At 34.5% G+C, this 112711-nt stretch carries 104 protein-coding genes, 3 pseudogenes and 1 riboswitch; of the genes and pseudogenes, 76 read left to right on the forward strand and 31 right to left on the reverse strand.

From position 1 onward, the window contains the following. The 6 genes from CER22_RS18250 to CER22_RS18275 all read left to right on the forward strand — a co-directional run. Window positions 1-1276, forward strand: a 1276-nt coding sequence (locus CER22_RS18250; RefSeq protein ID WP_088609312.1) for a prenyltransferase/squalene oxidase repeat-containing protein, incomplete at its 5' end; no start/stop codon positions are given. Between the two features lie 57 nt (window positions 1277-1333). Continuing rightward, the gene (locus tag CER22_RS18255; protein WP_088609313.1) at window positions 1334-2161 is read left to right on the forward strand and encodes a DUF4430 domain-containing protein; all 828 of its coding nucleotides are present in this window, start codon (window positions 1334-1336) and stop codon (window positions 2159-2161) included. Window positions 2162-2183: 22 nt separating this feature from the next. After that, window positions 2184-3062 carry an energy-coupling factor transporter transmembrane component T gene (locus CER22_RS18260; protein WP_088064026.1) on the forward strand — a complete coding sequence of 293 codons (879 nt, stop codon included), beginning with the start codon at window positions 2184-2186 and terminating at the stop codon, window positions 3060-3062. Further along, a complete protein-coding gene (locus CER22_RS18265) occupies window positions 3035-4696 on the forward strand; it encodes an ABC transporter ATP-binding protein (protein ID WP_106382912.1) in 1662 nt (553 codons plus the stop codon). Before CER22_RS18260 ends, CER22_RS18265 begins: the two co-directional genes overlap by 28 nt. Continuing rightward, window positions 4669-5370: an ECF transporter S component gene (locus CER22_RS18270; RefSeq protein WP_000044898.1), complete on the forward strand. Its 702-nt coding sequence runs from the start codon at window positions 4669-4671 to the stop codon at window positions 5368-5370. Before CER22_RS18265 ends, CER22_RS18270 begins: the two co-directional genes overlap by 28 nt. Window positions 5371-5553: 183 nt before the next feature. After that, the gene (locus CER22_RS18275) at window positions 5554-6276 is read left to right on the forward strand and encodes a YwiC-like family protein (RefSeq protein WP_088064025.1); all 723 of its coding nucleotides are present in this window, start codon (window positions 5554-5556) and stop codon (window positions 6274-6276) included. 32 nt (window positions 6277-6308) lie between these two features. On the opposite strand, the gene CER22_RS18280 is transcribed toward CER22_RS18275, so the two are convergent. After that, complete coding sequence (locus CER22_RS18280; protein WP_000545003.1) at window positions 6309-6500, reverse strand: hypothetical protein; 192 nt, start codon at window positions 6498-6500, stop codon at window positions 6309-6311. Window positions 6501-6622: 122 nt separating this feature from the next. Further along, window positions 6623-6721, forward strand: a riboswitch (SAM riboswitch). A 40-nt stretch (window positions 6722-6761) separates the two neighbouring features. Here CER22_RS18280 and CER22_RS18285 point away from each other — a divergent pair. From CER22_RS18285 to CER22_RS18300, 4 genes are all read left to right on the forward strand, one after another. Continuing rightward, window positions 6762-7079 (forward strand): hypothetical protein, encoded by a 318-nt coding sequence (locus CER22_RS18285; RefSeq protein WP_002096439.1) that lies wholly within the window; start codon window positions 6762-6764, stop codon window positions 7077-7079. A 253-nt stretch (window positions 7080-7332) separates the two neighbouring features. Beyond that, window positions 7333-7722: an SWIM zinc finger family protein gene (locus CER22_RS18290; RefSeq protein WP_088609314.1), complete on the forward strand. Its 390-nt coding sequence runs from the start codon at window positions 7333-7335 to the stop codon at window positions 7720-7722. Window positions 7723-7745: 23 nt separating this feature from the next. After that, entirely contained in the window at window positions 7746-8321 is a 576-nt protein-coding gene (locus tag CER22_RS18295) for an NAD(P)H-dependent oxidoreductase (protein WP_088609315.1), read from the forward strand. Then, a complete protein-coding gene (locus CER22_RS18300; RefSeq protein ID WP_142293508.1) occupies window positions 8318-8671 on the forward strand; it encodes a group-specific protein in 354 nt (117 codons plus the stop codon). Before CER22_RS18295 ends, CER22_RS18300 begins: the two co-directional genes overlap by 4 nt. A gap of 40 nt (window positions 8672-8711) precedes the next feature. Here the strand turns inward: CER22_RS18300 and CER22_RS18305 are convergent, their stop codons facing one another. Next, a complete protein-coding gene (locus CER22_RS18305) occupies window positions 8712-10058 on the reverse strand; it encodes a short-chain fatty acid transporter (RefSeq protein ID WP_060487716.1) in 1347 nt (448 codons plus the stop codon). Window positions 10059-10464: 406 nt separating this feature from the next. Here CER22_RS18305 and alo point away from each other — a divergent pair, with 406 nt between their 5' ends. The 3 genes from alo to CER22_RS18335 all read left to right on the forward strand — a co-directional run bounded on the left by alo (window position 10465) and on the right by CER22_RS18335 (window position 15049). Further along, the gene (gene alo, locus CER22_RS18315; RefSeq protein ID WP_088064022.1) at window positions 10465-12003 is read left to right on the forward strand and encodes an anthrolysin O/cereolysin O family cholesterol-dependent cytolysin Alo; all 1539 of its coding nucleotides are present in this window, start codon (window positions 10465-10467) and stop codon (window positions 12001-12003) included. Between the two features lie 322 nt (window positions 12004-12325). Continuing rightward, window positions 12326-13555, forward strand: a complete 1230-nt coding sequence (locus CER22_RS18325) for a serine hydrolase domain-containing protein (RefSeq protein WP_088064021.1) — start codon at window positions 12326-12328, stop codon at window positions 13553-13555. Window positions 13556-14323: 768 nt separating this feature from the next. Next, complete coding sequence (locus tag CER22_RS18335; protein ID WP_088609317.1) at window positions 14324-15049, forward strand: DUF7225 domain-containing protein; 726 nt, start codon at window positions 14324-14326, stop codon at window positions 15047-15049. Here CER22_RS18335 and CER22_RS18340 read toward each other — a convergent pair. Next, a complete protein-coding gene (locus tag CER22_RS18340) occupies window positions 15046-15144 on the reverse strand; it encodes a YjcZ family sporulation protein (protein WP_088064019.1) in 99 nt (32 codons plus the stop codon). The two genes, CER22_RS18335 and CER22_RS18340, sit on opposite strands and share 4 nt — an antisense overlap. Before the next feature lie 49 nt (window positions 15145-15193). On the opposite strand from CER22_RS18340, the pseudogene CER22_RS18345 reads away from it, so the two are divergent. Further along, window positions 15194-15430: pseudogene (locus CER22_RS18345) on the forward strand (DUF5360 family protein); the annotation flags it as partial. Window positions 15431-15594: 164 nt separating this feature from the next. Here the strand turns inward: CER22_RS18345 and CER22_RS18350 are convergent. Further along, window positions 15595-16140 carry a transcriptional regulator gene (locus CER22_RS18350; protein ID WP_088064018.1) on the reverse strand — a complete coding sequence of 182 codons (546 nt, stop codon included), beginning with the start codon at window positions 16138-16140 and terminating at the stop codon, window positions 15595-15597. 127 nt (window positions 16141-16267) lie between these two features. On the opposite strand from CER22_RS18350, the gene CER22_RS18355 reads away from it, so the two are divergent. The 3 genes from CER22_RS18355 to CER22_RS18365 are packed head-to-tail and all read left to right on the forward strand — an operon-like array spanning window position 16268 to window position 18194. Next, the gene (locus CER22_RS18355) at window positions 16268-16507 is read left to right on the forward strand and encodes a PLD nuclease N-terminal domain-containing protein (protein ID WP_087984180.1); all 240 of its coding nucleotides are present in this window, start codon (window positions 16268-16270) and stop codon (window positions 16505-16507) included. Further along, window positions 16504-17409, forward strand: a complete 906-nt coding sequence (locus tag CER22_RS18360; RefSeq protein WP_088064017.1) for an ABC transporter ATP-binding protein — start codon at window positions 16504-16506, stop codon at window positions 17407-17409. The genes CER22_RS18355 and CER22_RS18360 overlap by 4 nt, the downstream gene beginning before the upstream one ends. Next, a complete protein-coding gene (locus CER22_RS18365) occupies window positions 17406-18194 on the forward strand; it encodes an ABC transporter permease subunit (RefSeq protein WP_088064016.1) in 789 nt (262 codons plus the stop codon). Before CER22_RS18360 ends, CER22_RS18365 begins: the two co-directional genes overlap by 4 nt. 63 nt (window positions 18195-18257) lie before the next feature. Here CER22_RS18365 and CER22_RS18370 read toward each other — a convergent pair whose 3' ends face one another. The 3 genes from CER22_RS18370 to CER22_RS18380 all read right to left on the reverse strand — a co-directional run bounded on the left by CER22_RS18370 (window position 18258) and on the right by CER22_RS18380 (window position 21250). Beyond that, window positions 18258-19517 carry a serine hydrolase domain-containing protein gene (locus CER22_RS18370; RefSeq protein WP_088064015.1) on the reverse strand — a complete coding sequence of 420 codons (1260 nt, stop codon included), beginning with the start codon at window positions 19515-19517 and terminating at the stop codon, window positions 18258-18260. A 101-nt stretch (window positions 19518-19618) separates the two neighbouring features. Then, entirely contained in the window at window positions 19619-20818 is a 1200-nt protein-coding gene (locus CER22_RS18375) for an MFS transporter (protein WP_001190325.1), read from the reverse strand. Window positions 20819-20833: 15 nt separating this feature from the next. After that, window positions 20834-21250, reverse strand: coding sequence for a MarR family winged helix-turn-helix transcriptional regulator (locus CER22_RS18380; protein WP_046954781.1), 417 nt, complete (start codon window positions 21248-21250; stop codon window positions 20834-20836). Between the two features lie 174 nt (window positions 21251-21424). On the opposite strand from CER22_RS18380, the gene phaZ reads away from it, so the two are divergent. The 4 genes from phaZ (at window position 21425) to CER22_RS18400 (ending at window position 24130) form a co-directional block, all read left to right on the forward strand. Continuing rightward, a complete protein-coding gene (gene phaZ, locus CER22_RS18385; RefSeq protein ID WP_142291779.1) occupies window positions 21425-22342 on the forward strand; it encodes an intracellular short-chain-length polyhydroxyalkanoate depolymerase in 918 nt (305 codons plus the stop codon). A gap of 60 nt (window positions 22343-22402) precedes the next feature. Continuing rightward, complete coding sequence (locus CER22_RS18390; protein WP_088064013.1) at window positions 22403-22636, forward strand: hypothetical protein; 234 nt, start codon at window positions 22403-22405, stop codon at window positions 22634-22636. 113 nt (window positions 22637-22749) lie between these two features. Beyond that, on the forward strand, window positions 22750-23946 hold the full coding sequence (locus CER22_RS18395; RefSeq protein WP_088064012.1) for an MFS transporter: 1197 nt from the start codon (window positions 22750-22752) through the stop codon (window positions 23944-23946). Beyond that, window positions 23930-24130 carry an NETI motif-containing protein gene (locus tag CER22_RS18400; RefSeq protein WP_000166305.1) on the forward strand — a complete coding sequence of 67 codons (201 nt, stop codon included), beginning with the start codon at window positions 23930-23932 and terminating at the stop codon, window positions 24128-24130. Before CER22_RS18395 ends, CER22_RS18400 begins: the two co-directional genes overlap by 17 nt. Before the next feature lie 101 nt (window positions 24131-24231). On the opposite strand, the gene CER22_RS18405 is transcribed toward CER22_RS18400, so the two are convergent. Beyond that, the gene (locus tag CER22_RS18405; protein ID WP_088064011.1) at window positions 24232-24642 is read right to left on the reverse strand and encodes a DUF4279 domain-containing protein; all 411 of its coding nucleotides are present in this window, start codon (window positions 24640-24642) and stop codon (window positions 24232-24234) included. A gap of 339 nt (window positions 24643-24981) precedes the next feature. Here CER22_RS18405 and CER22_RS18410 point away from each other — a divergent pair, with 339 nt between their 5' ends. Continuing rightward, entirely contained in the window at window positions 24982-25440 is a 459-nt protein-coding gene (locus tag CER22_RS18410; RefSeq protein ID WP_088609318.1) for a VOC family protein, read from the forward strand. Window positions 25441-25570: 130 nt separating this feature from the next. Here CER22_RS18410 and CER22_RS18415 read toward each other — a convergent pair whose 3' ends face one another. Further along, a complete protein-coding gene (locus tag CER22_RS18415) occupies window positions 25571-26671 on the reverse strand; it encodes an S-layer homology domain-containing protein (RefSeq protein WP_088064010.1) in 1101 nt (366 codons plus the stop codon). 397 nt (window positions 26672-27068) lie between these two features. Here CER22_RS18415 and CER22_RS18420 point away from each other — a divergent pair, with 397 nt between their 5' ends. Beyond that, window positions 27069-27401, forward strand: a complete 333-nt coding sequence (locus CER22_RS18420; RefSeq protein ID WP_087984191.1) for a DUF3895 domain-containing protein — start codon at window positions 27069-27071, stop codon at window positions 27399-27401. A gap of 99 nt (window positions 27402-27500) precedes the next feature. Here CER22_RS18420 and CER22_RS18425 read toward each other — a convergent pair whose 3' ends face one another. After that, on the reverse strand, window positions 27501-28208 hold the full coding sequence (locus CER22_RS18425) for a DNA alkylation repair protein (protein ID WP_088064009.1): 708 nt from the start codon (window positions 28206-28208) through the stop codon (window positions 27501-27503). A gap of 349 nt (window positions 28209-28557) precedes the next feature. Here CER22_RS18425 and CER22_RS18430 point away from each other — a divergent pair, with 349 nt between their 5' ends. Next, the gene (locus CER22_RS18430; RefSeq protein ID WP_088609319.1) at window positions 28558-29016 is read left to right on the forward strand and encodes a hypothetical protein; all 459 of its coding nucleotides are present in this window, start codon (window positions 28558-28560) and stop codon (window positions 29014-29016) included. A gap of 184 nt (window positions 29017-29200) precedes the next feature. Here the strand turns inward: CER22_RS18430 and CER22_RS18435 are convergent, their stop codons facing one another. Next, window positions 29201-30433 (reverse strand): MFS transporter, encoded by a 1233-nt coding sequence (locus tag CER22_RS18435; protein ID WP_088609320.1) that lies wholly within the window; start codon window positions 30431-30433, stop codon window positions 29201-29203. A gap of 225 nt (window positions 30434-30658) precedes the next feature. Here CER22_RS18435 and CER22_RS18440 point away from each other — a divergent pair, with 225 nt between their 5' ends. After that, a complete protein-coding gene (locus tag CER22_RS18440) occupies window positions 30659-31240 on the forward strand; it encodes a TetR/AcrR family transcriptional regulator (RefSeq protein ID WP_088064006.1) in 582 nt (193 codons plus the stop codon). Window positions 31241-31321: 81 nt separating this feature from the next. Here CER22_RS18440 and CER22_RS18445 read toward each other — a convergent pair whose 3' ends face one another. Genes CER22_RS18445 through CER22_RS18455 form a run of 3 tightly spaced genes read right to left on the reverse strand, consistent with a single transcriptional unit; the run spans window position 31322 to window position 32626 of the window. Continuing rightward, entirely contained in the window at window positions 31322-31768 is a 447-nt protein-coding gene (locus CER22_RS18445; protein ID WP_063220963.1) for a DUF7832 domain-containing protein, read from the reverse strand. 26 nt (window positions 31769-31794) lie between these two features. Continuing rightward, window positions 31795-32097 carry a contact-dependent growth inhibition system immunity protein gene (locus CER22_RS18450; protein ID WP_088064482.1) on the reverse strand — a complete coding sequence of 101 codons (303 nt, stop codon included), beginning with the start codon at window positions 32095-32097 and terminating at the stop codon, window positions 31795-31797. 49 nt (window positions 32098-32146) lie between these two features. Continuing rightward, window positions 32147-32626, reverse strand: a complete 480-nt coding sequence (locus CER22_RS18455) for a hypothetical protein (protein WP_063220964.1) — start codon at window positions 32624-32626, stop codon at window positions 32147-32149. Window positions 32627-33074: 448 nt separating this feature from the next. Here CER22_RS18455 and CER22_RS18460 point away from each other — a divergent pair, with 448 nt between their 5' ends. The 3 genes from CER22_RS18460 to CER22_RS18475 all read left to right on the forward strand — a co-directional run bounded on the left by CER22_RS18460 (window position 33075) and on the right by CER22_RS18475 (window position 38397). Next, a complete protein-coding gene (locus CER22_RS18460) occupies window positions 33075-34856 on the forward strand; it encodes an S-layer homology domain-containing protein (protein WP_088064005.1) in 1782 nt (593 codons plus the stop codon). Between the two features lie 324 nt (window positions 34857-35180). Further along, on the forward strand, window positions 35181-35927 hold the full coding sequence (locus tag CER22_RS18470) for a DnaD domain-containing protein (protein ID WP_088064004.1): 747 nt from the start codon (window positions 35181-35183) through the stop codon (window positions 35925-35927). Window positions 35928-36006: 79 nt separating this feature from the next. After that, window positions 36007-38397 carry a penicillin acylase family protein gene (locus CER22_RS18475; protein WP_088609321.1) on the forward strand — a complete coding sequence of 797 codons (2391 nt, stop codon included), beginning with the start codon at window positions 36007-36009 and terminating at the stop codon, window positions 38395-38397. A 223-nt stretch (window positions 38398-38620) separates the two neighbouring features. Here CER22_RS18475 and CER22_RS18480 read toward each other — a convergent pair whose 3' ends face one another. From CER22_RS18480 to CER22_RS18490, 3 genes are all read right to left on the reverse strand, one after another. Then, a complete protein-coding gene (locus tag CER22_RS18480; protein ID WP_088609322.1) occupies window positions 38621-40408 on the reverse strand; it encodes a helix-turn-helix transcriptional regulator in 1788 nt (595 codons plus the stop codon). A gap of 114 nt (window positions 40409-40522) precedes the next feature. Then, the gene (locus CER22_RS18485; protein ID WP_088064001.1) at window positions 40523-41101 is read right to left on the reverse strand and encodes a sensor domain-containing protein; all 579 of its coding nucleotides are present in this window, start codon (window positions 41099-41101) and stop codon (window positions 40523-40525) included. A 353-nt stretch (window positions 41102-41454) separates the two neighbouring features. Beyond that, window positions 41455-42780, reverse strand: coding sequence for an erythromycin esterase family protein (locus CER22_RS18490; RefSeq protein ID WP_088064000.1), 1326 nt, complete (start codon window positions 42778-42780; stop codon window positions 41455-41457). Window positions 42781-43140: 360 nt separating this feature from the next. Here CER22_RS18490 and CER22_RS18495 point away from each other — a divergent pair, with 360 nt between their 5' ends. Then, complete coding sequence (locus tag CER22_RS18495; protein WP_088063999.1) at window positions 43141-44022, forward strand: CPBP family intramembrane glutamic endopeptidase; 882 nt, start codon at window positions 43141-43143, stop codon at window positions 44020-44022. 744 nt (window positions 44023-44766) lie between these two features. On the opposite strand, the gene CER22_RS34210 is transcribed toward CER22_RS18495, so the two are convergent. Further along, window positions 44767-44943: a SpaA isopeptide-forming pilin-related protein gene (locus CER22_RS34210; protein ID WP_179211924.1), complete on the reverse strand. Its 177-nt coding sequence runs from the start codon at window positions 44941-44943 to the stop codon at window positions 44767-44769. Between the two features lie 752 nt (window positions 44944-45695). Here CER22_RS34210 and CER22_RS18505 point away from each other — a divergent pair. From CER22_RS18505 to CER22_RS18585, 17 genes and pseudogenes are all read left to right on the forward strand, one after another. After that, window positions 45696-46925, forward strand: coding sequence for a helix-turn-helix domain-containing protein (locus tag CER22_RS18505; RefSeq protein WP_088063998.1), 1230 nt, complete (start codon window positions 45696-45698; stop codon window positions 46923-46925). Between the two features lie 1355 nt (window positions 46926-48280). Continuing rightward, on the forward strand, window positions 48281-49600 hold the full coding sequence (hblC, locus tag CER22_RS18510) for a hemolytic enterotoxin HBL lytic component L2 (RefSeq protein WP_088609347.1): 1320 nt from the start codon (window positions 48281-48283) through the stop codon (window positions 49598-49600). A 62-nt stretch (window positions 49601-49662) separates the two neighbouring features. Beyond that, window positions 49663-50883, forward strand: a complete 1221-nt coding sequence (gene hblD / locus CER22_RS18515; RefSeq protein ID WP_002128070.1) for a hemolytic enterotoxin HBL lytic component L1 — start codon at window positions 49663-49665, stop codon at window positions 50881-50883. Window positions 50884-50919: 36 nt separating this feature from the next. Further along, window positions 50920-52047 (forward strand): hemolysin BL binding component B, encoded by a 1128-nt coding sequence (gene hblA, locus CER22_RS18520; RefSeq protein ID WP_000591974.1) that lies wholly within the window; start codon window positions 50920-50922, stop codon window positions 52045-52047. Window positions 52048-52372: 325 nt separating this feature from the next. Then, complete coding sequence (hblB, locus tag CER22_RS18525; protein WP_088609323.1) at window positions 52373-53770, forward strand: hemolysin BL regulatory component HblB; 1398 nt, start codon at window positions 52373-52375, stop codon at window positions 53768-53770. A 411-nt stretch (window positions 53771-54181) separates the two neighbouring features. Continuing rightward, window positions 54182-55729 carry a spore germination protein gene (locus CER22_RS18530; protein ID WP_044444144.1) on the forward strand — a complete coding sequence of 516 codons (1548 nt, stop codon included), beginning with the start codon at window positions 54182-54184 and terminating at the stop codon, window positions 55727-55729. 4 nt (window positions 55730-55733) lie between these two features. Next, window positions 55734-56837, forward strand: a complete 1104-nt coding sequence (locus CER22_RS18535) for a GerAB/ArcD/ProY family transporter (RefSeq protein WP_088609324.1) — start codon at window positions 55734-55736, stop codon at window positions 56835-56837. Continuing rightward, on the forward strand, window positions 56834-57937 hold the full coding sequence (locus CER22_RS18540) for a Ger(x)C family spore germination protein (protein ID WP_044444146.1): 1104 nt from the start codon (window positions 56834-56836) through the stop codon (window positions 57935-57937). The genes CER22_RS18535 and CER22_RS18540 overlap by 4 nt, the downstream gene beginning before the upstream one ends. 191 nt (window positions 57938-58128) lie before the next feature. Further along, window positions 58129-58338, forward strand: a pseudogene (locus CER22_RS18545) (IS4 family transposase); the annotation flags it as partial. Between the two features lie 600 nt (window positions 58339-58938). Continuing rightward, a complete protein-coding gene (locus tag CER22_RS18550) occupies window positions 58939-61344 on the forward strand; it encodes a PAS domain S-box protein (protein WP_088609325.1) in 2406 nt (801 codons plus the stop codon). 275 nt (window positions 61345-61619) lie between these two features. Continuing rightward, a complete protein-coding gene (locus CER22_RS18555) occupies window positions 61620-63836 on the forward strand; it encodes a binary toxin-like calcium binding domain-containing protein (protein ID WP_088063995.1) in 2217 nt (738 codons plus the stop codon). 370 nt (window positions 63837-64206) lie between these two features. Then, window positions 64207-64920 carry a response regulator transcription factor gene (locus tag CER22_RS18560; RefSeq protein WP_002017159.1) on the forward strand — a complete coding sequence of 238 codons (714 nt, stop codon included), beginning with the start codon at window positions 64207-64209 and terminating at the stop codon, window positions 64918-64920. Further along, window positions 64917-65975 carry a sensor histidine kinase gene (locus CER22_RS18565; protein WP_106382918.1) on the forward strand — a complete coding sequence of 353 codons (1059 nt, stop codon included), beginning with the start codon at window positions 64917-64919 and terminating at the stop codon, window positions 65973-65975. The genes CER22_RS18560 and CER22_RS18565 overlap by 4 nt, the downstream gene beginning before the upstream one ends. Window positions 65976-66073: 98 nt before the next feature. Next, entirely contained in the window at window positions 66074-66571 is a 498-nt protein-coding gene (locus tag CER22_RS18570) for a DM13 domain-containing protein (protein ID WP_002017161.1), read from the forward strand. A 1121-nt stretch (window positions 66572-67692) separates the two neighbouring features. Then, window positions 67693-68391 carry an L-serine ammonia-lyase, iron-sulfur-dependent subunit beta gene (gene sdaAB / locus CER22_RS18575; protein ID WP_033716175.1) on the forward strand — a complete coding sequence of 233 codons (699 nt, stop codon included), beginning with the start codon at window positions 67693-67695 and terminating at the stop codon, window positions 68389-68391. Window positions 68392-68413: 22 nt separating this feature from the next. Next, a complete protein-coding gene (sdaAA, locus tag CER22_RS18580) occupies window positions 68414-69292 on the forward strand; it encodes an L-serine ammonia-lyase, iron-sulfur-dependent, subunit alpha (RefSeq protein WP_088609326.1) in 879 nt (292 codons plus the stop codon). A gap of 305 nt (window positions 69293-69597) precedes the next feature. Further along, window positions 69598-70917: an aromatic amino acid transport family protein gene (locus CER22_RS18585; RefSeq protein ID WP_088063991.1), complete on the forward strand. Its 1320-nt coding sequence runs from the start codon at window positions 69598-69600 to the stop codon at window positions 70915-70917. Between the two features lie 448 nt (window positions 70918-71365). Here CER22_RS18585 and CER22_RS18595 read toward each other — a convergent pair whose 3' ends face one another. After that, window positions 71366-72679: a condensation protein gene (locus CER22_RS18595; protein WP_088063990.1), complete on the reverse strand. Its 1314-nt coding sequence runs from the start codon at window positions 72677-72679 to the stop codon at window positions 71366-71368. Between the two features lie 500 nt (window positions 72680-73179). On the opposite strand from CER22_RS18595, the gene CER22_RS18600 reads away from it, so the two are divergent. The 7 genes from CER22_RS18600 (at window position 73180) to CER22_RS18630 (ending at window position 79215) form a co-directional block, all read left to right on the forward strand. Further along, a complete protein-coding gene (locus CER22_RS18600; RefSeq protein ID WP_088609327.1) occupies window positions 73180-73401 on the forward strand; it encodes a hypothetical protein in 222 nt (73 codons plus the stop codon). Window positions 73402-73662: 261 nt separating this feature from the next. Further along, a complete protein-coding gene (locus CER22_RS18605; protein WP_097889850.1) occupies window positions 73663-74730 on the forward strand; it encodes a glycoside hydrolase family 113 in 1068 nt (355 codons plus the stop codon). Window positions 74731-74819: 89 nt separating this feature from the next. Then, window positions 74820-75011 carry a DUF378 domain-containing protein gene (locus tag CER22_RS18610; RefSeq protein ID WP_000670803.1) on the forward strand — a complete coding sequence of 64 codons (192 nt, stop codon included), beginning with the start codon at window positions 74820-74822 and terminating at the stop codon, window positions 75009-75011. A gap of 210 nt (window positions 75012-75221) precedes the next feature. Continuing rightward, entirely contained in the window at window positions 75222-76304 is a 1083-nt protein-coding gene (gene serC, locus CER22_RS18615; protein WP_087984264.1) for a 3-phosphoserine/phosphohydroxythreonine transaminase, read from the forward strand. A 12-nt stretch (window positions 76305-76316) separates the two neighbouring features. Continuing rightward, window positions 76317-77489 (forward strand): 3-phosphoglycerate dehydrogenase family protein, encoded by a 1173-nt coding sequence (locus CER22_RS18620; RefSeq protein WP_088609328.1) that lies wholly within the window; start codon window positions 76317-76319, stop codon window positions 77487-77489. A gap of 15 nt (window positions 77490-77504) precedes the next feature. Further along, window positions 77505-78752 (forward strand): DUF1015 domain-containing protein, encoded by a 1248-nt coding sequence (locus CER22_RS18625; protein WP_088609329.1) that lies wholly within the window; start codon window positions 77505-77507, stop codon window positions 78750-78752. 85 nt (window positions 78753-78837) lie between these two features. Beyond that, window positions 78838-79215, forward strand: coding sequence for a MaoC/PaaZ C-terminal domain-containing protein (locus CER22_RS18630; RefSeq protein ID WP_048544764.1), 378 nt, complete (start codon window positions 78838-78840; stop codon window positions 79213-79215). Window positions 79216-79432: 217 nt separating this feature from the next. On the opposite strand, the gene CER22_RS18635 is transcribed toward CER22_RS18630, so the two are convergent. Together CER22_RS18635 and CER22_RS18640 are read right to left on the reverse strand one after the other, a co-directional pair. Continuing rightward, entirely contained in the window at window positions 79433-79843 is a 411-nt protein-coding gene (locus CER22_RS18635; RefSeq protein WP_088609330.1) for a DUF3224 domain-containing protein, read from the reverse strand. Window positions 79844-79969: 126 nt separating this feature from the next. Continuing rightward, the gene (locus CER22_RS18640; protein WP_088609331.1) at window positions 79970-81001 is read right to left on the reverse strand and encodes a S66 family peptidase; all 1032 of its coding nucleotides are present in this window, start codon (window positions 80999-81001) and stop codon (window positions 79970-79972) included. Window positions 81002-81291: 290 nt separating this feature from the next. Between CER22_RS18640 and CER22_RS18645 the strand changes: the two genes are divergently transcribed. Beyond that, window positions 81292-81933 (forward strand): ATP F0F1 synthase subunit alpha, encoded by a 642-nt coding sequence (locus CER22_RS18645; protein WP_088609332.1) that lies wholly within the window; start codon window positions 81292-81294, stop codon window positions 81931-81933. A 177-nt stretch (window positions 81934-82110) separates the two neighbouring features. Here CER22_RS18645 and CER22_RS18650 read toward each other — a convergent pair whose 3' ends face one another. Beyond that, window positions 82111-82365: a SunI/YnzG family protein gene (locus CER22_RS18650; protein ID WP_000900575.1), complete on the reverse strand. Its 255-nt coding sequence runs from the start codon at window positions 82363-82365 to the stop codon at window positions 82111-82113. A gap of 274 nt (window positions 82366-82639) precedes the next feature. Here CER22_RS18650 and CER22_RS18655 point away from each other — a divergent pair, with 274 nt between their 5' ends. The 5 genes from CER22_RS18655 to CER22_RS18675 all read left to right on the forward strand — a co-directional run bounded on the left by CER22_RS18655 (window position 82640) and on the right by CER22_RS18675 (window position 87207). Beyond that, window positions 82640-82909 carry a 2TM domain-containing protein gene (locus CER22_RS18655; RefSeq protein WP_088609333.1) on the forward strand — a complete coding sequence of 90 codons (270 nt, stop codon included), beginning with the start codon at window positions 82640-82642 and terminating at the stop codon, window positions 82907-82909. A 351-nt stretch (window positions 82910-83260) separates the two neighbouring features. Next, window positions 83261-84100, forward strand: coding sequence for a YitT family protein (locus tag CER22_RS18660; protein ID WP_000747488.1), 840 nt, complete (start codon window positions 83261-83263; stop codon window positions 84098-84100). 180 nt (window positions 84101-84280) lie between these two features. Beyond that, window positions 84281-84958, forward strand: a complete 678-nt coding sequence (locus tag CER22_RS18665) for a response regulator transcription factor (protein ID WP_002013739.1) — start codon at window positions 84281-84283, stop codon at window positions 84956-84958. 1 nt (window position 84959) lies between these two features. Further along, entirely contained in the window at window positions 84960-86336 is a 1377-nt protein-coding gene (locus CER22_RS18670) for a sensor histidine kinase (protein WP_088609334.1), read from the forward strand. Window positions 86337-86703: 367 nt separating this feature from the next. Beyond that, window positions 86704-87207 (forward strand): DinB family protein, encoded by a 504-nt coding sequence (locus CER22_RS18675; protein WP_000149530.1) that lies wholly within the window; start codon window positions 86704-86706, stop codon window positions 87205-87207. Between the two features lie 318 nt (window positions 87208-87525). On the opposite strand, the gene CER22_RS18680 is transcribed toward CER22_RS18675, so the two are convergent. After that, entirely contained in the window at window positions 87526-88785 is a 1260-nt protein-coding gene (locus CER22_RS18680) for an MFS transporter (RefSeq protein ID WP_088609335.1), read from the reverse strand. 69 nt (window positions 88786-88854) lie between these two features. Further along, window positions 88855-89478, reverse strand: coding sequence for an ArsR/SmtB family transcription factor (locus CER22_RS18685; protein ID WP_000803870.1), 624 nt, complete (start codon window positions 89476-89478; stop codon window positions 88855-88857). 185 nt (window positions 89479-89663) lie between these two features. Here CER22_RS18685 and CER22_RS18690 point away from each other — a divergent pair, with 185 nt between their 5' ends. Both CER22_RS18690 and CER22_RS18695 read left to right on the forward strand, forming a co-directional pair. Continuing rightward, window positions 89664-90728 (forward strand): ABC transporter permease, encoded by a 1065-nt coding sequence (locus CER22_RS18690; protein ID WP_088063981.1) that lies wholly within the window; start codon window positions 89664-89666, stop codon window positions 90726-90728. Then, window positions 90728-91399 (forward strand): ABC transporter ATP-binding protein, encoded by a 672-nt coding sequence (locus CER22_RS18695; RefSeq protein ID WP_087984219.1) that lies wholly within the window; start codon window positions 90728-90730, stop codon window positions 91397-91399. Before CER22_RS18690 ends, CER22_RS18695 begins: the two co-directional genes overlap by 1 nt. A 49-nt stretch (window positions 91400-91448) precedes the next feature. On the opposite strand, the gene CER22_RS18700 is transcribed toward CER22_RS18695, so the two are convergent. Both CER22_RS18700 and CER22_RS18705 read right to left on the reverse strand, forming a co-directional pair. Beyond that, window positions 91449-92567 carry an LPXTG cell wall anchor domain-containing protein gene (locus tag CER22_RS18700; protein ID WP_088063980.1) on the reverse strand — a complete coding sequence of 373 codons (1119 nt, stop codon included), beginning with the start codon at window positions 92565-92567 and terminating at the stop codon, window positions 91449-91451. 150 nt (window positions 92568-92717) lie between these two features. Beyond that, window positions 92718-93299, reverse strand: a complete 582-nt coding sequence (locus CER22_RS18705; protein WP_088609336.1) for an ATP-binding protein — start codon at window positions 93297-93299, stop codon at window positions 92718-92720. Between the two features lie 220 nt (window positions 93300-93519). Here CER22_RS18705 and CER22_RS18710 point away from each other — a divergent pair, with 220 nt between their 5' ends. From CER22_RS18710 to CER22_RS18730, 4 genes are all read left to right on the forward strand, one after another. Further along, the gene (locus CER22_RS18710) at window positions 93520-94434 is read left to right on the forward strand and encodes a class I SAM-dependent methyltransferase (RefSeq protein ID WP_142293507.1); all 915 of its coding nucleotides are present in this window, start codon (window positions 93520-93522) and stop codon (window positions 94432-94434) included. Window positions 94435-94987: 553 nt separating this feature from the next. Beyond that, complete coding sequence (locus CER22_RS18715; protein WP_088063977.1) at window positions 94988-96529, forward strand: serine hydrolase domain-containing protein; 1542 nt, start codon at window positions 94988-94990, stop codon at window positions 96527-96529. 196 nt (window positions 96530-96725) lie between these two features. After that, complete coding sequence (locus CER22_RS18720; protein ID WP_088609338.1) at window positions 96726-97958, forward strand: DUF4073 domain-containing protein; 1233 nt, start codon at window positions 96726-96728, stop codon at window positions 97956-97958. A gap of 252 nt (window positions 97959-98210) precedes the next feature. Beyond that, entirely contained in the window at window positions 98211-99206 is a 996-nt protein-coding gene (locus CER22_RS18730; RefSeq protein WP_088063975.1) for a D-cysteine desulfhydrase, read from the forward strand. Window positions 99207-99375: 169 nt separating this feature from the next. On the opposite strand, the gene CER22_RS18740 is transcribed toward CER22_RS18730, so the two are convergent. Beyond that, a complete protein-coding gene (locus tag CER22_RS18740) occupies window positions 99376-99666 on the reverse strand; it encodes a hypothetical protein (protein WP_088609341.1) in 291 nt (96 codons plus the stop codon). A gap of 102 nt (window positions 99667-99768) precedes the next feature. Here CER22_RS18740 and CER22_RS18745 point away from each other — a divergent pair, with 102 nt between their 5' ends. The 3 genes from CER22_RS18745 (at window position 99769) to CER22_RS18760 (ending at window position 103123) form a co-directional block, all read left to right on the forward strand. Further along, the gene (locus CER22_RS18745; RefSeq protein WP_097907138.1) at window positions 99769-100191 is read left to right on the forward strand and encodes a hypothetical protein; all 423 of its coding nucleotides are present in this window, start codon (window positions 99769-99771) and stop codon (window positions 100189-100191) included. Window positions 100192-101136: 945 nt separating this feature from the next. After that, window positions 101137-102582 carry a L,D-transpeptidase family protein gene (locus CER22_RS18755; protein WP_088063971.1) on the forward strand — a complete coding sequence of 482 codons (1446 nt, stop codon included), beginning with the start codon at window positions 101137-101139 and terminating at the stop codon, window positions 102580-102582. Window positions 102583-102907: 325 nt separating this feature from the next. After that, window positions 102908-103123: a hypothetical protein gene (locus tag CER22_RS18760; RefSeq protein WP_001104093.1), complete on the forward strand. Its 216-nt coding sequence runs from the start codon at window positions 102908-102910 to the stop codon at window positions 103121-103123. A 192-nt stretch (window positions 103124-103315) separates the two neighbouring features. Here the strand turns inward: CER22_RS18760 and CER22_RS18765 are convergent, their stop codons facing one another. Continuing rightward, window positions 103316-104689 carry a sensor histidine kinase gene (locus CER22_RS18765; protein WP_088609342.1) on the reverse strand — a complete coding sequence of 458 codons (1374 nt, stop codon included), beginning with the start codon at window positions 104687-104689 and terminating at the stop codon, window positions 103316-103318. Further along, window positions 104686-105360 carry a response regulator transcription factor gene (locus tag CER22_RS18770; protein ID WP_088609343.1) on the reverse strand — a complete coding sequence of 225 codons (675 nt, stop codon included), beginning with the start codon at window positions 105358-105360 and terminating at the stop codon, window positions 104686-104688. The genes CER22_RS18765 and CER22_RS18770 overlap by 4 nt, the downstream gene beginning before the upstream one ends. Before the next feature lie 176 nt (window positions 105361-105536). On the opposite strand from CER22_RS18770, the gene CER22_RS18775 reads away from it, so the two are divergent. Then, window positions 105537-106007: a hypothetical protein gene (locus CER22_RS18775; RefSeq protein ID WP_088609344.1), complete on the forward strand. Its 471-nt coding sequence runs from the start codon at window positions 105537-105539 to the stop codon at window positions 106005-106007. Window positions 106008-106027: 20 nt separating this feature from the next. Next, window positions 106028-106351 carry a PepSY domain-containing protein gene (locus CER22_RS18780; RefSeq protein ID WP_088609345.1) on the forward strand — a complete coding sequence of 108 codons (324 nt, stop codon included), beginning with the start codon at window positions 106028-106030 and terminating at the stop codon, window positions 106349-106351. Between the two features lie 143 nt (window positions 106352-106494). On the opposite strand, the gene CER22_RS18785 is transcribed toward CER22_RS18780, so the two are convergent. Then, window positions 106495-106827 carry a DUF1904 family protein gene (locus CER22_RS18785; protein WP_088063967.1) on the reverse strand — a complete coding sequence of 111 codons (333 nt, stop codon included), beginning with the start codon at window positions 106825-106827 and terminating at the stop codon, window positions 106495-106497. Between the two features lie 935 nt (window positions 106828-107762). Between CER22_RS18785 and CER22_RS18790 the strand changes: the two genes are divergently transcribed. From CER22_RS18790 to CER22_RS18800, 3 genes are all read left to right on the forward strand, one after another. Continuing rightward, window positions 107763-108209, forward strand: coding sequence for a MarR family winged helix-turn-helix transcriptional regulator (locus CER22_RS18790; RefSeq protein WP_000817662.1), 447 nt, complete (start codon window positions 107763-107765; stop codon window positions 108207-108209). Between the two features lie 32 nt (window positions 108210-108241). After that, window positions 108242-109186, forward strand: a complete 945-nt coding sequence (locus CER22_RS18795) for an acetyl-CoA carboxylase carboxyltransferase subunit alpha (RefSeq protein WP_000050728.1) — start codon at window positions 108242-108244, stop codon at window positions 109184-109186. A 326-nt stretch (window positions 109187-109512) separates the two neighbouring features. Beyond that, window positions 109513-110172, forward strand: coding sequence for a serine/threonine protein kinase (locus tag CER22_RS18800; protein ID WP_088063964.1), 660 nt, complete (start codon window positions 109513-109515; stop codon window positions 110170-110172). A gap of 284 nt (window positions 110173-110456) precedes the next feature. Here CER22_RS18800 and CER22_RS18805 read toward each other — a convergent pair whose 3' ends face one another. Then, window positions 110457-110828, reverse strand: coding sequence for a hypothetical protein (locus tag CER22_RS18805; protein WP_088063963.1), 372 nt, complete (start codon window positions 110826-110828; stop codon window positions 110457-110459). A gap of 371 nt (window positions 110829-111199) precedes the next feature. Here CER22_RS18805 and CER22_RS33115 point away from each other — a divergent pair, with 371 nt between their 5' ends. The 3 genes and pseudogenes from CER22_RS33115 to CER22_RS18815 form a co-directional block, all read left to right on the forward strand. Then, window positions 111200-111361: a hypothetical protein gene (locus CER22_RS33115; protein WP_029442740.1), complete on the forward strand. Its 162-nt coding sequence runs from the start codon at window positions 111200-111202 to the stop codon at window positions 111359-111361. A 297-nt stretch (window positions 111362-111658) separates the two neighbouring features. Beyond that, entirely contained in the window at window positions 111659-112045 is a 387-nt protein-coding gene (locus tag CER22_RS18810) for a DUF1259 domain-containing protein (protein ID WP_097907795.1), read from the forward strand. 289 nt (window positions 112046-112334) lie between these two features. Continuing rightward, a pseudogene (locus tag CER22_RS18815) lies at window positions 112335-112711 on the forward strand (YwbE family protein); the annotation flags it as partial.

The following is a 112711-nucleotide window of genomic DNA, read 5'->3' on the forward strand; positions in this document are numbered from 1 at the left end:
AAAACAAGAAAAACCAGAAGAACCAAAAACGGATGATCCAAAACAAGAAAAACCAGAAGAACCAAAGACAGATGATCCCAAACAAGAAAAACCAGAAGAACCAAAAACAAATGATGAAAAGGTAGAACAACCAAAGCAAGAGAACATTCAAGTTCCAGTAGCGCAAGTAAATGAAGCGATTTTTAAGACATCTGAAAAGATGTTACAAGATGGAATTGAAAGTGATTGGGTAGCTTTAGGCCTTTCTCGTTCTGGAAAGAATGTTCCAATTGAGGCGAAATTAAATTATGTTAAGTCAGTAACTGAAAAAGTAGAAAAGCGCATTAACCGTTTTTCAGCGACAGATTTAGCTAGAACGATTATTATGATGAATGCAATGCAAGCAGACCCTACAAAGGTTGGCGAACATAATTTAGTTCAAAAATTGTACGAATCAGATAAAGTGAATTCTGTTACAGGTTATACATTTGCTTTACTTGCATTTGATACGAAGAAATATGAAGTGCCAGTGAATTCAAAATGGAATCGAGTTGCTTTAGTAGATGCGCTTTTAAACTCACAGCATACAGATGGTGGCTGGACTTACGATAGCGCAAGCAGTAAAGACAGTGCTAGTAGCGTTGATGTAACAGGTATGGTTTTATCAGCATTAGCTCCTTATCAAGAACGAGAAGATGTGAAACCCGCTGTGCAAAAGGCTGTTGCCTATTTATATAACGAACAGCTAGAAAACGGTGGTTTTTCTGCTGATGGACAAGAAAATTCTAATAGTGTTGCACAAGCAATTATTGGATTATCTCTTGTACAAGATGTAGATCAAAATCGTCTACATAAGGCAATGCAAAATCTACTGTCATACCAACTTCCAAATGGTGAATTCAAATGGTTACCAAGTGATCAAAACGGTAGCGGAATGGCTACAGAGCAAGCATTCTTAGCTTTACTTCAGTTTAAAGATCTTGGGAAATCGATTTATGACTGGTCAACTGTATCTGTTCCTGAAATTGATACGAAACCAAATGTGGATGCAGAAAATATTGTAGTAGAAAAAGAAGTTACTGAGCAACCAGAAGAACAAAAACAAGTACAACAAGAAACGAAAGATGACACGCTAAAAGTTGTTGTCGATAACGAACCGGTTAAAAGCAAAAAGTCAGGAAACGGTAGCACGTTACCAAAAACAGGAGCATCTTCTCATAGTGCAGCTACAGAAGTAGGTATGGGTGTATTATGTATTGCTTCTGCATATGTATTATGGAGACGTAAAGCAGCTTAACAAAAATTAGGAGCAATCATTTGCTCCTAATTTTTAATATGAAAGGTGAGAGACAACATGAGTAAGATGAAATGGTTTATTTCTTTAATGCTTTCACTTGGGCTACTTGCCGGGTGTGAAGAGGCAGCTGTAAAGCCTGAGAAGAAAGTAGAACCAAAGCAAGAAGAGGTAGCAAAACAAGAAGAGAAAAAAGATGAAGCGAAACCGGAAGAAAAACCGGAGGAAAAACAAGCTGAACAAGAGCAAAAGCAGCAAGAAGAGCAGAAAGAGAAACAAGAGCAAAAAGTAGAAGAGAAGCCGAAAGAAGAAAAGGCACAGGCACAACCGGAAGTAAAGAAAGAAGAGAAACCTCAGGAACAGCCTGCTACTAAGCAACCAGAACAGCAAAAAGCACAAGAAGAGAAACAACCGAAAGCGCAAGAAATAAAAGAAGAAGCGAAGGTTGTGAATCAGCCGAAAGAAACACCGAAGCAGGAGCAGAAGGTTGATCCGAATAAAGAGCAACAAGCAACTGTACCAACGCCACCAACACCGGTACCAGATCCAGTACCGCCAGTGCCAGTGCCAGATCCAGTAATACCAAAACCAAAACAAGTCACTATCTCAGTAAAAGGTGATAAAGGGTACTTATTAGGTGCGAAAAAAATGGATGTACAAGAAGGCGATACTGTTTATAAAGTATTGCAGCGTACAGGTTTAGATGTGGATGCAATGGGCTCTAAAGGTGATATTTATGTAAAAGGTATTAATGATTTATATGAAAAAGATATTACAGATACTAGTGGATGGAAATATCGTGTGAACGGTGCGTTTCCAAACCATAGTGCAGGTGTAGTAACAGTTAAACCAGGAGATACAATTGAGTGGGTGTATGTATTAAAATAAGAAAGGCATTCGGTAAAGGACTATGAAAATAAGTTTTTCTTCTTTACATCCTTTTGTGAATTTTTTCTATTATATCGGGGTGATGATACTATGTATGATGTGTCTTCATCCTCTTTTTTTAATTGGAGCAATACTATTAATCGTCATAATCAATATAATGCAAGGGAATAGTGAAAAGATAAGAAAGATGTTACCGAGCACAATCGTTTTCTTTTTTATGGTCATTTTATTTAATTCGTTATTAACACATAGAGGGCGAACTACGTTATTTTGGTTAGGTGATAGCCGTATTAAGCTTGAGGCGATTATGTTTGGAGTAGTAATGGGATTATTATTAGTTGCGATTATGTTTACGTTTGCTTCGTATAATGATATTATTTCGAGTCATAAATTTTTATATTTGTTTTCTAGAATTTCACCGAAGGTAGCATTGTTAACGATGATTACGGTGAGGTTTGTTCCTTTGTTTATGAGGCGATTACAGAAAATAACACTCGTTCAAAAAACGAAAGGTGTACAAGTAGACGCAGGTTCCATTGTAGAACGGGTGAAAAATGGTATGCAATTGCTGCAAGTATTATTAATTTGTTCATTAGAAGATGCGCTGCAAACAGCAGATTCTATGCAAGCTCGTGGATTTGGTGTAACGAAGCGTACGACATATATTCGGTATAGAATGGAAAGACGAGATTGGTATACGCTCAGTTATTTAAGTATTCTACTTATCATTGCTATTATATGTAATACGTATGGCGGGGGAAAGCTAATCATTTATCCGAAAGTCGAATCTATTCTATTTCAGCAATACGATGGAGTGATGTTCGGAGTATTTATGATGTTTATTAGTCTACCAATTATAATGGAAGGAAAGGAATGGATATGGTGGCGCATGCAGAAATAAACAATTTATCATTTGTATATGCTGATAAAAACGAATATGCGTTACAGCATATTTCTCTTTCTATTCAAAAAGGAGAGTTTATTGCACTTGCTGGAGGGTCAGGCTCTGGAAAGACGACTTTATTGAAACATTTTAAAAAGGAATTACTTCCAATCGGTACACGTTCAGGAGAAATTTTTTATGATGACGTTTTATTAGAGGAAGTACCTGATTTATTATCTGCACAAGAAATTGGTATGGTATTTCAAAATCCAGAAAATCAGCTCGTAATGGATACGGTCATTCAAGAATTAGCATTTTCTTTAGAAAATATCGGGTTACCATCACAGATTATTCAAAAACGAATAGCAGAGCTTATTAGCTTCTTAGGATTTCAAGATTTATTGCATCAATCTGTTCATACGTTATCTGGTGGACAAAAACAACTTGTCAATTTGGCTGCGGTACTAGTTATGCAGCCAAAACTATTATTATTAGATGAACCGACGGCGCAGTTAGATCCCATTGCTGCGAAAGAGTTTTTAGGATTGTTAAAACGTATTAACGAAGAACTTGGTATTACGATTGTGTTAAGTGAACATCGTTTAGATGAAGTGATCCCACTTGCTACGCGCGTTATTTGTATGAATAATGGTCAAATCGTGTATGATGGAAATCCTAAAACGGTTATCGCGAACATGTGGGAAGTAGAAAAATTCCGTCCATTTATTCCGCAAATTCCAAGATTGTTTTTAGAATGGAATGCGGAAGATATTCCGTTTACAGTGCGAGAAGCGCAAATGAAACTGAATCATTTTTCAGCGATATCATATGTGAATGAGCCAATAGCACAAAGTGAAAAGCGAGAAGTCATTTTAAGTGCAGAGCATATTTCGTTCCAATATGAAAAAAATAGTCCACTTATTTTACGAGACTTAACCGTATCGATTGAAAAAGGAAAATGGGTAGCTCTCGTTGGAAAAAATGGTACAGGTAAGTCTACACTGTTAACGATTTTAACTGGATTACAAAAAGCGAGAAGAGGGAAAGTAAAGTGGAATGGGAAAGTGATACATAAAATTGATTCGAAAGAACGATTTAAAAGGATCGGGTATGTATCGCAGCATCCGTATTATCATTTTACATTTGATACAGTGTGGGAAGAAGTGTATGAACGTGCACGAGAGTTATACGGAAAACAAGGAAAAGAAATAGCAGAAGATATGTTGAAGAAGTTTTGGTTGTATTCGCTTAAAGAACGCCATCCGCATGATTGTAGCGGGGGAGAGCAACAACTACTTGCGTTATGTACAACGTTATTATCAAAGCCGACTTTATTGTTACTTGATGAACCGACAAAGGGATTAGATCCGTGGAAAAAAGAAAGAGTAGGAGAGCTATTTAGAAAGCTGCAAAAAGAAGGTACAACAATTGTAATGGCAACGCATGATATTGAGTTTGCAGCGAAATACGTTGATCAATGTATGATGTTATTTGACGGAGCAGTCATTATGAATGACACACCGAAAGAATTTTTTAGTGGCAACTTCTTTTATACAACCTCTATTAATCGATTTATTCGAAAAGAGTTACCATATGCATTAACGTGGGAGGATGTGTACGAAGCGTGTCCAAACGATATGTTGCATTCATAATATGTATTTTTGCAGTAATAATAGGCACACTACTCTTTACTACACTTATCATGGATGGTTATTACATGTTAAGTAGTTTGTTTTTATTAGTTGTTATTATGTTGCCGTTTTATATCCGTTTTGAAAGGAAGGCGTTTGTTTCACGTGAAATTGTTCTCGTTGCTGTGTTAGCGGCAATTGCAGCAGTTAGCCGTGTACCATTTTCTATTTTACCAAGTGTACAACCGACTTCTTTTGTCATTATCGTTTCTGCAATCGTGTTTGGAAGCGAAACTGGTTTTATGATCGGTGCAACAGCAGCTATCGTATCTAACATCTTTTTAGGGCAAGGTCCGTGGACGCCGTGGCAAATGTTTTCATGGGGCATGATCGGGTTTATAGCTGGATTACTTCGTAATACATTTTTAATGAAAAAGCTATGGGGAAGGCTTCTATACGGATTGTTTGTTGGATTTTTATTTGGCTGGATTATGAACTTATGGGGGCTTCTCGGTTTCATACGTGAGGCAACGTGGGAAGCAGTCGTTTCGTATTATATTGCAAGTTTTTATTTCGATTTGAGTCATGCAATTTCGAATGTTATTTTCTTACTACTATTTAGTACGTCTTGGATTACGATTCTTACGAGATTTAAAAAGAAATACGGCATATTAGATAAGCATAACATGGCATAGAAAAGCATACTCATATAAGGTAGGGTCGCGACTTACATATTCGTTTGCCTCTTTCATGCTTCTTACACATTGTAAGGAGCATTTTTTATTGTCAAAAAATAGTCCAATATATATACGTTACTATATAAAATTATTTGTATAATAGTAGGTGAGAACTGCTTTCAAAAGGGAGGTGTATAGTTAATGAAGTTAGTTATTCCGAAGCAACACGGTGCATGGGCCATGCTCGTTATACCATTTCTATTAAGTGTCATGCTTGGGAAACCTACTATGTATCATATTCCATTGTTTTTAGCTTGGTTCTTTATCTATTTAGCTACGTATCCATTTCTTACGTACATAAAGCAAAAACGAAAAAAAGAGTACTTACATGCTGCAATTGTATATTTTATCATCGCGTTCGTATTTGGAATGATTTCTCTATTATATGAATGGCGCATTCTTTTATTCGTAGTATTCATGATTCCATTATTTATTGTAAATATGTATTACGCTCGTCAAAAAAATGAAAGAGCGTTACTAAATGACATTAGTGCGATTATTGTTTTCTGTATTGGTGGTTTAGTTAGTTATTATTTTTCAATGAAACTTATAGATAAAACAGCATTATTTATTGCGCTTATTTCATTTTTATATTTTTTAGGAAGTACATTTTATGTAAAAACGATGATTCGCGAGAAAAATAACCCGAAGTATCGTCTTATATCATGGGGGTATCATATTGTATTAACAGTCATTGTCTTTGCTATCAATCCGTGGTGTTCTCTTATTTTTATACCGAGTGTCATTCGAGCAATTATGTTATATGGCAAAAAAATTTCTATTATAAAAGTAGGGGTTTTAGAAATTGCTAATTCTGTATATTTTTTAATTATAACGGTAATAATTATGAAGTATGCCATTTGAAAAAACTTCCCACCTTATGATGGGAAGTTTTTTCAATCTTGTTCTAAAATATGAACCGTGTAATCACAGCGTTGAATAGCTTGTTCGATCGCATAAAGTGATTGTTCAATACGAGCGCGATTAAAATCTTTTTCAACAGTCTGTAGCGCTTCTTCTAAACAATGTTTTGCTTCTTGTAATGATTGAAAAGAATTTTGGACATATCCGCGAGCATTTTCGTGCATTTCATAATCCTCCTTGCATATTCATATATGTATAGTATGAACAGTAAGGAACAAAATATAATTTGTTATATTTGTTTGACAATTAGAATGAAATTACGTATAGTAAGAATTAAGTGAATATTTTCTTATCCAGAGAGGTGGAGGGACTGGCCCGATGAAACCCAGCAACCGCGATGCAGGTGCTAATTCCAGCAGAACATATTTGTTCTGGGAGATAAGACGAAGATATATACGTAACTTCTTCTTATCGGAGAGGTTTTTTTGTTGCAAAAAAACCGATTACGAAAATTTATATTAAGAAGAAAGGGGTTGCGAAGTACTGTGACACTCGAAAAATACGTAAAACTGCGTAGTACAGTTTATGAATATATGATAGAGCAAGATAAGCCAATATCATTGTTAGATATTCAAGAACATATCGTTTCGCATCATGAAGGAAAATTCACGAAAAAGATGTTACATCAATTTTATTTATCAAGACTATTAGATGAACTGAAACTGGATGGGAAAATTACATTAGCTGATGAATATCTCTATACTGAAAAAGGGGTATTTTATAAGGCGGGAAAAGGGAGCTAAGCTCTCTTTTTTTTGGAGTATGTAGCGTAAAAGACTGCTTAAGCAGCCTGATACAAGGGAATGGTGTTGAGTGTGTAGTGTCAAAGATTGAATGTGCCTGAAAGAGGCACTTCATATCGGCTGCAAATGAAAAGAGACACCTCCGCCGAATAGGTGTCAGTCGTTTTGTCATATAGACTTGCTATTTGACAGTTATTAGAATAACATGCAGGGTTTTGGAAGTCAAAAGGGAATTAAAGGAAGAGGTGTTGTTATGTACGCTTACTTACTAAATGATATAACGAAATGGATTCCTAAGTACATTATGGATAAAGGTTATGAATATTATGAAGAAGGACATGTAGAAGATGTTGAAATACAAGAAAAGAAAATATTTGCTTTTGTTACTGGAAATGCAGGAAACTATGAAGTAATGATTGATCTTGAAAATTTTACAGAAAGTAGCTGCGAGTGTCCATATGAGAATTATTGTAAGCATATGGCGGCAGTTGTTTATGATATTCAAATTGCTGGTGAGAGTACGGTGAAAGAGAAACTGAAAGATTTAGAAAAGGAAGAGTTACTTACATTATTAAATCGTTTATTACAAAGTTCGAAAAACGTGCAAATTGTAGAGAAGATGTTAAAGAAGGGGAAACTTTAACTTATAGAGGGAGTTGTTATGTAGTGAATGTACTAATTGTATACGCTCATCCTAGTCCTTCCAGTTTTAATGCGGGGATATTAAAGCATGTGCAAAAAGGATTACAAGAAACAAATCATTCGGTTACGGTACTTGATTTATATAAGGAACAATTTGATCCCGTCCTTGTATTTAATGAGGAGAAGAAAAGACGTGATTTAGTAAATGAAGAAGAGACAGCTCGGTACAGAACGTTAGTGGAAGAAGCGGATACTCTTCTCTTCATTTATCCAATATGGTGGTGGGGGATGCCAGCTGTTTTAAAAGGGTTTATTGATCGCATTTTCGTAGCTGGTTTTGCTTATAAATATGAAGGTGCCCTGCCGAAAGGCTTATTGAAAGGTAAGAAGGCATGGGTAATTAATACGTTAGACTCACCGTTATGGTACGTCGCACTACTATATCGATCAGCCGATTGGATTATAATGAAGAGAGGTGTTTTACGTTTTTGCGGCATTCGCGATGTAAAACGATCTTTTTTTCAATCTGTGAAAACGAGTAAACGAGAGAAGCGGGAAAAATGGTTATTACAAATAGAAGAAAAGGCTCGTACGTTATGAATGAAATGGAACGTATTATAAATTGTTGTCAGTATGATAACGAACTTTTTCGTACATATATTAATTGCTTAATCCAATTGAAGAAATGTAGTGAAACGTTTCAACAAATACAGATTCAATTAAGAAATGATTATTTAATAAGAGGAATTTGTGAAAGAGAAGTGGATGAGGTAGTAAGAGGAAGTAAAGAGTATGAAACGTATTTTCTTCCTAAAGCGTTACAGTGGAATTTCTTGAGGGAAAATCCACATCTGATTGAAAAAGTATGTGAAGATTTTTTTGCATTTGAGGCATTACAGCTTACGGATATAGAGTGGAAGATCGTGATAAATTGCGTGGGAAATAAGTGATTTATTATATAAAAAAGCTAGTATAAAACTAGCTTTTCGTTTAAATAAATAAGAAACATAGACTAATGATAAATCCTGCATATAGTAAGTTAACAACGCAAAATCCCATAATATCACGAGCACCTAAACCAGCTATCGCTAATGCCGGTAATGCCCAGAATGGTTGAATCAAATTCGTCCAAGCATCGCCCCACGCAATTGCCATTGCTGTTTTTGCGGCAGGTACACCAAGTTCAGCGCCAGCTGGAATCATAATTGGTGCTTGCACAGCCCATTGACCCCCACCAGATGGAACGAAAATATTAACGATTCCAGCACTTAAAAAAGTAAAGAGCGGGAAAGTCGTTTCGTTTGAAATGCTAATAAAGTAATTCGAAATAGCCCCTCCAAGTGAAAGTCCTTCACTATTCGCTCCAATCATCATCCCCATAATTCCTGCGTAAAACGGAAATTGAAGTAAAATGCCAGAAGCACTTTTCGTAGAGTCTGAAAAAGCGCGAATATATTGAATCGGAGTACGGTGGAAAATAAGTCCAGCAATTAATAACATAAAAATAACGATGTCTAGCGTAAGGTTAAAGCCTTTCGTATAAAAATAATTGAAAATATAAATGAGACCTAACAATCCAACGCAAAGTGTAATAATGATGCTATTTTCCATTTTTTCGGCGAATGTATTGTTTCCTACTTCTTGCGCGGCAGCTTCTTCATGGAATACGCTAGGATCTACCGTTATCGTATGTTTTTCATCTGGATGCATCGCTTTATTAATGAGAGGCATCGTAACGAGAAAAATAATAACTGGTACAAGTGCGTATGGTGAGAATAACGTTTCTGTTATTGGAATCGCTTCTTTAATACTTCCAGCTGTCGTTTTAATTAACGTTTCGCCGCCTGTTGCTAACGTAAGAGGAATAGAAGCAGAAAGCCCCGCATGCCAAATGAGAAATCCAGAGTAAGAAGAGGCAATGGCTAGTCTATAGTCTAATCCTTCAAGCTGCCGTGCTACTTCTTTTGCATATAAAACAGATACAACAATACCAAATCCCCAGTTTATGTATGCCCCTAGTAAACTTACGATTGAAATGGCAATAATACCTTGTCCATTCGTTTTCGGTAGTTTTGCCGCTTTCGTTAATCCTTTTTTAATGAGAGGCGCGTTTGCTAAAGCAGATCCTGTCACGAGTACAAGTGCCATTTGCATAGAAAAGGCGAGTAGTCCCCAAATGCCATTACCCCAGTGATTAATCATTTCCACAGGTGTTTGGTGAGTCGCAAACATGCCGAAGAAAATAACGAAAACAGTTAATAAACATGATAAAATAAACGGCTCTGGCAAGAAACGTTGCACTAAGGCGACGCAACCATTTGTAAAAGAACGAAACAAAATAGATCAACCTCCTTATGTATATGTATTACAATTATTCGAGGTTGATTCGTTCATAACCTTTTAGAATTAGAAAATTCTGATATTTTTGGAGGGATTGAAATATTGTCAAGAAGAGTAGTACCACCATCACCCTGACAGAAAAAGTTGCTTTTCCTCAATATGAAATATTGCATATAAAAATGAATTGATGCAAATGCAAAAGCTTATTATAATGAAAGCATAAATATACAACGCATCTTAATACAGCAAAGAGGAGGAAGTAATATGGAAATCGCAATGGCAGTTTTAAAATTTTTAGGTGGAGTAATTCCTTTAGTTCAAGAACTTTTAAAAGCGTTTATGTAAGGTTATTAGTTAGCTATCATATATCAATCATTATTATATCTTACTAAAAAAGAACGGGGTGATTTTTCTGAATAATAAGAAAAGTACCAAGAGAAGAAAGTTCCTTGCATGTTTATTAGTTAGTTTATGCACTCTTAATTATTCATCTATTTCTTTCGCAGAAACACAAGCCGGTAATGCAACTGATATAACTAAAAATGCTAGTAGTATTGATACTGGTATAGGAAATCTTAAATACAATAATCAAGAGGTTTTAGCTGTAAATGGTGATAAAGTAGAGAGTTTTGTTCCGAAAGAAAGTATCAATTCAAATGGTAAATTTGTAGTAGTGGAACGCGAGAAAAAATCACTTACAACGTCACCAGTCGATATTTCGATTATTGATTCTGTAGTAAATCGTACGTATCCAGGAGCTGTACAACTTGCCAATAAAGCATTTGCAGACAATCAACCGAGTTTATTAGTGGCTAAGAGAAAGCCTTTGAATATTAGTATAGACTTACCTGGTATGAGAAAAGAAAATACAATCACTGTTCAAAATCCGACATATGGTAATGTGGCTGGAGCAGTAGACGATTTAGTATCTACTTGGAATGAAAAGTATTCTACAACACATACGTTACCTGCAAGAATGCAATATACAGAATCTATGGTTTATAGTAAATCACAAATCGCAAGTGCTCTTAATGTTAACGCTAAATATCTTGATAACAGTCTAAATATTGACTTTAATGCGGTAGCAAATGGAGAAAAGAAAGTGATGGTGGCCGCATATAAACAAATATTTTATACTGTAAGTGCTGAACTACCAAACAATCCATCTGATCTCTTTGATAATAGTGTTACTTTTGGTGAGTTAACTCGTAAAGGAGTAAGTAATGCGGCTCCACCTGTTATGGTTTCAAATGTAGCTTATGGTAGAACGGTTTATGTAAAATTAGAAACCACATCTAAGAGTAAAGATGTACAAGCTGCTTTTAAAGCTTTACTTAAGAATAACAGCGTCGAAACGAGTGGACAGTATAAAGATATTTTTGAAGAAAGTACCTTTACTGCTGTCGTATTAGGCGGAGATGCGAAAGAGCATAACAAGGTTGTTACAAAAGATTTCAATGAAATCCGAAATATCATTAAAGATAATGCTGAATTAAGTTTTAAAAATCCAGCATACCCAATTTCATATACAAGCACTTTCTTAAAAGATAATGCAACTGCTGCTGTTCATAACAATACAGATTATATCGAGACGACAACTACAGAATATTCAAGTGCTAAAATGACACTTGATCATTACGGTGCTTACGTTGCTCAATTTGATGTATCTTGGGATGAATTCACATTTGATCAAAATGGGAAAGAAGTATTAACACATAAAACATGGGAAGGTAGTGGCAAAGACAAAACGGCTCATTACTCTACAGTTATCCCTCTTCCACCAAATTCAAAAAATATAAAAATTGTAGCAAGAGAATGTACAGGTCTTGCATGGGAATGGTGGAGAACAATTATTAATGAACAAAACGTTCCGTTAACAAATGAAATAAAGGTTTCAATTGGAGGAACAACATTATATCCAACTGCTACTATTAGTCATTAGGTTGGAGTAAAGCGCCCTGGTTATAGGGCGCTTTTTTACTTGTTTGAAAGAATATCGGTGTTTTTAGATGTATCATAATCAATTCGCAAATCTTGTAATCATATTTTTTTATGGCTGTATCAATGTTATTAATGATTGCATTTCCCATTATTAAATCCCCATAAATGTAGCCTATCTTAGGTTGATAGTGATGCATGGTGCCTCAATGTATATAAATGCATTTTGTCGAAATTATTAAAAAGGGGAATTTTTCTATTTGAAGAACTAATAATTGATTGTCAATATGTATTAGAAATCTCAATCTAAACTAAAGGAGAACAAAATGGGACAAAACAATAAGGGCTTTTCTGAAACAGGATTGCGCAAAATGCGCAATATATTGGCGCGGCATGTTGATTCTGGAAAGATTCCTGGGCTCGTCGCCTTAGTCAGCCGAAACGGCGAGACGTATGTCGAAGCGCTTGGAACAATGAGGCATGATGGTGGTGCACCAATGCGTCGGGACACGATTTTTCGATTGGCGTCCACTAGCAAGCCAATCGCAGTTTCACCAGTAATGGTTCTGCTCGATGAGTGCAAACTGCATTTAGACGACCCAGTAGACAAATGGCTACCGGAACTCGCCGACCGACAAGTGTTGAAACAGCCCGATGGCCCGCTAGAAGAGACCGTCCCAGCACGACGTCCTATCACTGTACGAGACTTGTTGACCTCCACATTCGGGCTCGGAGTGGATCTCACGTTGATGGGTTCTCCAATCATGAACGCGTTCTTCGAGAGTGGGATATTCGACACGCCAGGTCAGGATATGCCCGATCCAGATGAGTTTATGCGTCGCCTAGGTGCACTTCCGCTAAGCTATCAGCCCGGAGAGCGGTGGCAGTATCATATCAGTATAGAAGTAATCGGCGTTCTTGTTGCCAGGGTCACGGGTCAGACGTTCGAGTCGTTCTTGCGCGAACGCATATTCGATCCGCTAGGAATGAAGGACACTGGATTCTACGTACCTCAGCTCAAGATTGATCGGCTTCCACCAGCCTTCAACCCCAATCCGCAGACAGGTGAATTCATCGTTTGGGATGAGGGGGCGGGTGGACGTTACAGCAAACCTCCAGCATTCCAAGCAGGCGGTGGTGGACTGCTTGGAACCGTCGACGATTATCACGCGTATTTGCAGATGCTTTTGAATAAAGGGGTGCACGGTACTAAACGGATCTTGTCTAGGCCCGCAGTCCAGCTGATGACCACCAACCGTCTTACTCCGGAACAACAAGTATACCGAGACGATTTGGCCAAAAATAACGTCCATTTGTCGTTCGGACAAGGGATCCAAGGTGGCTGGGGCTTTGGGATGGCGGTGCGTACCTATCTTGGAGACTACGCGTCTATTGGTCAATTCGGCTGGGATGGTGGAACCGGTACTTCAGCTTACGCTGATCCAGATAAACAGTTTATTGGAATTCTGTTCACCCAGGTTGGGATGTCCACTCCGGCCCCATCGCATCTTATCCAAGACTTCTGGACCACGACCTATCAAGCGATCGAAGACTAGGGTATCGTTTAAAGGAAAACGCCAAGACGGATAGATAATCATAGGCTTGATGGCCACGATCAACACCATGGTTAAAAGTTAGGATAGGACCGTGTTGGAAGTACTGCGGTAATAGTTGGGCATTATTAATAATAGCACAACAAAAAATCCCCTTGGATGCAAGAGGATTTTTTTATTGGGAATAGTAAGGACGAGAGGAGGTGCATTACATATGGGAAAAGGTAGAAGTAATAATGCTGGTAAAAAGCAACCGAATTTCGATGATTCATCTAATTTCGCTAAACAAAGCCAACCGACAGAAAAGAAGAAGAAGTAAAAAAAGGATCTCTCTTGATAAAGAGAGATCCTTTTTTAATATATTGACGTTTCGGCACAACATATCGATTGCTCAACCAAATAGTCATTATAGTCATTCAGGCAAGGCTTAAACTCCTTCGAATGGAAGTTAATTTAATATTATTGCCCTGCTTTTTATAATGCTTCTTCACGTTTACCTTATTTAAAAAGCCAATAAAAAAAAGACACGTTTCCTAAATAAACGAGCTCTTAATGGAGTATTATCTTTATTTTGAGCATTTAATAAAATTCTCCAATTTATATTTTACTCTAATAGTCTATGAAATTTAATTAATTAAATGTAAAATTTATATAGTAAGTTATAAAAATTTACGAAGAACTTTAAATATATTATTCTACAATTAGGCCAAATTATAGAGTGCAAGTTCTACTAGGCTTAAAACTATTGAGAAACATGAGGAGAGGATTACATTGACTATTTATGAGCAATTTATAGAGGCTCTTAAAGAAAAGATAGGCGATACTGTAACATCTGCAGAGATAAAGGACAGATTAATAACAAAATTTAATACAAAACCGGGGAGTATTAATCCTGCTGATTATTGTTATAACCGTTATAACAAAGGGAGAGCTGTTAATAAAAATCTGTTTATATATATAAATAAAAAAACTTTTAGATATGTAGGTGAAAATTATCCTTATACAGGATTAGTTTTTCACAAACCTAAAGGGACAGATTGTGAATCTGTTGTAGGTGAGTGGGATAATGGGAAACTTCTTGTCTATGGGGATAAGGATAAAATAGGAATCTCACAAATTAAAAAGTTATATGAGGCATATTTTGAAATGAATGTTCTTGGTTGTAAGGCGACTGAATTAAGGCATCTTATAGGTCGTCTAGGTGAATCTTTTTGTGTTCTTTATACGAATGGTGAGCTATCCAAAGTGACGAATCAGCATGGATATGATGTCATTAAAGATGGACGAAGAATAAGTGTTAAAACAACTGCCCAAGAAAAAGGGTTTATCACGATCAATCAAAACACATTTGACCAATTTGATGACTTCTTTGTAGTTCAGTATAAAGATGATGAGTTGAAAGTATTATTTTATGGGCCAAAGGAAGAACTTTCGGCGCTTAGACCATATGGGAATAATTATGAGGTCGATATAAATTCTTTTCTTATAGTTTTTTAGCAGAAGCAAGCAGCTCCAACGATGATTAGTAAAATAAACAATACAACTAATAAAGTAAAACCTTCAGCAAAATCGCAACTACCACCAAATCCCATAATAGTTCCTCCTTTAATAAGAGGGAACAACAGGGGTATGCTCATGTAATTACATTCTAAAAAAAAACATATTTGGAGCCACTTGGCGTTCTTATCATTAATTTTAACTTTTTGTTCAGGAATACAAGCTCTAGCATTTTGGACAATCCGTTTAGATTTCGATATTTCTTGGTGGATTCCTAATTTATATTTATTAGTTTACCCATGCTTCTTTTTAAAAAGTGTTTGGAGAGAGTGTGGACGGTATGACAGTAGCATGAGAAAAGAAAGAAAAGAATTCATTTAATAAAAGAAAGACAGGGGCTTTAAGCACATTCGAATTCTAGATCAGTTTTTTCGCTAGCCTTACAGCAGAAGTTAAAACAGAAGCTAAACAATTTTTGAAATGAAAATAGCCGATGTTTCCTTAACATAGGAAACATCGGCTTGTATTATTTATATTGAGTTAGTTTACGTTTCTGGAATAATTGTAATAGCGACGGTCCGAACAGGAGCCTCTTTTTCGTCACCTTTACTTTGGGTATGGTAGTATTTATTCATTAATTCATTAAGTTCGTTTTGAAAGTTCATAAAGTGTTCTTCATCTAGCTTTAATTCCACTACAGAAAAAGTAGCATTATCTTCTTGACTGTTTTGTTCCTCTAATTTTTTAAGGTAACTTTGATATTGTGTCATAAGTGATAATTGGTAATAGGAAATGTAATTTAACTTTTCCTCATCACATAATCCTTTCCACTCACTTCCTTCAATTTTTGCATCTTCTTCATTGATTGCGTAATATTTTTCAGAAACAGATTTTACCTTTTTTTCGTTAATTACATGGACGATATCAGAATCAACCATAGTTTGTAGATGTCTATATAGAGTTGCTTGTGGTACATTTTTAATGATTTTTACCATTTCTAATGGTGTTAGTCCATCTTCTTTATTTCTCATTAATACTTGGCAAATTTTCATTCTTACTGGATGCATTAAGATTTCAACTTTATTACTCACTATATATCACCTTATTCATTATTTATTCTCATTATAAATAATGAGAATAATGTTTGCAATGCATCTGCTCTTGATTTATCATTATTATTATCAATAATGATAATGAGTTTAGGAAGGAATGATAAAAATGCAACTACATTATGGATGGAATGATCTTAAAGACATGGATATTATGGCGTTTCTCCCAATCATATTGCCAGTTATTGCAGTCGGGGTACTTTTAGTTTTCATTGCACTAATTGATTTATACCGACATAGAAAAACAAGAAAAAATGTACTTGTATGGGCGCTAATTATTCTTTTTGTTAACGTATTGGGACCTATTCTATACTTTGTTATAGGGAGAAAGGACAGTGAGAAATTATGAAATTAGAGATTAGAAATGTAACAAAATCATTTAAAGGGAAAATTGCTGTCAATACTTTCTCAATGGAACTGCAATCAGGGGAATGTGTAGGGTTAATCGGACCAAATGGAGCAGGGAAATCTACATTAATAAAAGTGATTTCGGATATTATTAATCCAGATGTGGGTGAAGTGTTATTGAATGGGATAAAAATATCAAAAATGAAAAGGGAAATTGGCTACTTACCGCAATACCCTAATTTTTTTCATTGGATGACAGCGCGAGAAACCCTTATGTTTATGGGGCAACTTTCAGGGATGAAAAAAGAAGCATTGTCAAAGTCGATACCAAAAATTTTGGAGAAAGTTGGATTAAGTGGGGAAGAAGATTCGAAGGTGAGTACCTTTTCTGGTGGAATGAAACAAAGACTCGGTATTGCACAAGCATTACTGCATAAACCGGCGCTTATTGTCATGGATGAGCCAGTATCCGCATTAGATCCAATAGGTAGAAGGGAAGTATTAAATCTCATTGAAGAAATAAAAAAAGATACGACTATTTTATTATCAACCCATATATTGAGTGATGCAGAAGAAATCTGTGAACGATTTGTCATGATTAAAGATGGAACAAAGATAGAAGATACAACAATTACTGAGCTTTTACACCGTAATAGCGAAAATAAATTAATCATTGAAATTACAGCTAAAGATCGAGAGTGGATTGACGTTGTAAAAAATTTGCCTTATGTGAAGGATGTAGAAGTGATTGGACTTAAAGTCAAAGTGAAGGTTGAAAGTATCAAAATAAATAAAAATATGTTACTGCAAAATGCACTCGAACATAAAGTGGACATCGTTAAGTTTGAAATAAACAACGATACTTTAGAAGAAATTTTCTTGAAATTGGTGGTGCAAAAATGAATAACTCAATGATATTGATAAAAAAAGAATGTGTTCAAATGTTACGTGATTTTAAGATCATTTGGCTACCAATTGTTTTTATATTTTTAGGGGCAACACAGCCAATAGTAACGCATTACTTACCATCCATTTTAGGAGCATTAGGTGGAGGGCAGGGAATTACCATCGATCCAAGTATGACATCACAAAAAGGAGGCGAAGTATTAGCGAGTACTTTGGGGTCTCAGTTTGATCAGCTCGGACTTATGATTCTAGTGATTTCTATGATGGGTGCTATTCAAACAGATAAAGCTAACGGTATGTTGGCCTTTATTTTAACGAGACCTGTTACGGTTACTTCATATATAGTGGGGAAAATAGTATCAAATTATGTAATAGTAGCGCTTAGTGTAATGATTGGATACTTTACCTCTTATCTATATACAAACTATCTTTTTACTGTTGTTCCGTTTTCGCACATGATTACTGGATTACTATTTTATTTAATTTGGGTTCTTTTTATCGTATCTTTCACAACAATGATAAGTGCTATTTTTCACAGTCAAGGTATTATTGCACTAATTTCAATTGTTGTTCTTTTAGCTTGTAGAATAATCGTCGGTTTGAGTCCAATAATAGATCAAGTTAATCCAGCCAGTATGAGTAAACACGCAATGGAAACGTTAGTCACAGGGGGAGTGAATGCAACTGCAATGGTCAATGTACTACTAACGATTATTTGGATCTTATTGACACTCTTCGTGACAAATTATTGGATTGCTAATAAAAAATTCACGTATGAATAAGAAAAGAATAATCGTGATGAGGGGATTTATTAAAATAAATACCCCAATAAGAAGAAGCTTCCACTACTGTGGAAGCTTCTCTAAATGATGTGCAATATCAATATACATATTTGAGTAGACTGAATGTATTTCATTACTTGGCGTAGCGTTAGAAGAGAAGTGGACAATGACCATATTTGCTTTCGGATCGATGTAAAGTGTTTGTCCGTAACTACCTAACACTTCAAAAGCACCTTGTTCATTGTGCGGAATCCACCATTGATTATGATAAGAAATGGAAGCTCCAGGGCCAACTGCAAGTTCACCTTCTTGGACATTTTTTATATCTTTAGTAATAGAAGAAGGGAGAATTTGTTTTCCATTATATTCCCCGTTGTTTAATAGTAATTGCCCGAATCTAGCCATATCTCTAGCAGTTGCATTTAAACCAGCGCTAGCTTGTTCAACTTTTGTTTCATCGGTGACATAATAAGCATTTTCTTCCATACCAATTTGAGACCATATGCGTTCGCTAACATTTTCAGCTAATGATTTACCCGTGATAGTTCGAATAACCCAAGCGAGTGTTTCGGCTGATCCGTTATCGTAAGAAAAATCGGAACCAGGCGTTGCAGTTTCTTCTGCTTCTCGTAACATATCATAAATTTTCATCGGACCGTCGTAGTTTTTACCTCTAGGTAAAATATTGCTCGCTAAATATAGTTGTGCATCTTGATTTTCTAACGCTGGATGTTCGTATCCGTGAGTAGGGTATTCTACAGAAACTTGCATGTCCATTAATTGCTGAAGTGTGGCATTACCGAACGGTGTATTTTTTAATTCTTTTATATATGCGTCAGCTGTTTTTTCTAAGTCAATACGATTTTCTTCAGCGAGAGATTGTATAATTGCACCGGTAAAAACCTTTGCTAATGACGCCATGCCATGAGGTTCACTCTCGTTATACCCGTTGAAATATCGTTCATAAACAAGTTGTCCATTGTGTACAACGACAAAAGCATCCGTTTTGTTATCGTCTAAAAGTTTTTTTAGAGGAGTTGTATTTCCAAATCTACGCTCCACAGCAAAATCGTCTAAGTTTTGTGATGCGGTAGAGAAGTGGGAAACGTGATCCGGGTTATTATTTACCTCGTTAATTAAAGTGAATTCTTTCATATGTGTGTACGACCAACGTAAGTAAGGATCATCTAACCAATTTTTTTTCGTCACGTTATTTTTTGATGGGATTGTTTTATTATGTTTGAAGTATGTAAAACCGAGCCCTGTAATTACAAATATGAATGTGATTATGAGTAAGAGTAGGGGAGATTTTTTAAGTTTCATATCGGTCCCTCCTTTTTTATTTCTATTATAAGTATACGCTTCTATTAAAAGAAATACAAAATAAGGAAAGTAAACGGGGAAGTTTACTTTCCTTATTCATGTTAAGCGGAAATTTTTCCATCTGTATGTTGTTTCTTGAATTTTTGTTTTCGTCCGTGTAATCCATAATATAGAAGTAAAGTGAAGGCAACGATAATAGCTGCGATAAAATACATATTATGGTAACTGGATTTCGCTGCGACGATACCTAAAATGAAAGAACCAAAGCCAATACCACTATCAAAGAATGAGAAGTAAGTAGCTGTCGCAGAACCACGTCGGTGGTTTGGAGCGGCAGAAATCGCAATCGTTTGGAAGCTAGGAATTAATGTCCCGTAGCCTAAACCGATTAGCATACCTGCGCCAAGGAACCAAAATGAAGTTTGTGCTTGGCTTAAAATAAACATCCCAATTGTGAAAATAATGATAGCAGGGTAAACAAGTACATTTTCACCGAAGCGATCAAAAATCTTTCCTGTAAATGGACGAGAAATTACAACAACAAGTGCGTATACAATAAAGAAGTAACTAGCAACTTCTCCTAAACCGATCTCTTTCGCATAAATAGGAATAAAGGATAAAATGCCACTATAAGAAAAGGCTAAAACAAATCCTGTCAGAGCGATCGGAATAGAGGATGGTTCAATTAAGTCCTTCCATTTCATTTTTTCTCGTTTTTGTTTGTTCACTGGTGCTTCATGCGGAATATTTACAAGTAGTCCTAATAAAAATGCAAGCAATGAAAATACGGAACAAACGATAAATAGTACAGTAAATGAAAAATGAGAAATAATTGTTAAACCTAAAAAAGGACCAATTACCATCGGCAGACTCATGAATACGCCGAAATAGGCAAGTGCTTCGCCTCGTCTATGAGCTGGCGCAACATCTGTGACAATCGTACCAGTTGCTGTCGTTGCCATACCGAACCCAATACCATGTAAGAAGCGAAGGGCAAGTAATAAAAATAAACTTTGCGCACCGAAATACATAACAGTAGCAGCTAAAAATAATGAAAGTGAAATAAATAATATTTTCTTTCTTCCTAAATCATCGAGCCATTTACCTGTAAATGGTCTACATAAAACAGATGAAATAAGAAAAACAGTTGCAACTAAACCAATTTCCTCAGGTTTTCCTTTTAGGCCGTCTATTACATAGACAGGCAGAGTAGTCATAAGCATGTAAAATGTTAAGAAGAGAAATAGACTACTAAAACAAGTTCCGAGGAAATCCTTCGTCCAAAGTTTCTCACTTTGCATCGTCATCCCTCCAATTTAATCTAAATTTTTAATAATTTGTTGTAACACTTCAAATGCTTGATGTAAATCATCTTCGTTAATATCTTCTAGTGTTTTTTCTTCGAAAGTATCAACTTCTTCTTGCCATACCGGAATCATTTTTATCGCTGTCTCTGATAAAGAAATGAGCTTCTCACGACGATCTTTTCCTTCTGTACGAATAATCCAGCCCATCGTTTCCATACGTGTTAACGTACGAGTCATCGTTGGTGATTCAACATTTAAGTACTGGCACAATTCTGTTTGCGTACAAGAACCGGTTTGATTAATGCGGAAAATAACAGCCCATTGCGCACTGAATAGCCCAGTTGGAGATACGCGTTCATTAAATTTCTTTGTGAATTTTCGAGAAGTCTGGCTGACAATGTGAAAAAAATGTTGTTTTTCGTCCATGTATTTTGATCCTTTCAAATTAGTTACCTAGCTAACTATATACTTTTTCATTATAATTGTCTAGTAATAGACATGTTGATTTATGTAAAAATTTCGTATAGGTTTTATGTTGCGAACGTATATTCTGCATGCTATTCTTTAAGTAAGTAAAGAATTTTCTTTCTATTAAAAAGAATGGGGGAACTTGTGATGATTAAGCCTGCAACAATGGAGTTTGTTTCACTATCGAACGGAGAAACGATTGCGTATCAGGAAGTTGGAAGGCAAAATGCAGAAATTCTTGTACTCATTCACGGAAACATGACATCGTCACAACATTGGGATTTAGTAATTGAAAAGCTGCAAGACCGATACCATATTTACGCTCTTGATTTAAGAGGATTTGGACAATCAACATATAATCAATCGATAGATTCATTACAAGACTTTGCAAGAGATGTAAAACTATTTATTGATCAATTAAAACTAGAGAAATTTTCATTAATGGGCTGGTCAATGGGTGGTGGTGTTGCGATGCAATTTACAGCGAATCATCCAACTTTTGTTGAAAAGTTAATTTTAGTAGAATCAGTAGGCATGAAGGGATATCCAATTTTTAAAAAAGATATTAACGGGCAACCGATCGTATCAAGTTTAGTAAAGACGAAAGAAGAAATCGCGCAAGATCCCGTACAAATTGCTCCAGTGCTAGATGCGATAAAAAATATGAATAAATTATATTACCGTACAGTATGGAATCTATTAATATATACACATAATCAACCGGAACCGGATCGTTACGAAAAGTATTTAGACGATATGTTAACGCAACGTAATTTCGTAGATGTGAATTATGCACTAATTACATTTAACATTTCGGATGAACATAACGGGGTTGTAGAGGGAAATAAGCAAATTCATCATATTAAAGCTCCAACACTCGTCATACAAGGTGACAGAGATTATGTCGTACCGCAAGTAGTCGGTGAGGAATTAGCAAAACATTTGCCGAATGCAGAGTTGAAAGTGTTAGAGGATTGCGGTCATTCGCCGTTTATTGATTGTTTAGATGTATTTATAAAACATGTAGAGGATTGGTTAGAAGAGAAATAATCCCCGAAATGATAAGTATTGCATATACTATAACATTGTAGGTAAAAGGGGAGATTATCCATGCATCAGCCGTTCTTAATTGCGCATTCGCCATATAATCATCACTTATATACAAAAATAATGATAGCTCCGATGTATATGCAAGTTTCACCAGCTGTAGTTCCTTTACAAATGCAATACCCGCAGCCACCAATTGCTCATGCACAGCAATACGTGTATGAAACTGCTTTTTATAAACATCCGTATTTCAAGCAATTCCATAACAATGTGAAAGCGCAAGTATGGGAAGGATAAGAAGCTAAAGGATTCATTCTTTTAGCTTCTTTTTTATTCATAATATTCGTACACGCATTTGGAGAAACAGTTTATAATGAAAAGTGGAAAGCGTGAGAAGGAGAGGGAAAAGGATGTCGATGCGTTTTACTTTTTGGATTATGGTTGGAATTGTAGCAATCTCGGGTTTGTCACAAGGGATGCTTTTACCGGCCATTGCAATGATTTTTGAACAAGAAGGGGTAAGTTCAAGTATTAACGGTATTCATGCGACGGCATTATACATTGGGATATTAGTTATTTCACCGTTTCTTGAAAAACCGATGCAAAAGTTTGGAATGAAGCCAATTATCGTTATTGGTGGGTTTCTCGTTATTATTTCATTATTCTTTTTTACACAAACTTTTTCATTTTGGGTATGGTTTATTCTTAGATTTCTAGTTGGAGTCGGAGATCATATGCTTCATGTCGGAACACAAACATGGATTACGACAACATCAGACCCGAGTAAAATAGGGAGACAAGTATCGATATACGGTGTATTCTTCGGAATTGGTTTTGCCGTTGGTCCGTATTTAGCAAGCACTGTGCAGTACGGTCTTGCAACGCCATTTATTATATCTACTATACTTTGCTTAATAGGTTGGCTATTATTACTTCCAACGAAAAATGCATTCCCGGCGCAAGATGAAAGAGAAGTGAAGAGTGAATCATCATTTTCTCGTTATAAACAAGTTGTTGGATTAGGGTGGATTGCATTACTAGGACCACTTGCATATGGCGTACTAGAAGCAATGTTAAATAGTAACTTACCAGTATACGCGCTTCGTAAAGGATGGTCTGTATCAGATGTATCCTTCTTATTACCAGCGTTCGCAGTTGGGGGCATTATTACACAAATTCCACTCGGTATATTAAGTGATAAATACGGAAGAGATCGTATTTTAACGTGGACGTTCAGCGTAAGTACGGGCATTTTCCTACTTGCAGCAGTATTTGATCACTATTACTGGATCGTCTTTGCCTGTATGCTGTTAGCGGGTATGGTCATTGGATCATGCTTCTCACTAGGTCTTGGATTTATGACAGATTTATTACCGAGACATTTACTACCAGCAGGTAATATATTATCTGGAATCGCCTTTAGTTTAGGAAGTATTATGGGACCTGTATTAGGAGGCGTATTTATAGAAAAAATACAGTATACAAGCTTTTTTATTGCGGTTATGATTATAATGGGAATTCTCGCAATGGTATATATGGTCTACATGAAGAATCAATTCGCATCAAGAAAAATAGAAAGTAGGTTAGGGCATGACAAAACAACCTAATAAAAAGAAATTTGAAGTACTCGAAAACGAAACAATTACAGACTGCTTAGCACGTATGGAACAAGAAGGCTATGCACCGTCTCGTCGTATGGAAGAACCAATCTTTCATGAAGTGAAGAAAAACGGCAAAACAGAAGTTGAACCGTGCGGTAGAAAGATTGTCTTTGAGGGGAAATTGAAGTAATACGTTATATAAAAAGAATTTGCTTTTGGGTACAAACAAGATAAAACATAAAGTCACATAAGAAAACGCTATTGATTCCAATATCAATAGCGTTTTTATTTTTAACAAATATATAGATCAAAATGAATTTCTGCTTGAATGGAACTAACAAAATCAATAATGTTTTTTTGTAAATACATCGCGGGTGATTCGTTATTCTCCACTTGCATTACTACCATAAAAAGAAACTCTAAACTATACTTCTTCTTGAGATGTTTTAATTGCTCTGTTTTTCCTTCAAGGGATTTTAGAATAACTTGCAACTGATTATTTATATCGTATGATTCTTGATAGCCGGTGCTGAAAGTCCAATTAGTTTCTTTTCTATATAGGGTTTTGGTGGATACAAGATTCGGATTATCACGTTTTGCAACAACATCACCTTTTTTATAAGTTCTTGTAGGCTCGATACTTAGGGCGTCGGTAATTGCTTCAACAGGGAATATATTACCCGTTGCACTAAAATAAGCCATAACTTTTGTTTTATCCAGAATGGCTCCTCCTCTATTATTAAGATGTTAATCTTATTACATTATAAAAATTTATGAATGTAAATAGAATTTTTATCCTGCTATTTGTGGGCAGCAAAGCTTCTAATGGGAGAAAAGTAGGTGAGAGCCAATTTTTCATAAAAGCTCACTAGTTCCATTGTATTGAATTCCGGCGTTGAGGCATTAGTTAAAGATGGATACCTATACATTTGTAGGACAGAACAATTATACAAAAGTAGGATGCTTAAAAATATAAATATTTGTATGATAAAAACAAAATATATTTTAAAAATCAGAATGTAGAGGAGAGGGAAATATATAATGATACAAAGCATATATGAAACTCATTTACATGTAAGAAATTTAGAAAAGGCGATAGATTTCTATCAAAATAAGTTAGGCTTAACAGTAGCAAAAAAACTATCGAAAAGACGAGTTGCGTTCTTTTGGATAGGCGAAAATAAAGAGCAAATGCTCGGATTATGGGAAGTACATACGAATGAAGAGTTTGAGACGAAACACTTCGCTTTTCGTGTAGATTTAGAGTTTTTAAAGATTTCTAAATTATGGCTAGAGAAGCGTGGAATAGAGGTAGTAGGGAGTCAAGGGAAAGGAAATCGAGAACCAATTGTCCAAAGGTGGATGCCAGCTGCAAGTGTATATTTTCTAGATTGTGATGGAAATAAATTAGAGTTTATTTCTATGTTACATGATGATCCAGATGAATTAGAATATGCAACGTATTTAAGTGAATGGGATGCGGAGCATCAAGAAAAATAAAGTTTAAACAGTAGGAGTTATATAGTTTTGGATTATATTAAATAGATAGAGACAAATAAAATCCCTCAAGAAAAAGCACGTTCTTGAAGGATTTTTTATGCTTTATATATTTTATATTGCTTGTAACTTATTAATTGAATTTATTTTTAGATATTTCAGCGCGTTGAATATAACCATCAGAGAAGCTGAAATAAAGAGAATAGCTTCCTCGATTATATATAAAGCCTTCACTAGTCATATCCTCTCCGATTCCATCTGGCTCACCAAACCACTCTTTTAATTCATTAATAGTGATATCCATTTTCACTGAAATATATCTAGCGTCCGAAGGGTACATGTCAATATTATAATCGCCGTATACCGCTATATTAGGTGCATCACATTCTGTACATGATGCTTGCTTCCAAACATCAGGCGCTCCAAATTCTTTTTTCACTTCAGATATATCTTTACCTAGTGCATCTAATTTAAATGGACCAAACGTCCCATTCTGTAAAGCTGTTGTTAACATTTGTTTCATTTCTTCTTTTGTATTGATGTTGAAATTATAAGATCGGTTCTTGGCTATTGCATTATAGAAAAATTGTGCATATTGCTCACGCTTCACAATCATGTTGCCATTAAAATTACCTGATTCGTCACCTTGTGCTATACGGTTACTACGCACTGCATTTACAGATTCATAGGCCCAATGACCTTTTGGTACATCTTTAAAGCTCCCTTGTCCTTTTGATTCTAAATGAAATGCTTTTTGTAACACTACTGCCATTTCATATCGAGTTAATACATCATCTGGACGAAATGTACCTGATCCATCACCTGTCATAATTCCAGCTTGCGCAATGGCTTTAATATCCTTTTCAAACATATGATTTGTAATGTCACTAAACATATTCGCCTGTTTATCATCTGCTATTAAACCTAAATGTCGATTGACTAAAGAAGCTACCTGTCCTCTAGTAACATTGTCCCCAAAACCAAATTTCCCATTTCCGTATCCTTTATAAATTCCTGCTGACGCTAAGTAATCGATAGCATCTTTTGACCAGTGGTCCTTTGGTACATCTGTAAATACAACGTTCGCATTGCTAGCTACCTTATAGCTATTTTCATTACCGTTTGTTTTCGTAGTTGTTTCTGCATTTACTGTACCTACCATCGTTGTAGTTGCTAATGCTGCAGTGATTATGAAACCGAAAAATTTTTTAGCTTTGCTTGTTTTCTTGCCCATTTGCGCAAGCCTCCCCAGTTTAATTTAACTTTATTAAATATACGTATTACACATTTAATATAACTAAATGCATGCATCGTAATTATAACATGTAAATTATAATTATTTGTCATTTATTTCCGCAATATGGATAAATTTTTGATAATATAACTGAAAATGTAATATTTGGATAATGGATATTCAGCTCTATTTAATAATGGTATATACAGTAAAACATTCTGCTTTCCAATCTGTAATAGAAAACAGAACGTATATTTGGTATAATCGAAACATACTATATGAAACGATGTACATGAGTTTGACATTTACGTAATAAGGTAAGTACTACATAATAATAACTACGCTATAGAATTCAGTTCATGTTATACAAATCAATCGTTAGAAAGGAAAAGAAGTAATGAATCAAATTTCATTTGAAGATTTATTTGAAGAAGAAAACAAACCAGAAAAGGTGGAGGTAGCTGATATACCAGTACCTTTATCGCCATTGCAAAAAGATATATTGGAATTAGTGGATTCTGAAGAAATAAGTACACTTGAGCTATGTGAACAATTAATACGATCCGGCAAAATATCAGATGAAAGATTCACAACGAATAAGCCGAAAGCATATGGACAAGTATGCTTAGTATTAGAAGATTTTGTTAAAGAAGGAAAGCTTATTTTTGTCAAAAGCGATGAGAAAAGAGATAGGGTTTATAAGTTAAAAGAAGAAGTTTCTAACATATAAGTTGTCCAGAGGTAAATGAATGTTTTCTAAGAAGAGAGTTCAGTAGTCAAAGAAAAAGGTGGTATCAATCAAGAAAGATTGATACCACCTTTTTCTTTTTTAACATCTTACATACTTACGTTTGAAACCAAGTCTGCCTCTATCAAGTTCTTTCTGAATACTTTCGGAAGCATTTAGCAAACTGCTTTTTTTATTATCACGTTTTACTTCAACTATACCAACTTCTTTTGCAATCTCGACTGCCTTTTCGTGTAGTGGCACATATGAAATTGCTACAGTGTTTAGAAAATTATTCATAGCGGATTTTGTTCGTTCTGGTGAATCATGGATCGTATTTTTTACCATTTCAAGCATAGTGGAAATTTTGCTTTCAGAAAACTCATTGTCTTTGCGATTTCCTAAAAGCCAGCAGTAGCAACTCCAGCCCGCTGACATTCGTAGCTCGTCTCCACTTGCAATCCATTTATCAGCAACATCTTGTGCAATATTTGATTCTGATAAAGTTACTGCCACCACATAATCGGACAACATATAAAAATATGCTCCGTCTATCCAGCGATCAAAATCAGACTCACTCATAGCTTTCGGGTCTGCAATAATGCCTGCAAAATACATAGCATCGTAGTTGCCTGTCGCATACAGTTCTTCAGCTAACTCTTGGTTTAATTTTATTTTTTTAGCGATTGGTTTCATAGCGCCTGTAGCTACGCCGAAAACTGGCTCGTGCGCACCGTTAGATATGTATATTTTTTTCGTTCTTTCCTTACCGAGGGATTCAAGCTCTTGCATAACTGTTTTTAAATCCATAGCTGTGCACTTCCTTCCTTCATATAAAAATCATTTTAATTGCGATCATCTAGTTTAAATTTTTTATCATGTCTTCCATACTTCCTAATTTTAAATCTTATGTGAGTAGGATGTCTACTTTCTGTAATTTATCGATAATTCAGTTATTGATTTTGAAATTCTAGCTATCTATAATTGTAAGGGTACTATATGAAAGTAGACGGGAAGGAAATACAGAAGTATAGCTTTTTACATAGATTGTTGGGATGAAAATAATATTTTACCTTTGGCTCTTTCTCGGTATTATCATGTTATTATTTGGAAAGGGGATAAATGGAATTTAAAGTTAAACATGTGAGGTTGGTTATAAGTGATAAAAAAATTTACTAGAGTAGTATTAACTGCAATTATGCCAATTGGTATGATTGCGGGTTGTGGAAATACTGAAAAAACTGAAGCAAAAGAGCCGAAAGCGGTACAATCGGAGAAAAAGGATTATACGGATTACTCGTATGGAAGCAAAGGTATAGTAGTAAGCGGCAAAGCGAAAGAACGTCAACAATACGAGGTTGGATATATGGATGACAATAAGTTAATTGGAATTGATGAAAATATTGAGGATTGTATTATTTTAGATAATAAAGATGAAGCAGGTCTCGTTTGGAAACAAATAGAGCGTGGGTCTATTATTGAAGTGCAATATGGTAAAGACCGCAATGATATTGTAGGCGTACAATTAGTAGGAGATCGTGAGCCATACGAAATTAGTGATAAGTTTGATCGGAATACGATAAACGAGATTGTCGAAAACGTTAAAGGGAATTTGTAATAGATGTACTTCGCTAGTATAGGATTTATTATTATAAAATGATGAATCGCATATGTGAAAATTTAGAATCAACGGCATTTTTTATATGAAAATGCCGTTGATTTGTGTTAAAAAGTAAATGCTATTCTATAGTCTTGTAGAAAAACACGTATGAAACATAAATGAATTATTCTTCTTTTAGCTGTTATGATCGCCGTAAGGTTATTATCCAAAATAAAAGAGCACAAGCACTAACAGATACACCTAATATGCATACTCCATCCCAACCATATTTTGCATACGTATTTGTTGAAAGCATTGCACCTGTTGCACTACCGATAGAGTAAAAAATCATGTAACTGGCAGTGAGTCGACTTCTCGCTTCAGGACGCACTGTGAAAAGCATACTTTGATTGGTGACATGTACAGCTTGCACCGCTAAATCTAAAAGGATAATTCCGAAAATTAGTAATAATAGAGAATGGTTAATAGATTTAATTAGGAGCCATGAAAGTACTAATAATGATAAGGCTATGCCAGTTGTTCTTTGTCCGAATCCTTTATCAGCTAATTGTCCAGCTTTAGTAGCAGCTAATGCACCTGCAACTCCAGCAAGGCCGAATGCGCCAATAGCTGTATGAGATAGATTATGTGGTGTAGCACTTAGAGGTAATACTAAAGAAGTCCATAAAATACTGAATGAAGTAAAAATGAGAAATGCTAGTATTCCGCGAACGCGTAAAAGTCGTTCTTCTACAAATAATAAGAGAACAGAGTGTATTAATTTTCGGTAAGACATAGTTGTCACTTTTTTAAGTTCAAGAGTTGGTAAGTTCCGGTGTAACAAAACAGTTACGAAGAGTAAAAGAATAGCGGAGGTGAGATAAACGGATCGCCATCCAGCTAAATCTGTTAATGTGCCTGCAAATGTACGAGCAAGGAGAATACCTATTACAACGCCACTTGTAACGAAACCTACTATGCGTCCACGTTCTGCTGGATTAGCTAAAATTGATGCATATGCGACGAGTGTTTGCGTAACCGTTGCAAGAATACCTACTAAGGCCATACCTATAAAAAGTACGGTGCTTGAGGAAGCGCACCCGATTATAATTAAAGCGAAAACAGATAAAAGCATTTGGAGAATTATTATTTTCTTTTGGTTTAATAAATCACCAAGTGGAACTAATAAAAGTAAACCGAGTGCATAACAAACTTGAGTAATAGTAATCACAATACCGATAGTTGAATGACTAATCTTAAATTCATTTGACAATGAATCAAGTAGTGGATGAGCAAAGTATATGTTTGCTACAGCCATCCCACAAGCGATTGCGAATAATAGAGTCATATAGCGAGACATGGTTGCATGAACAGGTGAATGTATCTGAGTGTGAGTATGTTTTAGAATGGGCATCATTTTTTCTTTACTATTCATAAAAACAGCTCCTTTTTGCATTACTTACAAATAATGTACCGAACGGTATGTTATTTGTAAGTAAAATATAATCTCGAAGAAACATATATGTCAAGTTTATTTTGAGTTAATTATAATTTTTTTGACATGTCGTTTATAATCTAATACGATATATAACATACTGATTGGTACATAAATGACGATGTGTAATCTTAATAACTAGATATAGAAAGGATATGGTTTTAAATGGCACGACTACGCGAATTTGATGAAGAAAAAGCTTTGGATGCTGCTATGCAACTTTTTTGGGAGAAGGGATACGCAGCTACTTCATTAAGCGATTTAACTGCAAAAATGGAAATACAAAAGCCGAGTTTATATTCAGCCTTTGGTGATAAAGAGGGTTTATTTGAAGCGGCATTAAGGAGATACACAAATTTACATGCGGCTAATATACGAACAAAACTTCAAAACGAACAATCTGTAAAAGGAGCAATTCGGACGTTTTTTGAAAATATGGTGGAAGAGGAATATAAAAAAGAGTTCAGTAAAGGTTGTTTTTGTATTAACACAATGGTTGAACTTGCTCCTCATAATGAAAAATTTGAAGTACTGACTAGAGAACATCAAATGTATCTTGCAGTTATTTTTCAAGAATTAATTACGAAGGGAATACGATCAGGTGAACTGCAAAGTGATTTGAACGCTAAAGCATTAGCGCAAACATTAGTCACGTCCTTAATTGGATTAACAGTGTTAATGAAATCACGTCCAGAACGTTCCGTTATAGAAAATTCGATATCGATAATAGTATCGTTAGTAAAATGATCTTTGGGTGAGGTGTTAATCAGCAAATTAGATATTAAGAAAGTCGATTCCTTATTAAAATAAGAAATCGACTTATTATAATTATTTATTTTGTAAGTTGTCTTTCCAAAAATTATAGCTATTATCAATAACGTTTTTTAATTTGAAATAGTTTTCCCAAGTATCTTGCACATGGTAGAGAGTTTCGCCTTCGTCTATAAAAACATCACTGTAATCATTTATATATTTCCAGTCCTCGTCATGGTTAAAGTAGTACTTTGCGAATTGGTTGCCCTCATCATTTAACATGTCGTCTGCTAAAACGCCATCCCAGTTCATATAAATTTCTGTGCCAGTCATTTGTTTAAGTTTAAACTGATTAATTTCGTCTTGAGACTCTTCTTCAAATTCTTCACTAAATAAATTATGTTCAAGTATCCATCCTAAAAACATACCAGTATGTACAAAAGCTTGATCAATTGGTAAGTCCTCAGGGAAATCACCTTGATAATGGTACTTCGCTTTATCATAAACGATCGTATTTAACAATTAGGTCATCCCCTTTAATGTATAATCTAATAAACTTGTATGGTTTGTTTTAATATTTCAACTATGTTTTCAAGCCATTCTACCGGTGTGATTTCTAGCCCTTCAAAATATATCCCATCTGCTGAATATCGAATGTACGCTTGTTTTTCTTCAATGCTATAATCATTTTTTAGAAATTTAGATAGAAAAACAATAGAGTCTTGTAAATATTCCTTGTGTGCCTCTTCTAATAATTCTTTAAGTGCTTCTTCGTAGAAAGTATCTTGATGGAAAGTGCCAGCTAGAAATTGGAAAACTTCATCATCTTCCATATTTTCTATTCGTAGCATACTCATACTCATCCTCCTTGTTTCGTATGTAGTGATATTTCACAATTAATTAATCTAGAATAATTAATTGTGAAAATAAACTTTCTATGTCTTTAGCATCTTTCTTGAAAAATTTAAGTATGCGTGCCATAACGTAGTAATTTTCCCCGCCACGCTCTGATACTAGAACATTCTTTTCGTTTTCTTTTGTCACTTCATTTTCTAATACAGAGTAGATGTGTTTGAAATCGCCTTTTTCAAATACTACACAACATGTTAATAATGCTATGCTGTAGTAATAGCCAATAACATCATACATAGCAAATTGATTGTTTGGCATTAAATCTAATTGGTAAGAGTGTACTGTATTGGCAACGAGTCTAGTTATTCCTTCAGATTCAATAAAAGGTTTCATACGTAAGCAGTGATTTTTATTTAGTGGTGCATGAGCAAAAGATTTTAACTTATTAACTAGTTTCTTTACAATTTTTTGGTCTTCTTCATTTAATGTATCAATATTAGTGAGTAAAATATGAGCAATTTCTTCCATATAAAAACTCCTTTCAATGTAAAAAGATGACAACTATATTATAACGAAAAATTGAAAAGCTTAGTATTTTCAAATAGGGAAATTACATTAAATCAGGATCTAATTAATAGATACATAGTATTTATGAAAAAACGTAAAGGTCCTTCTTGGTGAAGAAAATCAGTAAAAGGTATCCTAATCTATTTTTTGAGAAGTAGTAGTGTGTAAGGGGATAAGTGTTTTTGACGGCAATTGCAATTGGTTATAAAATAATGTCTGTTAAGGGATTTTATAGAAACTATCATTCACCTGCTGGGGATAAAATGAAAGCATGTATAAAAGGATGAATATACATAGGTGATGAAAAAGTTTTGTTACAAGTACATAGTAGATTCATAGTCTTTCACGAGTGAGAATAGAAAGGGAGGTTGAGGTATTTACACGAACAATGTAGATATCGATTACAGCAATGAATAAAATTATAAAAAAAAGAGTAATTGCACTATCAACAAGTTTAGTAATGTTAGGGAGTGCACCTTTAGCGATATCAGCAGAAGAGAGCAAAAACCTTCAAACGGATCAACTTCGTATCGCACAAGGGGAAGGTGGAACGAGCGGATTAAGTTATTCGAATTTCAATCTAGAAACTCCTGATCACATGCAAATTAACGAAGCAGAAGTATCAGAAAACGAGAAAATACTTCTAGAAGAATATAAGCATAAACATGATGAAACAGAAGAACTAAATAAAATGAAGGAAGCTAAAAAAGGTCAAGTAGCAGAAGATGAAGCTATTTCAAACATTGAAAAGGCATTTGAACATGTAGACGGTAAAAATGATGGCTCTACTCGTGAAATGAAGCCGGTTGAAAAGCCAAGAGCCATTCAGTATAGTGCATCGATGACTACAAAGAAATATGGAACACTTGCAGGTACTCCATTTGTAGAGTGGATTGTTCCAGCAGGAAACCCTGATATTCGCCCTGCTAATCCGATGAAAGCACGCTACATTACAATTCATGAGACTGCAAACACAGCCCGTGGTGCGAATGCTGAAAATCATGCGAAATATTTGTATAAACAAGCAACGGAAGGTACGTTCCGAACAGCTTCATGGCATTTTACTGTAGACGACAAACAAATTTATCAGCACTTACCAACAAATGAAAATGGATGGCATGCAGGAGATGGCGATGGCTCAGGAAATAGAGAGTCTATCGGTATCGAAATTTCAGTTAACCAAGATGGAGATTACAATAAAGCATTAGAGAATGCAAAGAGACTTGCAGGTTATTTAATGAACAAAGAAGGTATTAGTGCGGATCACATTTACAGGCATCAACAATGGAGCGGAAAAAACTGTCCTGATATTTTAATTTCTCGTGGGAATTGGACTGGCTTCGTACAAGGTATTCAATGGTATGCAAATGTTAATGCGCAAATTGACTCGCCTTTACAAGAAAGAGATGAGCTATTTGATTCAAATGAATATAATCCAGCTGAACCTAATATGGAGCTTGTAGTGAATGGTGACGGTATAAACGTACGTAGTGGCGTAGGACTTGAGCATCATATTGTTCGTAAAGCTTCAAACGGAGATCGTTACAAAGTGTTAGCAGTTAAAAATGGTTGGTATAAAATAGGTAATGATGAGTGGATTTTCTATAACCCAAGTTGGATTAAGATAAACTATAATGTGCCAAATAAAGAAGTGCAAAAACCAAAAGATGATATTACAGGTGGATGGTTTGAAGGGCATATTCGTAAGCTGAACAGCCTAGGAATTATGCACGGTGAAGGAAATGGTGTATTTGCGCCTTATCGTAATGTAACGAGAGCTGAGTTTGCGACATTAATCTCAAATGCTCTAAAGCTACCAGAAGGAAATAAGTCATTTGTAGATATTAACAAAGCGCATCCATCACTTCATAGCGGTATTAAACGTAGTGCAAGTGCAGGAATTATTAACGGTCGTGGCGGAGGGATTTTTGATCCTAACGCATCTATCACACGTGAAGAAGCATCTATCATGATTGACAACGCATTACAGTATAAAGGTGTTACAGGTAAATTAGTCGTATTACCATTTACAGATCAACATTTGATTACATACAAACAGCCAGTTCAGCGGTTATATAGCTTAAAGGTAGTTACAGGTGTTGGAAATAATGAGTTTAATCCTAAAGGGACAACAACTCGTGGTGAAGCAGCTGCCTTTTTAGTGAAGATGTTAGACTCTATGCAGAAATAAATGAATTGTATGTAGTAGTTTGTACTGGTACAAGAAAAAGTAATAAGGATTTTAAAGGAGCTATTCAAATGGAACAGCTCCTTTTTATATTAGCCACTATTAAGCCCCTTCCAAGCCCCTCATAAGCACCTACCAAGTAATAAATCACTAAGAAAAAACAAAACAAAAACAACTACAAGAACAAAAAAGCGCGAAAAAATAAAACCGGCGTTGTAGTAGTTAAAAAAATTTGGAATTCAAATGCAAAAACAAAGCCCTCATTCCTATATGTATATTGAAGGGGTGAATTCTGCCTTTTTATGAATAAAAGGAGGAGGGAAATATATGGCGGTGTACCGTAATGTGCAGGTGAACTTTTGGCAAAATGAATTCATATTAGATTTAACGCCAGAGGAGCGTTATTTTTATATATATTTGTTAACTGGTACGAAAACAAAGCAATGTGGAATTTACGTATTACCGAAGCGTGTGGCAGAACTGGAAACAGGCTACAGTATGGAAACTGTTGAGAAGCTGTTAAATAGATTTGTTGAATACGGAAAGATTTTATACGATGCGGAAACGAAAGAGTTATACATACTAAATTGGCTACACTATAACCCTATTTTAAATACAAATGTAGAGAAGTGTGTGTTACGTGAGTTAAAGACTGTAAAAAATAAAGAGTTCATACATATGTTTTTACGTAAATGTCTTGAAGAAGAATGGAAGATTCCATTGTTATTGCAGCATTTTGGTATGCTGAAAGAAGAGGATAATAGTAGTTTACAAGAAGTTGTTGAGGAGAAGGAAGAAGAGATAGAAGAGACAGAAGAGGATACGTCGCATAGTGAAGTTTATAAGTTTTACAAACAAAATATAAGTAGTCTATCTCCATATATCGTGAAGGAATTAAAAGAGTGGATACAAAAAGCTTCAGGAGAGACAGTACTAAAGGCACTTAAAGTTGCGTTTGAACATAATAAGCGAACGTTTGCTTATGTGAAGGGGATTTTGAGGAATTGGTGTAAGAAAGGGCGGGGAGATTTCAGTGGAAGAAAGGAAGGAGAAGTCTGTTTACATGATCCATAGCATAAGAAAAGATGGATTTTTCCTATTCAAAAAGGTTCTTTCAAAATAGAAGCGAATAGTTTGAGAAAGGAGGGGTTATATGGAAGTCGTCATAAAGAAGAAACGAACTAGAGGGAAGAAAATTTTTATTTGGTCTAGTAGTATCGTTCTTTTGGTAGTTATTTGTACAGTGATTTTTTTGAACATATATACGCTTAGTTCTGTGCCAAAGATAGATGGGACGATAAAGCTAGAGGATTTACAACATGCTGTTCAAGTAAAGCGAGATAGTAAAGGGGTACCTCATATTAAAGCGGAAAATGTACATGATTTATATTTTTCGCAAGGGTATGTACAAGCGCAAGATCGTTTGTTTCAAATGGATTTAAGTAGAAGGCAAGCTTCTGGGATGTTGAGTGAAGTTGTAGGGGAAGCAGCTGTTGATCGAGATAAGTTGTTTCGAACGCTCGGTTTACGGCGAGCAGCCGAAGCATCTGTTAGTCAATATGACGGGGAAGCGAAATATGCCTTGCAGTCATTTGCTGATGGAGTGAACGCTTTTATACGTGAGGCAAAAGAAGAAAAGAAATCGCCAGTTGAGTTTACTATATTAGGCTATGAGCCTGCTGAATGGTCTATTGTTGATACGTTAACGATTGGAAAGTATATGGCGTTTGATTTAGGTGGACATTGGCACGGACAGGCGTTTCGATATTGGGCGCTGAAAAATTTGCCGAAAGAGCAAGCAAATGAGCTATTTCCTACATATCCGAAAGATGCGCCTAGATTGTTAGCTGAACTGAAAAATACAAATGTGGACGTAGCACAAAGTTTTGCAAAAACGATTATTCCGCCAGAGTTTAATGGTAGTAATAATTGGGTCATAAGCGGTGAGAAAAGTGCGTCTGGTAAGCCAATCTTAGCGGATGATCCTCATTTATCTCTTGCGACGCCTTCAATTTGGTATCAATCGCAACTCGAAATGAAAGATTTACATGTGAGTGGTGTTATTTTCGCTGGAGTACCGGGTGTTATATTAGGTCACAATGACAAAATAGCATGGGGCGTTACGAATACAGGTCCTGATGTGCAAGATTTATATATTGAGAAGCGAAATCCTAATAATGAAAATGAATTTTTGTATAACGATAAGTGGGAAAAAGCTACAGTTGTTGATGAATCTATTAAAGTAAAAGGCGGGAAAACAATTCCGTATAATGTGACGGTTACGAGGCATGGTCCAGTTATTTCAGAGTTTGCGGATAAAGTAAAAGAGAAAACAAGAACAGTATTCGCTTTGAAATGGACTGCTTTGGAGCCTTCTGCTGAATTAAAGGCTGTATTAAATATGAATAAAGCGAAAGATTGGAATGAGTTTGAAACGGCACTTCAAGATTTTCATACACCAACTCAAAACTTTGTATTTGCATCAAATGACGGCACAATTGCGTATAAAGCGAATGGAAATATACCAGTGCGTAAAAAAGGTGATGGAAGTTTGCCAGTGCCAGGGTGGACAGATGAATATGAATGGGAAGGGTATATCCCATATGATCAACTTCCAAAAGTAATAAATCCAAAACAAGGGTTTATTTCAACTGCGAATAATAAAATTGTGGATGATAATTATCCGTACCATATTAGTAATACGTGGGCACAGCCATATAGGCAAATGCGTATTCAAGAATTTTTACAAGAGAAAGAAAAGTATACGGTGAAAGATTTAGAAGAGTTACAGATGGATCAAAAAAATTTATACGGGAAAGAATTTGCCCTTATATTTTTAAAAGAGTTAAATAAAGCATCTTTAAATGAAGTAGAGAAAGAAGGCGTAAAACAATTAACAAAGTGGAATTTTTACGATAGTAAAGATGAAGCGGCACCATTAATATTCCATTTGTTAATGAAAGAGATTTCGAATACGTTATTTTCAAAAGAAATACCGAAAGATGTGATGGAGTTATTTGAAGGGAAGTCACAAGTTGTTGATGAATTGATTCGAAAAGAAGTAGCGGGAGAAAACGGCGCTTGGTTTACGAAGTACGGAGGCTTCACAAAAGTTGTGCATACATCGTACGAAAATGTAATGAAGAAACTGCAGAAGGAATATGGCCCTGATGTTGCGGAGTGGAAGTGGGGCGATTACCATCAACTGGCGTTCACACATCCAATTTCAAAATCATCTAGTATGCTAGCACTACTTGCATTTAATCGTGAAAAACCAATTCCAATCGGCGGAAGCCAAGTTACCGTTCAAGCAGCGAGTTACGGAGAAAATGGTATTGTAAATCACGGAGCTTCTTGGAGATTTGTTATTGATACAAAAGATATGTCAAACGGTTATCATATTGTAGGACCGGGACAATCGGGACATTTTAGAAGCGATTGGTACCATGATCAAATAGATGATTGGGTAAATGGAACGTATCATACGACTACATTGAATACGGAGGGGATAGAGGGGAAAGTGTTAACTTTAGAGCCGAAGTGATAATATTTCCACTGATTAAAAATTATAAATTAGAATATAACCCAGTTCTTAAATGATTTTAAAAGCCTACTATCAGTTAAGTGGATAGTAGGCTATTTTATAGGATAAGATTCAATAATTTTATTATGACAAAACAGTAAGTGTTTTAACATTTACTTATACGATAACGGGCCTTATTTACTCTGTTACAGTTGCTCATTTTTATACACCGCGAAACATTTTGTTATTCAATAATTCCAATTTCTAGAGCCTTTTGAACAGCTTCTTCTTTGTTACGGACTCCTAGCTTTGTATAAGCTGTGGAAGCATAATTTCTGACCGTACCACTCGATAAATATAACCTTGATGCTATGGTAGTGTATCGAAGGCCTTTTGCTACTAGCTGCAATATTTCTATCTCCCTAGCTGTTAGCTCATAAGCGGTTGCTTTTGATTGTGGTGTCTCTTTTTGCACATCAAACTTCTCAAATATTTTGTGAGACATTCCCTGATCAATTAGTGTCCCACCTTTGTGAATAAGACGTATCGTATTAGCTAGCTCCAACGTTTCAATAGATTTAAGTAAGAAACCATCCGCACCGTTGCGAAGCGATTCTAACGCCTGTTCGGTATCCTGAAACGTTGTAAAGATCAATACGCGGATATGTGGCCATTGTTGCTTAATCTTTTTGGTTGCTTCGACTCCATCCATGTGCTGCATATCTAAATCCATAAGTATAACATGGGGTTGAAGGCGCCCACACAAATCGATGGCTTGATTGCCATCCTCAGCCAAACCGACTACATTTAAATCTTCATATCTATCGAGTAGTGTCCTCAAACTTTCTCGAACAAATGGCTGATCGTCTACAATTAATAAACGAATAAGTCCATCTTTTATTTCAGTTTGTCGTGGTATGGTACATGTAACAAGCATTCCATCCTCTGGCTTTGTATATACAGACAATTGACCTTGCAAGTTCATTGCCCGTTCTTTCATCGCATTCATACCGAAGCCTTCCTGCCATTCTACATTTCCTTTTCCATTATCTTGAACTTCTAATCTCGTATATTGTTGTTCAAACTGCAATGAAACTATAATTTCAGTTCCCTGTCCATGACGTACTGCATTCGTAAGGGACTCTTGTAAGCAACGAATGAAGGCTATCTTCGCTTGCCGAGACAATTCATATTCCTCTCCGAATATCCTAAAACTTACATTTACCTGAGCGTGCTCCTGAAATTCGGCTCCAAGATTTTGTAGAGATTGAATTAAGGAAGGCGATTGACACGGAGAATCCATTTGATGTAGGTAACCTCTCACGTCCTCGATGCTTTTCCGTCCCATTTCAAGCAGAGAATCTAGCCTCTGTATACCCATTTCAGTAGCAAGTTCGGTACGCAATGTTTCCATCCCCATAATAATAGAAGTATAAGCGTGACCAACTGTATCATGAAGCTCACTCGACAGTCTGTTCCGTTCTTCTGCCAGTGTAATGCGTTCAATCTGAGACATATATTGCTCAAGTACCGCGTTTTGTTTACGAATCGCTTCATTTTGCTTATGATTGACGATTAATAAATGGAAAGCGAAGCCCATTACATAAGCAAGTCCATAGTTGGTAACCATAATCCAATAGCTATTACTTGGCGCAACCGCATAGAAAATTCCAGTTGTTATAAAAACTGTTGTTGGAGCTGTCCAATAATAGGACAAATGCTGACTATTCGCAGCAATCAGAAAAACCGATATAAGAAATGTAACGTTAGCTCCCGGAAATAAAGAAGTTAAATATATACACAGTCCACCATATAGCAGTATTTCTGTGAACAAATAATATTTATAATTGAATAGTAAGGCTACCCATGGAACAGAGAAGGCAATAATTTCCCAAAGAATAATAATCCAAATTGGCAATGTTAAACTATCCTGAAAATCTAATGTGGTTATGGCGATAGAGACACTAACAAGTATACGGACTCCTAACATAATCCAATCGTACCAAAACCAATACTTAACCATATCTAACAAGTCATTTACCCCCTAAGTAGCCTACCTTTTTACTTCCTATATTATAAATTAATCCTTCATACATTGTTATACTTTTTAATTTTACACTGCAATTCTCTTACAGAAGGCAAACCTTTATTGATTTAGTTGCCGGATCATGCTACGTGTATAGCCCCCAATTTTCTTTGTTAAACCATCTACTATTTTAATACTTATGGCGGTAAATACTATACCCATAAACATTACAAAGAGTGACTTGGCAAACGTATCTATCTGTATGAATATGATATTCATTTCAATGTAGCGATACAGTAGTGGTGCTAACAGGAACATAAGTGGCATTACATAAAAAATGGTTGCACTAATGAGACTAAAAATGCCAATCGCAAATTTCTGCATTAACCAATAGACAGCAGACCAAGTGCGACGATCAGTAAGCACTAATTTCACCTGAGTCCAGTTCGATGTATCTATTGTTATACTTTTATCATAAGAGTCTGTTGAAATATCTGTATAAATTTTCGTCTGTATGCGCTCGAATTGGATAAAAGGTGTAGTAGTCTGTAGTACACGTATAACTAGTGGAATCCCAATTACCGTAAATGAAAGGGTGAAACTGAATAGCAGAGCTATTAGATAAAAACAAAAATAAAACAATCCTGTAACGAAAGTTAGCAATAAAAAATAACCATTCTGGATGAATCTTGATTTCATAAAGTTCTCGCTCCTATCTATGTAATAACCGAATTGTACTGCTTTTTTTGTCATTCTCACTAGTGTAAAAGTGTCATATGACATTTCTAAATGATGCTAAAAAGGGGAGAGTAACCTACTTCTGGTTAAAAAAGATGCTTATATTAATCTCCATAAAACAATCCCGTTCTTGCAGATGCAAGAAGGGATTGTTTTGTACTTTTATCCCGCTTTAATGGGCAGTAAGACCCCCACCTGAAAATGCAGCAAAAGCAAAGAATTTAGGTGGGGGATCAACTGCCCATAAAAGTCTGATTGGTTCAACTAATAATCAGTGGGGGATGAAGAAAATCCCCACTGATTAAAGTTTCACTTTATTTAATATGAGATGGACTTGTTTTTCGAATGTGAAAAATAATATCAAATTGCTCAAGCAATGACTTATCAAAGTATGCCAATTGGTTCGGTAAGAGTCGTGCCCCTATACTTAGTAATGGTCTTTTTGCTTTAACCCATTTCTCTGCCGGTCCTTTAAGGTGACGGTTATCCAATAAAAACATTTTATATGGTACTTTTCCGAGGGTATAATTGAAACTATTTACATCTTGTGGAATCGGATCTGTTATAATCTTATCTCCGGTGTCGTTGTATAAGGTGAAATTCCCCTCCGTAGTTGTACTGCCAATTGTGACATAATTATTGTCTAAACGTTCCTTCAAATTCTGCCCTGCAGCATAAGGGTATAATTCCTCATCGATAATTCCTTTAGCTATATGAATATTGTGTCCCCATACTATCGTTTTACCACCCAATGTCTCTTGTGCCCACATTGCATGATCGGCCAAGTATTGCTCATGTAGCTTTAACATACTTGGATAGTCGTTAGGAATTAGCATTGTTGTATATTTCTCTATTGCACTTGCCGTTGCTTTCGCCCAGATGTACTCGGGTGAAGCCATTTCTGTGTTGGCTTGCCCATTCTCATCTTTTAGTAATTGGGCTACTCTCTCAGCGTTTGCTTTGAACTTTTCTTTTATTTCAGGAGCGAGGTCCATATATTCCTTTGTACTTCCATTAAAAGCCGACAATTCTTTATAATTTTCTTCTACTTCTGCCAGCAAATCTGGTCGATGCAGCCTTACATAATCAATTACTTTATTAAAGCAACCTTGGTCCATCTCCTTTAAGTCAAGCCCAATAAATTGTATCTTTTTTTTATTGGATGGATTAGCATTATAATCTTTCATCCACTCAATCATGGCTATAATTTCATCAGTAGGATATAAATAATTTAAAAATTCCCTAGGGTTTCCTTTTCCTGTTTGGATATATTCATTTAGTTTTAAGCCGTTTCCCCAATCTTCTTCCATTGTGAAATTTGTAAAACCCATCTCAGTAACCAAATATTTCACAAGGCGAAACTTCATAGTGAAAATTTCAGAGCTTCCATGAGTAGTCTCTCCTAATCCTACATATTGTGCGCTCCCAATCATTTTCTTAAGTGGTTTTAAATCCTCAAATTTTTTTGACGGCTCTATCGTTTTTAATGGGTAAGCCTGTGATTGTATGGATTTAACTATATTTTTTTGGATTGATTGATCTGAATTTTCGACTGCTACTGTTTGAGCCTTTCCTACTTCTACACATCCTGTGACTAATAAAGCTGTACTAACCATTGCAATTATTCTTTTCTTATTCATTTTTTTCCACCTCAATTGAATTATTTGTAAAAGCAAGATTGATTCATGTACTTGCACGAATCAATTGCCTTAATTCAATTGTTATCTATCCCATATCATATTTTCTAGTTACATATTGTCATAAGGTTAATTGACACAGGTCATAGACTAATCATTACACTTTTGTACTATCGGCTATGACAACTTATAAATAATAATTACATTGATGAGTCGTAAGTAAGACTAGATTATAAATTGGGGAGGGATTTTAAAGATGAATGAATTTGTATACAAAAATATTTTTATTCTAAGTTGTGTCTGTGGAAATGACAAGAAGTATATTCGATAAACAAGTGAATTATAGGGGAAGGGCGGATTACAATGATATTACACGCAAAATCGTTCCACAATAAAGATAAAATCCAACGTGCTAAAGTAGGACTTCAACTTTTTCTGAGTATCTTAATCATTACTTCAATTATCCTAAATGTAGTAGTAATAATTACGAAAAGTATGCCGCTTATTGTGGTATATATGTTTACCCCAGCATTATCTTCTATTTTGACTCGCATAATACTGAAAGAAGGGTTTAAAGATGTATCTTTTAGTCTCGGTAACTTAAAGATATGGAAGGGGATTGGTTTTGCTCTGCTAATCCCTATGATTATTTGTGGAATTACTTATTCTATCGCCTGGTTGAGCGGAATTGCGGGGTTTCAGCATCCCGAAGGTGGTATGTTAGAACCGATCTACAATTTACTTGGGCTTCAGTATGTAACGGCACCATTCAGTTTCATTTATCTAGTAGTATTGAGCGGCATTTTCGGAAGTTTGCTTAACTTAATCCCAGTTTTGGGAGAAGAAATGGGTTGGCGAGGTTATATGCTCACAAGGCTAGTCGATGCAGAGTTTTCACGGCCTATCCTTATTAGTGGATTGATTTGGGCAACGTGGCATGTTCCAATAGTTATTGCTGGTCTATATGTAGAGGGACCATCTGTCGTTCTTTCAGTACTGGGCATCTATCTTTGTATTGTACCATTCGGTTATATTACAGCTTATTTACGACTTATCACAGGTAGCGTTTGGCCTTCGGTTATCATCCATACTACTTGGAATGCCATTATTCAAGGACCTTTCGCACGTGCAAGTACAGGGTATCAAACTGAGATTTGGATTGGAGAATCTGGCTTGATAACCGCTATTATTATCTTGATTACGGCAATAATTGTGTCTCGGATAATAAGATTTACTAAATATTGATTTTTCACATAAATTTTTAAAAAATGATTGTTAATCAGAAAAAGCGGACTCTCAGATTGCTTTTTAAGGGTTTTTAGCGGTCGTGTGAATGTCATATGTATCGATAAGGATTAAATTTCACACGATTGAAAACAGGGTGTTTAAACGTTATTTTGTTTTTATTCGTAATTTTAAATCTGAAATACTGAAGCCAATGTAATACAATTTCATTGGCTTCAGTATTTTGATTCTTAACTAAAAATAGAGTGGAAAATTAAGGGTGTCATATATATTAATTAAAAGTAGCATACAAAGAATGCTTAAGTGACATTTCTTTTGTTATAGAATAAACAAATCCTGATATTGCAGTAACTATTATTTTGAGGTCAATTTACTGTGAAATAAGTGTCTAATGTCTACTATTAATTTGGATCTATGTGACTGCACCTCTTAATTAGAGGTGTTGTTTTTGTTAAGTAATAGCCATTGTACTTAGAAAATAAATAATATGTTTATGTGATGGAGTAATAAAGCTAGGTAGCATAAAGATTGATACTACAAAGATTAACAACATATAAAAAAAATATTTATATGTTGTGTCACCGCTGCTATCCCTAATAATTTTTGAATCTATTTATTTCTTCCGCTTTTGCGGAAACTAAAACTAATGTTGCGACCAGTAATATAGTGCCAATTAGATAAAAATAGTTGGCACTATATCGTCAGTATTTTTAATATTCCATTCGCTTTTTGTGTTTTCTATTTTTATTTTTGTACTGATGATAAGACCTTTCCCTCAATTAGATCTTTAAATAACGTAGACCTATTTGGTGCTTGAATTTCTTCCAACGTGAATTTTCCGAAGTACAGTGGTTCAGAAATAGCTTTATCATTTTCATCTGCTGTTAAATTTTCGACTTCTTTATTATCTTTGTCAAAAATTTGGAATACAGCAGTTTATCAGTTTTATATTCGAATTTGCAGCATCCACTTTTTTAATCTCAGTTTGTCCAAGTGATTGAATTTTTGGCTGTTAGTTCTTACGGTGATACAGTATCTCCTTGGACTTTCACTGTATTTTTAATCTTTTTTCCAGCTTGTCCCTCGCATGGAGTACCATTGTATGCCACTCTGTATGTGTCACATCCCAAAATTCTTCGTTTTCTTTTCCTACATTAAATTTACTTTTGTCTGTATCGAATTGTATCTGTCACTGTTTAGCCTACTATTTGTAATGTACCTGGGGCATATTCTAGTTCGTCTGGCAATGTATCCGCAAAGGCTAGATTTTTCGCAGGATTAGCAAGAAGCTATTACTTACTAGAGTTGTATACTCCAATCATCCCTTGTTTCTGTATTTTGTAGGTTCTTCACTGTTTTCCCAAGTTCTATGATTAGATCTTGGAGAATTAAGAAACGATCTCAGCTCATTTCATTGTCGTTTAGAAAATTATAAGAAAAGAATCTATTTCTTTCACACTTTTCCTAACTACTCTGATATTTAGATGCTACTTACAAATAAATAATATATGATTTTCATAAAAAAAATATAGTAATATTTTGTCGTGAATTGTACTAATTTGATATTTTATAGTAATATTTTGTCGTGAGTTATACCTGACGGAAAATAATTTATGAATTTATACAGGAACGATGTAAAAATTTATCAGTAATCTAATTAAGAGGAGAAGGTAATGAATAATTCAATCGATATACAACACTTGTGTGATCTCGCACATAAAGCCTTTAATGTACCTGTTCACATTTTATCCACAGACAAAAAAATCTTATATCATTCTAATTCTGAGGATATTTGTAGTCCTTTTTATTCTTCTAAAGAAGAATATCTTAGTGACATTTATCAAGAAAATGATCCCTATAATTTGCCCCTTTTCAGATGTAACAGTTATCTTGAAAATTTCATCCTAATTCATATAGAAAATCATGATTATATAAAAGGGACTATAATAATTGGCCCCACTATACATCCAAAGGGATCGGATGATGTAACCTTTAAACTTCGAAAAGAATTTAACTCAAATGATAATATTCAAGAAAGACTAACCTATTTTCAATCCCTACCTGAGGTTAAAAAAACTTCTTTAATTGATATGGGAATTTTATTGCATTACATGATTTTCAATGAAAAGTTAGATGTTGATATTGTGGTAGAAAAAAATAAAGTGTTAGAGGAAGTTCCCTATAAAATTGTGAAACCTGATCTATATATTTTAAAACGTCAACAAAATAAACCAAAAACTCACAACATGGCATTAGTACATAATTATTTTTCAGCAATCAAAGAGGGAAATAAAAAGAAGTTGTTGCAATATATGTATGCAGTTTCGCAGGAAGATACGGAATTAATTTTAACAGCGGATCCACTCAGAAACCAAAAAAACCATGGGATTATTGCGATTACTTTAGCAACTCGATATGCGATAGAAGGTAATCTCCCACCAGACATTGCTTTTGCTCTTAGTATTTTGTATATCCAAACCATGGAACAACTAGAGAACGTGGACTCTGTAAGGCGATTGTCAGGAGATGCCTTACGTACTTTTGCAGATCGAGTGAAAGAATTCAATGCGCAAAAATTTTCAAATGCGGTTACTACATGTATGAACCATATTAGTAAAAATGTTTACGATGGAATATCTCTCAATGAACTCGCTAATCATTTGGATATTACGCCTACTTATTTATCTAAATTATTTAAAAAAGAAGTGGGAATTCCTTTAAGTGAATTTATTCAAAGGGAACGAGTGGAAGAAGCAAAAAAATTATTAACACTCACTACATATCCACTATCAGATATTTGTGCTTGGCTTAATTTTAACGACCAAAGTTATTTTACAAGGGTTTTTAAAAAATCAACTAACATGACACCTAGACAGTATCGTGAAAAATATACCGTAATATAAGCTTAGTATCAGTTTCTTGTGAAAAAACTTTAATATACGCGCAAGTAACTGTAAAACTTGAGCATACTGTTTCTTTTACTCTAGAAAGGGTATGTGATTGATCTAGAAAAGGAGTATGTATTCAAATAGATCTTGAAGAGTCCATGAAACATTTAGTGAAGCCAAAGGACAAGGGTAAGATTTATAACATGTTGTTAATTTTAAAGAGTACACTATCCATTATTTTTCTAAGGAGATAAAAAAACAGAAGGCCGCAAAGGTTCTTCTCGAGAAAGCTTTGCGGCTTTTTTTATATTTTAAAACCCATAGTTATAACGAGGAATAAGTTTATAGATTAATATCTTCATGTTAAGTATTTAATAATGGTGATATTAGGGACTATTACATAAAGTTTAATAATATAACATATATCACTTGATATATCTATATTATATGCAATTATACATAACCAAATAAAAGGAAAAAAGTATAAAAAAACCTATTAAATTATTCTATAAGTATTTTTTTAAAAATAAAATTGCTTGGTTGAGCTAAAATGGTTATTTACTAACCGTATACACTTTAATTTGTAATCATTACAATTACAGAGCTGTAATTCCTAATTAATTATATTGATATAATTAATTAGACTCGTATTTTTACTTAATAGTTAAATTATCGAGCTCAATCGACAAAATTTTGCTATTTACGCATTGGAAATTTAATGTTTTAATGAACAACATAACTGGTATGACCACACAGAAGGGAGAAGAGCAAGCTAATAGAGATAGAGGTTATTAAATTTGCAAGTAACATTATGTTGTGGATAATTTTCTTAATAATCAGTTTATTTTTAAGGTATTTAGAATCTCAAAAGTAGTATTTTTGTAAAAATGGGTTTTAAGTTTCTACATAGCAAAAGTGAATTTATTCCGCAATAAAAGTATAAGCAATGTACAGTATAATTTCATCTTTTGTAGTCTTGTAAGGCTATTGCTGACAAAACTAAAACCCATATTATGAAATTGATATTAAAAAAAGGTCATGACAGGATTAACTCTAGAAGCAATGGTTATCTATCTTCACGGATCTGTAAGTTAAACAGCAGCTCTAAGGGGGAAATAATATTTTACTACTCATTGGGCAGCTAATTCAAATATAGCTGATGAATTTTTATCGTTTACTATTTGAAAAATAGAGTATCTAAATGAGAGGGAAGTAAAATCCTTAGATCCTCTTAGAAGTAAATAATAACGATAACACCCTATCCGAAAGACTTCCCATTCCCCATGCGTGTGCAAGGAGAGAGCCTAGCGCTAGGGCGTACAAGTTATATGAATCAAGTTATAAAAAAACATGGTAAAGGAGTGTACGGAATGAAAAATAAAATAATGACAGGATTTTTAATAACATCCATTGTAACTGGAGCAACTATTCCTATCAATACTCTCGCAGCACCAATCGTTCAAGCAGAAACTCAACAGGAAAGCATGGATATTTCTTCATCATTACGAAAATTAGGTGCGCAATCTAAATTAATCCAAACGTATATTGATCAATCTTTAATGAGTCCTAATGTACAGCTAGAGGAAGTCCCAGCTTTAAATACCAATCAATTCCTAATTAAACAAGATATGAAGGAATGGTCATCGGAACTCTATCCACAGTTAATTCTATTAAATTCAAAAAGTAAAGGATTTGTAACGAAATTTAATAGCTATTACCCGACATTAAAATCGTATGTAGACAATAAAGAAGATAGAGAAGGGTTTTCGGATAGACTTGAAGTTCTTCAAGAAATGGCTATGACGAATCAAGAAAATGCGCAACGACAAATTAATGAATTAACAGATCTTAAATTACAGCTTGATAAAAAATTAAAAGATTTCGATACTAATGTGGCAACTGCGCAAGGCATATTAGGTACAGATGGAACAGGAAAAATAGATCAGTTAAAAAATGAAATATTAAATACCAAAAAAGCAATTCAAAATGATTTACAACAAATTGCATTAATACCAGGAGCTTTAAATGAGCAGGGATTTGCTATATTCAAAGAAGTTTATAGTCTTTCAAAAGAAATTATTGAACCGGCTGCTCAAGCAGGGATGGCAGCGTATAATAAAGGAAAAGAAATTAACAACTCTATTCTAGAAGCGGAGAAAAAAGCGGCGCAAGAAGCGACAGAACAAGGTAAAACTGTTCTAGAGATTGAATCGGCCAAAAAAGCAGCTCGTGAAGCAATTGAGAAAAGCAAACAAGGTGAAATAGCTGCAGCTGCAGCCGCAAAAACGCAAGAATATGACCTGATGAAAGCCATTGATACTGAAAAGATTAAGAAAACATTTGGTGTCTTCGCAGAAGTAAATAAACTAACAGCAGAGCAGCGAGCATATTTAGATGACTTAGAGAAACAAAACCAAAAAATATATGATTTAACAACGAAACTATCAATAGCAGATTTACAAAAATCAATGCTTCTTCTTTCACAAAATGATTTGCATACGTTTGCAAACCAAGTAGATGTAGAACTTGACCTACTAAAGCGCTATAAAGAAGATTTGGATCTAATAAAAAATAACATTACAAAATTATCTACTAATGTTGATGCAACTAACGAGCAGTCTCAAAAAGATACATTAAGACAATTAAAAAATGTAATAAGTTACCTTGAAGAACAGGTATATAAATTTTGATATTACGTTTTTCAAAAAAACTATAAAGATTATAAGAATCTAGCGAAAGAAGGAGAATAGTTATGAAAAAATTCCCATTCAAAGTGCTAACTTTAGCCACTCTGGCAACGGTTATAACTGCTACTACTGGTAACACTATTCATGCATTTGCACAAGAAACGACCGCTCAAGAACAAAAAGTAGGCAATTATGCTTTAGGTCCCGAGGGACTGAAGAAAGCATTGGCTGAAACAGGGTCTCATATTCTTGTAATGGATTTGTACGCAAAAACAATGATTAAGCAACCGAATGTAAATTTATCTAATATCGATTTAGGATCAGAAGGAGGGGAGTTGCTCAAAAATATTCACCTTAATCAAGAACTGTCACGAATCAATGCGAATTATTGGTTAGATAAAGCGAAGCCACAGATTCAAAAAACAGCTCGTAATATTGTAAATTACGATGAACAATTTCAAAATTATTACGACACTTTAGTAGATACTGTACAAAAGAAAGATAAGGCAGGTCTAAAAGAGGGCATAAGTGATTTAATTACTACAATTAATACAAATTCAAAAGAGGTTACAGATGTAATTAAGATGCTACAAGACTTCAAAGGGAAACTATATCAAAATTCTACAGATTTTAAAAATAATGTTGGTGGTCCAGATGGCAAAGGTGGATTAACTGCAATATTAGCAGGTCAACAGGCAACGATTCCGCAACTTCAAGCTGAAATTGAGCAACTTCGTTCTACTCAAAAAAAACATTTTGATGATGTATTAGCATGGTCAATTGGTGGTGGATTGGGAGCAGCTATTTTAGTTATTGCAGCTATTGGAGGAGCAGTTGTAATTGTTGTAACTGGTGGTACAGCAACACCAGCTGTTGTTGGTGGACTTTCAGCTCTTGGAGCAGCTGGTATCGGTCTAGGAACTGCGGCGGGTGTCACGGCATCTAAGCATATGGACTCCTATAACGAAATTTCTAACAAAATCGGAGAATTAAGTATGAAAGCAGATCGTGCTAATCAAGCAGTTCTTTCGCTTACTAACGCGAAAGAAACATTGGCATATCTATATCAGACTGTAGATCAAGCGATATTATCTCTAACAAATATTCAAAAGCAATGGAATACAATGGGCGCAAATTATACAGATTTACTGGATAATATCGATTCTATGCAAGACCACAAATTCTCTTTAATACCGGATGATTTAAAAGCTGCTAAAGAAAGTTGGAATGATATTCATAAAGATGCAGAATTCATTTCAAAAGATATTGCTTTTAAACAGGAATAGAACTGAAAATTAAAACCTAAATTGGAGGAAAATGAAATGATAAAAAAAATCCCTTACAAATTACTCGCTGTATCGACGTTATTAACTATTACAACCGCTAATGTAGTTTCACCAGTAACAACTTTTGCAAGTGAAATTGAACAAACGAACAATGGAGATACGGCTCTTTCTGCAAATGAAGCGAGAATGAAAGAGACCTTGCAAAAGGCCGGTTTATTTGCAAAATCTATGAATGCCTATTCTTATATGTTAATTAAAAATCCAGATGTGAACTTTGAAGGAATTACTATTAATGGATATGTGGATTTACCTGGTAGAATTGTACAAGATCAAAAGAATGCAAGAGCTCATGCTGTTACTTGGGATACAAAAGTAAAAAAACAGCTTTTAGATACATTGACTGGTATTGTTGAATATGATACAACATTTGACAATTATTATGAAACAATGGTAGAGGCGATTAATACAGGGGATGGAGAAACTTTAAAAGAAGGGATTACAGATTTACGAGGTGAAATTCAACAAAATCAAAAGGTTGCACAACAACTAATAGAAGAATTAACTAAATTAAGAGACTCTATTGGACAAGATGTTAGAGCATTTGGAAGCAATAAAGATCTCTTGCAGTCGATTTTAAAAAACCAAGGTGCAGATGTTGAAGCCGATCAAAAGCGTCTAGAAGAAGTATTAGGATCAGTAAACTATTATAAACAATTAGAATCTGATGGGTTTAATGTAATGAAGGGTGCTATTTTGGGTCTACCGATAATTGGCGGTATTATAGTAGGAGTGGCAAGAGATAATTTAGGTAAGTTAGAGCCTTTATTAGCAGAATTACGTCAGACCGTGGATTATAAAGTAACATTAAATCGTGTAGTTGGAGTTGCTTATAGTAATATTAATGAAATGCACAAGGCACTTGATGATGCTATTAACGCTCTTACTTATATGTCCACGCAGTGGCATGATTTAGATTCTCAATATTCGGGCGTTCTAGGGCATATTGAGAATGCAGCTCAAAAAGCGGATCAAAATAAATTTAAATTCTTAAAACCTAATTTAAATGCAGCGAAAGACAGTTGGAAAACATTAAGAACAGATGCTGTTACATTAAAAGAAGGGATAAAGGAATTAAAAGTGGAAACTGTTACTCCACAAAAATAGGGAAATATTAATTCTGTTGCAAAGTGAACCATAACATAGAGAGTCTATGATTACACTGTTAAACAGTAAAGCGATAATTAATAAATCCTTATATATTAAAAAGGCGGAGTCTCATTAAAGACTTCGCCTTTCACTTATATATAAGTTTTATCCAAATAAAAAGATAGCCATGTAGTTTGCTTGTTTTTAAAAATTTGTAACAGAATCGATTAATAGGGGACAGTTTATATAGATTCGCTTAATAATATCGAATCTATGCAACTACATCGTCTTTTAATAAGAATAGGACTTGAAATCATACTCTATACAGGAGGAATAAGAAAAGATGAAAAAAAAACCTTATAAAATACTGGCTGTATCAGCATTTTTAATTATGACAACTACCTATGCAGTCACACCAGTAGCAACCTTTGCAATTGAAACTGAACAAACGAACACTGGAGATATGTCTCTTTCAGCAAATGAAGAAAAGATGAAAAAAACTGTACAAGATGCTGGGTTATTTGCAAAAGCTATGAATGAATATTCTTATTTGCTAATTAATAATCCGGATGTGAGTTTTGAAGGAATTTCTATTAATGGGTATGCAGATTTACCTAGTAAAATTGTACAGGATCAAAAGAATGCAAGAGCACATGCTGTTACATGGAATACAAAAGTAAAAAAACAGCTTTTAGATACATTGACCGGCATTATTGAATACGATACAAAGTTTGAAAATTATTATGAAACATTAGTAGAGGCGATCAACAATGGAAATGGGGATACTTTAAAAAAGGGGATTACTGATTTAAGGGGGGGAATTCAACGAAACCAGAAGTCTGCAAAAGTATTAATAGAAGAATTAACTAAATTTAAAAACGCTATTGGAGAAGATGTTAGAGTATTTGGAAGCCATAAAGAGACCTTGCAATCGATTTTAAAAAACCAAGGAGCTGATGTGGAGACTGATCAAAAGCGTTTAGATGAAGTTTTAGGACAAGTAAACTATTATAAGAAATTAGAATCTGATGGATTAATAATGGTGAAAATACCTTTTATCCCCACGCTTATTTCTGGTGGCATAATGATAGGTACTGCTAGAGATAATTTAGGTCGATTAGAGCCTGCTTTAGCAGAATTACGTAAAACTGTTGATTATAAAATTACATTAAATCGTGTAGTCGGAGTTGCATTTCATAATATTAGTGATATGCATAGTACGATTGATAGTGCTATTACTGCTCTTACTTATATGTCCACACAATGGGATGATTTAGACTCTCAATATTCGGGCGTACTGGGGCATATTGATAAAGCTGATGAAAAAGCTGATCAAAATAGATATAAATTTTTAAAGCCTAACTTGAATTCAGCTAAAGATAGTTGGAAAACATTAAGAACAGATGTTGTCACATTACTAGAAGGCATAAAAATTGCAGAGAAGAAAGAACAGGATTTTATGAATCTACTTCGTCCATCAAACGTTTTTTACTTTTATAAAAAAATCCATAACGCATACACTTTTGAAATAAAGACTGGAACAAATGCACCAAATGCGTCTTATAAAGTTATGAATTTAACTAAAAACACTGTTCATCATATGTGGAGTGGAGGTGCTAATACAAGCATGTGGGCTGACTGGCTTTCATTCAATCCAAATGATGAATTTGCGGTGGTAGCAGTAGTGGATGGGAAAGAATATGTTGTGTATAAAGACAAAGTAGAAAATATAATGAACTGAACCCAAAAAATGCATTAATTGGGGATGGTACACATCGCTATCAAGCTAAGAAAAACAAATACCCCCAGAACGAAATTTTGTGCTAACTTTTAACAGAAAAGCTCATTTTTTCGTTTTGGGGTGAATCTATTTTCTTAAGTTGATGGGCATGGGGGGTATCTCAAAATCTTAGCTTGATGGGCACGTGGCGGTACCCCACATCCATCAACTTAAGGATTTACACTATTCTTGAAGTTAAAAGCAGGTTACTATTTTCTTATGTTAATGAGAATTGCAACCTGCCTTTATGAAATATGCACCAAAAACTTTATAGTAATAAGTCTGGCGTTATCTCTCTAATTATTAGGATATTTTTTCTTCATATATGCATACTAAACATACTATAGAAGGTGCATAGAAGGTGAGGAAGCCATGACTAAATTTCTGAAATGGTTAAAATATAGAGAAAATCCTAAATCATGTTCAATACGAGACGATACTCCTGTTCCCCAAAAAAATATAGAAGACTCTCTCTTAGAAGCTAGTTTATCGAAGAATATAGCTGAGCTTCAGAATGTATTTCATCAATCACCTGATCTAGTGATTCGACGGTTTCAAATGACAGAAGCTGGACTAGAAGCCGCTTTAGTATATTTGTCTGGATTAACAGATAAAGAATTGATTCAAAATCATGTTCTAAGTCCTTTGATGAATAGTGATTTTGATACCAATACAGAACTTCCCATTACATTAGGACAAATTAAAATTATTAATACGTGGAGTCAGAGTGAAAATGCTATTTTAGAAGGGGATAGTGTTTTATTAATTCACGGTCGAACTACAGCGTATCAATTGGACACAAAAGGATGGCCGCAAAGAAGTATTGAAGATGCTCATAACGAAATATCTCTAAAAGGTGGGCATCAAGGATTTGTAGAAACCGGAGCTCAAAATATCACAATGATTCGAAGGTATATTCCACATCGCCAATTAATGATAAAAGAGATAACAATTGGTTTACGAAGCAAAACAAAGATTTCTATTTTATATTTAAAAGATGTAACTTCTGAGGATGTGCTAAAGGAATTAGAAACACGGATTCAAAGTATAACAGTTGATGCTGTTACTAGTACAGGTGAACTTATTGAATTCATTGAAGATAACCCGTACTCACCATTTCCACAATTTATGTTAACAGAAAGACCTGATTTAGCCGTATCGCACATTCTACAGGGCAGATTTGTGACTGTAGTGGATCATTCGCCAAATGTATTAATTGCTCCAACAAATTTCATCTCTTTTTTTCAAGGGGTGGATGATTACGGTACAAGATGGCTAGTTGCTTCGTTTATTCGTATACTTCGTTTTATCGCCTTTTTGGTTGCTCTATTTTTGCCAGCGAGTTATGTTGCGTTTATTTCCTTTAATTTCGAAGTTATTCCTGTAGAGCTTTATTTATCTATTGCAGAGTCAAGAACAAGCGTACCTTTTGCTCCAGTAATGGAAGCATTACTTATGGAAATAACGCTGGAAATGATGAGAGAAGGGGCCTTACGCCTGCCTACCCCGATTGGTCAGACAGTTGGAATGGTAGGAGGTATTATCATTGGACAAGCAGCTGTTCAGGCCGGAATTGTAAGTAACATTATGATTATTGTTGTTGCTGTTACAGCCATCTCTTCTTTTATTATCCCTAACTATGATATGGGATCTGCAGTTAGACTTTTACGATTCCCCATGATGATCTTAGCTGCATTATTTGGAATTGTAGGACTGGTTATCGGGTGGATGACATTAATTGGACATCTTATCAGTCTTGAATCGCTAGGAACTCCTTATGGAACACCGTTAGCACCGTTTCGCTTTGCAGATATGAAAGATACTTTTATACGCTTTCCTTTATGGGCAATCAGAAGGCGTCCTAAGGGTACAGGAGCTATTCAATCTATTCGACAAGGTAAGAATCATAACAAAAGGTGAAATTATGAAAAAATATGCCTATAATGACATCACTCTTATTCAGTATATTGTTTTAATCAATGGAATGCAGGTCGGCACTGGCGTTCTATCTCTTCCACGTGTGCTTGCAGAAAAAGCTGGAACAGATGGATGGATAGCTATATTGATTGGCTGGATATTCTCCACAATATCAGGTGTTTTTATTGTGAAAACAGCTGCAAAATATCCCGAGGACACACTTTACGAAATTCTTATACGATTTTTCGGGAAAATAATAGGGAAAACACTTGTTGTTATTTACATGATGTACTTCGCTTTTTATTCTTGTACTGTTCTTGTGAACGCTATGCTTTATCTTAAGGGATGGCTTCTTCCAAAAACGCCTGATTATCTAGTTATCTTTTTGTTTTCGATTCCTACCTTTCTTGTCGCACGTAACGGCCCTCGTATTATAGGGCGGTACTCCGAACTTACTTTTTATATGTTGCTTTGGATTCCGTTATTTTTTTTGGTACCTCTTAAAGAGAACGGAAGTTGGATGCCATTCTTTCCGCTCTTAAAAGAGGGGTGGAAGCCTATATTAACGGCTGTGCCGACCACTATCTATGCTTATTTAGGATTTGACATTGCGTTCTTTTTATATCCCTTTTTACGAAAAAAACAGTATGCAGTCCATGGAATGGTTATTGCAAACACTTTAACGATGTTATTTTATTTATTCGCTACTATTGTTTGCTTTGCCTATTTTAGCCCTGATAGCATTACGCAATTTAACCAACCGGTACTAAATTTACTTAAAGTAATTGAATTTCGGTTTTTAGAACGTTTTGACATGATTTTATTGGCTACTTACTTGCCCGTTGTTTCTACATGCTGGATTCCTGCAATATTCTGTTCTGTATTTTGTTCAAGCCGATTACTTGGGAAACAAGATCACAGCTCTCATGTAGTTATTCTCTTATTACTCATTATCGGCTTCGTATTCTGGATTAGTCCTAGTTGGAATCAAGCCGAAACGGGACTACAGGTGTTATCGAATGCTGGGATTGGGTTAACCTATATATTACCTATCATTTTATGGATGTATGGCTGGCTATATGAGAAGTCTCATTGGGGGAAGATACATTGAAAAGAAAAGTACTATGTTGTATTTTGTTATCGGTGTTCATGATGACTGGATGCTTTGATCAAACAAATATTGAAGATGTTTCCCTTACTCTTGTACTTGGTATCGATTTAGATCGTAATAATAATCTATTGGTGTACATGTCAAGTCCTGTTTTTAATAAAGAAGCCAAGGTAAAAGAAGAAGTTACGGGTGTGAAATCTGCTACGATTCGAAATTCTAGAGACAAATTTGATGCTACTGTTATGGCACTTACCTCGGGAAGTAAAACACAGGTGATTTTAGTTGGAAAACGGCTATTGAAACAAAAAAATTGGATGAAATATCTCGATCCATTTCAACGAGACCCCAAAAATACAGTTACTACAAGGGTTGTTGCTGTTGATGGACCTGTTTCGGACGTCATCTTTTATAACCCAAAAGATAAGCCGCGTCTTCCTCTATATTTAACAAAACTAGTTGATACAGCCTCTTTAAGAAATATCACAGTAAAAACAAATCTTCAAGAACTACATGAACAAATGGCAGACAAAGGGGTAACAGCGAATATTACTGAAATGAAAAAAACGAATAAAATATTTGTGGCAGGTACAGCTTTGTTAGATGAAAAAGGAAGGCATAAATTAACGCTAAAACCTGATGAAAACAAACTATTACGCATTTTGCAACAAGGAACTACAGGTGATTTTTCATTTACAATCCCAATTAAACTAAAGTCGGATAGCCAGGATAAAGATTGGATAAGCTTTGCTGCCTATAACATTAAAGTAAAGACAAAGGCAAGATATGATAATAAATTTATATTTAATACAGATATAAAGATGAAGGTCGGCATTACAGAACAGCTTTTTTCGTTCAATACAAGAAAGGATGGTGTAAAATTACAAAAGGCGATTGAAACTAAGCTGGAAGCTGATTTCAAGCAATTAATAAAGAAAATACAAACTGCCAATATTGATCCTATTGGGCTTGGGAGATATGCAAGAACTTACACATATCCAGAATGGAAAAAAGTCCAAAATAAATGGAATAATGAATTAGCAAAGGGCGATGTAAACGTCAAGGTAAATGTGAAAATTGGTGGGATGGGGACAATTAAGTAACAGGAGTTCAACTGAGTTTCGTACTAAATTTACAAGTATCTTCTATTTTAGAATGGGAATTTTCTTTAATAGGAGTACCCCCCCCGTACCCATCAACTTAAGGATTTAGACTATTCTTAAACTTAAAAGCACGTTACTATTCTCTTATGTTAATGAGAAAGGGTGACGTGCTTTTTATGAATATGCATCAAAAACAAGAGCGATTAGAATGCCACCTTTATGGACAACTCATTAGTATCCTATTATGTTCTTCTACTATGTTTAAAATGAGAGAACTCCTGTTACGTAAGAAACCAAAAGAACTAAGTGAATATAAAGCGATGTACATAATTAAAGATTATTTCTTACTTTTTCATCAAGCACTACATAAAAACACCCTAAGCAAAAAATACAATAGGCTGCCCATATGGACAGCTCATTTACATAATTCTCGTTATTAATAGACAACAATGGATAGAATTTTCGTTTTGGGGTGAATCTATTTTCTTAAGTTGATGGGCATGGGGATGGTACACTAAACTAGACACCAAGTTAAGTGAAAAATTGAACGGCATAAGGCTCCTTATTTCCTAGAACACCTAGCTAAAGCAAAAGAATTTGTACAGCAAAAAAGTGAATATTGAATCAAGGTGCTGGTTGCTTTATGTGTATGGCTTAACCAAAAGATTGCAAATACATTAAAAGAGTAACTTGTAATAAAGATATTGCAATATTTTTAAAGCGAAAAGCCGAAATTGAGGAATTTGAAGAATTGTAATAGTGAAGGAATTGATTAATTTATAAAAAACATTTAAATAAAAAGAGAGAATAAATACCTTATTTTTGGGGTGTTTGAAGGTTCAAATGGAAGATTCTCTGGTTTTCGATTTGAATCAAAATGATACTATTTACATGTACTGTCATGTAGGGAATTATATTTTTTACACCTGAACTGTTTGTACTATTTGTAGGATTTTCAGTTTTTTTGTCGAATATATCTTTAATGCAAGGAGGGACATTACATGATTATTAAAGACTATTTTATCAATCTTTCTATTTTTTCTTTATTAGTTAGCGCAGCGATATTTATTCAAGTGTTTTTGATTCATTCCAGGCGATATTTCGAAAAATTCTATGGAGGGATTATTGCAGTTACTTTGATGCTCTTTTCTTTTCCATACATGGGATTTTCCTACGATCTTCGAGTTGTTCCTCTTATTCTATCTTTTATTTACTTTGGTCGCATTGCTGGTTGGATTACATTAATTAGCATTATTATAATGCGTATCTTTTACATTGGAGGTTACTGGGAACCTCCTGTGATTGCTTATTTAGGTTTGGGTATCCTATTTGTTACTTTTAAAACATATTTTAAAAACCTTCATCCTTTTAAAAGTGCATCTTTATATTTTTTTGTTTTTGTCGGAATAAAGTGGTTAGTTGGTGTATTCTTTAATACTAAGTTACTTTACACTGGAGGCTTATTATATATAGCTTTAGGGCTTTTAATTGGGCTATTTCTTATGGAAGCCTACCAGAGATTATATTATTTAACACAGGACTTATCTAAAATGAATCGGGAATTAAAAAAATCCAAGCAAGAACTCACAGATACCGTACATGAGCTTCAAGGAGGGATTTTTAAATTTAAAAAAGTGGGTAAGCACTTTATACACACTTTATGTGATGGACAGTTTTATTATCAAAAAGGATTTTATTCTGAACAGGTGGTAGGGAAAAGCTTACGGACTATTGATGCTTCTATTGTTCCACCACATTTAGTTCCACAATTGATGAAGTATTATCTTCAGGCATGGGAAGGGAAAGAAATTATATTCGAATTACCCTGGCCAGATGATAAAACGATTATTCTTATTGCACTTAGGCCGATTAAACGTAATGGACAAGTTATGGAAGTTGTTGGTTCTATAGTCGATATAACCGAAAGGAAAAAGGTAGAATCAGAATTAAGAGCTACCAAAGAATTACTAGAATCATTTATAAAGCATAATGTAGATGCTATTACCATTTCTGATCGAGAAGGGCATATTTTACAAGCAAATAAAGCTTATGAAAAGATATTTGGATGGTCATTACAAGAAATCATAGGTAAGAGATTACCCTGTGTACCAGATTTCTTAATGGAAGAATCACTTAAAAATATTCAGAAAATTCTAACGGGAGAATCCGTAGTTACCAGATTAGAAACTGTTAGACGACGTAACGATGGAAGTCTTCTTGATGTCAGTCTGACAGTTTCTCCTATACTAGACGTAAGAGGAAATGTGATAGCTTTATCTGCAATATGTAGAGACATCTCTGAAAGAAAACAAGCAGAAAGAGAACGACAGCGATTACACCAACAATTAAAAGATAGTGAAATGAAGTACCGTGCACTAATCGAACAAGCAACTGATGCAGTATATGTAGTAGAGCTGAATGAAAATCATGTTCCAAGTCGATTCATTGAGGTAAACCCTGTTGGTTGTAAAAGATTTGGATATAGTAGAGAAGAGCTGCTCTCGTTACCATTTCCAAATGTAGTACCACAAGATTCTAAAATGATTGTAAGGTTGTTAGAAAAAATTAGAGAGGGACAAACTTCCTTCACTTTGCAAGATGAATATGTTTTTCCAACAGGAAAAATAATAACAACTGAGTTTAGTGTCCGTGTTTTTAACTTAAATGGTAAAAAAGTTTTCCTAAGTATTTCTCGTGATATCACTGAACGGCTAAAAACAGAAGAATTACTACGGAAATCTGAAAAACTTGCTGTCGTAGGACAATTAGCGACTGCAATGGCTCATGAAATTAATAATCCATTAACCGCAATGAAAGGGTTTATGCAATTACTAAAATCAACGGAAACTGAGAATAATCGGGGTTATATAAATATAGTATCATCAGAGATTGAGCGTATAGAAAGTATTACTAATGAATTTATGGCGGTAGCCAAACCACAGGTGGTAAAGATACAACCTAATGATATTAGTGTGCTAATGGATCAAGTTTTAATGCTACTGCAACCTCAAGCAATGATGAATAATATAAAAATTAGAATTGATTTTACACCTGGTATTCCACTGATTCCATGTGAAGGAAATCAATTAAAACAAGTATTTGTTAATATTATAAAAAATGCAATTGAATCCATGCCAACAGGAGGAGAAATTTTGATTCAATTTGATAAACTTGATAATAATCAAATAAGGATTCGCTTTATCGATCAAGGATGTGGGATTCCAAAAGAACGTATACCATATTTAGGAGAACCTTTTTACAGTATTAAGGAAGAGGGAATCGGCTTAGGATTAATGATCTGTTATAAAATTATTGAAACACACCAGGGGAAGGTATTTATTGAGAGTGAAGTGAATAAGGGGACTATAGTTGAAGTCACTCTCCCAATTTGCACACTTCAAAATTAATACATTCTTTTACTGAAATTTTGTAAGTTAGTGAGCAGTTAGCTTTGGCTAGCTGCTTTTTTGTATATATTGTAATCGATTCTTCATATTACGGCTTTTTGATGTTTCATATATAGATTTTATGGCTTTTAAAAACTCTGTAAGTGTTTTGTAATATTTACGAGAGACTTTTTTAACAGTTATGAGAGAGAAAAGAAAGATTTGTTATATATGATGAAATTAATCTTACTAGTAGGTGTTCTAATGGATCTAGAAACAAAGGAGGAAAAATAACAATGAAACAATTGAAGCCAGCAATTAGTGTATTAGGTAGTGTATCAATGGCACTGACTTTAGCATCTCCTGCTTTAGCAGATGTAAAACAACCGAATCCAGGAGGTACAGTTGAAATATTCAAAGAGAATGCAGATGTAAAAAAAGAAGATAAGAATTTCACGCTCGGATCTGATGGAGAAATAGGTTCACTCATTACACAAAACATTGAAATGGCAAACAACGATTGGGATAAAGATGGTATTTCCAACGACTTAGAGATTAATGGATATAAAATTGAATTCAATTCACAAACTGGAAAAAATGAAGCGAAAGCATGGGATCCCGAGAAGGATAAAGGGAAACCAAAATTTATATCGAATCCTATGAATGCAAATACGGATGGTGATCCTTTTACTGATATGTATGAGGTTGAGAATTATAACAACGATTCTGATACTAATTTCAATCCGATAGTTGCCAACATGCCGAATTTGCAAATTGGTGTCAAACGAATTGAAGTAATTCCTATTGCAACCATTACGGATAATAATGGTGGATCAGTTAGTAGAGGATGGGAAAAAAGTGTATCTACACAACATTCATTTAATGTAGGTTTAAGTGGTTCAGGTGGTGTAGAAGGCTCAGCAGCCGGTCCTGTTCCTTCCGGAAGTGTTTCAGCAAATGTGGGATACGGATATTCAAAAACAACTACGGAAACGGAGAGTTATACAAATAATTTTGATTGGTCTACTGCAACAACTGTGGATACAGCGAACGCAGCAAAATTACGTGTACATTTGGAATATAAGAATGTAGGAACAGCATCCGCTGAAAATGTTTCGCCTCATTTTAATATTCGTTTAGGAAACAAAATTATTAATACTGTAAAGGCAACACAAGATCGTTATAAAGCAAACTATTTAAGTACAGAAAAAGGTGGACGGAATAAAACAGAAGTAGTAATTGACAGTTTAGAAGGACAAGCAGATGCGAATATTGTCTTATCTTTGGATGAATTGAAAGCTGTTGAACAAGGGGAACTTCTTTCGATTGAAGTTTTACCTACAAGTACAATGGATTTATCTATTGAAAAAGGTGAAGAAATTATGCATTTGGGGGATTCAGGGAGATATGAGTCTAGAGTAAATGCAGCTACTGAACAATTAGAAACAGATATAGGAAATATACCAAAGTTTAGGGTATATACTCCTAAAGACAAATCTCTTGCTGATAAGCCAGTTTTATCCTATAACGAAGTTTTTCAACAGGTAAATATAGATACGAAAAAAGTAAATCATATTGTAAACAAGGCTAAAAGTACTAATAACGTATCAGTGGTTTCAGCTAATAATGGAACTGATGCATTGAACGATTTAAAAGCGGGACAGGGAGATCGCGGTTATTTACATAAAGACTCTGTACACGGAGCTTTTGCAAAACTACAGCACCCAACATTAGTAGAAGGTAGTTATGATTCTGTGACACAAAAGATTAGGGCAACAATTTTACCTGGTTTATTTGGAGTGAGTAAAGATATTCCTACTACTTATAGTAAGAAATGGAATGCTCCGTCACAAACAGTAACACTGGTTAAACGTGAAAATGGATTTACATATGAGTCTAGAGAAAATATACACCCTATTAAATCTGAAATTGCTGCGCACAGAAAAGTTACATTTGAAATCAATGACGCACACAATCTAACGCCTACACAAAAGATTGATACTGAAATTAAAGCTAATAAAGAATTTGAAGATTATGTAGTAGATAATTCAGGTGAATTTGTTACAGAAGGAGTTCCTTATACCGTGGCTTCATATGGAAATACAGCTTATTTGGGAAGTCATCATGCAGGGAATAAATGGGAGTATCTTTGGGCTGAAAAATCTAGCGATGAAAAAGTGAATGTAATTATTGAAAGAGTAGGTCAACCTAAACCTGGAAAACCAATTAAAAAGGATGAAGAGGTATTAATTAAATTTCAAAATCCTATTTATTCAGATTATGCATATTTAAAACTTCAAGATAGTTATATCCATTTAGATCAAAAACAGAACGCAAGTACTTTTAAATTTAATCATGCATATCCAAAGAATTTCACTGGACACCATAAGCAATGGAACATACTATCTAATGGTAATAAGTTAAAGGTAGGATATTTAATCGATTATATGAAATATGGTAATGGAGAGAATGGGACTGATACTATAGCATGGAATCTATCAAGAGTTCAGTAATAGGTAACAGTTCTGTTGCTAAGTTTGAAAAGAGAACCGGAAATGAATTGTATCTGAAAAGTTAGATGCAAAAATTTAGGTTACTATTAAGGAATGAGTTCGATGTTGAATCGGACTCATTCCTTTTAATTTATATATGATTTAGAAACTACTATTTTAAATACTTATCTAGTCATATAAGTAATCAAATGTTAAGATTACTATCTGTATTACATGATTTATTTTCCGAATTTTCATTCGTTTCGAGGGTGAAATGTGGAATTCTGATTTATTTATGTGATTAGTTTTTATATCTTTACCTATAAAGATATTTTTATTGGATAATAGAAAAAAATTTTTGTTATTGGTGAAAAAGAAGTGAGGATAGTATATGAAGAAAAGAATTTTAATCGTAGAAGATGAAGAAAATATTCGAGAAGTATGCAAACGGTATTTAGAAAGAGAAGAATATGAAGTTTATACCGCTGTAAATGGTAAAGAAGGTTGGGATTTATTTCTTACACATCAACCAGATTTAATTATATTAGATTTGATGATGCCAAAAAAAGATGGATGGGAATTATGCGAGGAAATTCGTCAACAATCAAATGTACCTATTATTATGTTAACTGCTAAGGGAGAGGAAAGGGATCGAATTTTAGGCTTAACAATGGGGGCAGATGATTATTTAACAAAACCATTTTCCCCTCGTGAATTAGTATTAAGGGTTCAAATTATACTAAGAAGAGGAAGCCATGTACAAATACAAGCGAAAGAATCCTTATTGGAAGTGATAGAGTTTCCAGATTTAAAAATATATCCAAAGACAAGATATGTACTTGTTTGTAATAAGGAAGTGGAGTTAACGGTGAAAGAGTTTGAGGTACTTTATCTCATGGCAAAGCATCCAAAACAAGTATTTTCTCGCTCGCAGCTTCTTGAATTAATTTGGGATTTTGGACATGAAGGGGCATCAAACACAGTTACTGTGTTAGTGAGTCGTTTACGTGAAAAGCTCGAGAAGCATACGATAAAGAATCGTTGGATTCATACGGTTTGGGGTATAGGATATCGCTTTGAGCCAAATGGAGGAAATGAAACATGAGATTACGTATTCAATTGTTACTCATGAATCTATTAAGTACTAGTATTATGGTAATTGCTATATGGTATAGTGATACGAAAATGTTACTTGAACCGGAACAAACGCGGTTATTAACAGTAATTGCATTTGTGGCATTCATTATTTCAACGTTTATTTATTGGTTAATGACACGTCCTATCATGAGATCTATACAAAATTTAATAAAATTGACGAAACAATTTAGTGATAGACACTTTGAAACGATGTATATAATTGGGCAAGAACCACGTGAGTTTAAAGAATTGGCAACAGCCTTTCAACAGATGGCAAAAAAATTAGAAGAAGGGTTTACTAAGTTAGAGGAACAGGAAAACGCTCGTAAGGAGCTAATTACCAATATCTCACACGACTTACGAACACCTATGACTAGCATGCAAATGATGATAGAAGCATTACAAGATAACCTGATTGAAGATCCTGAAATGAAAAAGCAATACTTAGCAACGGTTTTAAAAGAAATAGAAAGATTAAATGGATTAATTAACGACTTATTTGATCTTTCAAAGTTAGAGTTTGAGCAAGTAGATTTTCACCCAAGTTTCACACATTTAGATAAAGTTCTATTAGATGTATTAGAGTCACATTCTGTCTTATTAGGAAACAAACAAATCCATGTGCAATTGGATGTCCCTGATACATTACCTCGACTTTTGATTATGCCTTGTAAAATAGAAAGGGTCATAGGTAATTTATTACATAATGCAATTCGATATTCTCCTATCTCTGGAACAATTGAATTGACTGTAGTGGAAAATAAACCAACTCAACAGGTCCAATTCACTTTGCGGGATGAAGGAATGGGAATTTCTCCAAATGATCAATTACGCGTATTTGAACGTTTTTTTAGAACAGATCGATCAAGAAGTTCACAATCTGGAGGTTCCGGACTTGGATTAGCTATTGCAAAATCATTGATTGAAATGCACAAAGGGGAAATTGGTGTACGGAATCGCGCAGATGGTAAGCAGGGAAGTGAATTTTGGTTCACTCTTCCCATCACATCAGTAAAAAAATAAGACGGCTGAAAGACTTTTGTAACATTTACGTTAGAAAAATGAAAGACCTTCTTGTTAACATACTACTACACAGTATGTTACAGGAGGTTTTTTACTTTATGAAAAGAAAATATGTATGGCTTATAGGTGGTTTGATAATTGTATTGGGGATTTTATGGTCATTGTTCCGACCAGAGAAATTATTTATTGATAAGCACGTAAATGAATCATTGCCACAAGCAGAGATACAATCAACTGAAGTAAGGCAACAAAGTGATCGAGTAATAAGGGAAGGTCAGTTTCAAAACGGTGTCCATGAAACAACTGGAACGGCAAAAATTTACCAATTAGCGGATGGAAAACGTGTTTTACGACTTTCTGATTTTGCAACATCTAATGGGCCAGATGTACGAGTTGTATTAGTTCCTACAAATCGCTTAAAAAATAATGAAGACGTGAAAAACTATCAGTATATTGAATTAGGAAAATTAAAGGGAAATAAAGGAGACCAAAACTATGAAATTCCTGAAGGGATAGATGTAAGTGAATATGGTTCGGTTTCTGTTTGGTGTAAAAGATTTAATGAAAACTTTGGTGCGGTTTATTTTAATAATTAAATATGAACTTAAAATTTCCTCTTACAGGCAAAATTCATCGGGGTAATGATAATAGTTGCAGCGGACTTAGTTGCTAAGAAGGGCACTCATAAGAGTGTTTTTTTCATATTCTTCAATTTTTGTATATTTTAGAGCTATTGGACGTTTACGGAGAGATTTTATTTAGTGTGGAAGCGTACTGTCTGTGAATAGAAGGATGAATAATATGTTACAGGAAAACATTACTCTTTTATAACTTAATTTTGAAGGAACATATACTTTTTTCATTTATCGGCTTGTAAAGAAGTATGGAAATTAAAGTTTATAATTTAAAAGTCAGCTTAAAGATGCAATAAGCAATTTGAATAGTAATCTTAAGTAAATAAAAAAGAGAGGAGCATCGATGAGCTCTTCTCTCTTTTTAAATCTAATTAGGGTTTCCATAACTGTAAAGGGGATGGTGTAAATTGTGGGATATTACCAAAATATCACTTTAAGTTAAGATTATAAAAAAGAAGTTCCTTTTTTCTGACAATGAATATTAATACAAAATTAATGATTAATATTCAAAAATGATTTTATAGTTCATTAATTTATTACTTGCTATCTATATTAATCATTTATTACAACAGCTTTCATGTCCAAAATTAAATGTTTCAACAAAGGATAATATAAGTATCATTATAATGATTTTCCAATATAATCAATGTGTTAATGAAAGGAACTCTGTGTTATTTTTGCTTTTCTACTAACTAATACAGCTTCAAACAAAGGACACAATTGCTACATGCTAAGTGTAATCTATTACCCATTCAAGATTCTGTTTATTCAATCTTTCTAAAAATAAAAAAATATTGTACTCATAAATATACAAGCTATAATGAGGGCGTCGAGAAAGAATTTATTACCTCTAGAGAAAGTATCAAACCTAGTTTTTTTGCAAAAATCCTAATGACATTGTAAGTAACCTTTTAAATTTGGACATACTCACATGATTACTCTAAGAAAGGTATGTGATCAAAAGGAAAAGTGTATTTGACACGAGAATGAAAGCGCATTCAATTAGATCTTGTTTTGAATCAGTCATTTTAATAACTTAGATTCAACTGTAATTAAAAATAATAAATTATGGGGGTGCTTATATGAACATGAATGTAGCATCTATTAAAGAAAAAAAGGTTGTTAAATACAAAAGTTGTTTTGATGTGATTGGGCCCATAATGATAGGTCCTTCAAGTTCACATACTGCAGGTGCTTTGGCTATTGGAACGGTAGCCAATAAATTATTTCAAGGTCTTCCAAAAAAAGTCGTGGTAAGGTATTATGAATCATTTGCTGAAACCCATAAAGGTCACGGAACTGATTTTGCAATTATTGCTGGGATATTAGGATTTGCTGCCGATGACAGCAAAGTGCCAGATGCTATTGAAATAGCAGAATCTAAAGGAATTGAAATTACCTTTATTGAAGAAGCAGGTGATAGTCCTGCTGGCCATCCAAATACGGCAGATGTATATTTAGAGGATGAAAATCGAAGTATTAGAACGATGGGGATTTCGGTTGGCGGTGGATTAATTGAAATCAAACATGTTGAAATTGACGGATTTAGTTTAGATCTGCAGGGGCCATTGCCAGTTATTATTGCGATTTCTGAAAGAGCTGACTTTGAATTTGTCTTACGCAGGATCTTTAAACAATATGATGTGGAAATAAACAACTTTCATAGTTTAGAAGAAAACAGGAAATATTTATATGCATTCGCTTTGGATACGCTATTGCCTGGTAATGTCCAGGAGGAATTAGGAAATTTAAGCAATATAGCTAAGCTCATTATTCTTTAGTTACATTAAGGAGTGAAAAAATATGTATATGGCCATAAAAGAAATTGTGGATGCAGCTAATAAAAGCCAAAAGACAATTTATGAATTAGCAATTGAACAGGAAATTGAACAAACTAAATCTACTTATGAAGAAGTTTGGAGTAAAATGGAACGAAATTTAGCGACTATGCAAAATGCTATAAATAAAAGTATCGAGGGCGACGGTGTATTTTCTCCAACTGGTTTAACCGGAGGTGATGCTGTTAAAATTAAAAACTATCGAGAAAATAGGAAAACCCTTTCTGGAGATTTGATGGTGTTAGGGATTCAAAGTGCTATCGGTGTTAATGAAGTAAATGCTGCATTAGGAGCTATTTGTGCAACTCCAACAGCAGGTGCGAGTGGGACGATTCCGGGAGTCCTTTTTAGTATTAAAGATACATTGCAGTTAAGTCATGAAGATATGATTCATTTTCTATTTACTTCAGCGTTATTTGGAACCATAGTCGCAAACAACGCTTGTATTTCAGGAGCGTACGGAGGATGTCAAGCTGAAGTAGGCAGTGCCTCAGCGATGGCGGCTGCAGCTGCGGTTGAAGCTGCAGGTGGAACGCCACATCAATCTTCTGTAGCTTTTTCGATTGCATTACAAAATTTACTCGGTTTAGTTTGTGATCCGGTCGCTGGTTTAGTAGAAATTCCTTGTGTAAAGAGAAACGCCATTGGAACGGCAAATGCTTTAGCAGCAGCGGACATCGCATTAGCCGGCGTAAACAATATCATCAATGCTGACGAAGTTATTGAAGCGATGTATAGAGTTGGAAGACAGATGCCTCGCGAATTAAGAGAGACAGGTTTAGGTGGAATTGCAGCTACACCTACAGGGATTGCCATTAAAAATAAAATCTTTGGAGAGAAATAATCAAATCAATGAACAATTACCGGATATATTGTGAAAAAGTTAACAATCTATTCTCTATTGTTCGCCTAAGGATGTCTGTATATTGGGGGAATTACTAATAAAATATACCACTATATAATTGGGATATTTTGTAATTTGTAACAACCCCGTCAGGTTGATGCTTCGCCAATTTTTTGATTTTGATTAACTTAGAAGAAGGATATACGATGTGGCGCACTTTATAAGCAATTCATTTTTCAAGAACGGTCTATATTCCGATGCCTTAAATAGAGAAGTAAGAATAGAAAACTAGGAGGAATTATTATATGAATGGGAATACTGCAAAAAACATAGAATTTCAAGTTGATAATACTGCAGTAAAAAATGAGAAATATCTAGACCCTAAAAAGTGGCATAAACAGGATACTACCTGGGCATTGAGTCTATTTGGAACAGCAATTGGAGCAGGAGTACTCTTCTTACCTATTAATGCAGGTTCAGGTGGTTTATTATCATTGCTGTTAATTACCATACTTGCATATCCTGTTATGTATTACTCACATAGGGCACTTGCTAAAATGATATATGCTTCTAATTCTGCCGATGAGGGGATTACAGGTACAATAAGAGAGTATTTCGGAAATAAGGCAAGTATCATTTTTAACATTGTATATTTCGTTTCAATTTATACGATCGTGCTGATGTATTCGGTTGCACTTACAAATACTGCAAGTAGTTTTATTGTGCATCAATTGCACATGCCGGAGCCTCCAAGGGCCATTTTATCGCTTGTATTAGTACTCGGTCTTATCACTATACTAAATTTTGGTCAAGATATTACTGTAAAGATAATGAGCATGCTAGTATATCCTTTCATTGTTTCTCTACTTTTTATCGCAATATCTTTAATTCCACAGTGGAATACGTCAATGCTAAGTTTTTCAAGTGTTTCTACTGCTTCAACTGGAACAGGATATTTCGGAACAATATGGATGATACTACCAATCATCGTATTCTCGTTTAATCATTCTCCTATGATTTCGTCATTCGTTATGAAACAGAGAGCTACGTATGGAATAGATGCTACTGATGCCAAGTGTGCTCAAATACAAAAAGTTTGTTATATCATGACATTCGTTGTTGTTATGTTCTTTGTTTGGAGCAGTACTTTAAGTTTGACTCCAGATGATCTTAAGGTGGCAAAAGAACAGAACTTGTCAATCCTATCATATCTTGCTAATGAGCTTAATTCGCCAGTAATTACTATTGCGGCTCCTATCATTGCGTTTGTGGCTATTACAAAGTCTTTCCTTGGCCATTATATAGGAGCGTATGAGGTAATGCGTGACATGATTATTAAGTCCGGTAAAAAACGTGGGAAAGATTTAGGAGAGAAAACAGTTAAGACAATGATTCTTACTTTTGTCGTATTAACATGCTGGTATGTTGCTTATACAAATCCAAGTATTCTTGGAATCATTGATGCCCTTAGCGGTCCGTTAGTTGCTGCTATCTTATGTCTATTACCGATGTATGCAATCAATAAAGTACCAGTACTGGCTAAATACAAAGGGAAAATGAGTAATGTATTTGTAATTGTTATAGGAATACTTACTGTTCTAGCAAGTATTAAGTCATTATTCTAATTCTCTATTGTTCGTTCGGATGCAAAAATAGTAGGATATGAAAAGAGAATAAAAGACTTTTAGCGGAACTGAATTATATATTGTTAAACCATAGAGTTTATGGTTTTGGACAAACTATTCACCTTGGATAGTTTGTCCTTTTTTGATTATATGTATAACTTCTATTGCAGCATTTTTTTTAAGCTGTTTGTAATGATTTTAATCCAAGCATTTGAGGGCGCCTAACCATGTGCATCAAGCTAATATTTTAAAGTATCTCACATCTGTTTTCTTAGGTTAATGGGAATGGGCCGGTACCCCATGTATGGCGAACAACTAAACTGGCTTCCTTATATCCTATGTCCGAAGCCAGTTCATCTCTCACATACTCATTTCGCGTTCCTTGAGGAAGTACTCTTCTTGGCTAGATTTATAAACTTAACTTATTGAGCTTAGGGTGATACTCCCGTTACAATTTTGATAGTTCATTGACCACACTTTCTAAAAATTGCTCTACCTTTTCTTTTGTAGTATCTGGCGAATGATAACCAATTGTAAATGTAAGTCTCCCATTATAAGAGCTTGCCCCCATTGTAAAGAATGGTGCATACATAATTGGTGATGTTATATACCCGTCCTGAGCTTGAACTTCACCAAACTTAATAGGTTCATCAGCTATCGATCCGAAATTAGTAAGTAACGGTAAAGCCATTCCCATTTGTAAAGCCCATTCATATTGCTGTTTATACATTTCCTTAACTTCAGATAGCTTTTTACTTGCCAGTAACTCCATTCCTGCGGCTGAAGAAAGACCTGGATTTTGAGATTTTATTGTATCCATTGATTCTTTGACTCGAACTAGAGTTTGATTAAATGAGTCATCATTTTCCATTTTAATCACTGGCATTTCCATCCCGGATAAGTTGCAAATTGAACCAGTTGTATGATTAGGGAGATATCGGCGTAAATCAATTGTTAAACCAACCATTTTTTCTGCGGTACGAGGTTCTGCATACACAGCGAAATGTGATAAAGAGCGGAAGTATGCAGTCAGGATTGCATCATTTAAGGTAGCTTGTTGTGCCTTTGTCCATAGGGTTAAACGTAGAGTTTGCTCACGGCTTAACCGTCGCACGGCCATTTTTGGATAAGTATTTTTGTTAGGTTGAGATGGAAAAGACCATAATGCTGCTTGTTGTTCTTGGCTGGGACGATACGCACTTTTTATGTCTGTTATTCCAGTATATTTGAATACAGGTGATTGATCGCGAAAACCCTCATTTTTTGCATTAAATCTCTTTATAATTTCATCCTTAGACTGTCCCAGAGAAAGGTGAGTATAAATTGCTCCCAGCAAATTAATATATTCCTTGACTCCAGCACCATCTGAACAAAGATGAGATAATTTAACAACTAATATATTTGTTGAAGTGCCTCGTAATAATTTTGTCTGAACCATAGGCCCTTGAATAGGATCTCCAGATTCCTTTATAAAATCTATTGCCATCACTTCAAGATTTTGATCATCTCCTTCTGCAAAAAAACAAATTGGTGAGTTAGTACTAGATGAATGTTCCTCCCAGTAAGGCATATCACTTTCTACAAAACGGCTGTTTAAAACGGGCTGTAATTGTAACGTTATTCTTACTGATTGTTCAAGTACTTTTTTTGATATACCTATAGGAAAATAAAGAACGGCATTAATTTGTTGATTTGCGGAATAAAGACCAAGTATATAATTCATTCGATCTTGAGGTGTTACTGAATATTTCCTTTGTTCCATAATTTTCTCCCTCTTTTCAAGCTATTTTTGGTTACAATCTTGTTTTTCATAGGGTTGTAACTTTTTTAAAGGATCCATATTGTTTTATTTTCACTTTTTTAGTATTTCACTTATGAAAGTATGATTTCTGTATTGGTTCATGTTGTTATTGGTATTAATAATATTCATCAATTTTGTTTGGTTTTTGTATAAAAAGTAGATAAATCGTATTTTCGTTTGATTATATATAAACATTTTACATAAATGTTTGTGTATAATCTACAAAAAATAATCGAGTCATTTTTATCTTTTTTCGACAGTATCTCCCATCTATTTACTAACGCTATCCCAACATCAAACAAATTAAGGAGGGGGTCTTCTAACATAAAATATACACGTTGTAACTTCTAATCTTACAATATTGTAAGATTAGAAGTTAGATAGTTAGATAGAAGTCATTAACTTATGAAAAAATCACATCTATAATCCAGATATAAATCATTAATTAAAGGAGTATTCTAGTGAAAAAAATTATAAGTTATGTGGTGGTTATTGCTATTTTTATAGGAGTAGGATTAGGAGTAAAACGTTATGTGCAAGGTCCAGGACAACCAGTCGATGGGATTCTAGTTAGTGGTACTGCAGCTGATATAGAAAAAGTCAAACAAGAATTTAAAGATGATATTAAACAATCTAATGAAGTAAATATAAAAGTAATACAAACAAAAAGCGAATATAGATAAAAATTTATTTATATAAAAAATTAGATGTGGTTAGGTTATCAGAAAAAATCCAATAACTTCAATTTTAAAAAGATAAAAAAGGAGCGGAAATACGCTCCTTTTTTATTTATCTTACTATTTTTAGGAGGTTAGTATGAATAAGATATGGATAAAGGGTGAATAGCATTTTTATTGATGAAATTTCACTAAATATTCTTGTGGAATATATGTGAAACATTGTATAGAATAAGCAAGAATGCCAAAAATTATAGGGGGAAAGTTGTGAAGAAAAATAAGAGTTTAATAAGTTTTTTAGGAGTGTTTATTATGTTGTTTTCTTTTTGTTTTCAAGGAAATGTACAGGCTGATGTAAATACTGTTCAATCTGGAAAAATCAAATCAGGAAATGTAACGGTATGGGAAGTTGGAAATGTGGCGAAAGTGTTAGCTGATGTAGAGCGCTTAAATTTAAATACAGTAAATGTACCGATTCAGGTAGATATTCCGAATGTGACTTCTACGAACATGGTAATTAATCAAGCGCAAAAGCAACAGGCTATTCTTTTAATTCAAGAATTATTAAAGCGTAATATTCAAGTTATTGTGGAACCGTTCCCATATATTCAGCAAGGAAATGTTGGGGAAACGGAATGGAATCCGAGTAATATTAATGATTTCTTCTGGAATTGGAAAACGGTTATTCTACAAGATATTTTTAATTCGATTACAAGTAAATACAATGTGTACGGGCTCAAGATTGCCTCTAATTTCGTGAATATGGAATATGCAGAAGGATATTGGAGCGATACGATTGATTTCGTCCGTCAGCAATATAAAGGAAATGTTTTGTATCAAATGAATTGGTGGTTAACAGCAAGCTTTGATCCATCTTATGAAGCGAAGTTTATAGAAAAAATAAATCGTCCATATTTAAAAAAGGTGGATATTGTTAGTATTGATAGTTGGTTTGAAGTTTCAGGAAAAAGAAATCCATCATACGAAGAAGTGAAGCAAAGTTTATTTGCCACAACAGTATATAATCGTGGGCAAAATGTTGTGCAGCAGTTAGAACAATTACATAATGCAACAGGAAAACCGGTTTATTTTGGTGGATTTAACGTTCCAGCACGTGAACTTGGACTACAAAATCCGTGGAATCCAGATGTATCTAATGTGTTTTCAAAGGACGTACAATTAAACGGATGGCGTGCTTACCGAGATATATTAGAAACGAAACCGTATTTTAAAGGTTTTTCAATTTGGTTTATTGGCTCTCATAATAGTACGCATGCGTATCAAATACATAGTAAAGAAGCAGAGGCAGTTATTAACGGCTGGTACCGAAAATAATTTTTATTAAATAGGTAAGTTTTGAATTTTACCACATATATTTCTAGTGAAAGGCCTTTCACCATCTTATCACCTAGGGGGCAATCATAATGAAATTTTTGTCTTACCTTACAGTAATTTTGGTGATTCTTGGCGGTTTGAATTGGTTGTTTGTAGCGTTAGATTACAATGTAGTTGAGAAATGGTTTGGTTCTATGCCGGCGCTTGTGGACACTATTTATTGGCTCATTGGTCTTTCTGCTATTTATCAAATTTTTGATCGGTTCTTCACGGACAATTAGCAATTATACTTTATTACTAGAGTGTTAAGTACGATTATGTACTTAACACTTTTTTGTATGTTTATAAAAAGTAGTTTGCACATGCAAGCGATTCCATTGCGTCTTACGCCGTAATAATAGAAAACAAATTGACCACGTATTATATTTCAGGTTATAATTCAGAAAGTTTAAAAATTAATAAAAATAAGAAATAGGGAGGTTATCAGGGTGATGGAGAGAGTATATAATTTTTCAGCTGGACCATCAATACTCCCTTTGCCAGTTTTAGAGAAAGTGCAAAAGGAGCTTGTAAATTATAACGGGACAGGCATGTCTATTATGGAAATGAGTCATCGATCTTCTTATTTTCAAAGTATTATAGATGAAGCAAGTAGCCTAATTCGTGAATTAATGAACATTCCTGATGAGTATGAAGTACTGTTTTTACAAGGCGGTGCGTCATTACAATTCTCTATGATACCGTTAAATGTAATGAATACGTACAAAAAAGCAGGGTACGTATTAACTGGCTCATGGTCTAAAAAGGCGATGCAAGAAGCTGAAAAAATAGGGGAAGTACAAGTGCTTGCTTCTTCTGAAAAAGAGAAGTTTACTACAATTCCTAAACTGGATGGTTTACCAAATGATGAAAAACTAGATTATGTACATATTACAACGAACAATACAATTGAGGGTACGAAATATGTGGACATTCCACGTTTAGATAGAGTACCGCTCGTTGCAGATATGTCCTCAAATATTTTATCAGAACAATATGATGTTACGAAGTTCGGCCTTATATATGCGGGAGCGCAAAAGAATTTAGGACCAGCGGGCTTAACGATTGCAATTATAAAAAGAGATTTAATTGGGGGAGCAGATCGCTCTTGTCCTACAATGTTAAACTATGAAACTTACAGCAAAAATAACTCCTTATATAATACACCGCCATCCTTTAGTATTTACGTAACGAAACTTGTACTAGAGTGGTTGAAAGAGCAAGGCGGGGTATCTGCGATTGAAGAACAGAATAGAATGAAATCTTCACTTCTTTACAATTTCTTAGATGAATCAAAATTGTTTACTTCACCAGTTGATCCTACGTATCGATCACTTATGAACATTCCGTTTACAACACCGTCAGAAGAGCTGAACAATGAGTTTTTACAAAAAGCGAAAGAACGCGGCCTTGTTACGTTAAAAGGGCATCGCTCAGTCGGTGGTATGCGTGCAAGTATTTACAATGCGATGCCAGTACACGGTGTACAGCAATTAGTAAATTATATGAAGGAATTTGAGCTTGAGAATAGATAGGGAGATGGGGATATGTTTCGTGTTCAAACGTTAAATCAAATTGCGGAAAAGGGTTTGCAAGTACTTAGCGGAGAGCGTTATGAAGTAGGGGATAGAATGGACCACCCAGATGGTATTTTACTTCGCAGCTATTCTTTACACCAAGAAGAATTTTCAAAAGACTTAAAGGCGATTGCAAGAGCTGGTGCTGGTGTAAATAATATTCCTGTCGAGCGATGTACAGAAAAAGGGATTGTAGTATTTAATACACCAGGAGCGAATGCCAATGCAGTAAAGGAACTTATTATCGCCAGCCTTATTATGTCTTCACGTAACATTATTAACGGTGTAAGCTGGACGAAAAATTTAGAGGGTGAAGAAGTACCGCAGCTTGTTGAATCAGAAAAAAAACAATTCGTTGGATCAGAAATTGCAGGGAAACGTCTAGGTGTAATTGGCCTCGGCGCAATCGGTGCTTTAGTTGCGAACGATGCGTTAGCTTTAGGGATGGACGTTGTCGGATATGATCCTTACATTTCAGTTGAAACAGCATGGCGCCTTTCTACACATGTACAAAGAGCATTTAGTTTAGATGAAATTTTCGCAACATGTGATTATATTACACTTCATATTCCTCTTACGAATCAAACGAAGGGGATTATTGGTGAACACGCTGTAGAGAAGATGAAAAAAGGTATGCGTTTATTCAATTTCTCTAGAGGAGAACTTGTAGATGAAAATGTTCTTCAAAAAGCGTTAGAAGAAGATGTTATTACGCATTACGTAACAGACTTCCCGAATGAAAATGTGATAAAGATGAAAAATGTAACAGCGACGCCTCACCTTGGTGCATCTACATCTGAATCAGAAGAAAATTGTGCAATCATGGCAGCGCGCCAATTACGTGAATATTTAGAGACAGGAAATATTCGTAATTCAGTAAACTATCCAAACGTCGAACTCCCTTATATCGGAAAGAAACGTATTACAATCATGCATCAAAACGTCCCGAACATGGTAGGACAAATTACAGGATGTTTAGCAGAACATCATATTAATATTGCGGATATGATTAATCGTAGTAAACATTCTTGGGCGTATACAATGATTGATATTGATAACGGAATTGATGATATAATAAAAGAGAACATTGTGGAAAATATAAGCAAAATTACAGGTGTTGTAGCCGTTCGAATGATTGTGTAAAGGAGAGAGGAAAACTTGGCAAAAATCCGACCGTTTCGGGCCATTCGTCCAGTAGAAGAAAAAGCAGCGGAAGTTGCAGCTTTACCGTATGACGTATTAAATAGTAAAGAGGCAAGAGAGGTTGTAAAAGGGAATCCGTATTCTTTCTTACACGTTGATAAAGCAGAAATTGATTTAGACCCGGCACTTTCACCGTACGATGATCGTGTATATGAAAAAGCGGGTGAAAATTTAAATCGATTTATACGAGAAGAAGTATTCATACAAGATGAAGAGCCATCACTGTACATTTATGAACTGACGATGGAAGGAAGAACGCAGTCAGGTCTTGTCGTTTGTACATCTATTGATGAGTATGAAGATGATACAATTAAAAAACATGAAAGAACGCGTCACGAAAAAGAATTAGATCGTATTCGCCATGTAGATGTGTGTGATGCAAATACGGGGCCTATCTTTTTAACGTATCGTACGAAAGAAGATGTGAAACGTATCATTGCAAGCTGGAAAGAAGAGCATGCGCCAATCTATACATTTACAGCAGAAGATGGCGTGGAGCATGTTGCCTGGAAAATAGTTGATGAGGATGTAATTGCTACTTTAGTAAACTTATTTGAAGATATTTCTAATCTTTATATTGCAGATGGGCATCATCGCTCAGCATCAGCAGCAAAAGTAGGGCTCATGCGAAGAGAACAATATCCGAATTACACAGGAGAAGAAGAGTTTAATTTCTTCCTATCTGTATTATTCCCTCACGATGAATTATCCATTTGGGACTATAACCGAGTTGTGAAAGATTTAAACGGCTTATCAGAAGAACAGTTTTTAAAGCAAATTGCACAATACTTTTATGTAGAAGAAGCAGCTGTTTCTCCGTATAAACCAAATGAGCCAAAAACATTTGGTATGTATGTAAACGAGAAATGGTATAGACTCACAGTGAAAGAGGAAACGTTTGATGCGAATGATCTCGTTAAAGGTTTAGATGTATCTATTCTGCAAGATCATTTATTAAGCCAAGTACTTGAAATACACGACCCGCGATCTGATTCACGCATTGACTTTGTCGGAGGAATCCGCGGATTAGAAGAACTAGAACGCCTTGTAAATAGCGGTGAATATAAAGCAGCGTTTTCATTATATCCGACATCAATGGAAGCTTTACTATCAATCGCAGACGCTGGAGAAATTATGCCGCCGAAGTCAACGTGGTTTGAACCGAAACTGCGTAGTGGGTTGTTTGTACATTCTTTAAAGTAAATATAGACTTCTTTAGATTGAAAAACCGAAATGATTATAGTTTCGGTTTTTCTTATTTATAAAGTGTTTTTGAGGAGGGGTATAGATGAAATTGCAAGTAGGGGAAAAAATCACCTTTGAGCGAACTTTTACGAAAGAGGATGTTGTTTTATTTACGGAAGTATCGAAAGATGAAGGTGTTCATCATGTTACACCAGATGAGCAGGGGAGATTTGTTGTACAAGGACTGTTAACATCAACGTTGCCTACAAAAATTGGCGGTGATTATAACGTACTAGCTCGCAAGATGGATTTTGAATTTGTACGTCCTGTTTTTAGCGGTGATACGATTCGTTGTGACGTAACTATTGAACAATTTGAGCCCGATGAAAAAAATCGTACAAAAATTATTGCGATGTTTATATGTAGGAATCAACTTGAAAAAGAAGTTATGCAGGGGAGTTTTTCTGGGATTATTCTTTAGTTAGTAGGAAAAGTAATGAATAGGTGGGGGGCACATGCCTCTCGGGCTTAGATTTTTAATTCCCCCCATAACGAAAATTTTATGCATTGCTGGATACTGATAATAAGACGTTATGTAATATACTCTGTTCTTTTCTTAACTAATAGAAGAATAGTTGAATAAGCTTGTCAATAAAAAGGACATTCCTAGTATTACAAGAAATGTCCTTTCCACTAAATTATAGGATATTTTGCTGGAATTCAAACTCTAAAATTAGTTTACTGGTTTGACCTGTAAACTGATAATTATAGGACCCTCTTAGTTTTTCTAAGTTACCGGTAGCTTTAATAATTGTTCCTGGGGAATCTAGATTTCCTTTATCAAATATTCCTTGCTCTATAGCTGTAAATGTCCCTTGTTGCCCCTTATAAATTCCTTCGAAGTGTAAAAATCCAGAAATTTTAGCAGTAGCCAAGTGACCATCATTTATATTTGAGTCTAAATAATATAATAAGTATTCAACAAAAGCTTTTCCTTTTAATTCACCATCAATATCATATTCAACATGGGCAATATTAATAGGGAAATCTTTTCTAGTATCATCAATTAGTTTTTCATCCCATTTACTTACTGTAAATGTTGCTTCCATACACGTAAATCCCCCTTTATCATTAGATAAGTAATCTCCCTAAAATGAAAAAATACGCTATTCTTCCTGTAGGATCAGGAAAACATAATTATAAAACTTATGGCTATACTTATTTAAAGTTTTCCTTTATTCCACGCCACTCTCTAAAATAGAGAAAGACCCATTTTCACAATCAATTTCTGCCATCGCACCGTAAGGTAAAATAAACTTCGGCTCGGTATGACCAAAATTTAAATTATAAAGAATCGGCAAATCTTCTAAGTTATGTTCTTTCATAACTTGCAGTATTTCATGTTTATATTCTTCATAATACATTTCGTCTTTTGGTTTACCAAAGATGATACCCTTCGCTTTTTGGAGAATGCCTTGCGCTGCGTAATTTCGTAACCAATACTTTATATAGCTTGGTTCTGGATGGTCTTCAGAAGTTTCAAAGAAAAGGATACTATTTTCCCAATGTTTTTTCTCAGGCCAAAGCTCCGTTCCTTTTGCAAATTCCAAGACTTCTATACAACCACCAATTAAGCGTCCTTGTACGGTAGTAGAGCCTTGAAGTAGTTCATAGCCATTGTTTTGTTGCATCGTACGCCTTGTATCTTTATTTACCTCTATCCATTCTAAACGCTCACTCGTCCATTCATGAGCTGGTTGAATCTCGCCAATTGTCTCATTTGAAAAGAGAGTCCGATTTACCATTTCAACTGTATATGGATCCATCTCTACATTTTCGGCAAAATCAGTTAAAATTGCTGGACCGTAAAAAGAGGAAATTCCTGCTTTATGACAAAACAAGTGTGAAATGGTAACGTCAGAGTACCCCATAAAAATTTTCGGATTTTCACGTATTACATTAAAATCTATATAGGGAAGTAAGCGAATGCTATCTTCACCGCCAATATTCGAAATAATTGCTTTCACGCGCGTATCCTTAAAAGCTGTCATTAAATCTTCCGCACGAGCCTGTGGATTGTTATAAATGAATTCGCTACCTTTTAAACTATTTGGCATTGGGACAACCGTAAGACCGAAAACTTCTTCTAATCTCTTTACTCCTTGTTCATAACGCCATCTTATCTCAGAATCACCTGCGCCTCCCCATGAAGGACTTACTGTTGCTACGATATCACCTGGCTGTAATCTGTTTGGTTTCTTTAACATATTAACTCCGCTCCTACATAATGTAATGGACTACGATTATACAAACTGTAGTATTGAAAAAATATGATGCATCACATTAGTTTCTTCATCATCAATCCGTTTCCCTGCTGTGATTCAAGAATTTAGCACTCGTGTTGAATATAGGAATAATCGATTCATATTTAAAAGTTACAGTATGCAACATTGCATAAGAAAGATTGTTGCTATTTTATATAACCTGTAACTATAATAGTTACAGGTTGGTCGTATCCAATCAAAAAATATAATCATCATGAATGGAGAGGTTACATATGGGTATGAAAAAATTAATTTTAGCAGGTGCTTTAGGGATCGCAGCATTATCAGGAACGAATTTACCAGGATTAGAACTATCAAAAGCGAGTGCAGCTTCTATTGAATCGAATTTCTCGACGTTAGAAGGACGAGTAGTAGAAGTAGATAACGGTGTAATTGTCGTAAAATCTAAGCAATATGAGGAGCCTGTAAGTGTATATATAGATTCTCTTTCAAATGTGAAAGTAGGAGATGAAGTAAAAGCTACTGGATCTATGATGCGTAATTTTACTGAATATATGGTTGCAAATACAGTTGAAAATACGTCAAATAAATTAGGTATGCACATGAAAGAAGATGGTTCTCCTGATTATGTGATTGGGGAAGTATCAAAAGTAGGAACGAGGGAAGAGGAAGGAGAAGGTTCTACTAAATATGTCGTAGTTGAGTATCCATCACTAAATGGGAAGAAAGTTATTATTGATGTTTTCTTAACGAAGGGACAAGTATTTAATACGGGCGAGAAAGTAAAAATTGATATGAAGTATGTAGGCTGGGGTGGAAGTTCTATTAACTGGAACACGGTTGATCATATCGAAAGAGTTTATGAAGCAAAGACGAACGCTGAAAATAATGATGATGTATGGATTTGGTCTTAATTAGAATTCTGTAATTAACAAATATATCCCTTAGTACCCAGCAAATTGTCATACACATGATCATTTGCTGGGTACTTTTTGTTTATTTTTACATCATTGTATCTATAATAATTTTTAAAATGCGGGTATACAGTTGAATCGAATAAACCCATATAGACAAGTGTTTTATCCTATTGCTTATGCATTGATTTTATTCAAAATTGAGACTCTATTGGTCGTAAATAATAGATAATTTTGTTTTACTGTTCTGATTAAAATCCGGTCTGTTGTAGCGTATGCTGTTCCAATTCGGATTACGTTTTCTTCTTCTACACCAGCATAGGTTTCATCTTCTGTAACTTCAATAATTTCACTTAATGGAATTTGAATCTTAGCTAGTTGCCATGAAATAATTAATTCTCCATCTGTTTTTTTGATATCGATACCTAGCATGTTACCAAAACCTTTCTGTATTACAATATGGCTATTAATTTTATTATACAGATTTAAAGGGTTTATTTCTATTGTGAAATTTGATTTTTCAATTTTTTCACAAGGTATCGTACTACGAACAAAAAAGGGTATCCACTAGCACCTGCAATCTTCCTGAAATGAAGACGATCTTTTTTATTTTGTGAATTTTTGAGAATAAGAGATTTTTGATTAGAATATGATGTTTAAATCGGAGCGAATTTAAAAAATACAATAATGAAAGAGGTGTTTATATATGGAGCAAGATGAGAATTATTTACGAGCTAAAAAAAGGGTGGAGAATTTAAAAGCGTTTTACATTCATTTAACGGTGTATATACTAGTGAACTTAATGCTTTTTATTATAAATATAATCTCTGATTCCAGTAAATTGTGGTTTTTATATCCACTTGCAGGTTGGGGAATCGGTATCGTTATACATGGTTTGACAACTTTTCCAGTTGGGATATTCGGAAAAGAGTGGGAAGAACGAAAGATTAAAGAATATATGGAGAAGGATAAGTAAATTTATTTCTGGAAATTATGAATATAAAATCTCATATGAATCTCTATGATCACACGCTTGATGCGAAGTTTATTCTATAGCTTCGCCTATTTGTTTTGTATTTGAAGTTTGTGCGAGTGAGAGTGTTGATATACATTTTTTAGGGTGAATTGCATGTGAAATCAAAACTTTATTTGTCGTACATAATAAATACAGTTGTTTTACTTTTTAATTACATGTGGATATAGGATGAAGTTGATTTATTACCCTATATTAAAATAAAAATAAACCACTGTTCGATTTGAATATTCCACGATATAATGGTGAGAGTTTATGACAGAATAAATATTTACATAAGAAGTGAGGTACTGTATGAAAAAAAGAACGACAGACATTATTTTTATTATTATTGGTGCATTTCTTTTTGCGTTAGGTGTCAATTTGTTTGTTATCCCGAACGAGTTTGGTGAGGGTGGAGTAACTGGTATCACGATTATTACGTATTATTTATTTGAATGGTCACCAGGCTTAGTTAACTTAATTTTAAATGCGATTTTGTTAATAGCTGGTTATAAATTTTTAAATAAGATTACAACAATTTATACGATTATCGCTGTAGTTACGAACTCGCTATTCCTTCATTTGACAGAAGGTTGGACGATTGCTTCGGATGAAATGCTCGTAAATGCCATTTTCGGAGGAATATTTATTGGGTGCGGGATTGGTCTTATTATTCGTGTTGGCGGAACAACAGCAGGTACTACCATCTTAGCAAGGATGACGCATAAATATTTAGGATGGAGCATTAGCTATGGTTTACTGTTCTTCGATTTAATCGTTGCGTTTTCGTCTTATTTCATCATTGGTGCAGAAAAACTGATGATAACAATTATTATGCTATATGTAGCAACGAAAGTGATGGAATTTGTAATTGAAGGTTTAAATCCGAAGAAAGCCATTACGATTATTTCTGATAACCCGAATGAAATTGCCGGAAAGGTAACTACATTAATGGGCAGAGGGGTTACTGTGTACTCAGGTCATGGCTATTACACGAAAACGCCGAAGGAAATTCTTTATGTTGTTATTAATAAGCAAGAAGTAGTCAAGCTAAAACGGATTGTTCAAACTACAGATCCGGCTGCGTTCATTGCTATACACGATGTTCGTGACGTATTTGGAGAAGGATTCGTTGATATTTCTAAAGCATAGAAATTACTTTTCATTAAAATAATCTTAATACTAAAACGTAAGAATCTATTTTGAATAATCTTTTTTCAAAATAGATTCTTTTTATTTATCTTAAAATGTTGGTTTGTTTTTCTTTTTCTTGCAAAAAATCCAATTGTTTCTTAAGGTAAGGATGTAGAAGGATGAACAAGAGAGGGTTTAATGAAGATGATACATATTTTATTAGCTGATGATGATAAGCATATTAGAGAATTGTTACATTACCATTTGCAAAAAGAGGGGTTTAAAGTTTTTGAAGCGGAAGATGGAAAGGTAGCGCAAGGCGTATTAGAGAAAGAAAATATTCATCTTGCGATAGTAGACATTATGATGCCGTTTGTTGATGGCTATACGTTATGTGAAGAAATCCGGAAGTATCATGATATACCGGTTATTTTATTAACTGCGAAAGATCAGCTAGTCGATAAAGAAAAAGGATTCATTTCTGGTACGGACGATTATATTGTAAAACCATTTGAACCAGCTGAAGTAATTTTCCGTATGAAAGCTCTATTGCGCCGTTATCAAATGCTTAGTGCTGATATTATTACATTACACGGAACGATAATTGACCGAAAAGGGTTTGAAGTGAAGTGTAACGGTCAGACGATTTTGCTTCCATTAAAGGAATTTGAATTATTATCACAACTTGCTAGTTATCCTGGAAGAACCTTTTCAAGAGAAGAATTAATTGAATTAGTATGGGGAATGGATTTTGAAGGAGATGAACGAACAGTTGACGTTCATGTGAAGCGACTGAGAGATCGTTTTTCAAAACGAACAGATGATTTTCAAATTACGACAGTACGCGGACTCGGTTATAAGTTGGAGTTGAAATAAAATGAAATCACTATACTCTAGATTTGTTTTTATGACGGTTGGAATCATGCTACTTAGCAGTATTATCGGTTTTTTATTAACAAATGTGTACTATCAAGTGAAGTTAAAACCGTACAATAGTGAAAAGATTTTAATGTATGCGGAAGAAGTAAAATCGTTATATGAAAAGCAAAGTGAAGAAAATCAAGAGGCATACTTACAGTCTATTGCGAAGTTAGGATATGAAATTTATATTGTCGATGATAAAAAGAATGGAAAACGTATCGGCAACGCGTTTCGTAAGACAACAATAAGTGATGATACCGTTCATAAAGTATTGAATGGCGAAACGTTTAATGGTGTTTCTACGTATCCAACACGTCTCTTTATTACAGGTTTTTTCGATAATGAATTAATAAATAGTGTCGGTGTACCAGTGCAACACGGTGATAAACAGTACGCTTTATTTATTCGTCCTGACATTCAGAACCAATTTGGCGAGATGCGAATTTTCTTAGCGGTATTACTTGGGTTTATCGTACTATTAAGTATTATCTTTATAGCGATTGCAGCAGGTTATATCGTTCGTCCCATTCGAACATTTACGAAAGCGACTCAAAAGATTGCAAGTGGTGAATATGATATCGAATTAGATGAAAATCGAAAAGATGAAATTGGTACATTAGCAACTAATTTTCAAAAGATGACGAAAAGTATAAAAGAATTAGATGAGATGAGACAAGAATTCGTTTCAAATGTTTCTCATGAATTTCAATCGCCGCTTTCTTCCATACAAGGGTTCTCAAAAACGTTACAGTCAGAAGAGATGAGTGCGGAAGAAAGAAACCATTACTTACAAATTATTGAGGGCGAAAGTAAGCGAATGTCTAGTTTATGTAAACAGTTACTTACGCTAGCTTCACTAGATAAAGAAGAAAAAGTATTACAAATAAAAGAATTCAATTTGCAGAAGCAAATTAAAGACGTTATTTTTATGCTCGAATGGAAATGGCGTGAAAAAGATATCGCCGTTGAATTTGATGTGCCGCATATTACAATACAAGGTGATGAAAACTTACTTCATCAAGTATGGAGTAATATTTTTACGAATAGCATTAAGTTTTCAAACGACGGCGGAACGATTGAATTTGTTGTAGAAGAATTAGAGTCGAGCGTGATGATCTCTATATCAGACAACGGAATCGGTATGGAAAAAGAAGAAATGGATCGTATATTTGATCGTTTTTACAAAGTAGATACGGCAAGGGCAAGAAACGTAGAAGGTAGTGGTTTAGGATTATCGATTGTGCAGAAAATTGTTGAACTGCATAACGGAAACGTTTCAGTATATAGTACGAAAGGGGAAGGGACTACTGTTCAGGTGGAGCTTCCGAAATAGATGGAAGGGAAGAGGCTGTTTGGGAATGGCCTCTTTTTTTGTCATTTTGTTTCGGGAGATCACTGATATATTTTCGCTTATGTGTAAAGTGACAAAAAGTTGTTTGAAACAATGCGAGTCATTCTATTTCACAATTGTGCCATATTCTTGAATAACGCTTAGTGATTAATTTGGATATCCATGTGAATAAATAGGGGTTGCTAAGGAGTGTACTTATGGTAACAAATCAGATTAGTCTAGGGAGGAATATTATAAATAAAATGGAATAATAAATAAATTGAACAACAGAATTTATAGATAAATTATTTATCTTTTAGGCATCAATTGTTTCAATACGAAAAAACTATTAGAAATGAGGGATTTTAAGATGACACACCCCGCATTAATAATGTACAAATACCACGTATGGGCAAATGGAGTGATAATTGATCGTTTAAAAGAACTACCACAGGACATTTATCATAAGGAAATTCAGAGTGGTTTTTCTTCGGTATCAAAGGTGTTGTCGCACATTTACCTTACAGATTACGCATGGTTTGACATTATCTTAGGTAAAAGTATGAATGAAGCAATGGTGTCTACGAACCAATTGAGAGAACAGGTGGAAACGAAAAATATTGAGGAAATGAAAAAAATATTTCAAGACTTATCCGAACGAAACAAAGCCCTTTTAAACAGTCAAGAAGATATTGATAAGTTGATAGTGGTGAACAACCCATATGCTGGGGTGCTTGAAACTTCTATTTCTGAATCAGTACTTCACGTTGTCACCCATGGTTCTTATCACCGTGGCAATATAGCTACCATGTTGCGGCAAATGGGGCAAACCTCTGTTATGCAAGATTTTGGACTTTACCTATATTCAAAATAAAACAGAGTTACTCAAGCATCAATCTCCTTTAAATGGTTCCGTTTTTAAACCAGTACTTAGTCAAAAAGAAAAAGGAAACAGTCAAAATCATCATCTTGATTTTCCACAATTGGGCGCTATTGTGGAATGAAGCTTAGGTTTTTAAATAACTTTATTGTTATATTTTTTAGTGAAGTGAAGTATCTTACATACAAAATGAAATAACTATATTTTTAACCCCGTCTTATATTTAGAACGGGGTTATACTTGTTTGAACTTATAAAATTAAATAAATTTATTATCTTTACACATTACGGATTAGATAATGTTTTCTTTCTGCTATAAAGCCGCATCTTTCCCGGGCTCTACTTTAAATCGAACTTCAAAAGTATCCGCTGTAATTTCATCAGCTTTCGGCAAAGCCCGTAACTTTGGATGAAGTAGCCATACGAAAGAAATAAATAAAATCCCGATGCTAGCGAACGCGAAAATGAGTTGGCTACTAAATACATTTGCAGCATATCCACCAATTAAAGAACCGAACGGCATAGCAATTGTGCCCATACTTCGCATGACTGAGTTTATGCGTCCAATATACTGATTTGGAATTACAATTTGACTAATTGTCGCAAATAATATGTTGGTTGCACCAATTGGAATCCAGGCTAGACCGAATAAGAGAATAGACAACCACTGAAACGGTACGATCGTGGAGAGAAACCAAAAGATAGCACCAGTCGCAAAGCCAATAATAGAGACACGGCCAACATTACGTTTACCAACCCATGAACTGAATAATGCTCCAATTAAACTGCCGGCTGATATAGCGGCTAAGAAGAAGCCATATGATTTCACGCCTCCTAAAGAATCGGCGAAAGAAGGGAGTATCGCCATCGTCATACCGATTGAAAAATTAGCGACTACTGAACCGATTAAGAATACGCCCATTAATGAACGGAAGACGATCGAAAAACCTTCTTTTAAATCAGTGAAATATTGTTTAGTTGAAAGTGATGTATTGGTTTCTGCTTGCTTTGGCATTTTCAATGAAAAGAACAAAAGGGCAGTAATCGCGAATGTAATAGAGTCAATTACATATAAAGTGATTGCGCCAAGTAGTGCTACTAATATGCCAGAAAGCGTCGTGCAAATTAAATCAATGCCTTGATACGCAAATGAAAAGAGTGAATTTCCTTTTAATAGTTGTGTTTTATGAAGTAGAAGTGGTAAAGCTTTTGATTGTGCGGGATAGGCGAATTGTTCGATAAAGGCTACGATGGGCATGATGATGAGTAGTAGTTGAACTGTTAATAGATCGAAGTAGTGTGTAATAGGAATGATTAAAATAAGCATGCATTGCAAAACTTGTGTAATGACGAGGGTGTTTTTTATTGCCCATCTATCAACGAATGGGCCGGTAAGGAATTGTAATGCAGAAGGTAATAATGTAAGGAAACCAGCCAATCCAGAATAAAAAGGATTACCACTCAGCTTATATACGAGCCACATCGCAGCTACATAATATAAGCTATCTCCTATGTTTGTAAAAATTCTCCCTAAAAAAAGTAAGAGGAAATTTCGGTTTTTTAATATGTCCATTTAATCTACTCCTTTATAAAAAAATTATTCGGTAAAATAAATTTGACCGTCTATGTAAAAAAAATCGTATTACGATTTTTCTTCTTTTTTCACAAAGCGCTGCATTGCTTTTTCATCGATTTGTAGTGCAGTAGTAGAAATGTAATAAGATTTACTATTTGGATCTTTATCTGCGTCTTTTGCGATATCATTTAATTCAGCCATTAATTCATGAAATTTTTTCACCCACACTTGAAATTGTTCTGGCGTGGCATCAAACTCCCAGCAAGATGAAACGTAATTCCACTCTGCTGGGTCTTCGCTTACTTTTCGTAGTGTAAAAGCTTCTTCTGGTGCAGCGAGAATATGGCTTTTCGTTCTTTCTGTCATTTGTAAAAAGATTTGGCGACCTGATTCGCTTAATATTTCTAAATGAGGTAATAGGTCCGCGGCAGGGGTGAAGCCTCTAGCGACGGATTGATAAAACTTTTGAATGATGCCATTCTTTTCTTCTGTATAAACAATTTCTATAAAACCATTCTTTTCTAATTCTTTTAAATGATAATGAATTTTAGCCCTTGGAATGCCGAATTTATCAGATAGTAATTGTCCTGTATAAGGACGTTCGCATAGACGCATCATCATTTCGACACGAAGTGGATCGCTTATTGCTTTTAGTTGGCTATAAGTAGTTAGTGTTAACATGGGTTTCAACAAGATCAACTCCTCAAATAAAATTACTCGGTCAAGATTATTTGACTGAATTGTATCAAGGATTCTGATTATTTTCAATACTTTCCGAAAATTAAATCTTCTCCTCTGTAATCTTCTGTTCATATTCCGTTCATATTTCTTTTTTATGATAAGTGCATAGAAAGAAAGAGGAAGGAGCGAGCGAAATGTTTTTAGCTCTGCGTGAATTAAAACAATCAAAATTACGATATGGATTAATCGGACTGATTATGGTGTTATTATCATTTTTAGTTCTTGTTATTTCAGGATTAGCAAATGGATTATCATATGATAATGCTTCATCGATTCAAAATATGGAGGCAAATAAGTTCGTTTTAGCAGATGATGCGGAAAATAAATTACTTCGTTCACAAATTAAGAAAGAAGATGTAGATAACGTAGTCAATCAAGTAGGCGACAAAGAGGCCGTTCCGTTTCGTGTGAAAGTTTCAACGTATGAAAAGAAAGATAGTTCGAAAAAAGTGGATGTTGCTATTTTCTCAAGTGAACGTGATTCATTTTTAGAACCGAACATTGTAAAAGGTGAGAAATTAGGCACAGCAAATAACGAAATGGTTGCTGATGAATCTATTAAAGAAAAAGGAATCGATATTGGGGATACAATTATTGATCCTGTTTCAAAGAAAGAATTTACAATCGTTGGATTTACGAAAGATCAAATGTTTAGCCATACACCAGTCGTTTATGTAAATGAAGACGTATGGGGATCTATTTCACAACCAAACCAAAAAGATTATAGTGCAATTGCACTGAATACAGATAAAGAAATTAAAAATGCACATGTTATCGACAAAAAAGAAGTACTGCAAAGCATTCCAGGATTTAAAGAAGAGCAAGGAACATTAACGATGATCATTGCATTCTTACTTGTTATCGCTGCGTTACTAATCGGTGTATTCTTCTACGTCATTACATTGCAAAAAACACAGCAATTAGGTGTATTAAAAGCAATCGGTACAAAGAACTCTTATTTAGCAAATAGCTTAGTCGTGCAGGCGTTATTCTTATCAGTCGTTGCGATGGTAATCAGTATTGTTCTTGTACAAGGATTAGAACAAATTTTACCAGCGGGTATGCCGTTCTTATTAACAACACCGATGATTGCACAATATGCAGCAATCTTCATCGTAATTAGTATTTTAGGAACACTTATTTCGTTATACCAAGTATTAAAAGTTGATGCATTAGAAGCAATTGGAGGCGGGATGTAATGACTTCATTATTAAAATTAGACAAAGTAAGTAAAGTGTACGGAGAAGGGAATACGGAAGTAACAGCCCTTCATCCGATGTCGCTTAATGTGAAAGCTGGAGAATTTATCGGAATCGTCGGTCCTTCTGGATCAGGGAAAAGTACGTTATTATCAATCGCGGGTGCGTTATTATCACCATCAAAAGGGGATATTTACATTCGTGAGCAAAATATTACGAAGCTATCAGAAAAGGAAATGACAGACATTCGTTTGAAAAAAATCGGCTTCATTTTCCAGTTTGCAAATCTTGTTCCATATCTAAATGTAAAAGAACAATTGCTTTACATTGCAAAGCTTAAAAAAGAAAACAAACAAGACTCAGAAAAGCGTGCGGATCATTTATTAGCGGCATTTGGATTAGGAGAAAGAAAAAGTCATTATCCAAATCAACTATCTGGCGGGGAAAAACAAAGGGTAGCAATCGCTCGCGCGTTCATGAACAACCCAGATTTAATATTAGCGGATGAACCAACAGCAAGCTTAGATTCAAAACGCGCACGTGAAGTTGTAGAAATGATGAAACGTGAAGTGAAAGAGAGCCAAAAAGCAGCAATTATGATTACGCATGATGAAAGAATGCTTGATGTATGTGATCGTATATTGACGCTAAGAGATGGGAAGTTAATATAAAGAAAAAAGACAATCGCACAAGTGTGCGGTTGTCTTTTGTATAATTGCTTTATTTTGAGAATAACGCTTTAATTTTATTTCGTGTAATTAATAAAACGCCGCCTAATACAGATAACATACCTAAAGCCATATTGTTTGATTGCTCACTACCAGCGTTAGGAAGTTCTCTAGCGTTATTGTTTGTGTTTGTAGTACCAGTCTTTGTTTCTGTTTGTTTTGATTGAGATACTTCATTAATTTTGTTATCTACATTTTGCTTCGTTGTATGTACCTCAGCTAATTTGTCCTCAATTTTTTTCTCAGTATGCTTAAAGTCGTTAATTTTAATATCTAAGTCTTGTTTTTTCTTTGTTAAATCATCTGAAACAGTTTGTTTCGCTTGTTTAATTTCGTTAATTTTATTTAGTAAATCTTCTCTAGCTTTTTGTAATTCAGCTAGTTTGTTTTTTACATCTTGTTTCGCTAGTTCTAAGTTAGCGGAAAGACTATCTAAATTGCCTTTAATTTTCTTAAGTTCCTCTAACGTATTTCCAGTATGCGGCTTATTTTCTTTTAACTCAGCAAGTTTGTCCTCAGCAGTTTGTTTTGCTTTCTTTAACTCAGCTAATTTTTCATCTACCTGTTTTTTTACTTCCTTAAGTTCATTAACCTTTTGATCGATGTTCTCTTTATGTTGCTTCATTTCATTCACTTTTTCATCGACAGTTTGTTTATGTTCTTTAATCTCATTCACTTTATTATCGATATTTTGCTTATGTTCTTTCACTTCAGCAACTTTTTCTTCTACTTGTTTTTTATGCTCTTTTATTTCAGCGATTTTATCTTCGGCGATTTGCTTGTCTTGCTGAAGTTTTGCATCTAGCTCTTCTTTACGTTGTTTTATTTCGTTAATTTTTTCATCAGCAACTTGTTTACGCTCATGTAGTTCATTAACCTTCGTGTCAACATTTTCCTTAACTTGGTTAAGTTCATTCAACTTTTGATCCACGTTTTCTTTGTGCTGCTGTAATTTCGCATCTAATTCTTGTCTATGTTGCTTAATTTCAGCTAATCGATCTCCTGTACTTTGCTGAGGAGTAGCATCAGTTACTTCCGCATGAGCAGAATTTGCGCCAGCAATCATTGCTAAAGCTAGTGTAGACGCAGCGATTGTTTGTTTTGTTTTCATATTTTTGTACCTCTTTTCTTTCATATGCATGAGTTGTTTTGTGTAGAATTGAGCATATAGAAGTAGATTATCTTATCATTATATACCATGTAGGATGTCTAGAGGAAGTATTTGCATAATAATCTATCATTATGTAATGCTTATAGTCTATTATTTTTGGGTAGGGGAGAGATCTTTAGCTAGATGAACAATTTCTTCTATAGTAGAGTTTACATCCTTACGATTACGAATAACAAACAAATAATCAGCCTCGTTTTCTATAGGATTTACCACATCTTCGTGAAGTGATTCAGACTGTTGTCGATCGAGTACTTCTTTGAAACTACAATAATCACCTCTAAAAATATTGGTACTTCGCGTGCTTCGAGCTACTCTTTCGTAAAGTACATCATTTGGAATGTCAAAATGAACGAGTATACGTACATATTCCTCTTTCTGAAACAATTCATTTAGCAAATACATCCGGCCGTTTCGGCTTCTATTTGAGTTGCAAATAATAAGATGTAAACTTGTATGTTCTTTTGCATAATCAACAATGAATTTCGAAAGACCGTGTTTAAATGTATTTGGGCCTTCGCCCGGCTGTAATTTTTCATAATGCGTGTTAATGAATTCAGCTTGGTTATCTTGATCCATAACGAAAGCGTGGGGTAACTCTTTTTCTAGTTCTTTAGCAAATGTAGTTTTTCCGCTGTGTGTTTTTCCTACTGTAATGATCACTAATCGTTTCATATTGGCCTCCATATGTATTGTTATCATTTGGGACATTCGATGTGAATTGACAATTTTCCTGCTAGAGAATATACAAAATGTCGGAGTAGTAGTAGGCTGAAAACTTGACAAAAAAACTTATTTATGCTATAATTTACCAATATAAAAATAAAGTGTATAATAGGGTTCTCCTGGCCAGGGGAACCCTATTTTTGTTGTGAAAATGAAGGAGTGTATGTGCGTGAAAAAAGGTGAAGCGAGTGTAACGTCGCTAGTATCAGCTTTCGGAAGGGCGTACCATAGTGAATTTGATAGTCCTAAAATCTTTGATGATTATGTAGCTAAAGATTTCATTTCAAAAAAAGAACGTAACGATATTGAAACAAATATGGTCCAAGGAATCCATTTTTTCAATACAGACATTGCACAAAAGTTTCAAGACAATCCACAAGAAATATTAAAATGGATTACACAAGTTCAATTATCACCAACACCTTTGGCACGTGCGGCATATTGTGAAAGAGTATTGCTACATGAAATTACATTAGGCGCAAAACAATACGTCATACTCGGTGCAGGCTTAGATACGTTCAGCTTTAGACACCGAGAATTAGAGAATGAAATAGAAATATTTGAAGTAGATCATCCTTCTACACAAAGGTTTAAGAGGGGGAGAATAAAAGAAGCAGTACTTGAAACTCCAAACAACCTTCATTTTGTTTCGATGGATTTCACGAAAGGGTTTTCCAGTGAACAGTTACGGAATGAAGGATTTGAAAATAAAAAGACTTTCTTTAGCCTATTAGGTGTTACGTACTATTTAACGAAAGAGGAGCTTTCTAGTTTAATAGAAAATTTATTCGAGATGGTTCCAGTGGGGAGCTCTATCGTATTCGATTATCCGGATGAAAACTTATTTACGGAAAAAGGATTGTCCAATCGAGTGGAAAATATGGTAAAAATGGCTGCAGTAGGCGGAGAACCGATGAAATCGTGTTTTTCTTATGCTGAAATGGAAGCACTGTTAGAGAAGGTAGGCTTACTCATTTATGAGCACTTATCACCAGAGGATATTCATACATTATATTTTGAAGGACGAAACGATTATTTAAAAGCTTTTGAGACGGTGCATTATGTGCATGCGGTGAAGAAGTAGGAATTAGTAGGCATGGGGAGAAATCTCTGTGTCTTTTTTTGGGGGAGAACAAGGAGGTATTAATAGGAAGAGAAATTCGATAATGTAAAGAATATGAAGTATGAATGTAATAAATTAAGTAGCAATGATAAAGGAGAACATAATGTACACAATTGGACAAGTTGCTAAATTTTTAGATGTATCTAGAGATACTTTGAAGTTTTAATCAAAATGTGTGGGGTTCTTCTTTTTATAGAATAAATATTTGCAGCAATACTTTGGTCAAATTCTAATTAAAACTAAAATCCACCTTCTCTATTATAAATTTTTGTAGTTTGGAATATATCTATTTGATTAACCAAACTAGTATTTTAGGGGCCTTAACTGAAACAATAGATATAACTTCATATCAATCTTGTTAATGAATTTCATTGCCCTCAGATAAAGGACAATAGTAGATCTTTGATTTTTATTACAATTTTGTAAGGTTAAGTAATAAAAATCGATAGAACAGGATATTAGAATGGGATACTCTGATTGATGGATAGAATATTCTGAAAAAAAGGTGGAGCAAATGAAGAATAGACAAAAAGCATCGATAATATGCAAAAGTATTTTATGTTTAATGATTTACATATTTATTACGAATGAAGCATGGTTTACAAATGTGGTGAGGGCAGAATCGGGCACGTTGACTGATAGGAGTATAGAGGATTTCAAAAAAAAGCTGGATGAACAGGTACCAAAATGGCAAGAGAATTATGAGGTACCAGGGGTTGCAATAGGGATTGTACATGAGGGGCGTATTGCTTATACACTTAACTACGGTTATGTAGACAAAAAGACAAAAAAAGCGGTGAGTGACGATACATTGTTTCAAGCTGGTTCCATATCTAAAAACCTTACAGCGTGGGGAATCCTACATCTTGTAGATGAAGGGCATTTATCACTAGATGATCCCGTTGGAAAATATCTGACCAAATGGAAATTACCTAATTCAGAGTTTAATAATAATGAAGTCACAATAAGAAGATTGTTAAGCCATACAGCAGGGCTGTCTGCACATAAAGGATACCTCGGGGTTACACCAGGGAAACATCTTGACTCTATTGAGGAGTCTCTGTCTGGAAAAGGATGGCTTAATGAACCAGTGGAGGTTACCAATAAACCAGGTTCAGAAACAATTTACTCTGGTGGCGGATATACAATTTTACAACTTGTAATTGAAGAGGTTACCGGAATACCGTTTGATCGTTATATGGAAGAACAAATTATGAAACCTTTAGGAATGAAATCTAGTTCATTCTTACAACGTCCTGAAAACCATAACCTTTCGAAAGCTTATGGATATTTTGGAGAGGAGCTCCCTAGTTACCAATTTACCGAACAGGCTGCTGCAGGTCTTAAGACAAATGTTACCGATATGATGACATTGATACTTGCAAGCATGGATGCACATAATAAAGGGAATGGTGTCATCAAAAGTGAACGTGTTACGGAAATGCAAAAGCCGGTATTAGGGGAGAATGGTTTAGGTATATTTGAAAAAAAACTATCTAATCAATGGAAATTAATTTATCATTCTGGTGATAATCGAGGGTGGCATTCTTTTTATGGTTTCATTCCTAATACAAAGGATGGATTGGTAATCCTCACGAATAGTGAAGGTGGTATAGACTTACGACAGGATATTTACCACGCATGGATTGAATATGAAACTGGAAAATTACCTGAAAGTTACTTCTCTCTAGCTGAGCAGAGAAAAAACAACTCTATTACATCAATTGTTATTGGAGCCACACTTGGTTTATATTTGCTGCTATTTGTGATTAGATTGTACAAAGGTAGAAGAACTTTCATTTTTAAGCAAGAGAAGAGATCCTACATCGGATTAGTAGTTAGGACATTTTTACTTATTAGTACTGCTATCCTCGTTTTTTGTGCTGCCTATTTTTGGAGAGTTTTCAGCTTGAATTCCGGTAATACAATAAATTTTATTCTAATAATGGTATGGATTATAACATTATTAATTAGTGGATTTTTCCCGAAAATTAGAAGTAATAAAAAACAACGTATGAAACGAAAAGATTTAACATCAAAATTTACATGTATGTAATGTTAAAAGCTAGAAAGCTAGATTGACGTAAATCGCTAATTGTGGTTTGCAAAAAACGACAAAATCTCTTAAAAAACACTTAACTTTTAACGTCATCTATCTTTACAATCCCTCCCTATAATGTGAATTGGACAAGCATCTAAGAGCAAGCAGAACATGTCAGTTTATACATTCTATTATTAGGGGGAGAATTTGTATGAAAAAGGCAGTTGCTTCGTTAGCTGTTATGGCGGCATTATTACCGACATTTTCAGCACATGCGGAAGGGAAAGAGCAAACCCGAAAATCAGCTACAACTTTTAATGTTATTAGTGACATTCAAGGGGATTTAGGAGACTTTGATCATGTGTTAAAAGATATGAACAAAGTGACGCCACTTTCTAGAGCGCTTATTATGAATGGGGATATAACGCCAACTGGACAACAGTCACAATACGATGATGTGAAGCGTGTGTTAAACAAAAATAAGCATCCAGAGAATGTATGGTCAACTGTTGGGAATCATGAGTTTTATGCTGGTAAATGGACAGCTGATGGGAAGCTATCTCAAAGTACATGGCCAAATGGTGTAACGGAAGAAACGCTATTTAACCGCTACTTACAATTTAGTGGGCAAGAAAAGGTATATCATAAAAAAGAATTAGACGGTTATCCGCTTTTATTTTTAGGAACTGAAAAATATATGAAATACCACGATTCAAAAATGTGGGATGAAGTATTTATGAGTGATGAGCAACTAGGTTGGTTAAAACAAAATTTAGAAGAATATAGTCAAAAAGATAAAAATAAGCCAATCTTCATTTTCTCTCATCACGTTTTACCTGATACAGTATCTGGATCGAGACAATCACCGTATTTAAATGACTATATAAACGTGGATAAATTGTACGATATATTAAAAGACTATCCGCAAGTTGTTTTCTTCACGAGTCATACGCATTGGGATTTAAACTTACCAGACTGGGCTGGTAAAAAGAAAATTGCAGACGGAGATGAAAAAGGATTTACAGTTGTAAATACGGGTGGGATTGAAACAGGCTGGATGTCAGCTGGACCAAATGGCGGAGAGAAGACTGCTCCAGATGGATATTCATTTAAACAAGGATTACAAGTGAAAGCATATGGTAACGATGTAATGGTAACAGCTTACGATTATAAACGTGATAAGGATATAAAGAAGCTATTAATTAGTGATGCGAAAGTCGCACAAATGGCACCAAATATAACAGCTGACGATAGTAAAAATGTAATTGTCGGTGCAACGGAATATATGGAGTACTCTGTAGAAGGAACGAGTGAGTGGAATACGTATAATCTAGGAAACCCACCAAAATTTGATGGGGACAAAATTGTACACGTACGTCATAAAGGCGAAATGAATTTAGAGCCAGGATTAACACAGCTTCTTCGATTTTCGGCAAATAAGTGATTGGAAGAGGGCCCACTTTTCATCGAGTGGGTCTTTCTATGTTGTCTGTTCTTGTCGGTAAGTCGATATATTTGAAAAATCGCCGATATAAATTTCATGTACCGCAATAAAGTTAAAATCCTTAATACAATTCCATTCACAAAAACCGAATTCCAACACATTTTTCACCCAGAAAGATGACTTCATCATTTTTACATGTAATAATAGTATCGTTACATACATTGTGAAAGAAGTACAAAAGGAGCGTTATTAATGAATTTAGCTAAATTCCCGAGAAAAAAATATACAGAGTCATATACTCCAATTGAAAAATTAAACAATTTTTCTGAAGCACTTGGTGGGCCGACTATTTATTTTAAACGAGATGATTTACTTGGTTTAACAGCTGGTGGTAATAAGACGAGAAAGTTAGAGTTTCTAGTTGCAGATGCACAGGCAAAAGGTGCAGATACGTTAATTACAGCTGGTGGTATTCAGTCAAATCATTGCCGTCTAACACTGGCAGCTGCGGTAAAAGAAAAAATGAAATGTATCCTTGTATTAGAAGAAGGGCTTGAGCCAGAAGAGAAGCCAGACTTTAACGGAAACTATTTCTTATATCATTTACTAGGTGCTGAAAATGTAATTGTTGTACCAAACGGAGCAGATCTTATGGAAGAGATGCATAAAGTAGCGAAAGAAGTAAGTGAAAAAGGTAATACACCATATGTAATACCAGTTGGTGGATCAAATCCTACTGGTGCAATGGGATACGTTGCTTGTGCGCAAGAAATTATGGCACAATCATTTGACCAAGGAATTGATTTCAGTACAGTTGTTTGCGTAAGTGGTAGTGCTGGTATGCACGCTGGTTTAATTACTGGTTTTGCTGGAACACAAAGTCACATTCCTGTAATCGGAATCAACGTAAGTAGAGGAAAAGCAGAACAAGAAGAGAAAGTAGCAAAACTTGTAGAGGAAACGTCAGCTCACGTTGGTATTCCGAACTTTATCCCGCGCGAAACTGTTACATGCTTTGATGAATATGTAGGACCAGGTTACGCGTTACCAACACCAGAAATGGTGGAAGCAGTTCAATTACTTGCGAAAACTGAAGGTATTTTACTCGATCCAGTATATACAGGTAAAGCAGTAGCGGGACTAATCGACTTAATTAAAAAAGGTACATTTAATAAAGAAGACAACATTTTATTCGTACATTCAGGTGGTTCACCAGCGTTATATGCGAATACGTCTTTATTTGCGTAAGTGTGAAAAGCATTGGGTATCCAATGCTTTTTTGTTATATAATGGAATTATTATGAAGTGAGAAGGGGGAGTATATGAGTACAAATGCAAAATGGACCATATATACGGTACTTAGCATTTCTATGTTACTAATTTTATTTGTGGCTTATGGAGTTTATTTATATTTCACTTAAGTGAAATGGTAACCAAACCAAAGGAAAAATAAAATAATTACTGTGTTAAATAGAGTAAAACATAAACCGATAATGGCTAAAATTTTCTTCTCAGATCGGCTACAAAAAGAGATAACTGCTAATATTATTGCTATAACAGCAGAAGCTAATATGAAATAGGCGAAAGGTACAACATATTCTACTCCAACTCTGTCTAAAATAGGTGAGAAGAGAAAGAGATTAATAGTAACGAATATACTTACAATGAGAAACGTATAACTTTTCCAAGTGTATGTTTGTAACTGCATGGAACGATACTCCTTTCTCTTTATTATGTATATTTTTAAGTTTAAATTAATTACCTTTATTTTACAAATTAAAATATTTTGTATTGAAAAGAGGGTATGAATATGAAAATTAGAAATTGGTCTCTAGTCTTTATTGCGATCTGTATACTCATAATAACCGGCTGTTCAAATATATCAGGCAATGAAGATCAAAGAATCCAAGTGCAAAAACATATTGGTGATAATGAATATGAAGATCTTAAGGTAGTGAAAGATAATAATGAAGTGTTGCAAGTAAAGAAAATATTAAATGATATTACTTTTGAAAATAAAAAAGTGGAAATGTCTCGTCCAGCTGATTATCACTTTATTTTTCAATTTAAAAATCCGAAAATAGAGGCGAAAGCTGTGTCGTATCAAATTTGGGTAAGCCCTAATAAGGATAAAATAGAAATCAAGACGGGGGAAAATCGGTACGCTCAATTAGAAGGGAAACATGCAGCCACTTTGTTTCAGATTGTTACAGGGGAGAAACTAGTTGAATAAACGTATATAGGGTTATAGGAACTCAGCTCGTATTGTTCATTTTGGAGATAATTAGTATTCAACAAAAATAGCTATCTTTTTATATTGGAATAAATATTGAGAATCGGATAAAATGGAAATTGGACATTGACTTGATGAGCATGAGGTTCTCCGCTTATAAGCAGATTAATGAACATTAAGGTGTCCATTAATCCGCCATTGAATAATAATGCTAGGAAATATATTGTTTTTACAAAGATTCGATGTTATGTTTAATTTTCTCAATATAATATTTTCCTTATATAGGAGTGGCTATTTGAAGAAGTTAATATTATTAGTTTTATTGGCTACATGCTGTCTCACCATTGCAGGATGTTCTAATAATAGGATTACACCAAAGAATGAGTCTAAAACTTCAACATCTGTAAAGATTAAACGTATCAACAAAGCGTGGTACAAACATATTTAATAGTTTTAAGAAACTTGAAATTGTTGATGATAAAGGTCATAAGGTGAAATTCGTTAGGCTGATAGTAGAGGTTGTGAAACCTGGTGAAAAGCGGGAAGCATAGTTTGCATTTGAATTTATAAAAAATGCGACATTAAAATATTCACAAAAAAGAGTCTACATGTAGTCCTTTTTTTGTGGATATTTTTCATAAATAATAGACATTCTATGGTGCCTTCCTCTGATTTGAACCATCCGGAAATTATTTTACCAAGTTAAGTAGTGTCGCCCTTCAAAATTCGGCGAATGCGAGGGACCCGTAGTAGCTCGATTGATATGGTCCTTTTTTTCACTTTATCTATCATCTTAATGTATCTGTCTATTAAAAAATCTAACTTTAATCGATTAAATGAGATGAAATCTGTTAAAAATAATGAAATTTCAGGAAAAATAAGGTACACTATTCAATGGTTTTGGTTTAAAATCGATTGACGTTAATGTATACGGGGGAAAGATTAATGAACAACAATACAGTAAATGAATCTGTTGAAGAAGTTGAGAAAAAACGGGTAAGATCAAAAAAACGCTTTACAAATTGGAAGCTTATCGCAGCGGGTGGCGGTTTAATTGCACTTCTTATTGGAGGAATGAGTTATTATCAAGCAACTCACTTCAATTCGAATGTTACGATTAACGATACAAAAGTCGGTGGTTTGAGCGCTGATCAGGCAATACAGAAATTAAAAACGTCTGGGCTAGCAAATAAAGTCTATATTGATCAACAAGAAATTTTAGATGAACAAGATACAAAAACGGAACTGACGGAAAAAGATTTGCCACAAGTTAAGAAACTATTAAAAAGTCAGTGGACATTTTTCCCTTCTGCAAAGGAAAAAGATTATTCATTGCTACCGGAAAAAGCGGATCAGTATCGTAGTGAAACGATGAAAAAACTTGTAGAAGAAAAGCTCGTTTCTATGAATGAAAAATTAAAAGCACCTCAAGATGCTATGGCGAAGCTTGAACAAGGGAAAGTTGTAATTTCGAAGAGCGTTGATGGAAAACAGTATGACGTTACAAATCTACTAAAAGATTACGACAAGCAGAAGCATAAAAGCGAAATTCATCTGAAGTCTGCATACATACAGCCTATTAAAGAAGACGATCCAATCATCAAAAAAGAAGAGAAAGCATTACAAAATCTTCTTACGCAGTCTGTTGATTATAAAGTGCAGGATGAAGTGTATTCATTAAAAGCGAAAGATCTAATTCAAAATGCTACTATGTCAAAGGATATGAAAGTAAAAATCGATGCGAGCGACATTAAGAATAAGGTTGCTGAAATTAATAAGGCTAAATCTACATTACATAAAGACTTTGCTTTTAAAACACATTCTGGCTCGGTTATTTCAGTAAAGGGACAAGGATACGGCTGGGCACTAGATGTGGAAAAAGAAACAAAACAAGTTCAACAAGCCTTTGAGAAAGGCGAGAAATCGCTTTCTGCTTCTAATATTCACGGGAATGGTTGGGAGAAGGAAGGGATCGGCTATAAAACAACATCGAATAATGGCATTGGAGACACATATGCAGAAGTTTCTATTGCAGATCAACAAATTTGGATTTATAAAGATGGGAAATTAGTTGTCACAACCAATGTAGTAACGGGTAAACATAGCACGAGTGAAGATACATCACCAGGTGTGTGGTACGTTCTATATAAACGAACACCATACACGCTTAAAGGAAGCGCAGTAGGTAAAGCTGATTATGCAGTGAAAGTAGATTACTGGGTTCCATTCACAAATAGCGGTCAAGGATTCCATGATGCAGGCTGGCGAAAAGACTGGGGAAATAATGCTTATTTAACAGGAGGATCAGGCGGGTGTGTAAACCTTCTTCCTAACGTTGCAAAAACTGTATATGATAGTTTGAACACGTATGACCCAGTTATTGTTTACTAATAGCTATGTATTAAGACCATAAACGAATAAACAAAGCAAGAAATCTTACTTGATGTATATGAAAAAAAACCTCTTGAATTCGCATGCAAATTCAAGAGGTTTTTTTGTTTGAAAACAAGAGTTCATTGCTTATAAGAAACAAAGTAGAAAGAGATTGAGATGAAGAAACAGGTATTCAAATAGTCAATAAAATTGACATTGAATATCATTTTCACTTATTATAGAATCATTGCATTTAATTAGACATGACTTTTTTATTAATATAATAGATTTTTAATAAGGTGTCCCATTAAAGAATTTAAACGTAGGAAAGGGTAATATAAAAATGAACTGGAAAAAAGGCGGATTATGGATCATTATTTTTTTCATTGTAAAAGGTACGATTTCTACACTGTTAATCGTTACAGGTGCTAAATATTTTAATTTATCATTTATGCAACTTTTCGCACTAGTACTGATCTTATTACTGATTTCTCTCATAAGCCGAAAATTGCTGTATAAACATAAACAAAACAAAAAGCAAAAAGAGCTAAATATATAATGAAGCCCCAGAGACCTTTGGATTTCTGGGGTTTTATTTCTATAGTTTTTTCTACATGTATATCAACTTAACAGAAAAGGTTGTCCAAAATGATAAAATCGATGTTGTTTAAAATGTGTCAATTATTTTTACATAAATATTGAAGAGAGCTTTTGAATCAATCTTTATTTGGAAGCTACAGATGCGCATAAATTATGCTTGTTTTTCCATTGGTAGTTTAAATGTAAACGTACTGCCTTCTCCTAATTTACTTTCAACTGTAATTTCTCCTCCGTGTAGTTCGACAATCCATTTTACCATCGACAATCCTAAACCTGTGTTTCCGGTGCTTGAAGATGTTCGTGCTGCGTCAACTCGATAGAAGCGGTCCCATATTTTCGTAATATGTTGCTCGCTGATGCCTATGCCATTATCGGAGACTTTACCTATTATGTTGGTTTCATCACGGAACAGTTGCATATGCACAGTGCCGTTCGCTTTGCTATAAGCAATCGCATTCGTTAGTAAATTCATTAATAAACGCATCATCAATGTTTGATCTGCTTTCATAAACAGGTCTTCCTCTATATGAGTTGTTATATCAATCGAAGCTTCTTGAACCATTAATGAAAGCTCTTCTACAACGATTTCCGTTAATTCACTCATATTGATACATTCAAATTGGAAAGTATTATGCTTTCCTTGGTCAGCTCTTGCTAATAATAAGAGTTGTGAGATTAGCGCGGACATTTTACGTGATTGCTTTAAAATTACTTCTAACGATTCTTCCATTTCTTTCGAATTATTCCTCAGTGATAAAGCGTATTCGCATTGTGAAATAATAACAGATGTTGGCGTTCTTAATTCATGAGATGCGTCAGATGTAAATTGTTTTTCACTTTCGAATGATGTCTCCAATCGCTCAAACATTTTGTCAAAGGTTTGTGCTAAATGATACATTTCGTCTTTCGGTGAACCTTGTAAATTAATTCTCTTCGAAAGATCTTTACCATCACCAATTTTACTAGCTGAATCACTCATTTGTTGCACAGGTCGAAACGCTCTTTGCGTAATAAAATATCCTCCCACTGCGGAAATGAGAATAAGTAATGGAAATGAGATGAGTGTTACCACAATAAGCGTATTCATCGTTGATGATAATTGGCTCATAGTCATTATTCCACGAATCCAGACTTGCTCATCGCCGCCTGCATTGTGGAGAAAATCATATACAATCCATTCTTTATTACCGTCTTTAATGGTTTGTATTTCATCGGATTTAAGCGATATCTTTTTATTAAAGCTTGTTGGACTATTTCCTGCCAGCATCTCGCCTTGTTTACTATAAATGATGATATTTACTCCATCTTCTAAGGGTTCAAAATCATCGTCCATCTTTAATTGTCCATGATTATATTCAATATCTTCCATGCTTTCTTTTACTGTGCTCTTCAATTGATCTTTCATATTAAAAAGCAAAACTTTATCTGAAGAAGTTAAAATAAAAGCTAACACGAGTGCCATAATAATTACAATTAGCCCTGTATACCACAGGGTTACTTTCATTTTAATTGATAGTCTTTTCATGATTCTACTCGCAATACGTAACCAGTTCCTCGTATTGTATGAATTAACTTCGTTTCAAACTGGCTATCAATTTTTTTACGAAGATAGCGGACGTAAACATCAATAATATTCGAGCCACCTTCATAGTCGTAATTCCACACATGTTGTTCAATTTTATCTCGTGTCAGCACAACTTCTTTATTACGAATCATATATTCTAAAATAGCAAATTCTTTACTGGAAAGAGTGATAACTTGGCCTCCTCTTGTTACTTTATGCATATTGCAGTCTACCACTAGGTCAGCGATTTCAAACACATTAGATGTGCTTCCTGTATTTCTTCGCATTAACACTCGAATTCTTGCTAGCAGTTCGTCAAAAGCAAACGGCTTTACTAAATAATCGTCCGCACCTAAGTCGAGTCCTGTTACGCGATCATCAATTGAATCTTTAGCTGTAAGAAGCAAAACAGGGGTTGTATGATTATCCGCGCGTAATCTTTGTAATACTTGTAAACCATCTATTCCGGGAATCATAATGTCAAGCACAATCAAATCGTAGGTAGCCATGTTTATATAATCCAAGGCATCTTCGCCATTCCCACATGCATCGACACTATAATGTTCTACATTTAATCGTTTTACTAATATATTTTGTAAGTCTTGTTCATCTTCGACAATAAGAACTCGCATTACCATTCTCCTTTTCTTCTTATTAATATGTATCACTATAATTCAAAAACATTAAAGAAAGATTAGAAACTATTTAATTATATCATTTTATTTTTTTGTATATTAATCTTCCTTTAATGTTTGTTCAGTAATATAAAGGCAAGGATAAGATGCACATGTAAAGGGAGGAAAAAAGAATGAGAAAGTGGATGTTGATTGGAGCAATGTCTTGTTTATTCTTAACAGCTTGTTCTACTCAAGCTGATAACAATACAGAAGTACAACAACTGAAAGTGGAAAATGATACATTGCAAAAAGAAAGTGCTCAACTACAACAAGAACCACACAAAACAGGGCCTGCTGCGAATGATACGAAGCAAATACAAGATTTTAAAAATGAAGTCACATCTATCGTTGAAAAGGCAAATAATACGAAACCAGTTGGAGCAAAAGAAGAAAACTTAAATACGTACTTAGCAGCAAAAAAAGAAATTGATCAATTAGATGACAAAATAGATCTATCTGATAATCAGCTTGAAGCAGATTATCGTGCTGGAACGATAACTGTTGAACAATATGAAACGCAAGAAAGAGAACACGATATACTAGAAGATCAATTAGAGCAAGCAGAAAATGCACTTGAAGCAAGATTCGGAATAGATGATTAATCATTAAGGAGTGGATGAAAATGTTAAAACATAAAAAGAAAATAATTATAAGTGTAATTGCTATTTTAGTAAGTGGTATTGCTATTGTTGGGGGATATTATGGTATGGGTTACAATTATGCAAAAAAGAATGAAAACTACACAGAGAAACAAGTTCGTGAAATTTCTTTATCTCATACAAAAGGAGAAATTATTAATGTGAAAAAAGAATTCGAATTAGAAGATGACAACTTAACACAATCTACATTTGAATATGAAGTGGAAATCAAAACACCTGATAATCTGTTAAATAGTTTAAAAGTTAGTGCTAGAACAGGTACAATAGAAATCAATAGTGAAGATTAAAAAAATATCGCATATTTGAAAAAACTCCTAACAAAATTTGTTAGGAGTTTTTTCATGTTTTGTGTTTGGATATTCGCTTTTCTTAGCTTGATAGCAATGTGGCTCTACCCCTTATAAACCGTACAAAAACCTTTCAAATAGCTCTAACTTGCACAATGCTTCCCGTTAATATAATACGCCGATTCTGTGAAAACCGTAAATACAACCTCTACTTCTGGAAGTCCAAAATCCATTACATATGTAGTAATGGCCTTGGCAAATCGATCACGAATTTCCTGTCCGCGCTCGAACCATTTCACTTCAATAAGAGGAAACGCTTCTATTTCTTCTCCATTGAATACAAACGTAGAACTTGGTAGTTCCAACGTAAAATTATCCGTACCACACTCACAAATCTCTGCGAGCTCTTCTACTAATGGCTTGCTTATGCGTTTTAATTGTTCAATAGTAATTCCACGAAATACAACATGCGGCATATGAATCCCTCCGTTAAATAGCTTTATATTTGCTCACATCATAACACAATTTATTTTACTGCACTAATATCTATTGGTACATTTCAATGACATTCTTAAGAATGATCATATGTTATTGAAGCAATACATGTATTATAACTATTTAAAACATTTGAGAGCTCGGTAATTGGGTAAATAAAAAAAGCCTTATTATTCTCCCTGTAAGGAAGCATGAGGGGAGGCCTCTGTTAGGAAAGGGATAGTACGCTTATATATTTTAAAAAGAAAAGACACCTTAAGGTGCCTTCCTCCGACTTGATAACCACTTTAATTTTAATAACATTGGATTCGCATCCGAATACTATTTTACTATGTTAAGTAATGTTGGTCATTGAGAAAGTCAAATACGTAGTGTTCATATATAGTGACACCTAGGAGGATGCAAGATGTAATACAGTTTTTTATTTATACAACAACAAAAAAGAATCCTAAAACCGTGCCGGGATAGGAATGTATAAAAAAATGCATAGATCGATAGAACAAAGAAAGGGGGTTCCCTTGTAAGGGGAAGATGCCTCCTTGTCCTTGCTACCGATAATAATGCGTTATGTAGACAATATTTGTATAGATAGGATATATAGTCCATACCCATCAACTTAAGAATTTAGAACTCCCCCAAAAAATTATGAGTTTTTTGTTACAAGTTATCACAAAATTTTCGTTTTTTGGGTAGTTTTATTTTCTTAGCTTGATTGCGATGAGCGGTACTCCATAAAGGCCCCTGATACATAATTGATGTTCTGCCATTTGTAGAAAACAATCCACTTATACCATTTTAACAAGAATAAATATCTCGTCCATGTTGTAATATTGGCTTACGTTAAGCTTGTGAAAAAAACATATTCATGTATAATACAATTGATGTATGATACATTAGTTGTAGGAGGGTGACCTATTTGAAAAGAGAAGATGCCTTAAAACTAAGAACAGATATTAAGAAAATGATTATAATAACTGGGGTTTTTGAATCTCAAAATTTGCCCAATGGACCATTTGAAAAACCTTTACCAACTTCTCAAATGATGGCGTTAGAGGAACTAGAGGTGGAAAAATTAACTGTTTGGCAACTATCCAATAAACTTAGATTAGAGACTTCAACTGTAAGTAGATTGGTAGATAAGTTAGTAAAAAAGGGGCTTATTTATCGTGAAGTAAATGAAAAAAATAGAAGAGAACTTTTTCTGCACCTCACAGAAAAAGGTCACATAACTGTTAATTGCTTAAGAGAGCAATCCATTACATTTTATCAAAGTATTCTCAATAATTTATCAGAATCAGAACAAAAAATAGTTGTGGATGGTTTTGAATTATTTATTGATTCTATTTCTAAGCCTTTTGATTAGAGTGAGGTAAATCATAACATTTGGAGGGTAAAATGAGTTTGGATTTTGAACGTCCTATTATTGAATTAAAAGAGAAATTTGATGAATTAAAGAAAATTATGAAAGAAAATAATGTAGATTTATCGCCAGAAATTCATGTATTAGAAAAACGTTTAAATAAAATGCAAGATAAAATTTATTCTAATATTACACCTTTTCAACGAGTTCAAATTGCAAGGCTACGTAACCGGCCCACGACATTGGACTATATACCTTTATTGTTTACAAACTTTCTCGAACTTCATGGTGATCGATTATATGGTGATGATAAAGCAATGATAGGTGGTATTGCAAAATTTAAAGGGATGCCCGTTACGGTTATTGGTCATCAAAGAGGTAGAAATACAAAGGAAAATATAGAAAGAAATTTTGGAATGGCACATCCAGAAGGTTATAGAAAAGCGCTAAGACTTATGAAACAAGCTGATAAATTTAATCGCCCTATTATTACATTTATTGATACAATAGGCGCCTATCCAGGGAAAGGGTCTGAAGAACGTGGAATTTCTGAAGCGATAGCTCGAAATCTATTTGAAATGGCTACACTTAAAGTGCCAATTGTTTGTATTGTAATTGGAGAGGCATCAAGTGGTGGAGCTCTTGGCATTAGTGTCGGTAACCATATCCATATGTTAGAGTATTCATGGTACTCGGTAATTTCGCCAGAAGGAGCAGCATCTATCCTATGGAAGGACGCTAAGTATGCTCCAGAAGCTGCCGAACATATGAAAATTTCAGCAAAAGATTTAAAACATTTAGGAGTTATTGATGAAATCATTCCTGAAATTAAAGGTGGAGCACAAAATGATATAAAATCACAGGCAAAAGTGATTGAATCTGTAATCGAATCATCTCTAAAAAAATTGATACTATTATCCTCGGAAGAGCTTATACAACAGCGGTATGAAAAGTATAGACAAATAGAGAATTATAAATGAAAATATTTAAAGTCCGTATTAAATTTTGGAGGATTATCGCAAAAAAATTCTAAATATTTTGCAAGTAACCTCTTAAACTGGGATATGCTGATACTATTACACTACAAAAGGTGTATGATCGGTATGGAAAAGGAAAATTTGTTCAAATGGAAGCATTATCACATACCCATCAACTTAAGAAATGGATTGTTCCCCAAAACGAAAAAATGAGCTGAATTCTCATAAATAACTGTAAAAAGGTGGAAATTTCGGTATGGGGGTATCTCAAAGGCTTAGGTTGATGGCAATGGGGTGGGCCCCCTTTTAGCAAAACCGGAGTGGAAATGATGAGTATAAACAGTTTTGTGGGATTGATAAAGGACGAATTATTAAAAGAGGTAAGCATTAGAAGTGAGGATGAATTCGAGCCTGTAGTAGTTAAAGATATTCCTAGACTTTGGAAGTGTTTAGGGATGGGTAATTATGCCGCAGTATTTATGCATCAAGAATACAAAGATTGGGTAGTGAAAGTTTACGCGCGAGAAGGAGAAGGAATTGAAAAAGAGTCAGAAGTATACCGAAGAATTGGAAACCATCCTTCTTATTCGAAGCTTATATATAAAGGAGAAAATTTCATAGTATTGAAACGTTTAAAAGAAATTACCTTATACGATGCTATTCATAAGGGCATTAAAATTCCTAAGCAGGTGATCTTTGATATCAATGAAGCTTTAGAGTATGCAAGAGAACAAGGATTAACTCCTTGTGACGTTCACGGGAAAAATGTGATGATGGAAAACGGAAGGGGATATGTAGTCGATGTATCTGACTTCTTAAAAACAAAAGAAGATAGTAAGTGGAGAGACCTAGAAAAGGCATATTTTATATTTTATTTGCCTTTCATTTATAAATTTCCTTTCCCTGTTAAAGTACCGTATTTTATGTTAAACATTGTTAGACGTTCGTATAGAAAATATAAGAAGCTTAAAAAGAAATTCAAATTGTAAAAGGACCACATACTTATCTTTAGGTTAGATAGGTGAACCACTAGTAAACAAAAGGACCGTACATTTTAGATATGTCTAATATGTACGGTCCTTTTTTTATGAATTTATGAAGTAATCAGTAAGCTGTACCTTTCCTTTTTCACGCAATTACTTATTTTCTTCCTCAAAGCCTTTATTCTTTTTCTTGTTTATTTCGCAAGAATTGATGCGTTCTTTGAGTTCTGTTTGGTTATACAGTGTGGTTTTACTAATCAGGATTCTTTTTGTCATACTCGTGAAGTTAATTATATTTTTCTACGTACTAAATAAAAAGATAAGGCCCCCATAATAACAGGTGCAACGAAATCAAAGAAATGGGAAAAATTAAAAAGAAAAAGAAATGGTATAAGTGTATAGATAACTGCTAGTCCTATAAATACAGGAATTCCAAATTGAAATTCTCTACATCGTTTGATTTTCCTGTATAACACTTCCCCAATTAGACAGGCTACAAGAGCCGGTATACTACCATAAGTGACGATCGTTTTAATGAATCCTAATACAACGTTCGGGTGAATAAAGCTAGGATGAGAAATATATGAAATCAAGAACCATCCAAAAATAAAAGCAAACAGATTTGCAGCATAACTAATTACAAATTTTATCAACGTAATCATCCTCACAGTTTTCTAATATTAACTCCATTGTATGACATAACGTCTCATTAACAGTAGTCAATGATGCATATAATTTTCATTTTTGTGGGATTCGCTTTTCTTAACTTGATAACGAGGGTTGAGTCATAAATTGTGGGAAATCTCTATACTGCTATTAACTCATTAGTTGAAGAAGAATTTGTTCTACAACTAATGAGTTATTATAATATGAAAAATGAAATTCTCCTTCTATAATTTATTCAAATGACTCAATCTCCGCATCTTTTGAATGCCCTGAAAGTGCTAAACATAAGCAAAATAATTAACTATCTCATGCAAGAAAGTTAGGCTAGTTAATTGCATATGTTTTATTGAAAGGGTGTGATGGAACTATGGAACGGCCGAATTGGGGAATTGGAGGATTAGTATTCGTTGGCTGCATGTTTCTTGGCGGAGGAGTGGGATCTATGTTAGGTAATGCCCAAACTGGATGGTTAATAGGAATGGGAGCTGGATTTCTTGGGATGGCTTTAACAAGACTGATTAGAAAGTGAGATAACGGGATTCTGCTTCCAGTAAATAAGGAAATATGTATGTAATACATGGCATAATAGCTTTATAAATTATAGTTAGAACCTTCTATTTTCTAAATTTTTCCATACATAGATATGATTCTCGAGTTGGAGTATGGCACCTTAGGGTGTTTTTTTTATGCTTTTTAAAAATGCCTTACCATATAATAGACTTCGTTAGATTCCGATAATCTTTTTTGTAATAGTATAGATTCATTACCGTTTCAGACTTAAGTATTCATTCATAACCTAACAGTAAAAGGGGGGATGATTCAAGATATGGCGTTTAATGATGAATTAATTTGTCAACAGTTTGCAAGAATTATCGGTGGTCAAGAAGGATTCGCCGGTGGGAAATGTGTGGCAACAATAAATCGGGATGAAATACATGCAACTATTTTAGGAAAACGTTTTAGAGTAACAACTTCTTTCTCGTTTGAATCACGAGATAATAAAACTGGACGAGCATTATGTCTAGGACGTGTAGCGCTCTTGCAGAAGGAAGTCAATGGATTTGTTGCTACAATTATTAAACAAGGAATAATCGTTTCGTCTATACACAATGAGTGGTTATGTGATGATCCAAATTTGATTTACGTTAATATTGAAGATGTTGATGATCCGCTAAGTTTCGCAAGGAAAGTTAGACGAGCGTTATGCAGTTAACCGATTTTTTTAGTTAAATGTGCAATAGAAAAGGATCTTCAATCGAAAGATCCTTTTATGCATAAGATGAAGGTTTTTCCCTTTGTTTCATTAATTAAGTCTAATTGACTAGCAAACGAACGTAATTTCTGTGTACGAATCGATATAATAATAATCTTCGCTTTTATTATAGAGTCAGTCTTTTAGTAGAAAATGAAAATATACGACAAATTTTGACAAATAAAGGCTTATATTTTTGTTATGCTATGAAAGTTATTGATTTGTAATGTATATATAGGAGGATTTTTTAATGTTAAAGAAATTGTTATTTTTTGTAATTTTGAGTTTGTGTGTAATGTCTTTAAGTGCTTGTAAAGGTGATGAAGAAAAATTAAAAGTGGCATCAGATGAGCAAAAAATAGATGAAGATAAAAAAGTAGCGGAGGAAGAAAAACGTAAGCAAGAAGAACAACAAAGAGTAGAAGAAGAGAAGCGTAAACAAGAAGAGCAGCAAAGAGTAGAGGAAGAAAAACGTAAACAAGAAGAGCAACAAAAAGCAGAGGAAGAAAAACGTAAACAAGAAGAACAACAAAGAGCAGAAGAAGAGAAGCGTAAACAAGGAGAGCAGCAAAGAGTAGAAGAAGAGAAGCGTAAACAAGAAGAGCAGCAAAGAGTAGAAGAAGAGAA

The organism is Bacillus sp. K2I17 (genome assembly GCF_002209985.1).
Lineage (GTDB): Bacteria > Bacillota > Bacilli > Bacillales > Bacillaceae_G > Bacillus_A > Bacillus_A wiedmannii.

Excerpts from the sequence above, each read along its gene's own strand:
- CER22_RS18255 (WP_088609313.1), top strand. The coding sequence starts at position 1,334 with ATGAGTAAGATGAAATGGTTTATTTCTTTAATGCTTTCACTTGGGCTA.
- CER22_RS18260 (WP_088064026.1), top strand. The coding sequence starts at position 2,184 with ATGAAAATAAGTTTTTCTTCTTTACATCCTTTTGTGAATTTTTTCTAT.
- CER22_RS18265 (WP_106382912.1), top strand. The coding sequence starts at position 3,035 with ATGGATATGGTGGCGCATGCAGAAATAAACAATTTATCATTTGTATAT.
- CER22_RS18275 (WP_088064025.1), top strand. The coding sequence starts at position 5,554 with ATGAAGTTAGTTATTCCGAAGCAACACGGTGCATGGGCCATGCTCGTT.
- CER22_RS18280 (WP_000545003.1), bottom strand. The coding sequence starts at position 6,500 with ATGCACGAAAATGCTCGCGGATATGTCCAAAATTCTTTTCAATCATTA.
- CER22_RS18290 (WP_088609314.1), top strand. The coding sequence starts at position 7,333 with ATGTACGCTTACTTACTAAATGATATAACGAAATGGATTCCTAAGTAC.
- CER22_RS18300 (WP_142293508.1), top strand. The coding sequence starts at position 8,318 with ATGAATGAAATGGAACGTATTATAAATTGTTGTCAGTATGATAACGAA.
- CER22_RS18325 (WP_088064021.1), top strand. The coding sequence starts at position 12,326 with ATGGGACAAAACAATAAGGGCTTTTCTGAAACAGGATTGCGCAAAATG.
- CER22_RS18340 (WP_088064019.1), bottom strand. The coding sequence starts at position 15,144 with ATGGGATTTGGTGGTAGTTGCGATTTTGCTGAAGGTTTTACTTTATTA.
- CER22_RS18355 (WP_087984180.1), top strand. The coding sequence starts at position 16,268 with ATGCAACTACATTATGGATGGAATGATCTTAAAGACATGGATATTATG.
- CER22_RS18360 (WP_088064017.1), top strand. The coding sequence starts at position 16,504 with ATGAAATTAGAGATTAGAAATGTAACAAAATCATTTAAAGGGAAAATT.
- CER22_RS18365 (WP_088064016.1), top strand. The coding sequence starts at position 17,406 with ATGAATAACTCAATGATATTGATAAAAAAAGAATGTGTTCAAATGTTA.
- CER22_RS18370 (WP_088064015.1), bottom strand. The coding sequence starts at position 19,517 with ATGAAACTTAAAAAATCTCCCCTACTCTTACTCATAATCACATTCATA.
- CER22_RS18375 (WP_001190325.1), bottom strand. The coding sequence starts at position 20,818 with ATGCAAAGTGAGAAACTTTGGACGAAGGATTTCCTCGGAACTTGTTTT.
- CER22_RS18380 (WP_046954781.1), bottom strand. The coding sequence starts at position 21,250 with ATGGACGAAAAACAACATTTTTTTCACATTGTCAGCCAGACTTCTCGA.
- phaZ (WP_142291779.1), top strand. The coding sequence starts at position 21,425 with ATGGGGGAACTTGTGATGATTAAGCCTGCAACAATGGAGTTTGTTTCA.
- CER22_RS18390 (WP_088064013.1), top strand. The coding sequence starts at position 22,403 with ATGCATCAGCCGTTCTTAATTGCGCATTCGCCATATAATCATCACTTA.
- CER22_RS18395 (WP_088064012.1), top strand. The coding sequence starts at position 22,750 with ATGTCGATGCGTTTTACTTTTTGGATTATGGTTGGAATTGTAGCAATC.
- CER22_RS18400 (WP_000166305.1), top strand. The coding sequence starts at position 23,930 with ATGACAAAACAACCTAATAAAAAGAAATTTGAAGTACTCGAAAACGAA.
- CER22_RS18405 (WP_088064011.1), bottom strand. The coding sequence starts at position 24,642 with ATGGCTTATTTTAGTGCAACGGGTAATATATTCCCTGTTGAAGCAATT.
- CER22_RS18410 (WP_088609318.1), top strand. The coding sequence starts at position 24,982 with ATGATACAAAGCATATATGAAACTCATTTACATGTAAGAAATTTAGAA.
- CER22_RS18415 (WP_088064010.1), bottom strand. The coding sequence starts at position 26,671 with ATGGGCAAGAAAACAAGCAAAGCTAAAAAATTTTTCGGTTTCATAATC.
- CER22_RS18420 (WP_087984191.1), top strand. The coding sequence starts at position 27,069 with ATGAATCAAATTTCATTTGAAGATTTATTTGAAGAAGAAAACAAACCA.
- CER22_RS18425 (WP_088064009.1), bottom strand. The coding sequence starts at position 28,208 with ATGGATTTAAAAACAGTTATGCAAGAGCTTGAATCCCTCGGTAAGGAA.
- CER22_RS18435 (WP_088609320.1), bottom strand. The coding sequence starts at position 30,433 with ATGAATAGTAAAGAAAAAATGATGCCCATTCTAAAACATACTCACACT.
- CER22_RS18440 (WP_088064006.1), top strand. The coding sequence starts at position 30,659 with ATGGCACGACTACGCGAATTTGATGAAGAAAAAGCTTTGGATGCTGCT.
- CER22_RS18450 (WP_088064482.1), bottom strand. The coding sequence starts at position 32,097 with ATGCTACGAATAGAAAATATGGAAGATGATGAAGTTTTCCAATTTCTA.
- CER22_RS18455 (WP_063220964.1), bottom strand. The coding sequence starts at position 32,626 with ATGGAAGAAATTGCTCATATTTTACTCACTAATATTGATACATTAAAT.
- CER22_RS18460 (WP_088064005.1), top strand. The coding sequence starts at position 33,075 with ATGAATAAAATTATAAAAAAAAGAGTAATTGCACTATCAACAAGTTTA.
- CER22_RS18470 (WP_088064004.1), top strand. The coding sequence starts at position 35,181 with ATGGCGGTGTACCGTAATGTGCAGGTGAACTTTTGGCAAAATGAATTC.
- CER22_RS18475 (WP_088609321.1), top strand. The coding sequence starts at position 36,007 with ATGGAAGTCGTCATAAAGAAGAAACGAACTAGAGGGAAGAAAATTTTT.
- CER22_RS18485 (WP_088064001.1), bottom strand. The coding sequence starts at position 41,101 with ATGAAATCAAGATTCATCCAGAATGGTTATTTTTTATTGCTAACTTTC.
- CER22_RS18490 (WP_088064000.1), bottom strand. The coding sequence starts at position 42,780 with ATGAATAAGAAAAGAATAATTGCAATGGTTAGTACAGCTTTATTAGTC.
- CER22_RS18495 (WP_088063999.1), top strand. The coding sequence starts at position 43,141 with ATGATATTACACGCAAAATCGTTCCACAATAAAGATAAAATCCAACGT.
- CER22_RS18505 (WP_088063998.1), top strand. The coding sequence starts at position 45,696 with ATGAATAATTCAATCGATATACAACACTTGTGTGATCTCGCACATAAA.
- hblC (WP_088609347.1), top strand. The coding sequence starts at position 48,281 with ATGAAAAATAAAATAATGACAGGATTTTTAATAACATCCATTGTAACT.
- hblD (WP_002128070.1), top strand. The coding sequence starts at position 49,663 with ATGAAAAAATTCCCATTCAAAGTGCTAACTTTAGCCACTCTGGCAACG.
- hblA (WP_000591974.1), top strand. The coding sequence starts at position 50,920 with ATGATAAAAAAAATCCCTTACAAATTACTCGCTGTATCGACGTTATTA.
- hblB (WP_088609323.1), top strand. The coding sequence starts at position 52,373 with ATGAAAAAAAAACCTTATAAAATACTGGCTGTATCAGCATTTTTAATT.
- CER22_RS18530 (WP_044444144.1), top strand. The coding sequence starts at position 54,182 with ATGACTAAATTTCTGAAATGGTTAAAATATAGAGAAAATCCTAAATCA.
- CER22_RS18535 (WP_088609324.1), top strand. The coding sequence starts at position 55,734 with ATGAAAAAATATGCCTATAATGACATCACTCTTATTCAGTATATTGTT.
- CER22_RS18550 (WP_088609325.1), top strand. The coding sequence starts at position 58,939 with ATGATTATTAAAGACTATTTTATCAATCTTTCTATTTTTTCTTTATTA.
- CER22_RS18555 (WP_088063995.1), top strand. The coding sequence starts at position 61,620 with ATGAAACAATTGAAGCCAGCAATTAGTGTATTAGGTAGTGTATCAATG.
- CER22_RS18560 (WP_002017159.1), top strand. The coding sequence starts at position 64,207 with ATGAAGAAAAGAATTTTAATCGTAGAAGATGAAGAAAATATTCGAGAA.
- CER22_RS18565 (WP_106382918.1), top strand. The coding sequence starts at position 64,917 with ATGAGATTACGTATTCAATTGTTACTCATGAATCTATTAAGTACTAGT.
- CER22_RS18570 (WP_002017161.1), top strand. The coding sequence starts at position 66,074 with ATGAAAAGAAAATATGTATGGCTTATAGGTGGTTTGATAATTGTATTG.
- sdaAB (WP_033716175.1), top strand. The coding sequence starts at position 67,693 with ATGAACATGAATGTAGCATCTATTAAAGAAAAAAAGGTTGTTAAATAC.
- sdaAA (WP_088609326.1), top strand. The coding sequence starts at position 68,414 with ATGTATATGGCCATAAAAGAAATTGTGGATGCAGCTAATAAAAGCCAA.
- CER22_RS18585 (WP_088063991.1), top strand. The coding sequence starts at position 69,598 with ATGAATGGGAATACTGCAAAAAACATAGAATTTCAAGTTGATAATACT.
- CER22_RS18595 (WP_088063990.1), bottom strand. The coding sequence starts at position 72,679 with ATGGAACAAAGGAAATATTCAGTAACACCTCAAGATCGAATGAATTAT.
- CER22_RS18610 (WP_000670803.1), top strand. The coding sequence starts at position 74,820 with ATGAAATTTTTGTCTTACCTTACAGTAATTTTGGTGATTCTTGGCGGT.
- serC (WP_087984264.1), top strand. The coding sequence starts at position 75,222 with ATGGAGAGAGTATATAATTTTTCAGCTGGACCATCAATACTCCCTTTG.
- CER22_RS18620 (WP_088609328.1), top strand. The coding sequence starts at position 76,317 with ATGTTTCGTGTTCAAACGTTAAATCAAATTGCGGAAAAGGGTTTGCAA.
- CER22_RS18630 (WP_048544764.1), top strand. The coding sequence starts at position 78,838 with ATGAAATTGCAAGTAGGGGAAAAAATCACCTTTGAGCGAACTTTTACG.
- CER22_RS18635 (WP_088609330.1), bottom strand. The coding sequence starts at position 79,843 with ATGGAAGCAACATTTACAGTAAGTAAATGGGATGAAAAACTAATTGAT.
- CER22_RS18640 (WP_088609331.1), bottom strand. The coding sequence starts at position 81,001 with ATGTTAAAGAAACCAAACAGATTACAGCCAGGTGATATCGTAGCAACA.
- CER22_RS18645 (WP_088609332.1), top strand. The coding sequence starts at position 81,292 with ATGGGTATGAAAAAATTAATTTTAGCAGGTGCTTTAGGGATCGCAGCA.
- CER22_RS18650 (WP_000900575.1), bottom strand. The coding sequence starts at position 82,365 with ATGCTAGGTATCGATATCAAAAAAACAGATGGAGAATTAATTATTTCA.
- CER22_RS18655 (WP_088609333.1), top strand. The coding sequence starts at position 82,640 with ATGGAGCAAGATGAGAATTATTTACGAGCTAAAAAAAGGGTGGAGAAT.
- CER22_RS18660 (WP_000747488.1), top strand. The coding sequence starts at position 83,261 with ATGAAAAAAAGAACGACAGACATTATTTTTATTATTATTGGTGCATTT.
- CER22_RS18665 (WP_002013739.1), top strand. The coding sequence starts at position 84,281 with ATGAAGATGATACATATTTTATTAGCTGATGATGATAAGCATATTAGA.
- CER22_RS18670 (WP_088609334.1), top strand. The coding sequence starts at position 84,960 with ATGAAATCACTATACTCTAGATTTGTTTTTATGACGGTTGGAATCATG.
- CER22_RS18675 (WP_000149530.1), top strand. The coding sequence starts at position 86,704 with ATGACACACCCCGCATTAATAATGTACAAATACCACGTATGGGCAAAT.
- CER22_RS18680 (WP_088609335.1), bottom strand. The coding sequence starts at position 88,785 with ATGGACATATTAAAAAACCGAAATTTCCTCTTACTTTTTTTAGGGAGA.
- CER22_RS18690 (WP_088063981.1), top strand. The coding sequence starts at position 89,664 with ATGTTTTTAGCTCTGCGTGAATTAAAACAATCAAAATTACGATATGGA.
- CER22_RS18695 (WP_087984219.1), top strand. The coding sequence starts at position 90,728 with ATGACTTCATTATTAAAATTAGACAAAGTAAGTAAAGTGTACGGAGAA.
- CER22_RS18700 (WP_088063980.1), bottom strand. The coding sequence starts at position 92,567 with ATGAAAACAAAACAAACAATCGCTGCGTCTACACTAGCTTTAGCAATG.
- CER22_RS18705 (WP_088609336.1), bottom strand. The coding sequence starts at position 93,299 with ATGAAACGATTAGTGATCATTACAGTAGGAAAAACACACAGCGGAAAA.
- CER22_RS18715 (WP_088063977.1), top strand. The coding sequence starts at position 94,988 with ATGAAGAATAGACAAAAAGCATCGATAATATGCAAAAGTATTTTATGT.
- CER22_RS18720 (WP_088609338.1), top strand. The coding sequence starts at position 96,726 with ATGAAAAAGGCAGTTGCTTCGTTAGCTGTTATGGCGGCATTATTACCG.
- CER22_RS18730 (WP_088063975.1), top strand. The coding sequence starts at position 98,211 with ATGAATTTAGCTAAATTCCCGAGAAAAAAATATACAGAGTCATATACT.
- CER22_RS18740 (WP_088609341.1), bottom strand. The coding sequence starts at position 99,666 with ATGCAGTTACAAACATACACTTGGAAAAGTTATACGTTTCTCATTGTA.
- CER22_RS18745 (WP_097907138.1), top strand. The coding sequence starts at position 99,769 with ATGAAAATTAGAAATTGGTCTCTAGTCTTTATTGCGATCTGTATACTC.
- CER22_RS18755 (WP_088063971.1), top strand. The coding sequence starts at position 101,137 with ATGAACAACAATACAGTAAATGAATCTGTTGAAGAAGTTGAGAAAAAA.
- CER22_RS18760 (WP_001104093.1), top strand. The coding sequence starts at position 102,908 with ATGAACTGGAAAAAAGGCGGATTATGGATCATTATTTTTTTCATTGTA.
- CER22_RS18765 (WP_088609342.1), bottom strand. The coding sequence starts at position 104,689 with ATGAAAAGACTATCAATTAAAATGAAAGTAACCCTGTGGTATACAGGG.
- CER22_RS18770 (WP_088609343.1), bottom strand. The coding sequence starts at position 105,360 with ATGCGAGTTCTTATTGTCGAAGATGAACAAGACTTACAAAATATATTA.
- CER22_RS18775 (WP_088609344.1), top strand. The coding sequence starts at position 105,537 with ATGAGAAAGTGGATGTTGATTGGAGCAATGTCTTGTTTATTCTTAACA.
- CER22_RS18780 (WP_088609345.1), top strand. The coding sequence starts at position 106,028 with ATGTTAAAACATAAAAAGAAAATAATTATAAGTGTAATTGCTATTTTA.
- CER22_RS18785 (WP_088063967.1), bottom strand. The coding sequence starts at position 106,827 with ATGCCGCATGTTGTATTTCGTGGAATTACTATTGAACAATTAAAACGC.
- CER22_RS18795 (WP_000050728.1), top strand. The coding sequence starts at position 108,242 with ATGAGTTTGGATTTTGAACGTCCTATTATTGAATTAAAAGAGAAATTT.
- CER22_RS18800 (WP_088063964.1), top strand. The coding sequence starts at position 109,513 with ATGAGTATAAACAGTTTTGTGGGATTGATAAAGGACGAATTATTAAAA.
- CER22_RS18805 (WP_088063963.1), bottom strand. The coding sequence starts at position 110,828 with ATGATTACGTTGATAAAATTTGTAATTAGTTATGCTGCAAATCTGTTT.
- CER22_RS33115 (WP_029442740.1), top strand. The coding sequence starts at position 111,200 with ATGGAACGGCCGAATTGGGGAATTGGAGGATTAGTATTCGTTGGCTGC.
- CER22_RS18810 (WP_097907795.1), top strand. The coding sequence starts at position 111,659 with ATGGCGTTTAATGATGAATTAATTTGTCAACAGTTTGCAAGAATTATC.